Source organism: Candidatus Rokuibacteriota bacterium (genome assembly GCA_030647435.1).
In the GTDB taxonomy this organism is placed as follows: domain Bacteria; phylum Methylomirabilota; class Methylomirabilia; order Rokubacteriales; family CSP1-6; genus AR37.
The window spans coordinates 111,210-226,552 of the sequence record JAUSJX010000012.1; the positions used below are offsets into that span (position 1 = coordinate 111,210).

The following is a 115,343-nucleotide window of genomic DNA, read 5'->3' on the forward strand; positions in this document are numbered from 1 at the left end:
GCTCGTACAGCCGATTCAGCAGATAGAGGCCATATTGGGCGATCCCCTGGAGCGCGAAGCCGTAGTCATGCAGCATTGGTGAAAAGTCGAAGAAGGACCCGAGCCCGAACAGGCGCGGCGTGCCATCGGGCTCGTAACCGCCGAGCAAAAAAGCCAGGTCAGGACGCACGGCTACCTGGCCGGTCTGTACCATCGCCATGGGCAATATCGGCGGGACGGACGGAAACCATTCCTGGTATCGCGCTCGAGCCATGTCACGTAGCACGTTGAGAACGGCGGTGGCACCGTCTGTTCCCTGCGCGGTGACCTGCTGCCGCACTAGGTCGATGATCAAGGCCCCCACTTCGCCCGACCCAGCGGCCAGCACGGCAACATGGGGCGCTAGGATGTGCGCCTTCTGCTGCGCATCGTTCTGGGCTGTCACGCCGCGAGGGTCCCCGAACGTGCCACGGCTGTCTGCCGCCAGCACCAGACCGTCACTACCCTTCAGCGCTACCAGGAGTGTCATCGGGAGGCGATTGTGGGTGCGGGGGATCGGCGTGTCAAGGCCCCCCTCCAGGGCGTCCTTGTGCTGAACCATGGGCTGAACCACCCCGAGGTTGGCGCGACTACCGCCCTTTGGCAAGAAGATTGTCCACGGTTGTCCTGCGAGGGTCAGCACACGAACGGACAAGAGCGAAGCGTGGTTGCGCGCAACATCGTGGAAGATCAGCGAAACGCGCAATCCCGAGGGAGGCCATTAGGAAACTGTTGCTCTATCCACCTGAGCTACGGGGGCGTCAGTAACCCCATCGCAACAGCACTATTCTAGCACCGCTCAGAACAGGTCCCCCGCCTCGAGGCCCCGGGCGGCCATGAGGCGCCGCAGCCGGCCGAGGGCCGCCGCCTCGATCTGGCGGACCCGCTCCCGCGTGAGCCCAAGCTGGCGCCCTATGCTTTCGAGTGTCCTCGGCTCCTCGCCTTCGAGCCCGAAGCGCAGCTCCAGCACGTTGCGCTCGGTATCGGGCAGGTCCCGGAGCACGCCGGCCAGGTCTTCGCGCGCTTTCAGCGCTGCGGCGAGCCCGGCGCCGGGCAAGGGCTCCGCATCCTTGACGAGGTCCTCGAGCTTGCCGTCGCCCTCCTGCCCGATGGGCGCGTCGAGAGAGACCGGGCGCTGGCTCATCCGCTCGATGTGCTGGATCTCCTCGAGCGGCTGACCGAGAGCCTTGGCGATCTCTTCCGTGGTCGGCGCGCGGCCCAAGTCCTGAGTGAGCGCGGCCTTCTTCTTCATGTACTGGCCCAGGAGGAGCTCGATGTGGACGGGCAGCCTGATCATGCGCGCCTGATTTGCGAGGGCCCGAGCCACCGCCTGGCGTATCCACCAGACGGCATAGGTGGAAAAGCGCGTGCCGCGGCCGGGCTGGAACTTCGTGACGGCGTGCAGCAGGCCCAAGTTGCCTTCCTCGATGAGGTCCAGCAGCGACAGCCCCCGGTTCAGGTAACGGCGCGCCACCCGCACCACGAGCCGGAGGTTGGCCTCGATCAGCTGCCCCTCGGCATCGGCGTCGCCGGCCTGCACCCGTCGCGCGAGCTCCTGCTCCTGCTCGGGGGTGAGCAGCGGCACCTTGGCGATGTCGCGGAGATAGAGGCCCAGCAGTGGGAGGCCGCGGGCCGCGTCGCCCGGCTTGTCCCTGTCGCCCGCCAGGTCGGCAGGCGCGCGTGCTAGAAGCGTCTCGAGGGGCTCGTCGCTGCCGCCGAGGTCGACCGTCTCGGCACGCAGCTCACTCATCGACATCGTCGTCCGCCCCGTGCGCGCGTGCCGACTCCATCGGCAGGTCCGGCGCCTCGTCCGCCCGGACCTCGATCACCTCGCGGGCGGGCAGCAGGTGGAGCGGGTTGTAGACCATGTCCTCGTGACGGACCTCGAAGTGCAGGTGCGGCGTTGTCGCCCGGCCGGTGCGGCCCACGGTGGCGATGATCGTACCCCCGGAGACGCGGTCGCCGACCTCGACGAGGTTCTCCAGGTTGTGGGCGTAGACCGTGACGAAGCCGCTGTCGTGCTCGATGCGGATGATGCGGCCGTAGGCGCGCTCCTGGCCGCTCGAGATCACAAGGCCCGGCGCGGCCGCGAGGATCGGCGTGCCGCTCTCGGCCTTGATGTCCATGCCCGCGTGCCAGCCGCCGTGCCGCTTCCCAAAGGGTGAGATGATCCGGCCGTCTACGGGCCAGGTGAAGTCGAGGGCGTGGCCGTCGACGTCGGGGGAGGCCATGTAGAACTGGGTCGGTACGCGGCGTGGGCCCGCGCGCACGAACAGGACGTCGCCATTGTCGAGCACTGCGTCGATGAGCTGGACGGGGCCCCTGCCCGCTGCAACGCGGGCCCCCGGCACGACGATCCGCTGGCCGATGCGGAGCTGCTCGGGGCGCGCGAGCTTGTTGGCGTCGATCAGCGACTTGCGCGTGACGCTGTAGTGCGCGGCTATCCGGCTTATGGAGTTACCCGAGCGGACGACGTGGACGGTCCGGCCCCCGTTTTGACCCAAGACCCGGCGGCTCGGATCGGCATCCACCCGGCTCCGAGCCTTGCGCTCGACGGAGGCTTCAGTCTTGGATGTCGTCTTCTTGGCCGGGGATGTGGCGGTACGGCTGGCTGCATCGGCGGAGCCTGGGTGGGTCAGGAGAAGCCCTGGTAGGAGGAGCCCAAGGCCGATCGCGCGCCGCCCACGCGGACGCCTCACGGGTCGAACTCCGCGTAGCGGACATCGAACGACGTGAAGCGGCCCGTCGGCGGCCGCCAGCTGACGGACACCGTCTCGACGCGCGCCAGCGGCGGGCCCTTCTCGAGATCGCGGGCAAGCTCCTCGATGGCCTCGCGAGTGCCCTCGACGCGCACGCGAACCCTCCCGTCCTTGAGGTTCATGACATAGCCGCGCAGCGCAAGCTGGGCGGCTTTCCGCTGGGCGAACGTGCGGTACCCGATGCCCTGCACACGCCCGTCGATGATGATCTCAGCAGCGCTGCGAAGTCTGGTCGCATTCATGCGAGGGCGCAGAGGTGAAAAATGGTCGGGGCGACTGGATTTGAACCAGCGACCTCCTGCTCCCGAAGCAGGCGCGCTACCAAGCTGCGCTACGCCCCGTCCCTGTCGACCATTCTACTCTACGCTTCCCAGGCGTACTTCCCGATCAACTTCACGAACACGCACCCCGAGTCATCCGTCACCTTCGCTTCGCCGGCGATCTTGTCGACCATATGCAGCCGCTGAGAGTCTTCGGATCCGACCGGCATCACCATCCGCCCGCCCTCGGCCAGTTGGGCGAACAGCGGCGGCGGCACCGACGGTCCACCGGCCGTCACCACGATGCGATCGAACGGCGCCTCATCGGGCCAGCCGAAGGTGCCGTTGGCGGTCCGCACCCAGACATTGCTCGCGCCGATCGCTTCGAGCGTCTCCCGTGCGCGCGCGGCAAGCTTCGGGATCCGTTCCACGGTGCAGACGCGCGCCGCGAGACGGGCCAGTACGGCGGCCTGGTAACCGCAGCCGGTGCCGATCTCGAGCACTTTTTCCTTCCCCGTCAGCCGCAGCAGCTCGGTCATCCGGGCCACCATGAAGGGCTGCGAGATCGTTTGCCCCTCGCCGATCGGCAGGGGGTAATCCTCGTAGGCCTTGTCCCGCAGCGCCTCGTCCACGAACAGGTGGCGCGGGGTGCGCCGCATCGCCTCCAGCAGGCGCGGGTCGGCGATGCCCCGCTTGACCAGATGCTCCGCGACCATCCGCTCCCGCTCGCGCGCGTAGCGCTCTCCGCCTCCCGTCGCGGCCCCGGGCTCCCGCCGTCTGCCGATCACCGCGGCCGCTTCCTCAGGAGCGCGTTGAGGCTGCTCTCCCAATCCCCCATGCGTCCAAGAGCTGCGTAGTGAGTCAGGTCGAGGTGGAGCGGCGTCACGCTCGCGAGCCCCTGCTGCACGGCCGCGATGTCGGAGGCCTCGTCCTCGGCCCACTCCGGGGGACCCGCGCCGATCCAGTAGTACGGCTGGCCGCGCGGGTCGACCTCCTGCACCACCTTCTCCCGGTACACGCGGTGACCGAGCCGCGTCATCCGGATGCCGCCCGCGGTCCCACCCGGTACGTTGACGTTGAGGAGCGTCTTCGCCGGAAGCCCCTCGACCAGCAGCCGGCTCGCCACGAGCCGGGCCACCACGGCCGCGCCCTCGAACCCCGCCTTCCCGGCGTCCGCCTGCGACACGGCCATGGACGGCACGCCCAGGAGGGTGCCCTCCATCGCGGCCGACACGGTCCCCGAATACGTGACGTCGTCTCCGAGGTTCGAGCCGTGGTTGATGCCCGCCGCCACGAGCACCGGACGCCCGGGCAAGAGCCCCAACACCGCAAGGTTGACGCAGTCGGATGGTGTGCCGTTGACGGCGAAGCGCCGCTCGCCCACCTGCGTGACGCGCAGCGGACGGTGCAGCGTCAGCGCGTGGCCGACCGCGCTCTGCTCACGATCCGGCGCCACCACGTACACCTCGCCCAGCTCGTCGAGGGCGCCCGCCAGCGCGTCGAGCCCCGCGGCGTGCACCCCGTCATCGTTGGTGACCAGGATCACCGCCGCCGTCACCACTCACCGTTCCGCGAGCAAAAAAGAGGGCAGATCCAAGAATCCGCCGCCGTCGCTCTCGCTAAATTGGTCGGGGCGACAGGATTTGAACCTGCGACCCCTTGACCCCCAGTCAAGTGCGCTACCGGGCTGCGCCACGCCCCGACCCGAGGAATCATTGTACGGAGTGCCGCGGGCAAAGACAAGGACGGCGTCAGCTCTTGGGAGGCGTCAGGCGTTCGCGGAGCGTGCGCAGTTGATCGCGCATACGCCGGAGCGCCGCTTCGAGCGCCGATCCGCGAACGCCCAAGTCGAGCTGCGCAGACCCGCGGCTCTCGGCCACCAGGCGCTTCTTCGCCCCTTCGAGCGTGAGCCGTTCGTCGTACAGCAGGGCCTTGATGCGGAGGACGAGATCGAGGTCGCGTCTGCGGTAGAGACGCTGGCCAGCGGGGTTCTTCTTCGGGCGCAGCAGGCGGAACTCCGACTCCCAGTAGCGGAGGACGTAGGCCGGCACCTCCGTGATGGCGTCGACCTCGCCGATCCGGTAGTAGAGCTTGTCCGGGATGACCACCCGTCCTTGCTCCTCCCCGCCTTGGGCCGCCCCGCCGCCGCTCACGGCCGCCGCCTCACGCCTGGTGCCCTCACGCCTGATGCCCTCACGCCTGATGATTGATGCGCAGCTTGAGGCCCTTGCTCGGCTTGAACGTCAGCACCTTGCGTGCGGTGATCTCGATGCTGTCCCCCGTCTGTGGATTGCGCCCCCGCCGCGAGGCCTTGCGGCGGATGCGGAAGTGGCCGAAGCCCACGATCTTGACATCCTCGCTCTTCTCGAAGCAGCGGAAGATGATGTCGAACAGCGATTCCACCACCGAGGCGGACTGCCGTTTCGACAGCCCGTGGGCCGCCACCGCGTTGATGAGATCGTTCTTCGTCAGTGCGGTCACCCCCCCTCGATCGGGATGGACTCACGGACCCACTGCACATAGGCTGGCGCGGCCTCGGCAACGGGCACAACGAGCGGCTGTTGGTCGCGCATCAGCGCGCGGTTCCCTGTGTCAGGAAGCCCGGGTGCCCCTTGGCCTCGAGCTCGCCGCGAGCCTGCTGAGCCTTCGTCCGGTCCGGATAGCCGCCGACCCGCACGACGTGGTAGGTCGGCCCGCCTCCGGCGGCGGTTTTAGGTGCCGCCGCGCCCTTGGCGCGCCGGATCACGACCTTGAACCCCTCCTTCTTGAGGGACGAAGACAGGGACATGGCCGTCTCGAGATCGAACGGTGGATTGACCTGCACCCCGCCCTTGACCGCCTGCGCCGTGCCCTTGCCCTTGAGCGCCGAGTTGACCGCGTCCGGGGTGGAGCCTGTGATGAAGAGCTGATTCTGCCCGCCTGAGGTCTTCGCGGGAGCGGGGACAGGCGCGCCGCCACGGGTGACCGCCGAGAGCTGGACCGGGAAGTTCTCGCCGCGGAGCTGCTTGGCCAGCGCTTCGGCGTTCTTCTCCTCGAGGAACGCCCCCACCTGGACCCAGTAGCCGCCCGGTGAGCCGCCCTCGGCCGCTCCGCTTCGCTTCGGTGCGGGTGCCGACCTCGGGGCTTCCGCCTGGGCCGCGGGCGCTGGTCGGGCCGCAGGCGCTGGTTGGGCCGCGGGCGTCGGTTTAGCCGTTGGGGCCGGCTTGGCCCCAGGTCCGGGCTTGGCGGCGGGTGTGGCCGGCGCCGGAACCACCGGTAGCGGTGCGGTACCGATTGGACGTTCCGCCGGGCTCGGTGCCGCCGGCGCGGGTGGAGCCGATGCCGCAGGCGCGGGGATCAGGGTCGGGGTCGGAGAGCTCGTGGCCGGTGGGGCTCCCGCCGGACCAGGCGCGGGCGCGCTGCTCTTCGCCTGGGTTTTGGCCGGCGGAGGCGGCGTGGGCTCAAGCCAGTTCAGGAGATACGGCAACGATACGACGACGACGATGGCCAGCACCGTCAGGACGAGCAAAGCCCGGAACCACCCAGCCGAGAAGATGCTCCGCCGAGCTATTTCATCCTGCTCGTCGTCCTCGAGAAACTCGTCCTGGTCCGGGTTCGTCGCCATGGGCCCTCGCTGTGCCGTGGGATCTAACGCCGCGTCATGTTAGCACAGACCCCGGGGTCAACCAACGGTTTTGCTAGGGGTTCTACCTACTTAGGAGGGGTTGCCTCAGGAGGGGTCGGGGTTGGCTCAGGAGCGGCGATGGCCGGACCCGCGGCTCGGCTGGGAACCCGATGTCCCCTTGCGCTTTGCAGCGCTCCGTCTCACGAGCAGACGTATCGGCGAGCCGGTGAAGCTCGCCGCGTGACGAATCGAATTGATGAGGTAGCGCTCGTAGGAGAAGTGCAGCTTGCCCGCCGCGTTGACCTTGACTGCGAACGTCGGCGGGGACACCGCAACCTGCTGGACGCTGTGGACGCGGATCGGCACGCCGCCCGAGGAAGTCGGCCGTCGCTCGAGCGCCTGCCTGAAGATCGTGAGGAGCTCGCCCGGCTGGAGCCGCTTGCGCGCCTCGGCGGCGACCTGGTCCACGGTATCGAAGAGGTCGAGCAGGCCGAGCTTCGTCACCGCCGACGTGAAGCAGATGGGCGCGTAGTCGAGGAAGGGCAGCCGCTCGTGGATCTGCGCCGTGACCTCGGCCTTGCCGATGAGGCCGGAAGGCACCAGGTCCCACTTGTTGACCGCAAGCACGATGGCGCGCCCAGCGTCGTGGGCATAGCCCGCGATGTGGGCGTCCTGCGACGTCACCCCTTCCGATGCGTCCATCACGAGGACCGCGACGTCGCAGCGCTCGAGGCTCTTGAGCGCCATGACCACCGCGAGCTTTTCGAGAACCTCGGTCACGCGCCCCTTGCGCCGGATGCCCGCCGTGTCGATGAGCAGGTACCGGCGGTCGCGGAACGTCAGCGGCGTGTCCACCGCGTCGCGCGTCGTCCCCGGCGCCTCGTGCACGAGCACCCGCTGCTCCCCCAGGACCGCGTTGACCAGTGAGGACTTGCCCACATTCGGCCTGCCGATGATGGCTACGCGCGTGCCCTCGAGCAAGGTCTCTACCACGGGCTCGGGCGCCAGGCTGCGGGCGGTCTCGATGAGTTCCGCGACCCCGCGCCCGTGCTCGGCCGAGACCTGCTGGACCGCCGCAAAGCCGAGGCGGTAGAAATCTGCCGAGGCGGTCTCCTGGCCGGCGCCGTCGATCTTGTTCACGGCGAGCAGTACGGGATGCTGGCTGCGCCGCAGGATGCGGGCGATCTCGAGGTCGAGCGCGGTCATGCCCGCGCGACCGTCCACGACGAAGACGAGCAGGTCAGCCTCTTCGATGGCCATCATGACCTGGTCGCGCACGGCTGCGATCAGGTCGGACTGGGTGCTGGGGTCGAAGCCGCCCGTGTCCACCACGGTCGCCTGCCAGCGCTCGAAGACTGTGGTGCCGTAGAGCCGGTCTCGGGTCACGCCCGGCACGTCGTGGACGAGGGAGCGGCGGCGGCCGACCAGGCGGTTGAAGAGCGTGGACTTGCCCACGTTGGGCCGGCCGACGAGAGCGATGACCGGACGGATCACGACGTGGCCGGCCGCTCAGCGGCCGAGGAGGGCGGCGGCGAGCGCGCTTGGTGTGGTTTCGACGGGCCGGACGGGCACGCCAAGCGACGCGCTGAGATCGGCGGGCGAGAGGTCGTCGAGGAAGACCCCTGCCCCGTCGCGAATGGCCACCGCGGGGACGAGGACCTCGTCTCCGAGCGGCAGCCCGGCGAGCTGCGCCGCGATGTCCTGTCCGGTCAGGAGCCCGGCGACGCCGATGCCGTGACCGAACCAGTCGTTGACCACCGCCGCCAGCTCGACGCGCAGGCCCCGAACGCTGATGCGATCCAGGAGACGCCGCATGCGCGGGGCGAACATCGAGCCGGTGACCACTGTCACTGAGCGCTCTCGACCCACGCGCGCGGGCAGCCGGCGCGCCGCGCTCGCGAAGCCATCGCTGAAGCGCCGAACGAGGCCGATTCCGTCCTCGATCACCGGGAAGCCTTCGTATGCGGCGGCCACAGGCAGCGGCCGCCCGGCCTCGAGGTACACCTCGTCCGACGCCCAGACGAAGCGCGTGCCTAGGGCCTCCCGGAACTCGCGCTGCCAACCTTCGATCGTCTGCGCCAGCTCGCCCGCCTCGGCGCCCGTCAGGGTGCGGAGCTCCGGCAGTCTCTCGCGGTGCCGGGTCAACCCTACGGGGACGACGGCGGTGGTGGCGACGTGTGGGTGGAGGCGGGCCAGCTCGCGCACCGAGCGCTCGAGCTGGGCGCCGTCGTTCCAGTCGGGCACGAGGACGATCTGCGCGTGCATCACGATGCCCGCCTTGGCCAGGCGCTCCATGACGGGCAAGATCTCGCGGCGAACGCGCGGCTGGCCCAGGAGGCGGTGGCGAAGGTCCGGATCGGTCGCGTGGACGGAGACGTAGAGCGGCGAGAGGCGCTGCTCCTCGATGCGCCGAAGCTCGTCCTCGTCCAGATCGGTCAGGGTGATGTAGTTGCCGTGGAGGAACGAGAGCCTGAAGTCGTCATCCTTGACGTAGAGGCTCTTCCGCATGCCCCGCGGCAGCTGGTGGATGAAGCAGAACACACACTTGTTGCTGCACGTATCGATCTCGCCCGGGCGGGGCGCCTCGAGCTCGAGGCCGAGGTCGGGCCCCGTCCGGCGCAGGACGGCGCTTCGCGTTCGCCCCTCCCGCTCGACCGACAGGCGCAGCTCGGCCAGGCCGGCATGAAAGTGGAAGTCGATGACGTCCCTGAGCCGCTCGCCGTTGATGGCCACGATGCGGTCGCCCGAGCGGAGCCCCGCCCGCGCGGCAGGCGTCCGCTGCCGCACGGCCGCCACGACCACGCCGCCCTGGCCTGGCTCAGCGCAGCTGGTCATGCCGGCTCAGCGCAGCTGGTCATGCCGGATGCGCGGCGGCGAAGCCACCAGGGGATCGTCCGCCGGCGGGTTCAGCTGTTTGAGCCCCTGCACGAGGTACTGGAGCCCTGAGGCGACAGTGAAGAACGCAGCCACCCAGGCCGCGCCCTTCGGCAGCGACAGCAGCATCTTGAAATAGAACGCGAGCATGGCGGAGAGGACCGTCGCCATCTGGAAGAGCGTCGAGGCCTTCCCGAGCCAGCTGGGCGTCGGATGCACGGTGCCCCCGGCGACGTGGATGACGAGGACGCCGACGCTCAGCATGAGGTCACGGCTGACCACCACGGCTGCGATCCAGAATGGGATGACCTTGAGGTAGGTCAGGGTGATGAAGGCGGACGTGAGGAGGAGCTTGTCGGCGACCGGATCGAGGAAGGCGCCCAGCCGCGTCTGCCGTCCCCGCGTCCGCGCGATGTAGCCGTCGAGCAGGTCAGTCAGGCTCGCCGCGCAGAAGACGAGGACAGCCCAACCCGCCTGCCGGTAGACCAGCAGCGTCACGAAGACCGGGATGAGCAGGATGCGGAGCGTCGTCAGCCAGTTTGCGAGTCCCATGGGATCATCCGCTGCGGACGAGGCCCAAGTCTACCATTCCGGGCGGCCCTGCCGGCGCGAAACTGGTTGGGCTCAAGCCATTTACCTAGCCCGTCTGGCACCTAGCTCGTCTGGCGGTAGGGCTCGACGAAGGCCAGGAGGCGGGGCGGCAGCTCGACGTCGAGGTGGATCCCGTCTGCGTCGTCCGAGCGCGCCAGGACGCGGCCGCGCTCGTAGCAGCGGGCAAGCGCCGTGCCGTCCCGGTACGGAATGATCAGGGTGACGCGCTCCACCCCCGGGCGCAGCGCGAGCTCGATGCGGTTGAGGAGCGCCTCCACTCCCTCGCCCGTGCGGGCCGAGAGCGCGACGCCCTCGAACCGGTCCACGAGCGCGCTGAGCGCCGCGTCCCCATCCAGACGATCGACCTTGTTGAGCGCCACGATGGTCGGGCGGGGGCCGAGCTCGAGCTCGGACAGGAGCGAGTCCACCGCCAGCATCTGCTCGTCGAGGCCTGGGTGGCTGGCGTCCACCACGTGGACGAGGACGTCCGCCTCCTCCAGCTCCTCGAGGGTCGCCTTGAATGCCGCCACGAGCTGGTGGGGAAGCTTGCGAATGAAGCCGACCGTGTCTGTCAAAATGAACGGAGCGTGAGCGTTCCGGGAGCAGAGCCGCGCCGCCGGGTCGAGGGTCACGAAGAGCTGGTCCGCCGCCGCGTGCTCCGCGCCCGTGAGGCGGTTGAGGAGCGTGGTCTTGCCCGCGTTGGTGTAACCGACGAGGGCCACCACGGGCACGCCGGCGGCCTTCCGCCGGTGGCGCAGCAGCTTGCGGTGCACGCGCACGCGCCCCAGCTCCCTGCGGATCTTCTCGATCCGGTGGCGGATCATGCGGCGGTCGGACTCGAGCTGGGTCTCGCCGGGGCCCCGGGTGCCGATGCCGCCCCCGAGCCTCTCCAGGTGCTTCCACTGCCCCACGAGGCGAGGCAGGAGATAGGACAGCTGGGCGAGCTCGACCTGGAGCTTGCCCTCCATGGTCCGCGCCCGCTGGGCGAAGATATCGAGGATGAGCGCGGTGCGATCGATGACCTTGAGCCCGAGCGAGCCGACGAGGTTGCGCTCCTGCACGGGAGACAGTGCGTCGTCGGAGATCATGAGGTTGGCGCCCTCCCGCTCCGAAGAGGCCCTGAGCTCGTCCACCTTGCCCTTGCCGAAATAGAGCGTGGGCGTGGGCGCGAGCCGCTCCTGGGTGACGCGGCCGACGACTAGGGCGCCGGCCGACTCGGCGAGGCGGCCCAGCTCGTCCAGGGACTCTTCGACTTCGTACCGGCGCTGTTTCGGCAGCCGCAAGGCCGCCAGGAGCGCCCGTTCCCTCTTCCTCACGCGATCCATCCCTCCCGCAAGATGTGCTTGTGGATGCACTCGGCGGCGCCCTCGACGCCGCCCACCTCGTCCACGTCCAGCCACTGAATCTCCGGCTCCCGCGCGAACCATGTCATCTGGCGCTTCGCGTAGCGCTGGGTGTCGCGGACCATGAGCCTCTGCGCCTCGGCCGGAGACAAGCGGCCCCTCGCGACCTTGGCCCACTGGCGGTAGCCTATGCCCGCCATGCCGGGTGCGGTTTCGTCATGGCCGGCAGCCAAGAGGCGCCGCACCTCTTCCATCATCCCACCCGCCAGCATGCTTCGCGCGCGTTCCTCGAGTGCCCGGTTGAGGGCGACGCGCTCCCGGCGGAGCCCGAACATCACGACGCGCCAGGGCGGGACCGCCCGCGCCCAGCCTCCAGACGTCGCGGCCCCGCGACCGTGCTTCTCGATCGCCCGGATGAGCCGCACCCGGTCGTTGGGGTGGAGCCGGGCCGCGCGCTCGGGATCGAGCGCTCTGAGGCGCTCGTGGAGGGCCGCCGGCCCGTTCGTCCTTGCGGCCTCCTCCAGCTGAGCCCGCAGCGCCGCGTCGGCAGGCGGCGCTGCATCGAGCCCCCGCAGGAGCGCCCGCACGTAGAGGCCCGTGCCTCCCACGACGACTGGAAGGCGCCCGGCCGCGCGAATCGTCTCGATCGCCTGCGCCGCATCCAGCCGGAAGCGCGCCGCGTGGTAGCGCTCGCCGGGCTCGATCAGATCGAGGAGATGATGCGTCGCGGCCTTGCGCTCATCGGAGGTCGGCTTGCCGGTCGCGGCGTCCATGCCCCGGTAGACCTGGCGCGAGTCAGCGCTTACGACCTCCATCGGTACGCTGGCGGCGAGGCGCGCGGCGACGGCGGTCTTCCCCACCCCGGTGGGGCCGACTATTAGAAGAAGCGGAGGCGGGATCACCATGTCCGCCTGAGCTCCCGCTTGATCTCCTTGAGCGACAGCCGCGAGACGATGGGCCGCCCGTGCGGACAGAAGTACGGGGTCTCGGTGGCCGAGAGGTCCGCGAGCAGGCGCACCATTTCTTCGCGCTGCAAGGGGGCGTGCGCCTTGATCGCGGCGCGGCAGGCGACGAAGGCCAGCGCCCGTTCCACGAGGGGTGCCTGCTGCGCCCCGGCCGGCGAGCCCACTTCGTCGAGCAGCCCTTCGATGAGCCGCCGGGGCTCCTCGGCCTTGAGGAGCGCGGGCACGGCGCGCAGGAGCGCGCTCTGGCCGCCGAAGCCTTCGAGGTCGAATCCCAGGACCTCGAGGTCACCCGACCACTCCTCGAGGAGCCCGGCCTTGCCGGGTCCGAGCTCGAGGGTCTGAGGGAAGAGCAGGACCTGCGAGGCCAAGGGGCCCGAGGCGAGGTTCCGCCGCAGCTCTTCGAAGAGCACGCGCTCGTGGGCGACGTGCTGGTCGATGAAGAAGACTTCCTCGTCGCTGGCCGCGACGACGAAGGTCTCCTGCAGCTGGCCGACGACCGCGCCGAACCGCCCTGTCCCGAAAGAAGCCGCTGTTTCCTGGAACAGGGCGCCTTGATTGTTTGGGAACGGCGGCCCAGACAGCGGGAGGGGCGACTGCGGACTGGGGGAGTACGGGGGCCATTTCTGGGCCCCCGTTGCTGAACGACCAAGGCCTTGCTGGGGCTGGACGACGCGCTGCGAGCGGAGGGCGTCCTGGACGGCGCGGAACACCGCCTCCTGCACCAGCCGCGGCGAGCGGAAGCGGACCCAGGCCTTGCTCGGGTGGACGTTGACGTCGACTTCGGGCAGGGGCAGGTCGATCAGGAGCGCCGCCACCGGGAATTGGTGGCGAGGGAGCATGGGCCGGTAGGCTTCGATCAGGCCCTGGGCCAGCGCCGTATCCTTGACCGGACGGCCGTTGACGATCAGGGTGATCTCGTCGCGGTTGCCGCGCGCCCGCTGTGGCGGCGCCGCGAGCCCGGTGACGCGCACATTCCCCTGCGTGTGATCCACTTCCAGCATCGCCTCCGCCGTCTCGAAACCCAAGACGGCGCCGACGCGGTCCCGCAGGGTTGCCGCCGCCGGCGCCGTCAACACAGCCTTGCCGTGGTGGAGGGCGCGGAGCTGAAGGTCAGGCCGCGAGAGTGCGATGCCCTGGAGGAGCCGGAGGATGAAGGCCAGCTCGGCCGGCGCGCTCCGGAGAAACTTGAGCCGCGCCGGCGTGTTGAAGAAGAGATCCTGGGTCTCGACGGACGTGCCGGGCGCGGCCTCGACCTCGAGACGATCGACGACCGTGCCTCCCGCCCCGCGCACGAGAGTGCCCACGGCGCCGCCGCGGGGGCATGAGAGGATCTCGAAACGGCTGACGGCGCAGATGGCCGGCAGGGCCTCGCCGCGAAAGCCCAGGGTCGCGATGGCGGCCAGGTCACCCTCGTCGGAGATCTTCGACGTCGCGTGGCGCCGGAGCGCCATGTCCACATCGGCTCCCGTCATGCCGGCGCCGTCGTCCGTGACGCGGATGAGCTGCCTTCCTGCGTCTTTCAGCTCCACCGTGATGACACGCCCACCGGCGTCGATCGCGTTCTCAACGAGCTCCTTGACCACCGACGCCGGCCGCTCCACGACCTCACCCGCGGCGATCTTGTTGATGAGGTGATCGGGCAGCAGGCGGATGGGGTTCACGGCTGCGCCTTGAGGCGCCGCTGCCACTCGGCCAGGAGGTTGAGCGCCTCGAGCGGGGTGAGCGACGAGACGTCGAGCGCGCCCAGCTCCTTGAGCACGGGGTCAGCAGTATGCGGGAAGAGACCGAGCTGTGGAACCGGCTCGGGCTGACCCGGGACGAGCGCGCCCGGATTCTGGCTGAGGTCGGCGAGGATTTCCCGCGCGCGCGCGATGACGGCCTTCGGCAGCCCGGCCAGGCGGGCGACCTGGATGCCGTAGGACCGGTCTGTCCCGCCGGGCCCCACCTTGTGAAGGAAGATGATCTCGTCGTTCCATTCCTTGACGGCGACGTGGAAGTTGCGGACGCGCGCGAGCCGATCGGCGAGAGCGGTGAGCTCGTGGTAATGAGTGGCGAAGAGCACCTTCGCGCCGCGACCGCGGTCGTGAAGCTCCTCGGTCACGGCCCAGGCGATGGCGAGCCCGTCGAAGGTCGAGGTACCGCGCCCCACTTCATCAAGTAAAACCAGAGTTCGTTCAGTGACGTTGTGCAGGATGCTCGCGGTCTCGACCATCTCGACGAGGAAGGTGCTCTGGCCCCGCGCGAGGTTGTCCTGGGCCCCGACGCGGGTCAGGATCCGGTCCACGACCCCGATCCGGGCCGACCGCGCCGGGATGAAGCCGCCCATCTGGGCCAGGATCACCAGCAGCGCCGCTTGGCGCATGAACACGCTCTTGCCGCTCATGTTGGGGCCCGTCAGGATCATCACCTGTTCGCGGTCGGGGTCGAGGTGGAGGTCGTTGGGCGTGAAGGGGCGCTCGCCGCCTGACTCGAGCACCGGATGGCGGCCCTCCACGATGTCGAGCATTCGGCCGTCGTCGACCTGCGGCCTCACGTACCCACGCTCGTGGGCGATCTCGCCGAGCGATGCGAGCGCGTCCAGGGTCCCGACCGCCCGTGCTGTTCGGAGCAGCGCCGACGCCTCGGCCGCGACGGCGGCACGGACCTCCTGGAAGAGCTCCAGCTCGAGCTTCGCCATCCGCTCCTCGGCCCCGAGCACGCGGCCTTCGTACTCCTTGAGCTCGACGGTGACGTAGCGCTCGGCGCCCACCAGGGTCTGGCGCCTCATGTACTCGCCGGGCACCTTCGCCACGTGCGCGTTGCTCACCTCGATGCCGTAGCCGAAGACGCGGTTGAAGCGCACGCGGAGCGTGGGGATGCCCGTGCGCTCCCGCTCGCGTCCCTCCAGGGCGGCGATCCACTCTCGCGCCTCCCGAGCCCCGCGCTTGATCTCGCCGAGATCGGCGCTCCAGCTCTCCCGGATCAGGCCGCCCTCCCGGAGCGTGAGCGGCGGCTCGTCCTCGAGCGCGTCCACGAGCAGCTTGTGCAGCGCCGGCAGGGCCGCGATCTCCTCCCCCACCTCAGCGAGGAGTGGCGCTCGGAGTCCGCCGAGCGCCTCGCGGACGGCCGGGAGGGAACCGAGAAAGGCACGGAGTCCCGTCAGGTCCCGCGCGTGCGCGACGCCGAGCGCGGCTCGGCTCGAGAGCCGCTCGAGGTCGCCGATGCCGTGGATCTGCCTCCGCACGGCGGCCCGGTGCTGCGGCTCCGCGCAGAGCGCCGCGACGGCATCCTGGCGTCGCGCGATGGCGCCCGTGTCCAGGAGCGGCCGCAGCAGCCACTGGCGGAGGGTTCGTGCACCCATCGGCGTCCTAGTCCGGTCGAGGGTCGCAAGGAGAGAGCCGCGCAGGCTCCCCTCCTGGGCGTTCTCGAAGAGCTCGAGCGTCGCAACGGCGGTGGGATCGAGCACCATGGCGTCGCCCGGGAGCAGGCGCTGGAGACGGGCGAGGTGGCCGAGCGCCTCGCCCTGCGTCTCCCGCAGATACGCGAGAGCGGCGCCCGAGGCCTGAAGCCCGGCGCCCATGTCGCCTACGCCCAGGCTGTCGAGCGAGTGAACGCGGAACTGTGCCGCGAGCCTCTCGCGCGCCTGGCGCAGCGCGAACCACGAGGGCTCCCCGCGGGTCACCATGATCCCCGCGGCGGCGAGCCGGTTGGCTAAGTCCTGGTCTCCCTCCCGAGCCACGAGGCACTCGGCGGGCCGCCGCAGGAGGGCCGTGTCGAGCAGCGTCGCTCCGTCACCCGCGGCTTCACCGACCCAGAACTCGCCCGTGGAAACGTCCACCAGGGCGGCGCCCAGCGTCCGGCCGGCCCCGGCACCGGTCCGGTGGACGGCCAGGAGGTAGTTGTTGGCGGCGCCGTCGAGATACTGGGTGTCGGTGAGCGTACCGGGCGTGATGACCCGGACGACCTCTCGCCGGACGAGCTTCTTGCCTTTGGCCGGCGCTTCCATCTGCTCGCACACGGCCACCTTTCGCCCGGCCCGTATCAGCCGCGCGATGTAGCCGTCGGCGGCATGGTGCGGGATACCGGCCATCGGAATGGCGCCCTCACCCTTTTGCCGTGAGGTCAGCGTGATCTGGAGCAGGCGGGCGCCCTCGTGGGCGTCCTCGAAGAACATCTCGTAGAAATCACCGAGGCGGAAGAGCAGCACGTAATCCGGGTAGCGCCGCTTCAGCTCCCGGTACTGCAACATCATGGGTGACAACGGGGGTGACAACGGGGGTGACAGCTGGGGTGACAACTCGGGGGAAAGCTCGGCCGAGGGGTCCCTCACGAGCCGAGCGCCGCCAGCAGGCGGTCATACGTCGTATCCAGGCTCTCGGGCAGGACGCGAGTGTCGCTCACGACGGGCATGAAGTTGATGTCGCCGCTCCAGCGCGGCACGACGTGGATGTGCAGGTGCTTGGGTACGCCGGCTCCCGCCGCGCGCCCCTGGTTGAGGCCGACGTTGAAGCCCTCGGGGGCGTAGGCGCGGTTGAGAGCCCGGATCGCCGCCTGCACGAGCTCCATGACATGGCCGATCTCCTCCGAAGCTGTCTCCTCGAGAGAGCCGACGTGCCGGTTGACTGCGGCCATGACATGGCCGGACGCGTACGGGTACTTGTTGAGGATCAGGAAGGCTTTCGAGCCCCGGCGGAGAATGCGGTTCCCCTTGTCATCGCCGGACGCGAGCGCGTCGCAGAAGATGCACCCGGCGGGCGTGGCGGGCGGCGCTCCGGCTGACGTCACGTACGCCATCCGCCACGGCGCCCAGAGTCGGTCCACGCGGCTACGGGGCGACCTCTTAAGTGTTGACCAACTCGCGGAGTCTCTTCCCCACCTTGAAGAACGGCACCCGCTTTTCGGGGACGCTGACGCTGTCTCCGGTCTTGGGGTTGCGGCCCTTTCGAGAGTTGCGGTGGCGGATGCGGAAGCTGCCGAACCCGCGCAACTCGACCTTATCTCCCTTGGCGAGAGCGTCGGTGATGTTGTCGAAGACGGTGTTGACGATCAACTCCGTCTCCTTCTTCGTCAGGCTCGACAGCTTGGAGACTTCCTCGATGAGATCCGCTTTGGTCATGAGCCTGCTCCCTCCACGGGAACCCCGCCATCTTCCGGTCTCGGACGTGGCGACCGGGCTGACTCCACCTTCGGAACGTAGCACGTCGGTCGAAAGATTGTCAAGCAGAGCAAGGGTTTACGGCTACTGCATGAGGTAGAGAGGAGTACGGATGCCCGTAAGGGCCGGCAGGAGCGGACCGGCCCCCGGTAGTCCGAGACGGTTCTCCAGCAAATCCTTGAAGGAGAACTTCTTTCGCGGGTAGACGAGCTTCGGCCGTCCCGGAATATTGGCCAGCTTGCCCGCGGCCTCGACGGCATCCTCGAAGCCGCCCATCTCGTCGACCATCTTGAGCGCCAGTGCCTGCTGGCCGGAGTAGATCCGGCCTTCGGCAAACGCCAGCACTTCCTTTCGCTCGAGGCCCCGCCCTTCGGCGACGGCGTCCACGAACTGCGAGTAGACGTCGTCGAGCAGCGCTTGCAGCATCTTCCGCTCCTCGGGGCTCATGGTGCGGGCGAAGTTGCCCACGTCCTTATACGCGCCCGCCTTGACGACGACGTACTCGACGCCGACCTTCTTCAGCAGTCCCTCGATGTTGGCCATCTGCATGACCACGCCGATGGAGCCGGTCAGCGTGCCGGGATTCGCGTAGATCCTGTCGGCGGCCGCCGCGACGTAGTACCCGCCCGAGGCGGCCACCGCACCAAGGGTCGCGACCACAGGCTTGCCGGCCTTTCTCGCGCGCTGGATGGCGGCGAAAATCTCCTGCGTCGGAGCGACCACACCGCCCGGGCTGTTGACGCGGAGGACGACCGCCTTGATCGACGGATTCTCCGCGTGCTCGCGGAGCTCGCGAACGGCGGCCGTGCCGTCCACGATGATGCCCTCTATCTCCACCACGCCAACCTTCGCTCCGCCCGTGGGCAGCCCATCCTCGCTGACCGTCGCCATGAGAACCCAGATCGTGCCGAGGAACAGCACGAGGATCCCCACGCCTACTCCGATCGCGACCAGAGCGACGCGGCCGCGGGATGTCACCTGTCGCCCCCCACGAGCGGTCTACTCCTCATCCTCATCGAGGTCCTCGCCGCCACGCCGCTTCCGCCCCTTGCCGCGGCCGCGGGTATCCGCTTGCGACGGTTCCTCCAGGATGGCCGCCGCCAGGTCCTTGAGGCTGAGCCCTATGCGCCGCTCGTTGGGATCGACGCGTATCACCATCAGCGTGAGCTCGTCACCCACGTTGACGAGGTCGGAGGGCGAGGCAATGGGACGGCTCGACATCTGGGAGATGTGGAGGAGCCCATCCACGCCGGGCTCGAGCTCGACGAATGCGCCGAAGTCGGTCAGCCGCACGATCTTGCCGGTGACGCGAGAGCCCATGGGATAGCGCTGGGAGACAGATTCCCACGGATCGGGCTGGATCTGCTTGAGGCCCAGGGAGATTCGCTTGTTGTCCCTGTCCACGTTGAGGACCTGCGTATCGACGGACTGCCCCTTCTTGAGGATCTCCGACGGGTGCCCGATATTGCGGGTCCAGGACATGTCGGAGATGTGCAGCAGGCCGTCCACGCCGGGCTCGAGCTCGACGAAGGCGCCGAAGTCGGTCAGGTTGCGCACCTTGCCCTCGACCCGCTCGCCCGGCTTGTAGCGCTCCTCGATGGTCGCCCACGGGTCGGCCTCGACCTGCTTCATGCCGAGCGAGATGCGCTTGGTGGCCTTGTTCACGTCGAGCACCATGACGTCCACCATGTCGCCGACGTTAACGAGTTTCGAGGGGTGTCGCACGCGGCGCGTCCACGACATCTCGGACACGTGCACGAGCCCTTCGACTCCGGGCTCGAGCTCGACGAAGGCGCCGTAATTGGTCAGGCTCACCACCCGCCCCTGCGCCTTGGCACCCACCGGGTAGCGCTCGTCCACGACGGCCCAGGGGTCGGACGACTTCTGCTTGTAACCGAGCGAGACGCGCCCGGTCTCCCGATCGAAGTGCAGCACGACGACCTCGACCTGGTCGCCGATCTGGAAGATCTCCGACGGGTGTCCGACCCTGCCCCAGGACATGTCGGTCACGTGCAGGAGGCCGTCGATTCCGCCCAGGTCGATGAAGGCGCCGTAGTCGGTGATGTTCTTGACGGCGCCCGTGAGCACCATGCCCTCCGAGAGCACCGAGAGCGTGTGCTTCCGCTTCTCCTCGCGCTCCTCCTCCAGTACGGCGCGCCTGGACAGGACGACGTTGCCGCGCCGCCGGTTGAGCTTGATGACCTTCGCGCGGATCATCTGCCCGAGCATCGAGGCGAGGTTCTTGACCGGCCTCAGGTCCACCTGCGACCCGGGGAGGAAGGCGCGGACGCCCACGTCGACCGAGAGCCCGCCCTTGACCACCTCGATCACCTTGCCCTCGACGGGGGTGCCGCTGTCGTGAGACTTGGAGATGGCGTCCCAGACCTTGATCTTGTCCGCCTTGTCCTTGCTGAGGACGATCAGCCCTTCGCTGTCCTCCTTGGATTCGAGGTAGACCTCGATCTCGTCGCCGACCTTTGGGAGAGTGCCGGCGTGCCGGAACTCCTCCATGGCGATGGTTCCCTCGCTCTTGTAGCCGATGTCCACGAGCACCTCGCTGTCGCGGACCTCGACGACCCTGCCGCGGACGACCTCCCCTTCCTCGATGTCGCCCACGCCGCGGTTGAACCAGTCCTCCATACTCTCCTCGGGGGCCTCTGCCACCTCCTCCTGCGCCCCCTCGAGGACTTTCGCCTTCCGGTTCTCCGTCTCCATAATGCGGTGCTTCCTCCCTTGGTGGATATCGCCGGTGCGTCGCCTGAGCGGCCGCCCCTGACGTCGATGCTAGCGCTGCTGTTGGTCCCTCAACTGCGCGATCCCGCGCATCATCTCCTCGGCAGCCTCCCGGTAGCGCTCCTTGCGGCCGGCGCCGATCTGGGCCTTGAAGTGTATCGCGGGTCCGAAGCTCACGCTCACTTGGCTGCGCCGGGGCCAGGTCGCGCCCTTGGGCAGGGCCTCGAGGGTGCCCGAGACGTACGCGGGCACCACGGGCGCCCCGCTCGTGACCGCGAGCATCCCGACGCCGGGCTTTCCTTCCCCGAGGCGGCCGTCCAGGCTACGCGTCCCCTCCGGAAACACCAAGAGCGCCTTTCCTTCTTCGAGCAACAGCGCGGCTGTTCTGAGCGCGCGCGGGTCCGAGCCCTCGCGGCGCACGGGCCGTGCGTGGAGAGCCCGGAGGAGCCACCCGAAGACGGGGATCCGGAACAGCTCCGCCTTCGCGAGGAAGTAGATCCGGCGCCGCGTCGCCCCGCCGATCAACGGCGGATCGAGGATGCTCTGGTGGTTCGAGACGATGAGCGCCGGCCCGGAGGACGGGACGTGCTCCGCCCCTCTCACGCGGAGGCCGAACCACGCCCGCATCACGAACACGACCAGCGGCTTCAGGATCCCGTACAGCACCGCGCCTGCTCCACCGCCTCGAGGATCCGCTGCACCACCGCCTCCGGCGAGAGCGCCGTCGAGTCGACCGTCACCGCGCCCGCGGGCTTGCGGAGCGGCGCGAGCTCCCGCTCCATGTCCTGACGGTCGCGCAAGGCGACCTCGGCCTTCACGCTTTCGTAGTCGGCGGGCAGGCCGCGCGTGGCCAGCTCGTCGCGGCGGCGGCGGGCCCGCTCGGCAAGATCCGCGTCCAGGTAGACCTTGACCTCGGCGTCGGGGCAGACCACGCTACCCGTGTCCCGGCCCTCGAGGACGACCCCACCCGCCGCTGCTAAGCCCCGCTGGAGCGGCGTCATCTTGTCGCGCACCGCTCTGAGCACCGTCAGTCTCGACGTAGTCAAAGCGATCTCGGGCGTCCTGATCTCGGCTGTGACGTCGCGGCCGTTGACGAGCACGCGCCCGCCGGTGCTGGAGTCGGCCAGCTCGACGGTCGTCCGGGCCAGCAGCGCTCCGACGCCCTGCTCGTCCTCCGGCGCCACGCCCGCCTGCATGAGCGCCCACGCCAGCGCCCGGTACAGCGCGCCCGTGTCCACGAGCCTGAAGCCGAGCCGCCGGGCAACCTCGCGGGCGGTGGTGGACTTGCCCGCGCCGGCCGGGCCGTCGATAGTGATGACGGGATCGCGGCGGCAGGTCACGGCAGCTCTTCCACGCAGGGTGCGCCGGCGAGCGCGTTGACCGTCTCGACAAAACCGGGGTATGAGGTCCCGATGCATCCGGTGTCTTCGACGATCGTCTCTCCCTCCGCGACGAGGCCGGCCACGACCAGCGCCATCGCCATGCGATGGTCGCCGCCGCTCTGGACGGTAGCGCCGCGAAGCCGCGCGCCGCCCTCGATCTCAAGCCCGTCGGGCGCTTCGGTGATGTGCGCACCCAGCGTGCCGAGCTCCGTGGCGATCGAGCGGATGCGGTCCGATTCCTTCACGCGCAGCTCCGCTGCGTCGGTGATCCGCGTGCGTCCCTCCGCCATGCACGCCGCCACCGCGAGCACGGGCACCTCGTCGATGAGGCGCGGGATCATCGGGCCGCCCACGAGCGCGCCGCGGAGAGTCGCGCTGCGGGTCGTGAGGTCGGCGACGGGCTCGCCCGCCGCCAGGGCGGCGTGGCTCCGGCCTACCGGGGCGCCCATCGACTCGAGCGCGTCGAGGAGCCCCGCGCGCGTCGGGTTGACACCCACGCCCGTGACCGTGATCTCCGCCCCCCGCGCGATCGTGCCGGCTACCAGCAGGAAGGCCGCGGAGGAGATGTCCCCCGGGACGGCGACACCCTGTCCGCGAAGCTCCGCCCCCGGCGTGAGCGTGACGGTCGTGCCGTCAACCGACAGCCTCGCCCCGAAGCCCGTCAGCATGCGCTCGGTGTGGTCCCGCGAGCGCACAGGCTCCGTGACGGTGACGGCCCCGTCCGCCCAGAGACCGGCCAGCAGCAGCGCCGTCTTGACCTGGGCTGAGGCGACGGGTGAGTCGAAGGCAATCGCCTTGAGCGGCCTCGCCCCTCGCACTCCCAGCGGCAGGCGCGAGCCGTCCTCGCGGCCGACCACCGTGGCGCCCATGCGCGTCAGGGGTAGGCCGACCCGCCTCATGGGCCGCCGCCGCAGCGAGTCGTCGCCCGTCAGAAAGGTCCAGAAGGGCTGTCCCGCGAGGACGCCCATGAGCAGGCGGACCGCTGTGCCCGAATTGCCGAGGTCGATGACCTGCTCGGGCTCGCGCAGGCCGAAGAGCCCGGCGCCGTCAACGAGGTAGTGCCCTGGGCCCTTTCGCGTCACGAGGACGCCGAGGGCGCGGACCGCCTTGAGCGTGTTCAGGCAGTCCTCGCCCTCGAGGTAGCCCGTGATCTCCGTGCGTCCCGAGGCGATCGCGCCGAAGAGGGCCGCCCGGTGAGAGATGGACTTGTCCCCCGGCACCTGGACCGTGCCGCTGAGCCGCTTTGGAGCCCGCACGCGGATCCGCATCACCCAAGCCTCGCCCGGACCATGCGGATGCGCTCCAGCTCGGCCTCGATGCGCGGTGCGTCGCCTGAGCGCAGCACGCGCTCGAGATCGCCCAGCGCCGCCCGGAAGGCCGCGACGGCTTCGGCCAGCGCTTCGCGGTTCTCCTCGAAGATCTCCCTCCAGACAGTCGGGCTCGACGCCGCGATGCGTGTGGTGTCCTTGAAGCCCCGCGCGGCCACGTCGAAGAACTGCGAATCCATCCGGACCACGGCATCCACCAGCGCGGCGGCCACGAGGTGCGGTAGGTGGCTGATGGCGGCCACGGCCCGGTCGTGGGTGGCGGGATCCATGGTGACGACTCGCCCGCCGGCCGCTTCCCAGAATTCCGTGACGCGCTTGACGGCGTCCCGCGCGGTGCGGTCGGTGGGCGTGAGGATGATCGTGGCGCCCCGGAAGAGATCCGCGCGGGCGACCGCGAAGCCCGAGAGGTTCGATCCCGCCATGGGGTGGCTGCCCACGAAGTCGAGCGGCCTCCCAGCGCAGAGCGTCTCGGCGACGCGCACGATCGCGGCCTTCGTGCTGCCGACGTCGGTGATGAGGGCCTGCGGCTCGGCTGCCTGCCACACGGCGGGCAGCTGATGCTCGAGGGTGGCGACGGGGGTCGCCAGGACGACCATGTCGGCGCCCGTCAGGCCGTCTCGAAGATCGGTCGTGACGCGGTCGACGGCCCCCTCGCTGAGCGCCGGCGCCAGGCTCGCGGGATTGCGGCCGACCCCCACGATCTCCCGCGCCAGCGATTCGGCGCGAGCCGCCTTGGCCACGGAACCGCCGAGGAGCCCCAGCCCGACAATGGCGAGGCGGCGGATCACCCGACCTTGCCCTCCGCCAGGACCTTCTTCAGCGCCTTGATCAGGCGCCGATTTTCCTCAGGCGTGCCGATGGTCACGCGGAGCGCAGTCTCCATGCCGAAGCTCGACATGGGGCGCACGATCACGCCCTCCTTCAAAAGGCGCTGGAAGACGTCGCTGCCGCTCCGGGCCACGTCGAGAAGGATGAAGTTGGCGCGCGAGGGCACGTACTTGAGCTCCATCGAGGTGAACTCGTCGCACAGGAAGTGCCGTCCGGCTTCGTTCATCCGCAGGCACTCGAGGATGTGCGAGTCGTCCTCGAGGGCTGCCAACGCGGCCACCTGGGCGAGCGAGTTGACGTTGAAGGGCTGCCGGATCCGGTTGAGAAGGGCGACGCAGTCGGGGTCCGCGATCGCGTAACCCACACGAAGCCCCGCGAGGCTCGCGGCCTTGGAGAAGGTCCGCAGCACGGCGACCTTGCGGCCCTGCTTCATGTACTGGACCGAGTCGGGGAAGTCCGGCCCCTGGGCGAACTCGAAGTAGGCCTCGTCGAAGACCACGATGACCTTGTCCGGCACGCGCGCCATGAAGGCCGCGACCTCCTCCGCCGTCACGAGGGTCGCCGTCGGATTGTTCGGGTTGGCGATGAACACGATCTTCGTCATCGGCGTGATCGCGCGCGCCATGGCCTCGAGGTCCAGCCGGTGGTCCTTCAGGGTGACAACTACCCGGATACCACCGGCGGCTTGGACGATCATGGGGTAGACGACGAAGGACGGATGCGGGATGATCGCCTCCTCGCCCGGCCGCAGGAAGCCCCGCACGAGCAGCTCGATCAGCTCGTTGGAGCCGTTGCCCATGATGATGTGCTCCGGCGTGAGCCCGTGACGCCGCGCCAGCGCGCTACGCAGGTAGTGGGCGCTGCCGTCGGGGTAGCGGTTCAGATGAGCCAGCGCCTCCGAGATGGCCTTGAGGACGCGCTCCGAGGGCGGCAGCGGGTTCTCGTTCGAGGCGAGCTTGATGACGTCGGTCAGGCCGAACTCGCGCTCGAGCTCCTCGATCGGCTTCCCCGGCTCGTAGGGGTCGATCCCGAGGATGTGGTCGTTGGCGAGGGATTCCCAGGACACAGGCATGCGGGGCTCCTTAGGCGGCCGGGTAGGATCCGAGGATCTTCAGGAACTGGCAGCGCTCCTTGACCTCGTCGAGAACAGCCCGGACGTCATCGGTATCGCGGTGACCCTCGAAGTCGACGAAGTTCACGTACTCCCAGGGGCGCCGCTTGGTTGGTCGCGATTCGATCTTGGTCATGTTGAGCCGGCGCGCGGCGAAGGGCTGGAGGATGCTGTACAGCACGCCCGGCTCGTTCTTCATCGAGAAAAGGATGGAGGTCTTGTCCCGCCCCGTGGCGCCGACCGGGCGGCGTCCGATCACCAGGAAGCGCGTGGTGTTGTATGGGTTGTCCTCGATGCGCTTCTGCAGCACGGGCACGTCGTACGTGCGGGCGGCCAGCTCCGAGGCGACGGCCGCCACCGTGGGGTCGTCCTTCGCGCGCTCGGCCGCCGCGGTCGTCGACGGCATCTCCTCGGTGCGGGCGTCGGGCAGGTGCGCCAGCAGCCACTGCCGGCACTGCGCGAGCGCCTGGGGGTGGGAACAGACGACCTTGACCTCGCCGAGTTCGCCGGCCCTCGACAGCAGGTGCTGGCTGATCTCGAGCGTGAGCTCGCCCGCGATCAGGGCCTCCGAGTCGATGAGGCGGTCGAGCGTGACGTTGACCGGCCCTTCGGTCGAGTTCTCGACCGGCACCACGCCGTATTCCGCGCGCCCCCGCTCGACCTCCTCGAAGACGTCCGCGATGGTCTTGAGCGGGATGAGTTGGGCCGAGGTCCCGAAACGGCGCATCGCCGCGGCGTGGGTGAAGGTGCCGGCGGGACCGAGGTACCCGACGGGCAGCGGATTCTCGAGGGCGAGGGAGGCCGAGAGGATCTCCCGCCAGACGGCGCGGACCGCCTCAGCGCTCAGGGGGCCTCGATTCAGCGCGGCGAGGCGCTCCAGGACCTGGGCCTCGCGCTCCGGGACAAAGTACGGCCTGTCCTGCTGCCGCTTGAGCTCGCCGATCTGAAGGGCGGCGTGTCCGCGCTGGTTGAGAAGGTTGAGGATCTGCTCGTCGAGGTCGTTGATCCTGGATCGCCAGTCGTCCAGGTCCATGAAGGGCTCCTGATGCGGATCTATCGGTGAATCCTGGCTAGTATAGGCGAAGCGCCCTGGTCGCGCAAGCTCCGAAGCCCAACGAGCTCCGCGGCGCTTAGGGCGCGCGTGTGCCCCAACGGCAGCGCCCCTAGACGCAGCGGGCCGAATTGGACGCGGCGCAGACGCATCACGGGGTGGCCGAGGGCCTTGCAGTAGCGCTTCACCTCGCGGTAGCGCCCTTCCTTGAACGTCACGCTGAGCCACGTGCTCCCTCTCCCGTGCTTCAGGATCCGCACCGCCGAGGGCAGCGCGGGACCGTCCGGCAGGAGCACGCCGCGCCGCCACCGCTCGAGGTCGCCCGGCCCGACGTGGCGCTCCACCTCGACCTCGTAGACGCGGGGGATCTCGTAGCGCGGATGCAGGAGCCGGTTGGTCAGCTCGCCGTCGTTCGTGAGGAGCAGGAGGCCCTCGGCGTCGTAGTCGAGCCGCCCGACGGGAAAGAGCCTGGGCGTCTCTCGGGGCAGGAGATCCGTCACGACCGGGCGGCCTTCGGGGTCGTGGAGGCTCGTGACGTAGCCGCGCGGCTTGTGGAGCAGCACGTATGCGTGCGCCTCGCGCGCGCCGACGGGGCGGCCGTCGAGGGCGATGACGTCGGTCGCGGGGTCCGCTTGGGCGCCGGGCTCGAGCCGCACCGTTCCGTTGACGGTGACGCGGCCGGCCTCGAGAAGCGCCTCAGCCCCGCGGCGTGACGCCAGCCCCGCCTGGGCCAGGATCTTGCTGAGCCGCATCGGTGGCAGGAGAGCTCTCCACGGCGTCGCCGGATCCCGCCGCCCCCGCGGCGTCTGGCGGGGTCTCCGGGATCACGAGGTCGCCCTCGACCTTGGGCAGGTCGGCCAGGTCTCTCAAGCCGAAGGCGACAAGGAAGTCGCGCGTCGTCTCGTAGAGGAACGGCCTGCCGGGCGAGTCCTTCCGCCCGGCGATGCGGACCATGCGGCGGTCGAGGAGGTTGTCGAGGACCGCTTCAGAGTTGACGCCCCTGACGGCGTCGATGTCGGGACGGGATGCCGGCTGGCGGTAGGCGATGATGGCGAGGGTTTCCAGCGACGAGCGCGACAATCGGGAGCGCGTCCGGCTGCGGGCCAGCTTCACGAGCCAGGGCGCGACCTCGGGCCGCGTCACCAGGCGGTAGCCGCCGCCCACTTCGATGATCTGGAGCGCCCTGCCCTGCCCGTCGAGCCGCTCCGTGAGCACGCTCACCAGCTCGCGCGCCTGGCCCGCGGAAGGAAGGTCGAGCACCTCCTGGATGCGCTCGGCCTCGACCGGAGCCTCGGAGGCGAAGAGCAGCGCTTCGAGGACGTCTATGGGTTGAGTCATGCGTGGGGGTTCAGTCATGGTTGGGCTCAGTCATGCGCGGTCTCTCCAGGGGTTGGAGCGTCAGTGGGCGGGACGTCCGAGGCGGCATCGGTCGGGGACGCCGACTCGATGACGATCTCGCCGAACAGTTCCGCCTGGTGGGCGCGCGCCTGCCCGAGCCTCACGAGCTCGAGCAGGGCAAGGAGCGTCACGATCCACTCGGCGCGGACGCGCTCTTGCCCGGCGACGGACGAGAAGAGGATGGACCACGTGTGCCGCAGCAGCTCGATGACCTCGCCCATGCGCTCGAGGACCGAGAGCGGGTTCGGCTCGATCTGGCGCGGCGTCTGGCGCTTCTGCTCCTCGATGAGCCGCGTGATGGCCCTCTGCAGGAGATGAACCGAGAGGTCCTCCAGCGGGACGTCCTCGGGTGGCGGCAGCTCGCCGACGGTGCGGCCGTAGAGCAGCGCCTGCTCCGCCTCGCGTAGGCCGAGCCAGGCGCCGAACTCCTTGACGCGCGCGTACTCGCGCAGCCGCTCGGCCAGCTCCTGGCGCAGGAGCTCGCCCTCCTCGTCGAGGCTGTCCGGCGGCGCCTCGGGATCGACCGGCAGCAAGAGCTTGGACTTGAGGTAGATCAGGGTGGCGGCCATGACCATGAAGGCGCCTGCGGTGTCGAGGTCCTGGAACTGCACCGACTCGAGATGCGCTAGGTACTGCTCGGTGATGGTGCGGATGGGCAGGTTGGCGAGGTCGACCTCGCTGGTCCTGCAGAGGTGAAGCAAGAGGTCCAGCGGGCCGACGAAGGACTCCACCCTGACGGTCAGGCCCTGCGGCTCCGTTTCCGTATCCGCAGTCATCCGGTAACGGGGGCCCAGAAATGGCCCCCGTACTCCCCCAGTAACGGGAACCAGAAATGGCCCCCGTACTCCCCCAGTAACGGGAACCAGAAATGGCCCCCGTACTCCCCCATGTTCGCAATCATTTCGGCTCCAGGTTGATCACGGAGCGGACTTCGTCCATGGTCTTCTTCGCGAACTCACGCGCCTTCTTCGAACCCTCGTGGAGGATCTCCACGATCTCGCGCGGCTTGGCCGCGAAGCGCTCGCGCCGCTCGCGAATCCCGGCGAGCGGCGGCACCATGTGGGTGAGCAGCACCGCCTTGCAGTCGAGGCAGCCGATGCCCGCCGTCCGGCAGCCGGTCGCGCAGGCTTCGCGCGGCTCCTCGGGAGTGAAGATCTTGTGGAGGTCGAAGACCGGGCAGAGGTGCGGGTTGCCCGGGTCACTCCGCCGCTTCCGGGCGGGATCCGTGATCATCGGCTTGACCTTGGCCGTGATCTCCTCGGGGGTGTCCGACAATAGGATCGCGTTGCCGAGCGACTTCGACATCTTGCGGCCGTCAGTCCCCGGCACCTTCGGAATCTGGGTCAGCTTGACCCCGGGCTCCGGGAAGACCGGCTTCCACGTGTTGTTGAAGCGCCGCGCCACCTCGCGCGTCAGCTCGACGTGCGGCACCTGGTCGATGCCGACCGGCACCCACTGCGGCTTGTACATGAGGATGTCCGCCGCCTGGAGCAGCGGGTACCCCAGGAGCCCGTACGAGGGCGACTCGAGCCCCAGCTGCTCCACCATCTCCTTGTAGGTGGGGACGCGCTCGAGCCAGCCGACCGGCGTCACCATGGAGAAGAGGAGATGGAGCTCCGCGTGCTCGGGCACCAGCGACTGGATGAAGAGCGTGCTCCGCTCCGGGTCGAGACCCGCGCCGAGCCAGTCCGCCAACATCTCGATCGTGCTCTCCGGCGCCTGGCCGCTGTTCTCCGCGTCCGTCGTGAGCGCGTGCCAGCTCGCAACGAAGTAGAAGCAGTCGTACTCGTCCTGGAGCCGCACCCAGTTGTCGAGCGCGCCCAGGTAGTTGCCGAGATGGAGCTTGCCCGTCGGGCGCATGCCGGAGAGCACCCGCTGCTTGGAGGTCATGACGCTCCCGGATCTCCCTGTCCCGAGCCCCGGTGCGCTTCCCAGGCCTTGGCCATGCGGAGGAACACGTAATTGGCGTAGAGCACGGCGAGCACGAAGCCGCGCCAGCCGTCGAGGAAGCCTAACCTCAGGACGTACATGGAGAGGAATCGCCCGAGCGGGCGGAGCGCCAAGTCGGCGAGCCCCGCCCGTCCGCCGCGGCTGACAATCTCCTGGGCCGCAAGCGTGGAGTACCGGTTCGAACGCGTGACGAAGTCCTCGAGTCCGCGGTACGAGTGATGCAGCATCGGCTCGACGAGGGCCTCGACGTGGCCCTCGACCACGACCGATTCGTGCACCGCGCTGTCCACAAAGCGGCCGGCGTCCCGGCTGAAGAGGCGCAGCTGGTAGTCCGGAAAGAGCCCGCCGTGGCGCACCCAGGCGCCCCAAAAAACATTCTTCCGTGGGATCGAGTAGCCGTCGGCCGGGCCGTTCGCGCGCACGATGCGGCCGATCCGCTCCCGGAGCTCGGGGGTGACGCGCTCGTCGGCGTCCAGCGACAGCACCCACTCGCCGGTCGCCTGTTCGAGCGCGAAGTTCTTCTGCGCGGCGAAGCCTGCCCACGGCCGCACCCAGATCTTGTCCGTGAACTCGCGCGCGACCTGGACGGTCTTGTCGGTGGACTCGGCGTCGATCACGATGATCTCGTCCGCCCAAGCGGCGCTCTCGAGGCAGGCGCGCAGCCGCTCCTCCTCGTTCCAGGCGATGATCGTGACGCTCAGCCGGTTCACTCCGCACCCTCGAGCATGCCTCGCGCGGCCTCGAAGACTCCCGCGACCTCGAGTCCGGCCATGGTGCCGTCTGGACTCTGCAGTCCCCGACAGCGCGCCCCGTAGGGGCCGTTTCGCTCGGCGAGGGACGGCCCGTAGAGCCCGAGAGACGGCGTCCCGAGCGCCGCCGCCAGGTGAAGCGGCCCCGTGTCATTGGCGATCATCAGCCGGCACCGCTTCAAGAGGGCCGCGAGCTCACCGAGGTCCGTGGGCGGAGCGAGGATTGCGCTGAGCCCCGGCAGCGCCAAGGAGATCTCGCGCGCCATGTGCGCCTCGTCGGGGCCCCAGAGCAGCAGGAGACGCGCGCCCGCTTCAGTGGCCAGCCGCTCGGCCAAGGCGCCGAAGCGCGCCACAGACCACCGCTTCTGTGGATGGCCCGCGCCCGGGTTGATCGCGACCAGCCGGTCACCGAGCTTGACACCCTCCTTGACGAGGAGCTCCCCGATCCGACGCTCCGACGCCGCGGGCACGGGCACGTGGAACTCCGCGGGCCCCGGCGTGATACCGAGCGGGGCGAGGAGCGCCAGGTACTGCTCGACGACGTGGCGCGCCGAGTCGGGGGGCGTCACGTGACGGTTGGTGAAGAGCGCGTTCCAGCGCTCGCGGCACCGGCCCGCGCTGAAGCCTATCCGCACGGGCGCCCCTGTGTAGGCGGTCAAGAGCCCGCTCTTCAGCAGGCCCTGGAGGTCTATGGCCACGTCGAAGGAGGCGCGCCGGATCCTCTCTCGGAGCCGCCCGACCTTGCCCAGTACCTGGCGGGCTCCCGCCGGGCGCCAGATGAGCCGGCGCCACAGACGCGTGTCCACCGGCACCACCGCGTCGAGATCGGGGTGGTCGCGGAGGATCGCGTACTCGCGCGCCTCGACCACCCACGTCAGGTGCGCGGAGGGGAGCGCGCGCCTGAGCGCGTGCGCGACCGGGAGGGCGTGGACCACATCACCCAGCGAGGACAGCTTGATGATCGCGATACGCGGGCTGCGCGACGTCATCGCCCCGCCCCGGGCTTCTCTCCGGATCTCTCCCCGGATCTCTCCCCGAATCTCTCCACGATGAGCCGGATGAGGTCGCGCGTGGCGTGGCTCTTCGGATCCCCCGCGATGGCGACGCACCCTCCGGCCGAAAGGACCGCGCTCCGTTCCGGCACGGACTCCGCCGTGTAGTCGGTGCCCTTGGCGTGCACGTCGGGCCGGAGTCTCGCGACGAGGGCATCGGCGGTGTCGTCCTCGAAGATGACCACGCCGTCCACGGACGCCAGCGCGCCGACGATCTCCGCGCGCTCGGTGGCCGTCATGATGGGCCGCCCCGGCCCCTTGAGCCGGCGCACGGAGGTGTCCCCGTTGACCCCGACCAGGAGGGCATCGCCGAGCGCGCGGGCCTCGCTGAGGTAGCGCACGTGGCCGACGTGGAGGAGATCGAAGCAGCCGTTGGCCAGGACCAGCCGCTTGCCCTGGCGCCGCCAGCCCTCGGCAAGACGGGCCGCCTCGTCAACGCCGAGCAGCGGCGCCATCGTCACCAAGCGACTCGGAAAGCTCCTGCGGGGAGACGGTCGCCGTGCCTCGCTTCATCACCACCACGCCGCCGGCCACGTTGGCGAGCCACGCGGCCTCGACCGCTTCCGCCCCGGCGGCGAGGGCGACGGTAAAGGCGCTGATCACGGTGTCCCCCGCGCCGGTCACGTCGGCGATCTGATCGCTCCCGTGAATAGGCATGAACGTCACGGGCCCCTCGCGCTCGAGCAGCGCCATGCCCCGACTGCCGCGCGTAATCAGGAGATATCGCGAATCGAGCCGCTCGAGCACCACGCGCCCGGCCTTCTCGAGAGCGCTCTCGTCTCCCAGCTCGGCCCCCGCCAGCGCCTCGACCTCGGGCTCGTTCGGAGTCGCCGCGGTCGCGCCCCGGAAGCGCGGCAGGTCATAGCGGCTGTCCACTGCCACGATGGCCCCGTGCCCTCGCGCCGCCTCGATGACGGCTTCGAAGACCCGTGCCGTGACGGAGCCATAGCCGTAGTCGGAGACGAGGAAGGCGTCGGCTCCGCTCCCGGCCGCCTGCACGGCGGCGATCAGCCGCGCCTCGACATCGCCCGTCAGGCTCGGCTCGGGCTCGCGGTCCAGCCTGACGACCTGCTGGCGCGTGGACTCGTAGCCGCCTGCCATGATGCGCGTCTTCATCGGAGTCAGGCGCCCCGCTGCCCTGCTCACACCCTCGCAAGGGATCCCGGCTTCGCCGAAGAGCCGCAGGACTTCGTCTCCCGCTGGGTCTCTGCCCAGGACGCCTACGGGCAGGGCCGTCGCACCGAGGGCGCGGACATTGTGAGCGGCATTCGCGGCGCCGCCCAGGCGAACCTCGCGGTCCGTGAAGCGGAGGATGAGGACGGGCGCCTCCCGGGAGATGCGCGCGGGCTTGCCGTAGAGGTATTCGTCGGCGATGAGGTCGCCGACGACGACGATCCTCTTGCCGGTGAACCCCGTGATGAGCGCGCGGAGCCTCTTCACCGGGAACATGGCATCTCCAGTCTCCCCAGCGCCCACTCGACGGCGTCGAAGAGATCCTCGGCCACATGGTCGGGCTTCAGCGTCCACTCTTGCCGCCGATACTCCCATTCCCCACGGCCGTACCCCGTGAGCACGAGGACCGTCGCCAGTCCAGCCGCGTGTCCAGCTCCAATGTCCGACGGCTTGTCGCCTACCATCACCGACCGGGACAGGTCCAACGCCAAATCCGCCGCCGCGCGGAGCAGGAGCCCCGGCTTGGGCTTCCGGCATTCGCACTCAAGGCGGAATGGCGGCCGCCCGGCTGTCGGATGATGGGTGCAGACATAGAGAGCGTCGAGAATCGCTCCGTGCTCGGCCAGCTGGCGCTCGACCTCGGCGTTGACCGCGTCGAGTGTCTCTTTCGAAAAATAGTCTCGCGCAATGCCGGCCTGGTTGGTCGCCATCACCGCGGCGATCCCTGCCCGATTGAGGCGGGCGACAGCGGCGGGCGATCTCGGCAGCATGCGTACCCGGCTGGGGTGATTGATATACCCCGCCTCCTCGATGAGACAACCGTCGCGGTCCATGAACACGGCTGGACGGCCAGTGGACGCCGGGGGCATGAGGGCAGTGTAATGCTCCGGCCCGGATTGATCAATGAAAATCCCGGTTTGGTCGTGTCTCGGGTCGACCGTAGGGGTCGAGGTCGGCAGTGCCACCCGTGGCGTACACCTGACATGGTCCCGCGCGCGAAGCGGCCTTCTGACGTGATCCCGCTTACCAAGGCGATCCGGGACACTGCGACGGGGACAAGGGAAACGTCAAAACTAGGGGCCTCGAATAGGGGACCATTGAAAGGGGGTCTGAGGGGCGGGAAGGCTCGCACCATATAGTAGTTATCATCCAGAAAGCAGAGGCAGGTCACCTAGCCTATGGCGTACACGCGTTGCGGATACGGCTAGATTTCTCTCCGCAGTCCTCACTTCAAGAGGCGAACCCTGATCCTGCATATCGGGACCCGCGGGGGGTCCCAAGCTGAATCCGATCCGTTTCCGGTACCCACACGTTACACTACCGCGTGATGGCCGACGCCGTGCTCCCTCCGTGCCCTCCGATTATTCTCGAAAAGGTTCGCCAGTTCACCGAGCACATCGAAGTCTACAAGTCCGGAGACTACAGCGAGGCCCAGCTTCGGATAGATTTCCTCAATCCCATGGTCGAAGCCCTCGGCTGGGACGTGGAGAACAAGCTTGGCTACGCCGAGGCCTATCGCGACGTTGTCTATGAAGACCAAGTCAAGGTTGGTGGGGCGGCCAAGGCGCCCGACTACGGCTTCTATATCGGTGGCCGCGCTGCCGGTGGCGGGCGGAAATTCTTCCTAGAAGCGAAGAACCCCTCGATCAATCTTCTTGTCAATCCTGCTCCCGCATATCAATTGCGACGCTATGCATGGACCGCCAAACTTCCCCTGTCGATCCTCACCTCGTTCGAGGAGTTTATCGTCTACGACACCCGCGTCGAGCCGTTAAAGACAGACAAGGCAACAACTGCCTCTATCCTCAAGGTTGTCTACACCGACTTTCCCCAGCGTTGGCACGAGATAGCAGCGCTCTTTTCGATCGACGCCATCCGCCGAGGTTCATTCGACCGCTTCGCGCAGTCGATGAAGAAGCAACGTGGCACGGCACCGGTCGATGATGCGTTCCTCCAGGACATCGAGCAGTGGCGAGAGGACCTCGCCCAAGCCATCGCGAAACACAACCCGACGATTTCTCAGCGCGATTTGAACTTTTCAGTGCAGCGCACGATCGATCGCATCATCTTCCTCCGGATGTGCGAAGACCGAGGTATCGAATCACCGGCGAGCCTTATGGCACTTCTAAGCGGTGACCGAGTCTATACACGGCTCGGTGAGATGTTCCATCGCGCCGATGATCGATACAATTCTGGGCTGTTCCATTTTGCAACGGAAAAAGGCCGTGATGAAGTCCCCGATCAGCTGACTCTCCGGCTGGAGATCGACGACAAAGTTCTAAAGCACATCATCAAGCGGCTTTACGACAGCCCGTATGAATTTAGCGTCCTGCCGCCGGAAATCTTGGGCCAAGTCTACGAGCAATTCCTCGGTAAGGTCATTGTCCTCACGGCCGGTCATCGTGCAAGGGTCGAGGCTAAGCCGGAAGTACGTAAGGCGGGCGGTGTTTACTACACTCCTGCATACATCGTTGACGACATCGTGAAAGACACCCTAGGCAGGTTGCTCGACGATCTACCTCATCCAAGCGAGAACCCTGGCGACCAACCACGCCAATCGGTAGCGCCGCTCGCCAGTAAACGAGATTCCGGTCGCGTTCTCTCTCCTAAGGACGCTGTGAAGCTGCGCATTCTCGATCCGGCGTGCGGGTCGGGCTCATTCCTGATCGGCGCGTATCAGTACCTCCTAGACTGGCATCTCCGTTGGTATCTGAAGAACGATCCCGACCAACACTGCAAGGGCAAGAACCCTCCCCTCATGCGGATGGCGAGAGCCAGATACAGCCTTTCAAGTCCTACCACCCAGAGTGTCGACTACCGCCTCACCACCTCCAAGCGCAAGGACATCCTACTTAACTCAATCTATGGCGTCGACATTGACCCCCAGGCCGTAGAGGTCACCAAACTGTCGCTCCTTCTGAAGGTCCTCGAAGGCGAATCACAGGAATCGATCAACGCGCAACTCAAGCTCTTCCACCAGCGTGCACTGCCTGATCTAGGACGAAACGTCAAATGTGGGAACAGTCTCATTGACTCTCACTTCTATGCGACCGGGCAATTGACGCTGAACGAGGAAGATCGCATCCGCATCAATGTATTTGACTGGGACAAGGGATTTCCTGAAATCATGAAACACGGCGGATTTGACGTAGTGATTGGGAATCCACCATACATCTTCGGTGAGTATCACGATGCGAACACGAAGGCATTTCTTGAATCGATAATGAGAAGCGCCGTGGGTCAATACGACACCTATTGGCTGTTCATTGAACGGGCGCTCGATCTGACACGAGATGGGGGACGGTGCGGTCTTATTGTTCCGGATGCGCTGCTCGCACGCGACGAGTGTTCAACCATTCGCGAATTGTTGCTCAGCAAGGGCCTAGAACGCTTGTTTCATTGCGGACTAGTGTTTTCCGCAGGTGTCTCCGCCCTCGTGTTTACCATCGCAAAGGGCTCACGGCCAGCGCAAATCAGAATCGAGACACGAGAAGGTGAACGAGCGGTGGAGCGCGAAGCGTGTTCGTCGGACCGTTTCATGAAGGATCCGCGACGGAAATTCTTGATCTATGCTTCTGACGCAGAAGCAGTCTTGATCGACGGGATTCGAGCACACTCGAAGCCGCTCCTTAAATACGCCAAACTGTCGCGAGGGGAAGAGCTAGGCAAGAAGAACGTTCTCGCCAGTGGGCCAGTCCCGATCCTAGTCGGCGAAAACATCGGGCGCTATTCGCTTAGCCGCCCAACACGATTCATTCGGAGGCCCGAGAAGGATAAGGATCTGTATCGCTCTCCGAAGATTGTGATCGTCAAAACGGGAGCCCAGTGCATTGCGTCGCTCGACCGCGAATCGCTTGTAACGATGCAGTCTGTGTACAACCTCCACATAATAGATGACGCGATCCCGATCGAGTCCATGTTGGCAATTCTCAATAGCCGCCTAACTGCCTATCTGGTTAAGAAGACCTTTACGGCGTACAAGTTACTCTTTCCTCAGTTGAACCAGACAACAATAGAGGAACTCCCAGTTGTCCTACCAGACAGTGAACAGCAGCGAGAGGCGAAGACGCTGGTAGACAGAATACTCGAATTGCGGCAGCAGCTAGTGGCAACGAGGTCGCCAGTCGACCAGGAGCGCCTGTCTCGTGAGATCGAGGCCATCGGTGATCGGATCGACCAATTTGTCTACGGGCTCTATGACCTGACTCCTGAGCAGATTCGAATCGTCGAGCAGGCCACAGTCCCTTCCTCCGCGTAAGAGGCTGAATGGTGGACGCGGATAAGGAGAGTTCAGACCGTCTGATCTCGGCGGCGTCATCGTGGATGAGCGGACTCTTCGATTTAGTCATCGACCGCCGAAACCCCTAACGCCAAACTGAGACACTACCTCTGTTTTACTGACTCGAGGAACCCGTCAGGGGGCTGAGAAGGCGATAGATTCGTTCGAGCCCTTCGACCTGCGCCGCGTAGGTGAACGGCTCGGCCGACGTCCGGGCCGCCAGCGCCAGCCTTCCCGCATCGCCGTCCCGAATGATCCGCAGTCCTTGCGCGATATCGGACGGATCGAGAGAGGCTGTCACAGCGCCGTTCACGCCGTCCCGCACGACCTCAGATCCGCCCGTCATCGCACTCGTGAGCACCGGGACGCCGGACGCCAGCGCCTCGAGATGCACGTTCCCGAATGGCTCGTAGCGGGCCGGCAGAGCCACGGCGTCGGCGGCGGCATAGAGCCGTTCGACGTCGGGACGCGGCGCTGTCCAGGTCACGGATCCCTGCAGGTCGAGCCGCGCCTCCAGCCTGCGGTATATCTCGGTCCGCCCTTTGCCGGCCACGAGGAGGCGGATGTCACGGGACCGGAGGGCGGCCACGGCCTCCATCAGGGGTCCTAAGCCTTTGCGCTCGAAGCCGGAGCCGACGAACGCAACCAGCCACGCGTCCCGCGAAATCCCCAGCGCCTCCCGAGTCTCCGCTCGCCAGCGCTTGCGGTTCTCTGGATGGAAGCGGGTCAGGTCCACACCGTTATAAACGACGGTGACGCTCGAAGCCGGCGTGCGGTAGAGGCGCTCGATTTCGGCCTTGCCCCTTGCGGAAATCGCCACGATGTGGCGCGCGCCCCGAAGCGTGAAGATGCGCCGCTCCAGCCACAAGAGGAGCCGATGCTGAGGATTCACTTGAAGGCCCCCGCGCCCCATGGCCTCGAGGTACGCCCGATGGCAGCCTTCGCCGGCCCGGTAGATGTCCTGGGCCAGGCACCGCTCGTGGCTCTGGACGAGGTCGTAGGCTCCGGCGCTCACCGCCCTCTTCGCCGCCAGGGCGAAGCAGAGCTGGCGGAGCACTGAGGGCTGCCCCGGAACCGCGAGCCGGCGGAGGCCGACGCCGGGGACAGGGAATTGCCCCGCTGACGTGATGAGGTCGACGTCGTAGCCGCCGCGCTCGACGAGCGCTCTGAGCAGACCCGCGGTGGAGGTTTCGACGCCACCGTGGAAGGAGAAGGGGCGGCAGATGACGGCGAGCTTCATCTGGTCGCCATGACTCGCTCGATCAGCGGGAACAGCTCGGCCCGCGCCGCCTGGAAGCTGTAGCGCTCCACGCAGCGCTCGCGGGCCTGGGCGCCCAGAGCCTCCGCATGAGTGGAATCGTCGAGGAGCGTCCGAATGGCGGCGGCCAGCCCCGACACGTCCCCCGGCTCGACCAGGAGACCACAGCCGTCGAGGATCTCCGGGATCATGGAGACTCGCGTCGAGACCACCGGGCGCCCGAGAGCCATGGCGTCGAAGATCTTCGCCGGGACCTGACCGACGGTGTCGGGCGTTTCCCGCTGGGGCACGGCCACCACATCGGCCGCCGAGAGGAGCGTCGGGACTTGCTCAAACGGCACCCACGGCACGAGCGCGGCCCGCGGGCACCGCCCGAGGACCCGCTTGCCCGCCGCGCTGTCGGCGTGGGCTCCCACCACCACCAAGGCCACGTCGGGCCGTCCCAGCGAAGCCACGGCCGCGGCGAGGTCGTCCAGGCCCTTGTAGTCTCGCGGCGTGCCGAGGAACATGACGACGCGCTTGTCCCCCACGCCGAGGAGGCGGCGTCCAGCAGCAGGGCTCGCGCAGCCCGGCTTCCACGCGTCGGTGTCCCTGACGTGCGGGATAAGCGTGCCCCCGAAGCGCTGCTGGAGGAAGCGCGAGGCGACCGTCACGCCATCCGCGAGCGCGGTGAGTCGCTCGCAGAGCCAGGTCCACGGCAGGCCGCTCGGGTTGCCGAGGTTGACCGCGCGGCCGACGGTGCCCCAGAAGCCCGACCCAAGGTAGAAGCCCACCTCCCAGTCGTCGATGTCGAGCAGCAGCGGCCGTTTTCCCGCAACGCGCTTGAGGTAGCCGACGCCGGCGCTCGCGAGCTTCGTCTTGGACGCGTAGATGAGATCCCCGTCGGCTCGCCGCGCGAGATCGGCCATCGTGGCGACGAATCCCGGCATGCGCCGGGCCGGGACGCTCGTGTAGCGGACGGGCCCGGAAGCCACGGGCTCCCAGAGCCCTGGCCCCGAGCGCGGTCCGATCACCTCCACGGAGCCGAGTGGTACCAGCAGTCTCGCCAGGAGATCGGCGCGGCCGGCGGCATTGGCTGAGACGTCGAAGCAGAGCACGGAGATTTTCATGAGTGAGCGGCGAGCCGCCGGTAGTGATCGAGCAGGCTTGCCGCCACGCGTGCGCCCGTCAGTCGCTCATGGCAGAGGGCCGCCGCCCTCTCGCCCAGCCTTCGCCGAAGCGCGTCGTCATCCAGCAGGGTTGCTAAGGCGCGGGCAAGCTCGGGCGCGTCGCCCCCCGGCACGAGCAGCGCCGACGCATCGTCCGTCAGGACTTCGGCCGCGACGCCGACGCGGCTGGCGATGACCGCCCGGCCGGCCGCCAGGTACTCGAAGAGCACGCGTGACATCCCGTCGGACTCGAGCGGCGGGTACAGGGCGATGTCGAGAGATCCGACCACTCGGGCCGGATCGTCGACGAAGCCAAGGAAGGAGACTCGGTCGCCGAGGCCGCCGCGCACCACGCTCTCCCGGATCGCGGCTTCGAAGGGCCCCTGCCCCACGAAGAGGAGGTGAAAGGCACGTCCCGAAGCGGTCACCCTGTGAGCCGCCTCGACCACCACCGCATGGCCCTTCATGACGCGGAAGCCGGACAAGAGCCCCACGAGCGGCACCCCGGCCGGTAGCCCCAGCTCCTGTCGGAGAGCGGCGCCGTCGTGCCTGGGCCTGAATCTCTCCCCGTCGGCGCCGCCAGGGAGCGCCACCACGTGGTCGGGGAGCGCCAGACCCGCGGCAAGGCACTGGCGGCGGATGGCCTCGCTTACCGTCACGACGAGATCGGTCGCCTGGCCGTAGAGCCAGCGGTTCAAAGCGTGCGGACATATCGGCTGGACGATGTGGCGGGTGCGAACGAGGGGCCGCCTCTGCGAGGACAGGCGGTTCGCGACTGCCGCCAGCCAGTGTTCCTTGCCGCGATGGACGTGGACGATGTCGGCGGCCGGAAGCCACGCCTGAAGCGTCCTCATGTCGCGGAAATCGGCGGCGGGCCGAAGGCCCGAGCGGAAGCTCAAGGTCTCGATCCGCTGGACCCCTTCGCCGCGCGCGCGCGACATGACACGCTCCTCGGTCCCACGACGGCAGACGAGCGTCGCCTCCTGCCCGGCCTGCGTCAGCTCGCAGCATACCCGCGCGGCCCAGTAGGCATCCGAGGACCACCCGCCGCAGGAGACCATGTGGATCACCTTCACGGCGCCGCGCGAAGCCTCCCGATAGTCTCGAGGTAGAGCGCCTCCATAGCTTCCGCGTGACGCTCCCCGGTGAAGAGGAGAAGGGCGCGGCGTCTCCCGGCCTCGCCCATGGCGCGCGCCTCAGAGGGAGCCGACAGGAGACGCTCAAGGGAGGCGGACACTGCCGCCGGGCTCGGCTCGTCGAGGAGGAGCCCCGTCTCCCCGTGGACCACGGCGTCAGGGAGCGCGCCCACCCGGGCGGCGAGGACAGGCCGCCCCGCGGCCATGGCCTCGAGGGCCGCCCGGCAGGACTCGTCCGAGCCCGCTCCCATGAGGACGAACACGTCGAGGGCTCCGAGCACCGCCGGCAGGTCGGCATCCCGATAGCCGGCAAAGAACACCCGGCGCTCGAGCCCGAGGCGCTTGACGAGCCCCTCGAGCGCATCGCGCCGCTCTCCCTTTCCGACCAGCAACAGCCGCGCATCGTCGAGCGCGCGGGAGAGCAAGCGGAAGCCTTCGATCAGAGCCTCGTGACCCCGGCCGCCAGCGAGCCGCGCCACGCAGCCGACGAGGGGGACGCCGGTCGCCCCGAATTCCTCGCGGATCTTTATGGCGCCCGGCGCGTCAGTGACGAAGCGCGCGGCGTCCACTACGCCGTCCGCGCGGTAGAGCCGCGAACCGGGGACGCGGGTTTGGCGAAGGCGCTCCTCGATGCGCCGGCTCACGGCAATGACTGCGTCCGTGCGTCGGTAGAGCGCCGAATCCGGCCAAGCGCGCCGGACCGAGCGCTCGTTGTGGAAGGTCCTGATGAGGGCTGCCGTGCCGTGTCCCCACCACCCCAGCCAGTGGTCGTGGCCGTGATGGACGTGGACCACGTCCACGCCCTCACGGGTCACGAGGCTCCTGAGCCGCCGGGCATCACGCACGATGGCTACCGGGCCGGACTTGACGTCGAGCCTCAAATCTTCCAAGGGCTCTATGCCGGCCGCGCGCGCCTTGGCCTCGAAGCGGTCGCCTGCCGCCAGACCGAGAAGCACGCGGTGCCCGCGGGCCTGGAGCCCGAGGACCAGCCGGAGCACGGGCTCCGCGCTTCCCGTCCACCAGCGGTTGGCGACGACGTGGAGGACTGTGAGCCCGCCCGTTCCGCTCATGCGCGCACCGGACGTGGGGCCGCTCCCGCGATGACATCGTCGTAGAGGGCAAGCAGGCGCGAGACGGAAGTGCCATGAGAGAAACGCTCCTCGACCAGCCGCCGCGCCCCCCGGGCGCGAGCCGCGGCGCCCGATCCGTCGCTCAAGACCGACTCAATAGCGCGCGCCAGGGCGGCGGCGTCCTCGGGCGGGACGAGAATGCCCGTCTCGCCATCCTTGACCACCTCGGGAATTCCGCCGATCGCGCTCGCCACCACGGGTACCCCGGCCGCGAAAGCCTGGAGAAGGGACTGCGGCACACCCTCGGTCCGCGTCGAAGCCAGGACAAAGCAGTCCATGGCGCGCAAGAGCGCCGGCACGTCGGTCCGGAAGCCGGTGAAGACGACCGCCTCACCGAGACCGCGATCCTTCGCGAGCCCTTCGACCCAAGGCCGCCGGATTCCGTCGCCGACGAGCAGGAGCCGCGCCGTGGGATGCCGGGCGTGAACCGCGGCGAAAGCGTCGAGGAGATATGCATGGCCCTTCGAACCCCTGAACATGGCGACCGACCCGATCACGGGCCGCGCAAGGCCCAGGCTCTGGCGCATCGCGTGGGCATCGTCTGAGCCACCGGTAAATTCCGCCAGATCCACGCCCGCCGGGATGGCGGTGACCCGCCCGGGATCGACCCCGGCCTCGATCACGAGGCGGCGGATGGCCTCACCGCTCGTGATCACCCGATCCGCGAGCCAACGATAGACGGGGTTCCAGCGCCGTCGTATGCGGATCGAGACATGGCGCGTCCGCACGACGGGGACGCCAGCGGCGCGCGCAGCCAGCCCGCCCACCCAGCCGTCCACCGAGCTGTGGGTGTGGACGAGGCTGACCCGCTCCCGCCTGATCAGCCGCTGGAGCGCGCAGACGGCGCCGAGATCCCACGCGCCCCGCATGCGGACACCCACGGCCTCGAGACCCGCCGCGCGCGCTTGTCCCACGAAGCGGCCATCGGGCTGACCCGCCAGGAGGACCCGCCAGCCTCGCTCGACAGTCCAGCGAGCCTCGCTGAGCGTCCTCAGCTCCTGGCCTCCGAGGCCCGGAGAGGACTCGGTGTGGAGCACGGTCCTCATGCCGTGAGCACCTCCTCCACTATCTCGGTCACGGCGGCCGCCGCGATGTCCCGCATGCACACGTGGTCGATGGGACAGCGCGGGAGGAAGCACGGCGCGCACGGCGCGCGCCCTTCGACTCTCCGGGCCGCCTGGCTCCTGGGAGCCGTGAGACGCGGATCCGTCGGCCCGAAGAGCGTGACCGTGGGCGTGCCGACCGCCGCCGCGAGATGCGCGAGCCCTGTGTCGCTGCTGACCAGGCACGCGAGGCGGGCGAGAAGCCGGGGCAGCAGCTCGGGCCGGTCCCGAGCGACGAGTGATGGAATGGCCCAGCCGGCGGAGGCCGAGACCGCGGCGACCGTCTCCACGTCGGCAGGGCTGCCCAGGAGAATGGGGCGGAGCCCGCGCTCACTCAGGCGCGTAGCCGCCTCGCCGAATGACGCCGCCGGCCACTGCTTCGACGAGCCGAATGATGCGCCGAGGTGCAGTCCCACCGCCCGGGCCCCGCGGGAGACTCCGCACTCGTCGAGCAGCGCCGAGACCGCGGCACCGGACGCCGCATCCTCCCCGAGGCGCCAAACCGGAACCGTTGCCGGCGCCGCCACGCCTGCCGCCTCGAGGAGTCCGCGATACTCGTCGATCTGATGCAGTCGCGGCGAAGGCAGCGGTACGGCATGCGTCAGCAACGCTCGCCGCAGGTCGGTGTCATAGCCGAGCCGCATACGGGCGCCCCAGAGACGCGCCGCGAGGGCGGACTCGAAGGAATTCGTGAGCAGTACCGCACCATCCGGGCGCATTGCCCGGAGCGATGCGGCGAGCCGGCGGCGGTCCCTCCACTCGAGCGGATAGGGCACAAGGGCATCAGCCACGCCCTGTCCCGCGAGAAGAGACGCCCAGCGGCCGACGGCCACCACGCAAACCCCGGCGCGGGCCGCTCGAAGGCCGTGCAAAGCGGGCAGCGCCATCACCGTGTCGCCGAGCCAGTTCGGGAGGCGCACCATGACGGCCCCGGTCTCGAACATCACGGCATCCGCCGCCCGACGGCCGCGCGTCTCAGCGTCTCGCTGAGCACCTGGGCGAGGGCCACGCCGTCGGCGCCCATCTCGAGCCGCACTGATAGCACCCAGAACGGCACGTCTCCGAGGGGCATCTCACGGAGCCGGACCCAGTCCTTCTCCGTCGTGAGGGCGGCCTCGGCCCCAGTCTCCTGCACCCTCGCGGCCACGCGAGCGAGATCGCCTGGCGTGTACCAGTGATGGTCCGGGAACTCCGCCAACCCCGCTACCTCCGCTCCCAGGCCCTCGGCTGTCGCGACGAATCCCCCGGGTGCCGCGAGTCCCGCCAGGATGAGCACCTTCCGCCCGCAGAGCGCCTCAGGCGCTTCGGCACGAACGTGGTTGCCGCGCCGAAGCGACGTCGGGCGGTAGGCGCCGCTCAAAACTGTCGCTGCCGATGCTCGAAGCCGCAGCACGTGGGCGATATCGCTTGTGGCGGTGACAGTTGGCGGGTTCGTGACCACGACGAGACGGGCCCGCTTGAGCGCGGACAGCGGCTCGCGCAGGGAGCCCCTCGGAAAGAGCCGACCGTTACCCCACGGGTTGCTTCCGGAAACCACGACGATCTCGAGGTCCTTGTAGAGCGTCCTGTGCTGGAATCCGTCGTCGAGGACCAGCGCGTTGGCGAAACATGTCCCGACCGCGACCGCCCCCGCGTCGTACCGGCTCTCCCCCACCACGATCGGCACGCCGGGCAGCCGTTCAGCCAGGAGCACAGGTTCGTCGCCGCCGTCCCTGGCGCCGAGCCGGAGGCCGCCGCCGTCGGCCACGATTCGAACGCCGCGCGTGCGCCGCCCATATCCTCGGCTAACGATGGCGGGCCGCGCGCCCATCTCGCGGAGCGCCAGCACGACGACCTCGGCCAAGGGTGTCTTTCCGCTCCCGCCCACCGTGACATTGCCGACCGATATCACCGGCACGGGAAGGCCGCGCGTGGACAGAAGGCCGATCCGGTAGGACGCGGAGCGCGCCGTGAGGGCGGCGCGATAGGCCACCGCCGCCGCGCTGAGACCTGCGCGCACCAGGGGGCCCGCCCGCCCATGCCAGGCTTCTTGCAGCCAAAGCTCCGGAGCCCGCCCCGGTTCAGCCATGCGCCGGCTCCATCAAGAAGCGCTCCACGAGCTCGAGGGTGTGCTTCACGGCTCCCTGACGACCCACGACGGCCTGGAAGGCGGCCTCTCCCATACGCCGCCTAAGCTCGAGGTCGCCCAACAGGTGGCCGACGCAGCGCTCGAGCTCCGCGCCCTCGCGGACCAGCACCGCGCCGCCGGCGGCCAGGAGGACGTCGGCGCTCTCGCGGAAATTGCCCGTATGAGGCCCGAAGAGGACCGCCTTTCGCAGCAGCGCGGGCTCCAGCATGTTGTGGCCGCCTGTCGGGACGAGGCTGCCCCCGACGAACACCACGGTCGCGACCCTGTAGAGCTGCGCCAGCTCGCCGACCGTGTCGAGAATGATCACCGCACTCCGGTCCCGCGCACCCGGAAGATCGCTGCGGCGGACCGCGCTGAGCCCACGTTCGAGCACGAGGCGCTCCACCTCCGGCACGCGCTCCGGGTGCCGCGGGGCAAGGAGCAGAACGAGCTGCGGGAAGCGCACGCGGAGCCGCGCGAAGGCGTCCAGCACGGCGGCATCCTCGCCCCGATGCGTGCTGCCCGCGATCCACACGAGGTCATCCTCGCCGAGTCCGAGCAGCCGCTGCCACAGGGACTCGCCGCCGGCATCCGGGGGGGCGAGGTCCGTCTTGAGATTGCCCGTGACCACGACCCGCTCGGGCGGGGCGCCGAGGGCGATGATGCGGCGGGCGTCCTCCTGCGACTGCATCGCGAAGACCCCGACGTCACGCAGCATTCGGGAGGTGAGGAAACGCACGCGGCGGTAGCGCCGGAAGGAGCGGTCCGAGATGCGTCCGTTGGCGATCATGGACGGGATGCCGCGCGCCGCCAGCGCCCGAAAGAAATTCGGCCACAGCTCGGTCTCCATGCCGATGAAGAAGCGGGGCCTCACGGCATCCAGCGCGCGGCGGACAGGCCTCGGCAGGTCGACGGGGAAGTACCGGTGGCTGACCTTGCCATCGAGCCGGTCGGACACAATGCGCGCCCCCGTCGGCGTGACCGTCGTCATGACGATACCGAGCTCCGGCCACCGGCGGAGGAGCGCCTCGACCAGCGGGACCGCCGTCGCCGCCTCCCCGACGGACACGGCGTGGATCCAGCAGCGCGGCTCGGCCGGCAGGTCCGCCCCGTAGCGCCCGAGGCGCTGGCCGATCGCCTTGTCGTAGCCGGAGCGCCTGAACTTCCGAACCGCGAACACGGGCAAGTAGGCGAGCAGCCCGAGCCGGAGCGCCATGGAGTAGAGGGCGTGGATCAGCGGCGCGCCTCCTCGTCGACCTGCCAGGTGACGGCATTCAAGGCGGCTTCGATCTCCTTGCGCGCGGTTGCCTCTCCGGCCGCGTCGATGTCGCGGGGGACGAGGATCGGCTCGCCGAAGCGGACTACACACCGCGAGAAGGGCTTCGGGATCCGGAATTCGTCCCACGAGCGCGCCCGCCATTCGGAAGACGCCGCGAGAGCCGCCGGCACCACCGGCGCGCCCGTCAGCCTTGCCAGCACCACGACCCCGGCCTTGCACACCTCCCGCGGACCCCGCGGGCCATCGGGCACGACGACGACGCTGTGGCCCTCCCCGATGGCGCGGGCAAGGGCCCGGAGCCCCCCCGCGCCCCCACGGCTCGAAGATCCTCGGACGGTGACGAAGCCGAAGCGGCGCAGGAGGTCGGCTATCATCGAGCCGTCTTCGGAGCGGCTGACCAGCGCGAAGAGCCCCCGCCGGCGATAGAGGTACGGCAGCAGCAGGAGGCGCGCGTGCCAGACGACGTAGATGACGCCCGCGCCCGCGGCCTGCAGGGGCTCCACGGTTTTCTCTTCACGGCGAAGACGCAGCGTGGCGGCGAGAAGCCGGAGCGCCCACGACGCTGCGGCCGGGGCCAGCTTCCGCCCGAGCCGGGCGGCATTCATGCGACGCCCGCGACCTTCAGCACGGCCCGCGCCGCCCGCGCCCCGACGCCCGGCTGCCCCAGCCTCGAGCGCACCTCTTTGAACGCCGCGCGCTGGGCGGTCGCCGCCACGGAATCGACGAGCAGGCGTTCCGCCTCGCTCGCAAGCCGCGCTCCGGTGACGTCGTCCTGAAGGATCTCGGGCACGGCGCCGCGGCCGGCGACGATGTTCGGGAGGCTGATCCACGCCGATCGGTTCAGCAGGCGCGCGACCACCTCGCTCAGTGGCGACACGCGGTAGCAGACGACCATCGGCGCCCCGAGCAGCGCCGCCTCGAGGGTCGCCGTCCCCGAGGCGATCAGGAGCGCGTCCGAGGCCGCCATCACCTCGTGCGTGAGTCCTTCCACCACTTCCACCGGCGGGCCGCCCGCCTCGGACGCGCGCCTGAGGTGGACGGTGACGAGCCCGCGATCCACGCTCGCGGCCAACCCAAGCACGAAGCAGCGTCGGCCGTCGGCCCGGGAGAGCCGGGCTGCTGCATCCAGCATGGGCGGCAGCAGGCGGTCGACTTCCTGCCGCCGGCTGCCGGGCAGAAGGCCCACGAGGGTCTGTCTCTCTCCCACACCCAGCCGCTCGCGGGCCGTCGCCCGGTCGAGGTCGCTCGGCACCACGTCCAACAGGGGGTGGCCCACGAACTCCACCGGGACGCCTGCCTCCTCGTACAGGCTCTTCTCGAAGGGAAACGCCGCGAGGACCCGCGTCACGCGCCGAGCCATCTGCCGTATGCGTCCCCGTCGCCAGGCCCAGAGCTGCGGCGGGATGAAGTACACGACCGGAATCCCCGCGCGCCGCGCCTGCTTTGCTAACCGCAGGTTGAACTCGGGGAAGTCGATGAGCACCATCGCCATCGGCCGGGCTTCCCGGAGCCGCCTCACCAGGAGCTTGTACGCGCGGTAGAGCCCGGGAACGCGGCCGAGGGCTTCGCTCGTCCCCATCGCGGCGTGCGCCGTCGGGTCAACGAGGATCTCGACACCCGCCGCCGCCATGCGGGGCCCGCCCATGCCGATCAGCCGCAGGCCCGGGTCGAGGGCCCGGAGCGCCCTGCACATGGTGGCGCCGTGTAGGTCGCCGGAAGCCTCACCGGCTGACAGCATGATCAGACGGCCGTCAGCGGCCGTCATCCACGCTCACCACGGCGATGCCGGCGCGGTCCGCGATTCGTACCGCCTCGTCGCGCTCCACGAAAAGCACCTTGCCGCCGTCCACGCCGAGCGCCGTCGCGCCGCCCTCCGCCATGGCCGCAAGCGTCGCCGGCCCGACGGTGGGGATATCAAAGCGGAAGTCGTGCCCCGCCGCCACCGCCTTGACGACAACCGCGCCGCGGCCGGCGAGCTTGGCGCCCCGGCGGATCGTCTCGTCGGTGCCCTCGGCCGCCTCGAGGGCCAGCGTGACGCCGCGCGAGCGCACGAGGGTCTGCCCAATCCCGTGCTCCGCCAGGCTGCGCGCGAGCGCGAACCCCGCGCGTATCTCGTCCCACTCGTCCGGCGACGGCTCCCGCGACGTCACCGTACCGGGCCCTATGATCCACGGCGAGAGAAAGGGTCGCTGGTCGAGCACCTCGATCCCCATTTCCGCGAGCGTTGCCACCACCGTCCCCGCCAGCGCGGCGTCCGATAGCCCCGCACGGGCCAGGCGGCGGCCGGCTTCGTCGGTTTCTCCGACCTCGTCGAACACGCGCTGCTTCCAGAACTTGCCCACGAACACGGCCGCCTGGACACGTTCGCCGCGGAGCGTCTGGAGGACTGCCTGGACGTCGGTGATGACGGAGGGCACCACGCGCTCGGCGTGAGCGTCAAGGCCCGCCGCCTCGTCGAAGGCGAACGCGACGACGCGCCACCCCTGGCGGGCGGCTTCGGCGGCGGCCCGGCCGGGGAGGACCCCGGCGCCGGCCATCAGCGCGAGGCGGCGCTCCATGGGAGATCCTTCGGCCAGGCGACCTCACCCCGGCCCTCGCGGATCATCCGCTCGATTTCGAGCGCCACGGCCAGGGACCGAAGGTCCTCGGTCTCGGGTAGCTCCACCTGGCCGGTCGCCTTCGCGGCGCGAGCGGCCGATATCAGGTGGCGGATCTCCAGCTTGAGAGGGTTGTCCTTGTGTACGAAAAGGCGCTCGACGAAGGACGCCTGCCGGTAGCGGATCGACTCGCGGTTGAGGGTGTACTCCTGCGCGGCCCGCCGGTGGATCTGGATGTCCTGGTCGGCGTAGTTCAGGACGATATACGCGTCGGGCTGGGTGATCGAGAGGGTGCGGATCTTCTCCTCGGTCGCGCGGCTCGCCGTGATCGTCGCCATGGCCCCGGAGTCGAAGAGGATCTGCACGTTGGCGACGTCGGCCTGGAGCGACTGGATGGAGCGCCCAAGGGCGTTCATCCGGCGGGGCTCGCTGTCCACGAGACCGAGCACGATGTCGATGTCGTGGATCATGAGGTCCATCACGACGGAGTCGTTCTGCACCCGCGGCACGAAGGGGCCGAGCCTTCTCGACTCGATGAGGACGGGTCGTTCGACGATCTTGCGCAGCTCCTGCACCGCCCCGTTGAAGCGCTCGACGTGCCCCACGTGGAGCACCCGCGCGCGCTGCCGCGCCAGCCGGAAGAGCTCCTTGGCCTCTTCGAGCGTGGGCGTCATCGGCTTCTCGACGAGGACGTGGACGCCTGCCTCCAGCAGGTCACGGGCGACCTCGAAGTGGCGCTCGGTCGGCACGGCGACCGTGGCGATGTCGACGAGCTCCGCCAGCTCCCGGTGCGTGGCCACCGCCCGAGTTCCGTATTGGGCCGCGATCTGCTGAGCGCGGTCGGTGTCGGTATCGCAGATCGCCACGAGCTCGACGTCCCACAGCTCCGCCAGGGCCAGGATGTGGTACTGGCCCATGTGGCCCGCGCCTACCACCCCGGCGCGTATACGTCCGCTCTCCGGCACGCTCACCACACGCGCTCCTCGCTTTCCGCGTCTTCAACTTGCGCATTTGTCGGCGGCGGCGCCGGGACGATGCCGCGCTTCGAGTCCTCGATGAAGTCGACGAGCCGCGCCACCAGCGGGTGGCCGCCGAGCTCGGCCTTGAGCCTGGCGGCGGCGGCAGCGGGCGCGAGGCCGGAGCGGTACAGGATCCGGAAGGCGGCGCGCACCTGGCGCCGACCCTCGCCGTCCACGCCGCCGCGGCGCATGCCGATCACGTTGACGCCGCGCGCCGTCGCGGGCACGCCGTCGGCGATCACGAACGGCGGCACGTCCTGCGTGACCTTCGCCCAGCCGCCTACGTAGGCGTACGTGCCGATCCGCGTGAAGGGATGGATCCCCGCGAGCCCGCCGATCGTTGCGCGATCCTCGACGGTCACGTGACCAGCCAGGCCGGCATAGTTGATGATGATGACCTCGTCGCCGACCACGCAGTCGTGGGCGACGTGGCTCGAGACCATGAGGAAGCAGCGGCTTCCGATCCGCGTGTCCCGCCCCTCGTGGGTGGCCCTGTGCACGGTGACGTACTCCCGGATGACGGTGTCATCGCCCACGCTCACGCCCACGGGCAGCCCCTCGCGGAACTTGAGATCCTGGGGCACTCCGCCGATGAGGGCGCCGTGCCCGACACGGCATCGCGCCCCCAGCCTGACGCGACCCTCGAGAACCACGTGGGCGCCGATCTCCGAGCCGGGGCCGATCGCGACGGACGACCCTATGAGGCTGTAGGGACCGACCACGACCCCGGCCGCGAGCTCCGCACCGGGCTCCACGATGGCCGTCGGATGGATGCGCGCCGGCTCAGGCATGCCGCCCACCTTCCAGCTCACGCACCCGCTTCTCGAGCGCCCGAACCTTGCGGAAGAGCTCCGGCAGCAGGGTCTCGGCCGCCCAGATCCGCCGCGTCTCGCCGGCGGGACGGCTCGGTATGCCGGCCCAGACTTCCCCGGCCGGCACGTCATTCGGCACCCCCGACTTGGCCACGAGGACGGCGCCTGCCCCGATCGTGACGTGGTCGGCAACACCCACCTGTCCGGCCAGCACCGCCCGGTTGCCGATCGTGCAGGAGCCCGACACGCCGACCTGCGACACCAGGATGACGTCCTCTCCTACATCGCAGTTGTGGCCTACCTGGACCAGGTTGTCGATCTTGCTGCCCCTCCGGATCCGGGTCTCGCCGAGCGTGGCGCGGTCGATTGTGCTGTTGGCGCCGATCTCGACGTCGTCCTCGATGCGCAGTCCGCCCACCTGGGGAATCTTCCGATGCGCCGTGCCGTCGAAGGCGTAACCGAAACCGTCGGCCCCGAGCACCGCGCCCGCATGGACGACGACCCGGTCGCCGATGGCGACGCCTTCCTTGACCACGACGCGCGGGTGGAGCACCACATCGTCGCCGAGCATCGCCCCTGCCCCGACGAAGCACAGCGCCCCGACCCTGCTCCTCGCCCCGACCCGCGCGTTCGGCTCGATGACGGCGCACGCGCCCACGAAGGCCGTCGGCTGCACGCGCGCACTGCCGGCGACGACAGCCGTCGCGTGGATGCCGGCGGCGACAGGAGGTTCGGGGTGGAACAACCGCAGGAGCACGATGAGGGCCGTCTGTGGCGAGTCGACACGCAGGAGCGCCTGAGGCAGGCCTTCGACGTCCCGGCCGACAACCAACGCGCCAGCCGCGCTCGTAGCAGCGGCGCGCGCGTAGCGAGGGTGGACCAGGAACGACACGTGCTCAGGCCCCGCGTCCTCGAGCGGTGCGACGCCGCGGATGACCCGCGCCGGATCCCCTTCGAGCGTGGCGCCGAGCGCCTCGGCGAGCCTGCCGAGCGTGAACTGGGCGCCCACGGCAGCCTACTTCTTGGCCTTGCGCGTCTCGTCGTCGAAGGCCTTGATCACTTCCTCCGTGACGTCCACCTCCGGCGCGCCGTAGACGACGCCAGCCTGCCGGCGCTCGAGGATGAGCGCGTAGCCCTTCTCCTTGCCGACCCTGCTAAAGATCCCTTCCAGCTCTCTCAGAATTTTCGCCCCCATGGTCTGTTCCTTCTTCTGCAGCTCCTTTTCGAGGTCGCCGGCGAGACGTTGGGCGTCGCGCAGCTTGCGCTCGAGCTGGTCCTGCTTGTCACGGCGGGCGTCGGCTGAAAGCAGCTGCCCCTTCTTCTCGAGCTCGTCCCGCAGCTTGTCAAGCTCGACCTTGTGACCGTCCAGCTGCTTCTGCATGCCGACCTTGTCCTTCTCCAGCAGCTCGCGGGCATGCACCCCGGCCTGCGAGCGCGCGAGGATACGCTGGAGATCCACGTACCCAATGCGGGTCGCCTGCGGCGCCTGCGCGAGGGCGGGTGTCAGCATCCACCACAGAGCTGAGAGACTCACCAGCACCGTTACCACCACCGCCGCCTCCCTGAAGCGCCTACTCATACCTCTCTCCTCCTGGCTAGAACGCCGAGCCCATCGAGAACTGGATATTGCCGAACTTCTCCCCGCTCTTCGGGTTCGGGTTGACGCCGTAGTCCACCCGGATGGGCCCAAAGGGCGAATTCCAGCGGAGCCCGGGACCGACCGCGTACTTGAGGTCGGTCAGGTCAATCGGCGTGTGCACGCTTTGGTCCGGGCCGTAGACGTTGCCGACGTCGAAGAAGACCGCCGCCCTGATTCCGTAGGGCAGCGGCACCGAGTACTCGAGGTTGCCCAGCACCTGAAAATTCCCGCCGATGAGCGTGCCCGACGAGTCCTCGGGTGAGATTTGGCGCGACTTGAAGCTCCGAATGGTGTTCGGGCCGCCGAGGTAGTAGCGCTCGAAGAACGGCACCGCGTCTTTGTACCAGCCGAGCTGGTAAGCCGCCATGAGGCGTCCGCTGAGCACATGGTCGAACCATAGCGGCTGGTGCTGGGTCGTCGTGGCCGTGATCCGGAAGAAGCGGTTGTCGCCCGTCCCGATGCCCGCGAAGTCGGCGCCCAACAGGGCGTAGTTCCCGCGCGTCGGGTCCGTCAAGCTGTCCCGCGTGTCCCGGCTGAGCGAGCCCCCGAGCAGCGACGTGACCGAGGTCCCCTCCGCCTGCAGCAACTCGCTGCTTGCGTTGGGATCGACGCCGCTGACCTGCTCCTGGCTGAGGCGGTACAAGGCGTTCCAGCGGCCGTAGTCTCCGATCGGAGCGCCGAAGCGCACGTCGCCGCCGAGCGAGTTGACCGTGTAGTCCTGGTACACGCGCCGGTTGTTGAAGATGTCGAACCCCGCCGCCAGCGGCCGGTCCAGGAACCACGGATCCGTGAACCCGATCGTCCCCTGCTGCGTCTCCGTGCCGCCGCGCAGGCGGAGGAAGAGCTGGTAGCCCTTCCCGAGGAAGTTGTTCTGGGACAGGTCGAGCGTACCCAGCGCCCCGTCCTGCGAGCTGTAGCCGCCGCCGATCGAGAAGAGGCCCGTGGGCTTCTCCGTCACCTCGATGTTGACGACGATCTTGTCCTTGGACGAGCCCGGTAGCGTCTTCGTCTCAACCTTCTCGAAGTAGTTGAGGTTGATCAGCTTCTGTTTCGCTCGCCCGAGCTTCCCCGTGGTGAAGAGGTCGCCCTCCGCCATCGGGAGCTCACGGCGAAGGATCTTCTCCTGGCTCCGCGTGTTCCCGGAAATGTTGATCCGCTCGATAAAGACCTCGGGGCCCTCGCTGACCTCGAGCGTGATGTTGACCTTCCGGTTCGGCACGTCGAGCGCGATTTGAGGAACGATGTCTGCCGCGGTCCGCCCGATGGTCCCGTAGACATCCGAGATGCCCCTGACGGTCTCCTGCAGCTTGGTCCGCGAATAGATGTCATCGGGCTTGAGCAGGACGCGCCGGCGCAGCTCCTCGAGGGGCAGCACCTTGTTGCCGGTGATGTCGATGCCGCCGACCTTGAACTGCGGCCCTTCGGCCACCACGATCCTGATCGTGACCCGCGCGGTCGCGCGGTCCACCTGCGTGTCGACCGTCTCCACGCGAGCCTGGATGTAGCCGTTGTCGTTGTAGAACGTGACGACGCGCTCGGTGTCCTGGTCGAGCTTCTGCCGCTGGACCGTGCCCCGCAGGATGTAGAATTCCCGCTCTTGCGTCAGCATGATGTCCTTGATCTTGTCCGGCTTCAGGCCCTGCGCGCCCTCAATGACGATCTTATCGATCGTCATCTTTCGGCCCTCGGCGACGCGGAACGTCACGCTGACGTCTCCGTCGGGCAGCCTGACGACCTCCGGCGTCACGCCGACCTCGAAGTAGCCCTCCTCCTCGTAGGCTTCCTTCAGCTTTTCGGCGGCCCGTGTCACCTCGACGGGGTTGTACACGGCGCCGAGCTTGAAGTCGATCTTCTCCTGGAGGGTTGCGGCATCGAGGCGCTTGTTGCCGCCGAAGCTGATGTCGCGGACGAAGGGACGCTCGGTCACCACGAAGGTCAGCTTGATGCCGCCCTCGAAGTCTTCGACTTTGGCCTGCACATCATCGAAGAAGCCGAGCGAGAAGACCGAGCGAATATCGTCCGCGAGCCGCGCCGGGACGAAAGGTCCGCCGACCTTGGCGGAGACGCGGCCCAGAATGACCGCTTCCTGAACGCGGCGGTTACCCTGGACTGCGAGGTCCTTGACGATGATCTGCGCGCCCGGAGGGGGCGCGGAGCGGGTTTGCCCGAGCGCCGGGCAAACAACCGCCCCGCCGACCCAAGACAGGGTCAGGGCAAAAAAAATTGCGAGAGCAGGCCTCCCCCGCGCAGTCATGTCTCGTCGGCCGTCCAGTCTCGGACGTGTCGCTCTAGCGTTCCGCCAGCGCGAGCCTCGGCTCGGCGATCTGAATCTCGCGGAAGGTGAAATTACCCGCCTCGACATCCACCTCGATCCGCGCGCCGTCCCCGAACTGCCCGCGCACGATCGCCTCGGCGAGCGGATCCTCGACGTACTTTTGGATCGTCCGCCTCAGCTGGCGCGCCCCGTAGGTCGGGTCGTATCCCCTCTGGACGAGGAGGTCCAGCGCAGCCCCGGTGGGCTCGAGTTGGATGCCCTTGTCCGACAGCTGCTTGTTGATGCGGTCGACCATGAGCTGCACGATCGCGGTGATATGCTCCCGGGAAAGGGCATGGAACACGATGATGTCGTCGATCCGGTTGATGAACTCCGGCCGGAACGCACGCTTCAACTCGTCCAGCACCTTTTCCTTCATCCGCTCGTAGGTCGTCTCATCCCCTTCCGCCAGGAACCCAGGAGCCGTCCGCTTGCCGATGAAGCTGGTCCCCAGGTTCGACGTCATGATCAGGATGGTGTTCTTGAAATCCACCACGTGACCCACCGAATCGGTCAGGCGCCCGTCGTCCAGCACCTGAAGCAGCATGTTGAAGATATCCGGGTGGGCTTTTTCGATTTCGTCGAAGAGCACGACCGAATACGGGCGGCGCCGCACCTTCTCCGTCAGGTAACCGCCCTCTTCGTAGCCAACGTAGCCGGGAGGCGCCCCCAGCAGGCGCGACACGGAAAACTTCTCCATGTACTCGGACATGTCCACTCGGATGAGAGCGTTTTCGTCGCCGAAGAGGTACTCGGCCAGCGCCCGGGCCAGCTCCGTCTTGCCCACGCCCGTCGGGCCGAGGAACACGAACGAGCCCACGGGCCGCCGGCTGTCCTTGAGACCTGCCCGCGACCTGCGGATCGCGCGGGACACGGCGACAACCGCGTCCTCCTGGCCGATGATGCGCCCGTGGAGCGCGTCCTCCATCCGGGCGAGCTTCGCCGACTCCTTCTCCTCGAGCTTGGACAGCGGGATCCCCGTCCAACGTGAGACGATGTACTCGATATCCTCCTCGCTGACCGTCTGGGGCCCCTTGCCCTTGCGCTTGTCCCACTCGCGCTTCATCTCCTCGTCCCGCCCGCGGAGCAGCTTCTCTTTCTCCCGGAGAGACGCGGCCTTCTCGAACTCCTGGGCCTCCAGGTACATGTCCTTCTCGCGGACGACGCGCTCGACCTCCTTGCCGATCTCCTTGATCTCGGGCGGCGGCGTCAGCGCCATCAGCCTGGTACGTGAGGAGGCCTCGTCGATGACGTCGATGGCCTTGTCAGGCAGCTGCCGGTCCGTGATGTAGCGGTCGGCGAGCTTGACGGCGGCGTCGATCGCCTCGTCCGTGATCTTGACCCGGTGGTGCGCCTCGTACTTGTGGCGCAGTCCCTTGATGATCTCCACGGACTCCGGCACCGAAGGGGCGCGGACGATAACGGGCTGGAAGCGGCGCTCGAGGGCGCCGTCCTTCTCGATGTACTTGCGGTACTCATCCAGCGTCGTCGCGCCGATGGTCTGGATCTCGCCCCGCGACAGCGCCGGCTTGAGCATGTTCGACGCGTCGATCGCGCCTTCCGCGGCGCCCGCCCCGATCAGCGTGTGCAGCTCGTCGAGGAAGAGCACCACGTTCTCCGACTGGCGGATCTCCTTCATGACGGCCTTCAGCCGCTCCTCGAACTGCCCGCGGTACTTCGTGCCGGCGACGAGGGCGCCCAGGTCGAGCTGCAGGAGCCGCTTCTGCGCCAGCACGTCTGGCACCTCGTGGCCCACGATGCGCTGGGCGAGCCCCTCGACGATGGCCGTCTTGCCGACGCCGGGCTCGCCGATGAGGACCGGGTTGTTCTTGGTCCGCCGGGCGAGGATCTGGATGACGCGCTCGATCTCCGTCTCCCGCCCGATGACCGGGTCGAGCTTGTTCTCGCGGGCCAGCTGCGTCAGATCGCGGGCGAACTCGTCGAGCACCGGCGTCTGCGAGCGCTTCTTGGGACGCGGGTAGTACTGGTCTCCCAGGAGCGCAAGCGTCTCCTGGCGGACCTCGTCGAGGCGCGCGCCGAGGGATTCGAGGATCTTCGCCGCGATGGACTGCCCCTCCTTCATGAGACCCAGGAGGAGGTGCTCGGTGCCGATGTAGTTGTGCCCGAGCTGGCGCGCTTCCTCGATGCTGAGCTCGAGGACCCGCTTGGCCTGAGGCGTGAAAGGCACCTCGCCGAATGTCAGGGTCTTCGGGAACCCGGCCAGCGCCCGCTCCACCTCGGCCTTGACCGTCTCGAGCCTGAGGCCGAGGCGCTGGAGGACGGCCGTCGCGATCCCTTCGCCGTCCCTGATGAGTCCCAGGAGGATGTGTTCGGTCCCGACGAAATCATGACGGAAGCGGCCCGCCTCTTCCCTCGCCAGGATGATGACCCGCCGCGCTCTCTCCGTAAATCTCTCGAACACTTGGAGCCCTCGCAACTTCGGGTTAGCACTGCCCCCTAAGGGTTAGCACTGCCACCTAGGGGTTAGAACCGCCCCTAAGCCCGACCCTGACCTGGGCAAAGTATACCTCCCAAGTCCTCGGTCGCCCTAGCGTTTTCTTCCTTCCGGCCCCTCTGGAGAGATCTAAGTGCGCGAATTCGATGAGAGGCCGGAAAGGGTCTCCGCGACCTTCAGCTCCAGGCAACCGCCCGCCCCTCCAACAGCCGGTATCCGCGGTCGGCCTTGCGGGCCAGATCGTGGTTGTGGGTGGCTACGACGAAGGCCAGGCCCCGTTCCGCCTGCAGTCTCAGGAAGAGGTCCCAGATCACCTCGCTGGCCTTGGGGTCGAGGTTCCCCGTGGGCTCGTCGGCCAGGACCAGTCGGGGCTGGGCGACGAGCGCGCGGGCAATGGCGACCCGCTGCTGCTCCCCGCCCGACAGCTCGCCCGGGCGGTGGCCGAGCCTGTCGCCCAACCCGACCTCGTGGAGAGCTGCCGCTCCGCGCTCCCGGGCCTGGGCGGCCGGCAGGCGCTGGAGCAAGGCCGGCATCATCGCGTTCTCGAGCGCGGTCATCTCGCCCAAGAGATTGTAGAACTGGAAGATGAACGCGATCTCGGTGCGCCGGAGCCGGGCCAGGGCGCTCTCCGAGCGGGCGTACATGTCCTCGCCCGCGAAGAGCACCTGCCCGGCCGTAGGCCGATCGAGCCCGCCCAGGAGATGGAGCAGCGTGGATTTCCCGACCCCCGAGGCGCCGATCAGGGCGACGCTCTCCCCGGCGTTGACCGACAGGCTCACGCCCCGCAGCACCCGCACGGTCTCGGGGCCGACCCGGTACTCCCGCTCAAGCTCGCGCGCCGCGACCAGCGCCTCACTCATACCGGAGCACCTCGACCGGGTCCAGCCGAGCGGCCCGGCGCGCCGGGGACAGCGTCGCCAGGAACGAGATCAGCAGCGTCGCGCTCGTGACAAGCGCGAAGTCGAGCCCGGTCAGCTTCATGGGAAGGTGGTCGATCTGGTACACGTCACCCGCCAGCCGGATGATCTTGTAGGTGTTCTGGACCCAGATCAACGCCAGGCCGAAGAGACTGCCGGCCGCTGTGCCGACGAGGCCGATCGCCATCCCGACCGCCAGGAAGACGCTCCCGATGCTCCCCGCGCTGGCGCCCATGGCCTTGAGGATGCCGATCTCCTTGCGCTTCTCCGCCACGAGCAGGATCAGGTGGCCGATGATGGCGAAACCCGCGACCAGCACGATGATCGTGACGATGACGAAGAGAGCCAGCTTCTCGAGCTGGAGCGCCGCGAAGAGGTTGCGGTTCATCCCCATCCAATCGCGGATCCAGAGCCCGGGCCCGACGACCGCGGCGATGCGCCGCCCGACCTCCTTGGCGTCGAAGGGGTCGTCGAGCTTCACCTCGACCCCGGAGACCCGATCGCCGAGCCCCGCGAACTCCTGGGCGGCCGCGATCCCGGTGTAAGCCAGTGAGACGTCGTACTCGTACAGCCCCACCTCGACATAACCCGCCACTTCGAATCGCCGCATCTTGGGAACGAGCCCGACCCCCGTCATGGCGCTCTCGGGCGAGATGAGCGTTACGTGATCGCCGGGAACCACGCCGAGCGTTCTCGCCAGCTCTCGTCCCAGGAGGAGGGCGGGCTCTCCCGATGCGCGCAGCAGCGGGTCGAGGCTTCCCGTCTTGACCTCGCCCGCGAGCTGCGCCCGGACGGTGGGCGACGCGAGATCGACGCCACGCAGGAGCCCGCCCGTCGCGCCGCGGCCTTGGCCGGTGAACAGCGCCTGCTGTACCACGAAGGGCGTGGCCGAGAGCACCCCGCGTATGGATCGCACCCGCGAGGCGACCTCAGAGGCCCCGGCGACCCCGCGGCCGCCCCGCTCGACGAGCAGGATGTGAGGGTTCGCTGCGATGATCCTGTCCTTGATGCCGTCCTGGAACCCGGTCATCACGGCCAGCACGACGATGAGGGCGCTGACGCCCAGGAAGACGCCTCCCACGCCGATCCAGACGAAGAGCGAGAGGTTGGCGCGTTGCCCTCGCGCGCGGAGATAGCGAAGCGCCAGGAACAGCTCGAAGGGGAGACCTCGGCCGGGCATCAGCCCTCGCCCTCTTCATCGTCGGGCGCAGGCTGGCCAGCCTGGCCGCGCTCGGGGCGCAGGTGCGGGAACAGAATCACGTCGCGGATCGACGGCGAGTCGGTGAAGAGCATGGCCAGCCGGTCGATGCCGATCCCCTCGCCTGCCGTCGGCGGCATGCCGTACTCGAGGGCGCGGACGAAGTCCTCGTCCATCCAGTGCGCTTCCTCATCGCCGCGCTCGCGCTCGCGCGCCTGCTCCTCGAAGCGGCGGCGCTGGTCTACCGGGTCGTTGAGCTCCGAGTAGGCGTTGGCGATCTCCCGCCGGCAGATGAACAGCTCGAAGCGGTCCACCAACCGCGGGTCGCCGGCCTTGCGCTTGGACAGCGGCGAGAGCTCGATGGGGAAGTCGGTGATGAAGGTTGGCTGGACCAGGGTCGGCTCGACGAGCGTGTCGAAGACGTCCTTCCACAGGCCGACGGCGCCCGCCCCCGCCTTGGGCTCCGGCACGCCCGCCGCCACCGCCGCCTTCCGCAAGGCGGCTGGAGGGGTCTCCGGGCCGACGGCGGCACCGACGGCCCCGGAGATCGCATCGAAGAACTGCAGGCGTCGCCACGGGCCCGCGAGGCTCACCTCTTCGCCCTGGTACCGTAGCGTGGTCGCTCCGAGGATCTCGCGCCCGAGATGCGCGAGCATCTCCTCCGTCAGGGTCATGAGATCCTCGTAGTCCGCGTAGGCCTGGTAGAACTCCAGCATCGTGAACTCGGGGTTGTGCTGCGTCGAGATCCCCTCGTTCCGGAAGCTCCGGTTGATCTCGTAGACGCGGTCGAGCCCGCCGACAACCAGGCGCTTGAGATACAGCTCGGGGGCGATGCGCAGGTAGAGCGTCATGTCCAACGCGTTGTGGTGCGTCACGAAGGGCTTGGCCGCCGCTCCACCGGGAATGGGCTGCATCATCGGGGTCTCGACCTCGAGGAAGCCGCGCGCATCCAGAAAGGCGCGCATCTCTCGAATCAGCCGGCTCTTGATCACGAAGACCTCGCGGACCTGGGGGTTCATCACGAGGTCGACGTAGCGGCGCCGGTACCGCGTCTCGACGTCCTTGAGCCCGTGCCATTTCTCCGGCAGCGGTCGGAGCGACTTGGCGAGGAACTCGAAGCTCCGAACGACGACGGTCAGCTCGCCAGTGCGAGTCCGGAAAAGCTCGCCCGTCACGCCGATGAAGTCGCCGACGTCGAGGCTGGTGAAGAGCGCGTAGCACTCGCCGAGCCCGTCCGCCCGGGCGTAGAGCTGTATCTGCCCTGACTGGTCGCGCAGGTGCGCGAAGCAGGTCTTCCCGTGGTGTCTGAGCGCGACCACCCGCCCGGCGACGACCACGGGGCCGGCCTGCTTGAGCAGGTCGTCACCCGCGGCGTGAAAGCGGCGCCCGATTTCGCCTGCCCAGTGCGTGACCGCGAAACGCTGCCCGAACGGGTCGATCCCGCCGGCGCGCAGCGCCTCCAGCTTCTCGAGGCGCCGTCGAATGAGATCATTTGTCTCCGGCTGGGGCCTCTCGGGCAGGGGTCCCTCCGGCTGCGCGGCGGCCACGCTAGGCCGACTTTCCCGAGGCGAGATACGCCTCGATGAAGGGGTCGATTTCGCCGTCCATGACGGCGTCGACCTTGCCGATCTCGACCCCCGTCCTATGGTCCTTGATGATCTGGTACGGATGGAAGGTGTAGGTCCGAATCTGGCTGCCGAAGGCGCTGTCCTTCTTCTCGCCCGTCAGCTCCGCCAGCTCCTCGCGCTGCTTCTTCTCGTAGACCTGGTACAGCCTCGCCTTGAGGACGCGCATCGCCGTGTCGCGGTTGCGGAGCTGGGAGCGCTCGTTCTGGCAGGCAACCACGATGCCCGTCGGCAGGTGCGTGATCCGGACGGCCGAGTCGGCGGTGTTGACTCCCTGCCCGCCCGGGCCCGAGGAGCGGTAGACGTCCACGCGGATCTCCTCGTCCTTCACGACGACCTCGACGTCTTCGACCTCGGGGATGACCGACACCGAGGCGAAGGACGTATGGCGACGCTTCGAGGCGTCGAAGGGCGAAATCCGGATGAGCCGATGCACGCCGATCTCGCTTTTCAGGTATCCGTACGCGTATTCGCCCGTGATCTCGATGGTCGCGGACTTGATGCCCGCCTCTTCGCCCGGCAGCAGATCCACGACTTCGGCCTTGAACCCCGTGCGCTCGGCCCATCTCAAGTACATGCGCATGAGCATCTGCGCCCAGTCCTGGGATTCGGTGCCGCCCGCGCCCGGATGTATCGAGAGGATGACGTTCTTCCGATCCTGGGGCCCAGAGAGCACGATCTTGACGGAGAAGGCTTCGAGGGCCTTCCTGAGGGCGGCCAACGCCTGCTCGAGACCGGCGGTCTCGCCTTCGTCCCCCGCCTCGGTCGCCATCTCCCAGAGCACGCGGAGGTCCTCGGCCTGCCCCCCGAGATCCTTGAAGCGTCCAACCGTCCTGGCCAGATCCGCGCGCTCCTGCACGAGCGCCTGAGCCTTGCGGCTGTCTTCCCAGAAGGCCGGGGCGGACATCTCCTGGTCGATCACTGCGATGCGCGTCTCCTTGGTCTCCAGGTCAAAGGTGCCCCCGAAGGTCCAGCACGCGCTTCTCGACCTCGGCGAGGTCGCGCTTCAGGTCGCCTAGCATGTCGCCGGAGGCTTCCGGACGGAAGCGGCGATCCACGCCGCGGCGGACAACCCAAGGCACAGGTGTACGAGCCAGTCGCCGAACCGCGTGTACAGGGTCGTTCGCGACCGGAGCGGGATCCGGGCGGAGAGGAAGCCGCGCTCGAACAGCGGCAGCGTCCGCCCTACGCGTCCGTCCGGGCCCACGAAGCCCGAGATGCCCGTGTTTGCCGCCCGGACAACGGCCACTCGGTTCTCGACAGCGCGGAGCGGAAGCATGCCCAGGTGCTGCCAAGGGCCGCTTGTCCGTCCGAACCACGCGTCGTTGGTGATGTTGGCCATGAAGCTCGCGCCTCCAACCACGAAGCCCCTGAACAGATCGGGGAAGATCACCTCGTAACAGATCACGATGCCGAACGGCGCCCCGGGCAGCGGGAACACCGTCTGGCGGCTGCCGGCCGCGAAATCAGAGATGAACTCCGCCCACTGTCTGACGAAGCCGAAGACCCCGGCAAGGGGTACATACTCGCCGAACGGTACGAGGTGAATCTTATCATACTTGGCCGTAATCCCCTGATCTCCCAGTAGAAAAGCGCTGTTCAGAAACTGATCTCGGGGGCCCGGCAGCTGGTCGACGGAGCCGACCAGCACCGGCACTTCGATCTCCCGGGACAGCGCCACGAGCCTTCTGAGCAGGGCGGGATCGCCGCGAAGGAAGATAGGCGCGGCGGTCTCCGGCCAGAGGATGACGGCCGGTTTCGTCCTGGCTGCCTGGCGCGTCAGGCTCTCGTAAAGGTCCAGGGTCCGTGCCTGGTACGCGGGGTCCCACTTCTGGCTCTGCTCGACGGAGGGTTGGATCACGGCGATCTCGACGAAGCGCAGCGCCCGGTCGGCAGCGGGGCCGAACTCGTGCGACAGAGTCCACCAGCCGAAGGCGAGCGAACCCATCAGCAGAAGGGCGACCGACGCGAGGCCCGGAGCCGCCCGTCGCCTGCCGAGGACACAGAGCCCCGCGATGGCCGCGTTCACGGCCACGAGAAGCATCGACACGATGTAGACACCGCCGATCTCGGCGATCTGAATCACCGGGAGCGCCAGGTGCTGAGAGTAGCCCAGCAGGCCCCACGGAAATCCGCCCATGAGCCAGTCGCGGATCCACTCCCCCGCCACCCAGAGCGCGGGCGCCACTGCGAGCGCCCAGCCGTCGCCGAGGCGGCCGCGCAGGCGCCCGATGGCGGCGCACACGAGCCCTGTATACAGACCGCAGTAGGCCGCCAGCGCGAGGATCGGAAGCCACGTCACCGGCCACGGGATGGCGCTGTAGCTCTGGAAGGTGTGGTCGAGCCAGCGAAGGAGCACGACAAAGAACGCCGTGCCGGCGAGCCATCCGTCGGCGAGGGCCTCTCTGGGCGAACGCTCTAGAGCGCAGAGGAAGGCGGGCACCAGCCAGACCCAGGCCAGCATCGACCAGTCCGTCGTCGGGAACGCCAAGGCCCCGGCGACCCCCGACAGCGTGAGGACAGCCCTGCGTGTCGCCGTGCGGCCGGGGAGAGGCAGCGGGCTACACCCCGTACGCGAGGCGGTCGGCGAGCGCGCGCGGGAGCCCGGCCCGGAGGATTTTGGCCGCCGCCGCCTTGTGATCGTACGTCACGCGGCGAAGCGTGACGCTTCGCTCGTCCTCGTCCCACAGGACGTACGCGGCCCGAGGATCGCGGTCGCGGGGCTGCCCGACACTGCCGACGTTGATGATATACCGCCGCCCGTCGTGGAAGGGAATGCGGCGATCATGGAAAGCCGGGCCGGCCAGGTCCTCGTACGCCGGCCCGCTCGAGCCCAGCGACCAGACGCCCGGTCGATGCGAGTGCCCGACGAAGCACAGACGTGTCGTGAAGTCACCGAACGCCTGGAACCCGTCCTCCGCCGAGAGGAGATAGTCCCACTCCTCCGGGCGCCGCGGGCTCGCGTGGACGCAGGTCGCCTCGCCGATGGTCGACGCGAGGGGGAGCGCGGAGAGAAAATTCTGGTGGTCCGCGCCCAGGCGGTCGCGAGTCCAGAGGGCCGCCGCGCGTGCTGCTGCGTTGAACCAGCGGACGTCCAGCAAGCCCAACGCACCGTGCTCGTGGTTGCCCGCGACCATCCGCGTGGACCGCTCGCCCAAGAGCTCGATGCAGGGAGCGGGATCAGCGCCGTACCCGACCGTGTCACCCAGGCACAGAATTCCGAGGGCTCCCTCGGAAGCCGCGTCGGCCAGCACGGTCGAGAGAGCTTCCAGGTTGCCGTGCACGTCGGAGAGCACCGCGTATCGCACGCAGGCCTCAGCCGGAGGGCCGCAGCTCTTTGTGGACGCGGTCGAGGATCCCGTTGATGAAGCGGCTCGACTCCTGCGTGCTGAACTTCTTGGCCACCTCGAGTGCCTCGTTGATTGCGACTTTCGGAGGCACGTCGCCGGCCCACAGGATCTCGAAGATGCCCTCGCGGAGGATGTTCCGGTCCACCACCGCCATCCGCTCGAGCTCCCAGTGTTCCGCGTACTGGGAGATCAGTTCGTCGATCTTCGCCTCGTGGAGCTTGGTCCCGCGCACCAGGACTTCGGCAAACTCGCGCACCTCGACGTCCACGGGGTGGCGCGTCCAGAACTCGTCGAGGTGGGGCCCTGGCGAGCCCTCGCCCTGGACATCGAGTTGGTAGAGCAGTTGCAACGCCAGCTCGCGGGCCTTGCGGCGCTTGCCCATCAGCGCCGGCGCGGGCGAGCGCGGCCGGCCTTGAGCCCCCGCATGAAGCCCGCCATCTCGAGCGCCGCCCGTGCCGCCTCCTCGCCGCGGTGGCCGACGGCGCCTCCGGCGCGCTCCCACGCCTGCGCTTCCGTCAGCGCGGTGATCACGCCGAAGCTCACCGGCACCCCGGTCTCGAGCGCCACCCTCGACAGCCCGTGGGCGGCCTCGCCCGCGATGTAATCGAAGTGCGGGGTCTTGCCCCGGATCACCACGCCAACGCAGACGATGCCGGCATACCGGCCCGTCCGCGCGAGCGCCATGGCCGCCTGCGGAAGCTCGAACGAGCCGGGCACCCAGTGGACCTCGACGCATTCGCCGGCCACGCCGCCGGCCTCGAGCGCGCAGGCGGCTCCGTCGGCGAGCTTCTTCGAGATCGACTCGTTGAATCGCGCCGCCACGACGGCGAAGCGGCCCGCGGGCGCTCGGCGGACGCCGTGTCCGGATTTTCTGTCCGGGTTCCTCTCGGGGGCGGGTCCGGTCATCTCAATCAGGCAGCGAAGAGAAGAGGTGGCCCATCTTCTGGCGCTTGGTCATCAGGTAGCGCTTGTTGCTCTCGGTGGGCGGAATCTCGATCGGCACGCGCTCGACCACCTGCAGCCCGTACCCCTCGATGCCGACGATCTTCTTCGGGTTGTTCGTGAGGATGCGCAGGCGTTTCGCGCCGAGATCGACGAGGATCTGCGCGCCGATGCCGTAGTGGCGCAGGTCGGCCTGGAAGCCCAGGACGTGGTTGGCCTCGACGGTGTCCTTGCCCTGGTCCTGGAGCTCGTACGCGCGCAGCTTGTTCAAGAGCCCGATCCCCCGCCCCTCCTGCCGCATGTACAGGAGGATGCCCCGCCCTTCGCGCTCGATGATGTCCAAGGCCTTGTGCAGCTGCGAACCGCAGTCGCAGCGGCGCGATCCGAACACGTCGGCCGTCAGGCACTCCGAGTGGACACGCACCAGCACGGGGTCGTCGGTGCGCACATCTCCCATGACGAGGGCCAGCGGGAGGCGGTCGTCCACCGTGGTCTCGTAGGCGATGCAGGTGAACTCGCCGTACTCGGTCGGCAGCTGCGTGGTGGCCGCCCGCCGCACGAGCTTCTCCTTCTGGATGCGGTACTCGATGAGGTCCTTGATCGTGATGCACTTGAGCCCGTGGCGCTTCGCCAGGGAGAGCAGGTCCTGCACCCGCGCCATGCCGCCCTCGTCGTTGAGCACCTCGCAGATGACGCCGGCCGGCGCGCAGCCGGCAAGCCGCGCCAGGTCGATGGCCGCCTCGGTGTGCCCCGCCCGCCGCAGGACCCCGCCCGGCATCGCCCGGAGCGGGAAGATGTGCCCGGGGCGCGTCAGATCGCCGGGGCGCGACAGGGGATTGACGAGCGTCCGGATGGTGACCGCGCGATCGTAAGCCGAGATCCCGGTGGTGACGCCGCGCCGCGCGTCCACGCTCACCGTAAAGGCGGTCGCCAGCGGCGCGGTGTTGTCGTTGACCATCATGGGGATCTGCAGCTCCTCGAGCCGCTCGCCCAGCATGGGCATGCACATGAGACCCCGCCCGTGCACGATCATGAAGTTGACGGCCTCGGGCGTGGCCTTGTCGGCCGCCATGAGGAAGTCGCCTTCGTTCTCCCGGTCTTCGTCGTCGACCACCACGATGATCCGCCCGGCGCGGATGTCTCCGACCGCCTCCTCGATGCTCGCGAACTCCCGCCTGCTCTCGGTAGTCACCGTCGCTCCTCTCTCAAGCTCAGGGCGCGCAGCACGTACTTCCCGATCACGTCCATCTCCAGGTTGACCCGCCGGCCAGCCTTCAGGCCGCCCAGCGTCGTCCGCTCCAGTGTATGCGGGATCACCATGATCTCGAAAGCCCGCGCGTCGAGCCCCGCGACAGTCAGGCTGACCCCGTCCACCGCGACCGAGCCCTTCGGGATCAGGAGCGGGCCCAGCCCCTCGTCCTGCCATTCTATTCTGAGCCGCGCCGTCTCTCCCTCCCTCTCCACGGCCTCGACGACCCCGACGCCGTCCACGTGTCCAAGGACCAGGTGCCCCCCTACGAAGCCGTCGAGCCGCATGGGGCGCTCGAGGTTGACCTCGTCTCCGGGCGAGAGATCCCCGAGGGCGCTCCGGGCGAGGGTCTCGGGCCCGACGTCAAAGCCAACGGAGTCGGCACCCAGCTCCACGGCCGTCAGGCAGACGCCGTTGACCGCGAGGCTCGAGCCCACCTGCGTGGCGTCGAGCGTCGCGCCCGCGCTGACCACCAGCCGGGCGCCGGTGCGGCGCAGCACCCGGCCCGTCTCCTCGACGATGCCCGTGAACATATCAGACCTTGACGCCCTCGTGCACGACGTCAGCCTCCATCATCCAGTCCCTCCCGATAGGGCGGACACAGATTCCCTCGAGCCGAATCGCCTCCGGCAGGAGCAGGCCGGTGCCCTCGAGAGCCCTGGGCGCAGACGCGCCCCCGAGGAGCTTGGGCGCGGTGAAAGCGACGACGCGGTCCACGAGCCCCGCCTCGAGGAAGGCCCAGGCAAGCGTGCCGCCCCCCTCCACGAGGATCCCGCCTACGTCGAGGGCGCCGAGCCGGGACACAAGGTCGCTCACGTCCACATGCCCCTCGTGCGACTTGCACCTGAGCACCATGACCCCTCGCGTCTCGAGGTTCCTCAGGCGCTCCGGGTCGGCGGCGTCGGTGATTGCGACGAGGGCGCGCGCGGGCTTGCCCGCTCCGATGAGACGTGCCGAGACCGGGAGACGCGCTCGGCTGTCGACGACGACCCGAAAGGGCTCGCGTGGCCAGGGATGACCCAGCCGCACGTCGAGACCGGGGTTGTCGGCCAGGGCAGTCCCTATCCCGACGACGACGGCATCCGCTCGGCTCCTCATGCGGTGCGCCTCGAGCCGCGCCTCGGGTCCGGTGATCCAGCGGGACGCTCGTCGAGCGTCGGCGGTCGCGCCGTCCAGCGTCGCGGCCCACTTGAGGGTAGCGTGAGGCCGGCCGCGCCGAGCCGCGATGATAAAAACTCGGTTAAGGGCGATCGCCTCACTCTCGCGGCAGCCGACCGTCACCTCGACGCCGGCCCGGGAGAGCGCGGCGACTCCACCACCCGATACCCGGGGATTCGGGTCGGAAATCGCCACGACCACCCGCTTCACACCGGCGGTCGTGATTGCGTCGACACACGGCGCAGTCCGGCCCGTGTGATTACAGGGCTCCAGCGTGACGTAGAGCGTCGTGCCGCGGGCCGCTGCGCCCGCCTGTCCGAGCGCCTCCGCCTCGGCGTGGGCCGCGCCCGCTCGGGCGTGGAAGCCCTCCCCGACGGCGCGGCCCGCCGCCACGAGCACGGCGCCCACGACGGGATTGGGAGAGGTCATGCCCGCGCCGCGCCCGGCGAGCTCAAGAGCGCGCCCCATCCAACGGAAGTCTTCGGGTCTGAGCGCGGCATCCATCTTCATGGGGAGATCAAGCTGTCCACGAACACCTTCGGATCGAAGGGCTGGAGGTCCTCGACCTGCTCCCCTACTCCTATGAGTTTTATCGGCACGCCCAGCTCGCGGTAGATACGCACCACGATGCCGCCCTTGGCCGTGCCGTCGAGCTTCGTCAGCACGAGCCCCGTCAGCCCTACCGCCTCGTGAAAGAGCCTGGCCTGCGCCAAGGCGTTCTGCCCGGTCGAAGCCTCCAGCACCATCAGGCACTCGTGCGGCGCCCCCGGCAGCTGCCGGGCTACGACCTTTTTGAGTTTGGCGAGCTCGTCCATCAGGTTCCACTTCGTATGGAGGCGGCCGGCGGTGTCCACGAGGAGCACGTCCACGCCACGGGCCGCCGCGGCCTTCACGGCGTCGAAGACTACGGCCGCCGGGTCGGCGCCCGCGCCTTGACGGATGACCTCCGCGCCCGCCCGGCGCCCCCACTCCTCGAGCTGCTCCACCGCCGCCGCCCTGAAGGTGTCGGCTGCGGCAAGCAGGACGCTCTTGCCCGACGCGCGGAGCGCCGCCGCAAGCTTGCCCGTGCTTGTGGTCTTGCCCGCGCCGTTGACCCCCAGCATCAGGATGACGCTCGGCGCTCCGTCCACGTTGAGCGGCGCTGCCGCGCCCGCCAGGGCCTCCTCGAGAAACCTTCGCAGGAGCGCGCGCACGTCCTGTCCCGACAGTGCCCCCGTGCGCTTGGCCTCGGCCCGCACGCGCGACACGAACTCGGCCGCGTCACGGACCCCGAGGTCGGAGGCGACCAGCACCTCCTCGAGCTCCTCCAGCATTCCCTCGTCGACCACCCTGCCCGGTGAGAGCAGGCCGTCGAGCCCCTCGTTGAGCGCCTGGCGCGAGCGCTCGAGCCCCTGCTTCAGGCGATCGGCCAAGGCGCCGAGAAAGCCCATTACGATCCCGCCCCCTGGGCTTCCGCCGGCAGCACCAGTCTCTGGATGACCGCGCCCCTGGCTCCCAGCGCCGGAATCCGCCGCCCATTGAGGTCGACCTCGAGGCCGCCCGCATTGCCCACGGAGAGGACGAACCGGCGCGCGGCTGTCCATTCGCGGACCGCGCCCGCCTGCATGAGCTCCTCCGCCACCTGCCCCTCGTCCACCTGCACGCGTATCCACGTGGGCTCCACGGCGCGAATCAGGAGGCGTTGGCCTGCGGGCCTTGGCTCCCCCGCCGGAACTGGAGCCGGCTGTACGGGCACGGCGGTCGAGGATGTGACGGGGGTGGGCGTCGACGAGGGTCCGCTCTCGGGGTTGCCCCGCGCAGACCCCGACACGCCCGGCGCCGGGCGCGGAGAGCTCTTGAGCCCGCCTCGTAGCGCGAACAGGCTCGCGCCGAGCGCGATGAAGAGGACGAGGCTGACCATGAGCGGCCCGACGCGGCGGGACGGCGGCGCATGCGTAACGCTCTGGAGTCGCTCCGGCCTCACGGTCTCCCCGGCGGCCTCGCGGTAGAGTCCCAGCGCCTCGTCGGGTGAGGCTTCGAGGAACTCGCAGTATGCCCGGATGAAGCCTTTGACGAAAACCGGCGAAGGCAGCTCACCCAGGCTGTCGGACTCGAGGGCTTCGAGGTACCCTCGCCCGACCCGAGTGGAGCGCGCGATGTCGTCGAGCGACGCACCCTTGACCTCGCGAAGCTCGCGCAGACGAATTCCCAGAGAGCTCATGACACCTCCCGGGCAGTCTACGCCCTCGGCGGCCAAAGAGTCAAAGCGGGGGCGGAGTTAGGCTTCGGTCAGCTTGACGGAAACGAGGCGGGAGAGCCCTGGCTCCTGCATGGTGACGCCGTAGAGCACGTCGGCGGCTTCCATGGTCTTGCGATTGTGCGTGATGACGATGAACTGGGTCTGGGAGCAGAGCTCCCGCAGCACCCTGATGAACCGGTGGATGTTGGCGTCGTCGAGCGGCGCGTCGACCTCGTCGAGCACGCAGAAGGGGCTCGGCCGGTAGTAGAAGATCGCGAACAGGAGGGCAAGGCCGGTGAGCGCCCGCTCCCCGCCCGACATAAGCGTTACCGCCTGGAGCCGCTTGCCGCGCGGCTGGGCCATGAGCTCGACACCCAGCTCCAACGGGTCATCCTCGCCTTCCTCCGGCGGCACCATGCGCAACTCGGCCCGTCCGCCTTCGAATAGTCGCTGGAAGATCTCACCGAAATGCCGGTTGATCTCCTCGAAGGCCTCCTGAAAGCGCTCCTGCGCCGTCCGCGTCATGCCGCGGAGCGCCCGATCGAGATCCTTCATGGACTGCACCAGGTCGTCGTGCTGGCTTCGAAGGAACTCGAGCCGCTCCTGGAGCTCCCGGTACTCGTCGTCCGCCACGAGGTTGACGGGCCCCATCCCTTCGAGCCTGGCGCCGAGCTCCTCGTAGCGGATCTTACCGGCCTCGAGGTCCCGAGTCGGATCGTGAGCGGCGAGCAGCGTCTCCGCCCCGTCGACGGCGTGGCGGCGCCCGGCCTCCTGGAGGAGCTCCTCCCGGCGGACGCGCCCTTCCGTCTCCTTCAGGTCCACCTCGTGAATCCGCGAGACCAAGCCGTCGAGCCGCCTCTGCGACTCCCGGAGCTCGTTCTCGGCCGTTTGCCTCAGGTCTAACCGCTGGCTATGCTCCTCAGCGAGCACGGCGACATCCCGCTCCTTGCGGTCGCGCTCCGCCCCGACTTCGCGCGCCCGCTCGTCGGTCCGGCCCTGCTCCCGCGTCAGGTCCTGGCGCCGGTCGAGGATCTGGGCGCGCCGGCTCCCGGCTTCCTCGAGACGCGCCCCAAACTCGACCTCAAGCTCGCTCAGGCTGTCGATCTCGCGTCCGAGCGCCTCGACGCGCTCGAGAACGGTGGCGAGGTTGACACGACAGGACGTCGCTGCGACCACGATGGACGCCTCGCCGGCCTGGTCGGCCTCGAGGCTCTGCCGCAGCGCCGTCATCTCCCGCTCGATGGCCGTCTCGCGGGCCGCCACCTCAGCCAGCCGCTCGTCCAGCGCCTCGATCTCGCGCGCCGCCATCGACGCCTCGCCCGAGAGCTGGCGTCCCTCGGCCTGGAGCGTTTCGAGATGGCGTAGCACGCGTAGGGCTTCGCGGCGCGCGGCCTCGATATCCTTCTCGCCGCTCAGCCGGGCCGTCTCCTGAGCGTGGACGGAGACCTGCAAGACCTCCTGGCGGCCCCGCAGCGATTCGACCTCACGGTCCAGCGCATGGAACCGTCGCTGGGCCTCCTCCGCCTGGAGGGCGAGCTCGCCCAGCTCCTCCGACAGCTGGCGCAGCGCTCGCTTCCTTCCGAGAAGGGAATGGTCATTGGCCTGCCGTTCGTTGTGTCGACGGCCGCCCGTCAGCGCCCCGGTCGGAGCCAGCACCTCACCGGCCCGCGTGACATATGTTGCCACGGCCCCGTCGCGCCGCCATAGGGCCTCGGCCAGGTCGAGGTGCCCGACGACTCCGACGCCCCCAAGCAGGTGACGGACCAGCTCGGGCCGCGGGCCGCCGACCAGACGATCCGCCCAGGTGACGTCCTTGTCGTCGCTGCCCCCTTCGCCGGCGCTGCGTGCGGGAGCGAGCGTCTCGAGGGCGAGGAGCGTCGCCGCGCCCGCGCCTTCGCGCTCGAGATAGGTCAGCGCCGCCCGAGCATGCTCGAAGCGCTCGACAATCACCCACTGGAGGCGGTCGCCGAGCACCGCCTCAACCGCCGGCTCGAGTCCCGGCGGGACCTCGAGCAGGTCCGCGACGGTGCCCACCACGCCGGCAACGGACGAAGCCGCCTGCGGCGAGAACAGCGAGCGCACCCCGGCGCCGTAGCCTTCGCGCTCGCGCTCGAGCCGTCCCAGCGCCTCCCTGGCAGACTCTTTTGCAACAATGGCCACCCGGAGCGCCGCCAGGGACTCCTGCGCCTGAACGCGCATGGCTCCCTGCCGGACGAGCTCCTGCTCGACCTGCTCCCTCTCCCCCGTCAGCAGGGAGAGCTGGACTCCTGTCCGCTCGATGCTGGTCTCCAGGTGACGCTGCGCCGCCGCCAGCGCGTCGGCCTCGCCCCGGGCCGACGTCGTTTCCGCTTCGAGCCGCTCGCGCCGCCGCTCGAGCTGGGCGCCGCGCTCCCGCAACTCGCCCGCGGAGCGCGTCAGCTCGGCGCGGTCTCCAGCCACCCGGATCTGCTCGAGGCGCAGCGCCTCGACGGCCTCCCGGCGCCTGCCAAGCTCGGACCGCCGCATCTCCAGATCGACGTCGAACTCCCTGACCTGCCGGTCCAGCCCTACGAAGCGCTCCCGCGCGTCTCCCAAGGCTCGGATCGCGTCTTGGAGCTTGGCGCCAACGTCGGTGCGGCGCTCGGTGAGAGAGCGAATCTCCTCGCCGAGCCGCAGCTCCTCCTCCCCCATCTCGCGGATCTGCGCGCCCATCTGCTCGCGCCGCTCCAGCAGGCGCTCGACCTCGCCCTGGAACTTCTGCGCCGACTGCCTGAGATCCGCCAGCCGGTACTCGCTCTCCTGTATCGCCGCGCGCAGCGTCGCCTCACGGGCCTCGATCTGGGCGATGGCCACCCGCCGCTCGTCTTCCTCCCGGCGGAGCCTGGCACCCTCCTGGACCAGCGCCTCATGCGCAGCCGTCAGACCGGCGTAGTCGGCCGCCAGCATGGCCAAGTCGAGGGCCTGCCTCTCCTGGTGGAGTGCCTTGTACTGCTGCGCCTTCTTCGCCTGGCGCTCGAGCGAGCTGACCTGTCGCTTGACCTCGTCCATGACGTCGCGGACGCGCTGCAGGTTCTGGCGGGTGGCGTCGAGCTTGCCCTGGGTCTCGGCCCGCTGCTGCTTGTAGCGTGCGACCCCGGCCGCTTCCTCGATAAAGATGCGCCGCTCCCAGGGCTTGGCCGTCAGGACGTGGTTGAGCCGGTCCTGGTCCATGAGCGCGTAGGCCTTGGGGTTGACGCCGGTTCCGGCGAAGAGGTCCTGGATGTCGCGGAGGCGGCAGACGCTCTTGTTGAGCAGGTACTCGCTCTCGCCGGTTCGGTAGAGGCGGCGGGCCACGCCGACTTCGCTCCACGGCACGTTGAGCCCCCCGTCGTTGTTGAAGACGAGGCCGACTTCGGCCAGCCCCACGGCCTTGCGCGTGGACGAGCCGTGGAAGATCACATCCTCCATCTTGTGGCCGCGCAGGATCTTCGGGCTCTGCTCGCCGAGCGCCCACCTCACGGCGTCTGCGACGTTGGACTTACCGCAGCCGTTTGGGCCGACGATGCACGTCACACCGGGAAAGACCTGGACCTCCGTCTTCTCGACGAAGGACTTGAAGCCCTGTATGACGATCTGTTCGAGGCGCATACGATCACCGGGTTCCGGCACACACAGATAACACAGCCAGGGCGGGACGCACAAGAAAAAACCCCATAGGAGGGGGGTTCAGGACCACCGGAGCACTAGATGCGGGGCCGCGTGCTCAGGCTACACGTCGCTCAGCTCACACGCCTTTGAGAAGGCAGCACTTTTTGTACTTCTTGCCCGACCCGCACGGACACGGGTCGTTGCGCCCGACCTTTACCCCGGCCAGCATGCGGGGCTCGCTGGGGGCGGCTTCTCCATTGGTCCCGTGGATCTCGCGCCACCTGGGCTCCCGGACTGCGGCCGGCGCCGGGCCGGGCATGGGGGCAAGATCCGCGTTGCCGATCCGGACTTTAAAGAGCTGCTCGAGCACGACCTCCTTCAGGTGGTCCATCATCTCCTGGAACATGTCGAAGGCTTCCTTCTTGTACTCGGTCAGCGGGTCACGCTGGCCGTAGCCGCGCAGCCCGATGCCCTCCTTCAAGTGGTCCATGTTCAGCAGATGGTCCTTCCACAGCTGGTCGATCCCGCGGAACTCGCCGTCCTCCCAGCGCAGTCCCAGCAGGATCCAGCGCTCGAGCCGGTGCAGGAGCTCAGGCCCCACCTGCTGCTCGCGCTCCCGGTACAGCGCCTCCACGGCCTCCAGGACTGCCGCGTTGAGGGCCTCGGTCGACCCGGCTTCCACCGCGCCCTCGGTCCTCTCGCCGGCCAGGCGCAGGTCGAACTGGCGGTAGAGCGCTTCGTTGAGACCCGCTAGGTCCCAGTCGTCAACATGGGCGTCGCGGGGCGCGAACCGCTCGGTGATGCCTTCCGCAACCTCCCCCGTCCACTCGAGGATCCGGTCCTCCTGGCTCTCGCCCTCGAGGATGTCGCGGCGGAGGCCGTAGACGATCTCTCGCTGCTTGTTCATCACGTCGTCGTACTCGAGGAGATGCTTGCGGATCTCGAAGTTGCGCGTCTCGACGCGCTTCTGGGCGGTGCCGATGGCCCGCGTGACGAGCTTGTGCTCGATGGGCTCGCCTTCCTCCATCCCCAGCCGCTCCATGATGCGCTGGATACGCTCGGAGCCGAAGATCCGGAGCAGGTCGTCCTCGAGGGACAGGTAGAAGCGCGAGGAGCCCGGGTCGCCCTGCCGCCCCGATCGGCCCCGCAGCTGGTTGTCGATTCGCCGGGACTCGTGACGCTCCGTGCCGATGATGTGGAGCCCCCCGAGCTTCACGACGCGCTCGTGCTCGGTCTGCGTGACCTTGTTGGCCTCTTCCCAAGCGGTCTGGCGGGCCTCGGGCGGCGCCAGCGCCGGGTCGAGCCCCTTCTTCCTCAGGAGCTCCTTGGCCAGGAAGTCCGGGTTGCCACCCAGCAGGATGTCGGTGCCCCGTCCCGCCATGTTCGTGGCGATCGTGACGGCCTTCTCGCGGCCGGCCTGCGCGATGATCTCGGCTTCCCGCTCGTGGTACTTGGCGTTGAGGACCTGGTGCGGGATGCCGCGCTTCTTCAAGAGCCCCGAGAGGCGCTCGGACTTCTCGATGGAGACCGTGCCGACGAGCGCGGGCTGGCCCTTCTCGTGGCACGCGACGATCTCGGCGCTGACCGCCTCGAACTTCTCCCGCTCCGTCTTGTAGACGACGTCCGGGTAGTTGACGCGGGACATCGGCCGGTTGGTCGGAACGACCGTGACGTCGAGCTCGTAGATCTTGGCGAACTCGTCCGCCTCCGTCGCCGCCGTCCCCGTCATCCCCGCGAGCTTGTCGTACATCCTGAAGTAATTCTGGAGCGTAATGGTGGCAAGCGTCTGATTTTCAGACTCGATCTTGACACCTTCCTTGGCCTCGACCGCCTGGTGGAGGCCATCCGACCAGCGGCGTCCCGGCATCATCCTCCCGGTGAACTCGTCCACGATGATGACCTGCCCGTCCTTGATCACGTAGTCCACGTCCTTCTTGAAGAGGGCGTGGGCCTTGAGCGCCTGGCTGATGTGGTGGAGCACCTCCATCTGCGACGGGTCGTAGAGGTTGTCGACGTTCAGGAGGCGCTCGCAGTGCGAGATGCCCTCCTCGGTCAGCGACACCGCCCGCGACTTCTCGTCCACGATGTAATCGCCCGGCGCCTGCGCCTCGATCTCGGAGAGCTTGCCCTCCACGATCGTCGCCGCGCGAGTGAGTTTCGGGATGATTCGGTCGATCTTGTAGTAGCGGTCGGTCGAGCCCTCGGCCGGGCCCGAGATGATGAGCGGGGTGCGGGCCTCGTCGATCAGGATGGAGTCGACCTCGTCGACGATGGCGTAGTGGTGCTCGCGCTGGACCATGTCTTCGAGGCCGAAGCGCATGTTGTCGCGGAGGTAGTCGAAGCCGAACTCGTTGTTGGTGCCGTAGGTGATGTCGGCGTGGTATGCCTCGCGGCGCGTGCAGGGCCTGAGTCCCGCCAGCCGGATGTCGGGCGACACGTGCGCCGGGTCGAAGAGGTACGACACCTCGTGCTGGATCACACCCAGGCTCAACCCGAGCGCGTGGTAGATGGGGCCCATCCACTGCGCATCGCGGCGCGCGAGGTAGTCGTTGACGGTAACGATGTGCGTGCCCAGCCCCGGCAGCGCGTTCAGATAGGCCGGCAGCGTCGCGACGAGCGTCTTGCCTTCACCGGTCGCCATCTCGGCGATCGTGCCCTGGTGCAGCACCATCCCGCCCATGATTTGGACGTCGAAGTGCCGCATCCGGACCGTCCGCCGCGCGGCTTCGCGGCACACGGCGAAGGCCTCTACCAGGAGATCGTCCACCTGCGCGCCGTCGGCATACCGCTTGCGGAATTCGTCGGTCTTGGCCCGGAGGCCCGCGTCCGGGACACGCTCCAAGTCGGCGCCGAGCGCGTTGATGGCCTCGACCGTCGGACGCATGCGCTTGGCATCGCGCTCGTGCTTGGTGCCGAAGACCGCGCGAACGAGGACGTTCAGCATACGATGTATCTTACACTACCCGGCTGGTCGAGCGGCCCGGAGGAGTTCACGCGCGTGCCGCCGCGAGGCCTCGGTCACGTGCTCACCGCCCAGCATCCGCGCGACTTCTTCCACACGGCCGCCCGCGTCCAGCGCCGTCACCGTCGTCCGCGTGGCAGCCTTGGCCACGCGCTTCTCCACGAGCAGGTGGTGCTCGGCGTAGGCGGCGATCGGGGCGAGGTGCGTCACGCACAGCACCTGGCGCCCCGCGGCGGTCTGACGGAGCTTCTGTCCCACCGCGTCGGCGACGCGCCCGCCTATGCCGGCGTCCACCTCGTCGAAGACCATGCTCGGCACATCCTCGGCCGCCGCCAGGATGGTCTTGATCGCGAGCATGGTCCGCGACAGCTCACCGCCCGAGACGACCTTCGCCAGCGGCTTCAGCTCCTCTCCAGGGTTGGCCGACAGAAGGAATTCGACCGTCTCCGCCCCCCGGACGCCGAGGCGCCAGCCGCCCGGCCCGCTCGAGAGGTCCCCCTCCCCGGCCGCCTCCCGCCGGAGCGGCGAGCGGAAACGCGCGTGCTCCATGCCGAGGGAACGCAGCTCGCGCTGGATCAGCCGCTCGAGTCGCTGCGCCGCCTCCGCCCTGGACTCCGACAGGACCGCCGCCGCCCGCGCCGCGCTCTTGGCCGCCTCCGCCACCTCGCGCTCCGTCTCCTCGGCGATGGCGTCGTGATGCTCGATCCTGTCGAGCGCCCGGGCGATCTCCTCCCGGTAGGCGGCGACGGCAGCCGCGGTCTCGCCGTACTTGCGCTTGACGTTGCCTATGGCGTCGAGGCGCTCGTCGATCTGCCTCAGCCGGTCCGGATCCATGACCGCCCGGTCGCGGAGCCCGCGCGCCCGCGCGACGGCGTCCTCGACATAGGCCTGCGCGCCCTCGAGCGCCTCGATGGGCGTGGCGACGTCGGGGTCGAAGCGCGACAGCTCCCGAAGCAGCGCGGCGGCGCGGCCGATTCCCGAGCCGGCCGCCTGCGGGTCCTCGTGCAGGAGCCCCATGACTTCCTGAAGGCCGGCGAAGATCCGCTCGGCGTTCTGGAGCCGCCGGCGCTCCGCGCGGAGCTCGTCCTCCTCGCCTTCGCGGAGCTCCGCCGCGTCGATTTCGGAGATCTCCCAGCGGAAGAGCTCCTGCTTGCGGGCCCCCTCGCGAGCGTCGTCGCGGATGCGGACGAGCTCAGCCCGCGCCGTCTCCCATCGGCGGCAGAGCGCGGCCAGCTTCGTCCGCGTCTCCTCGCACCCGGCGAAGCGGTCCAGCACGTCGAGCTGGCGCAGGGGCTCCATGAGCCGCTGGTGCTCGTGCTGGCCGTGGATCTCCACCAAGAGGTCGCCGAGGCGCTCGAGGAGCGCAACCGTCGCGGCCGAGTCGTTGACGAACACGCGGTGCCGCCCGGATCGCGAGAGCTCCCGCTTGACGACGAGCTGGCCGTCGGGGGCGGCGTGCCCGGCCTCGTCGAGCGCCGCCGCCACCGGGCCCGTGGCGGAGATGTCGAACACGGCCTCCACCGAGGCGGACTCGGCGCCCGTGCGGATGAGATCGGGCTGGGCGCGGGCGCCGCGGACCAGGAGGAGGGCGTCGATGACGATGGACTTGCCGGCCCCGGTCTCGCCGGTGAGGACGTTCAGCCCCGGCGCAAAGACGACGCGCGCTTCTTCCAGGACGGCCAGGTTCCGGATGGCGAGCTCGCGGAGCATCGCGGACGCCATCCTACGACGCGCGGGACGTCGGGCTCAAGACGTATCCCCCCGGGGGCTCAAGACGTATCCCCAGGGTCACAGGCCCGCGTCACCGGCTTCCCACCTTAGCGCTCTCCCCACTTGAGCTTGGTCCGCAGCACGGAGAAAAAGTGCTTCTGCGGGAAGCGGAGAAGCCGGATGCGCGCCGCCGCCTGGTGGACCGCCACGACGTCGGCCTCCTTGAGGGCGAAGCCGACCTGCCCGTCGAGGGTGAGCATCACGTCCTGGTCGGACTGGAGCGTCACCTCGATGCGCTGGTCAGCGGGCAGCACGATCGGACGGTTCGTGAGCGTGTGCGAGCAGATCGGCGTCAGCACAACCGCGGGCATGGTCGGGAAGACGATAGGGCCGCCCGCCGAGAGGCAGTAGGCTGTGGAGCCCGTCGGTGTCGAGATGATGAGCCCGTCGGCGCGGTAGGCCGTGGCGAACTGCCCGTCCACCGACACCGCCAGGTTGATGATGCGGCTCATCGCCGACTTGGTGATCACCACGTCGTTGAGCGCCACGTACTCCGACAGCCGCTCTCCGTGGCGCCACACCTGTGCGGCGAGCATCACGCGCTCCTCGATCACGAGCCCGCCCGCGAGGAAAGCCTCCAGCGCCGGGAAGAGCTCCTCCTTGGTCAGGGCCGTCAGAAAGCCCAAGCCGCCCAGGTTCACGCCGAGTATGGGCACGCTCAGGTCGCCAACGAGCCGAGCCATGGAGAGCAGCGTGCCGTCCCCGCCCAGCACGAGCAGCAGGTCCACCTGGCCCGGTAGATCGGGCTTTCGCGCAGTCGCCGCCTTGGTGTCCGGGCAGAGCCCCGCCGTCTCCTTCTCGAGGACCGGCTGGAGCCCTCGCTCCGCGCACCAGGCGAGCAGTCGCTCTACGACCTCACGGGCATCCGCCCGGTCGGTCTTGGCGACGACGCCGATCCGCTTCATGCGGGTTCGGCGGATTCCGCCGCGTGGGCAATGAGCGCGTCGAGATCGGGGGCGGTGCGGCCCGCGCGCGTCAGATGGAGGAAGAACTCGCGGTTGCCCTTGGGCCCCTTGAGCGGCGATGCCGTAACGCCCCGCACGTGCCAGCCGTGCAGGACGCAAAAGCGGGCGACGCGGGAGACGACCGTCCGGTGATGGGCGGCATCCCGGACCACTCCGCCCTTGCCCACCAGGCCCTTGCCGATCTCGAACTGCGGCTTGACGAGCGCCACCGCCTCCCCGTCGAGCGTCAGCACCGCGAACACGGACGGCAGGACCTTCTCGAGGGAGATGAAGGAGACGTCGAGGGTGGCGAGGCCCGGCGCGTCCGGGAACGCGTCCGGGGGCAGCTGGCGGGCATTCGTCTTTTCCATCACCACGACACGTCCGTCGGCCCGGAGGGACGCGTCGAGCTGTCCCTGCCCCACGTCCACCGCGTACACGCGAGAGGCGCCGGCCTCGAGCAGGCAGTGCGTGAAGCCGCCCGTGGACGCGCCGACGTCGATACAGACCCTCCCCTTGGGCGAGACGGCGAAGGCGTCCAGGGCATGCACGAGCTTGTCGCCGCCCCGGCTCACGAACTTCGGCCGCGCGGTCACGCGCAGGTCGGCGCTGGGGGCGACCAGGACGCCGGGCTTGTCCACGCGCTTTCCGTCCACCGTGACGGCGCCGGCCAGGAGCAGGCGAGCCGCCTTTTCGCGGCTGTCGCACAAACCCCGGGCCACCAGCGCCACGTCGATACGCTCCTTGACCTTCGCCTGCCCGGCACCCCCGGCCCGACTCCTCGGCTCCTGCACGGCTCCGGGGTTCGGCTTCTTCATGGTCGCCTTCTTCACGCAGGCTCCTTTCTCCAACCAGTGATGCGGTCGCGGAACTCTTCCGCCAGCCGCTGGGCACGATCCCGATTGGCCGACTCGGCCACCACATGGAACGTCGCTCGGTCCGCGTCCGGAATCGCCGCCACCCAGTCATCACCCATGCTGACCCGCACACCCTCGATCAACTCGACGCTGCCGCCCTTGGTCGCCTGGATCAGCCGCCGCATCACCGCGCCCTTGCGCTCGTCCGGGCACGGCACTTCGAGCCGCGCGACGTGACTCTCGGGGACGGCCCGCGTGAGCTGATGCAGCCGCACGTCGAGCCGCGCCATCATCTCGAGGATCCGCACGACCGCCGACATGCCGTCGAACGCCGGGTGGAAGCTCGGGAAGATCAGCCCGCCCAGCTCCTCGCCCACCAGCGCGACGTCGGGCGCCAGAGCGGCCTCGGTCAGCGCCCGCGCGGTCCCGCGGGAGCGCGTGACCTGGAACCCGTGCTCTTCGGCCATCCGCTCGACCGCCCGCGATGCGGTGACCGGCACCACGATGCGGCCGGACGGCCGCGTGCGCATCACCAGGAGCGCGACTAAGGCCAGCGTCAGGTCGCCCCCGAGGATCTCGCCCTTCTCATCGACCAGGAAAACTTTCTCGCCCCCCGTATCGAGGAGCACCCCGAGATCCGCCCCGAGCGTGCGGACGATGTTGGACAGCTGGTGCAGCGAACGCTCGAACTCCTCCGCGGTCTTGGAGATCTTCGTCTCGTCCAGGTAGGCGTTGAGCGAGATGACCTCGACCCCGAGCGCGCCGAGCACGGAGGGAAAGATGGACGACGCGGAGCCGAAGGCGTAGTCGAGGACCATCCGCAGGCAGGCCCGGCGGACCACCTCGCGGTCCACTGAGCCGAGCAGCCCGTCCCGGTACCTGTCCGTGCCCGCGTGCGGAAAGGACAGGGTCCCAATGCCGTCCATAGGCGCCCGCTCGAAGTCCTCCATGAAGAACAGGCGCTCCATCGCCTTTTCCTTGTCCGGAGCCAGCTCGAGTCCCCGCGAATCGAAGAACTTGATGTCGAGCAGCTGGGGATCGTAGGGGGACTTCCGCACGTGGCTACCGCCCGCCAGGCCCAGCGCGGCGACCTGGTAGCGCACGACCGGGATCGGCGCCACGCCCAGGTCCTGCACGTCGACTCCCACGGACAAGAGGCCCGACATGAGCGCCCGGTTGATCATTCGCGAAGCCTTGTGGTGGTCTCGGCTCGTGATCATGACCCTGCGCCTGCCGACGATGGCCCCGCATGCGGCGCCGAGCTTGGCCGCGAACTCGGGCGATACCTCGATGTTGGCGAGCCCCGAGACTCCGTAGCGGCCGAAGAGCGACCGGCTCCAGCGCTCGCCCCACACGAGGCTCATGGCCAGCGTCGCGCCGTCCTCGACTTCCTTGTACGGCCAGACCTTCACGTTGGCCTTGACGACGCTTCCCTCGCCGATTCGGCAGAAATCCGCGATCACGACGCCCTCGGCCAGGAACGCGTTCGCCCCCACGACGCTCTTGCGCCCGATCACGGCCTCCTTGACCACGGCGCCCGGGCCGATCTCCACCGCGTCCCAGACGACGCTGCTCTCGACATCGGCCCCTGCCTGGATGACGGTCTCCGGCCCGATGACCGAGTTGGCGACGCGTGCCCCGGCCGCCACCTGCGCCCCGCGGCCGAGAATGACGGAGCCCGAGAGCCGCGCCGAGTGGTCCACGTGGGCGCCCTCGTCGAGCCACACCGTGTGCCCCTCCGTGACGTGCCGTTCCCCCGGGATGTCCACCCCGATCTTGCCCTGGAGGAGATCGAGGTGCGCCGTCCGGTACTCTGCCAGGTCGCCCACATCGCGCCAGTAGCCCTCCGCGACGTATCCCCAGAGCGGGCGGCCGCCGGCGAGGAGCGCCGGGAACAGCTCCTTCCCGAAATCGTAAGAGCGGCCCGCGGGGATGGCCGGGAACACCGAGGGCTCGAGGAGGTAGATGCCGGTGTTGATCGTGTCGCTGAACACCTCTCCCCACGCCGGCTTCTCGAGGAAGCGGAGCACCCGCCCCTCCTCGTCGGTGATCACGATCCCGTAGGCCAGGGGCAGCTCCACCCGGGTCAGTACCATGGTCGCCTCGGCGCCCCGGCCTTTGTGGAAGGCCGCGGCCCCGGCGAGGTCGATGTCCGTCAGGACGTCGGCCGATACGACCAGGACCGGCTCGTCCGAGTCACCGACCGCGAACTTCACCGCGCCGGCGGTCCCGAGATCGGCCGGCGGGGTGACATAGGTCATCTTGACGCCCCAGCGGCTGCCGTCGCCGAAGTAGGAGGTGATCGTGTCCGGCAGGAAGTAGAGCAGCACGCACAGGTCGGTGAAACCGTGCCGCTTCAGGAGCCGCACCATGTGCTCCATGACAGGGACGTTCCCGACGGGCACGAGCGGCTTGGGAAGGTGGGCGGTCAGCGGCCGGAGGCGCGTCCCGAACCCTCCGGCCATCACGACGGCCTTCACGAGGGGATCACCAAAGGGCCGGATCGAGGCGGAAACAGGTCACCGAGCATACCGAATTATAGCGGGAAATGCCCGGAAGGCGGAACTTACCAGGAACGGCCCGGACCGCCGTCCCCGGGGTTGCGCGGGCGTAGGACGAAGAGCAGAACCATCCCGGCGAGAAACCCTCCCAGGTGGGCGAACCAGGCTGTCTCCCCTCCCATGGCCTCGCCGCGACCGGTCGCAGCCCCCCACGTCGCCAGGCCGCTGACGAACTGGACGACGAACCACAAGCCGAGGACCAGGATGGCCGGGACGCGCACGATCCGGACGAAGAAGCCGAGAACAATGAGCGTCAGCACGTTCGCACGGGGAAAGAGCAGCAGGTAGGCGCCGAGCACGCCCGAAACCGCCCCGCTGGCCCCGATCATGGGCACGGAGGACGCGGCGCTGAGGGCGGTCTGGGCCGCCGCCGCGACCGCGCCTGAGACCAGGTAGAACAGCGTGAAGCGGGCGTGGCCCAAGGTGTCCTCGACGTTGTTGCCGAAGATCCAAAGGTAGAGCATGTTGCCGCCGACGTGCAGGAACCCTCCGTGGAGGAACATTGAAGTCAAGACTGTCAGCGTCGGCGGGAGCAGCCATGAGCCGGGCGAGCAGGCTCCCGTCAGGCGGCACGGCACGAGCCCGAACTCCAGGATGAAGTCGCGGGAGGCCCGGAGCCCGTCGGGTGAGCCCTCTCCCTGGAGGGAGAGTTGGTAAAGGAAGACCAGGATATTGAGCGCGATGAGCGCGACCGTGATGATCGGTGTGGTCCGGGTCGGGATGTCATCCTTAAGAGGGAACACTTGGCCGGCTAGACGAGCCGCGCGCGCAGCCGGGACGAGGCGAAATCCACGAGCATGACCATCGCCACGAGCACCAGCAACATGGTCGATGCCGCGGGGTAGTTCATCAGTCTCAGGTAGGTCTGAATATAGAACCCGATGCCTCCCGCTCCGACGAAGCCCAGCACGGTCGCCGCGCGGATGGTGGTCTCGAAGCGGTAGAGCGTGAAGGACAGGAACTGCGGCAAGAGCTGCGGGACCACGCCCCATCTCAGCACCTGGAGCCGCGTGGCGCCCACGGCCTCCACCGCCTCCACCGGGCCGGGATCCATGGCTTCGATGGCTTCGGAATAGAGCTTCGCGAGCACGGTCCCGGTATACACCACCACGGCCAATACGCCCGGAAAGGGTCCCAGCCCAACCGCAGCCACGAAGAAGAGCGCGTAGACGAGAGTGTCAATCGCCCGGAAGGCGTTGAGCGCGCTGCGTGTCCAGTAGAAGGTCCAACGGGGCGAGGTGTTTCTGGCCGCGGCGAAGGCGACGGGCAGCGCCAACACGGCGCCCACGGCCGTCCCTGCCACGGCGATCTGCAGCGTCTGCAGCGCGCCCCGGAGCGCCTGACCGAGCACCCTCAGGTCGGGCGGCAGCATGCGGCCGACGAAATCAAACATGAAGGGGACACCTTCGACGAGCCGCCCCAGCGACACCTCGGTGGACCACGCCGACCAGATGAAAGCGGCGGCGATCGCCAGCCCGCCCGCCCAACGTCGCCCGGTGCTCACAGCCGCTCTCCGCCGAAGATGGCCTCGGCCGCCGCCTGGGTCAATCCCTCGGGGGGCCCGTCATGGACGACACGTCCGGCCCGGAGCCCGACGATGCGCCGGCCGTAGGTCACCGCCAGGTCCAGCACGTGCAGCGAGGCAATGACGGTCAAGCCGTCCTGCCGGTTGATGTCCTGCAGGAGCTCCATCACCGAGCGGGATGACGCGGGGTCGAGGCTCGACATGGGCTCATCGGCCAGGAGCACGCGGGGCTCCTGGACGAGCGCGCGGGCGATGGCAACCCGCTGCTGCTGGCCGCCCGATAGCGTATCCGCTCTCCTGTCGTCGAGTCCCGCCAGGCCGACGCGCCCCAAGGTGCGCCGAGCCCGCTCGAGCTCCCCGCCGGGGAAGCGCCCGAGCAGGGAGCGCCACATGTCCACCCGGGACAGGGTGCCCACGAGGACATTCTCGAGGACGCTGAGCCGTTTGAGGAGGTTGAACTGTTGGAAGACGAAGCCGACGGTCGCCCGGACACCGCGAAGGCCGTTCCGGGAGGCACCCGTCACCGGCCGGCCGTCTACGCTCACCAGGCCGGCCGTCGGAGTCACGAGACCGTTGAGGCAGCGGAGGAACGTCGACTTGCCCGCGCCGCTCGAGCCGATCAGGGCAACGAACTCGCCCGCCCCGACGTCCAGCGTGACACCGTCGAGCGCCACGGTGCCGCTGGGGTAGCGCTTGGAGAGATCCCGGACCCGGATCACCCCCGCCGCCCTGCCGTCAGATGCCCTGCCGTCAGATGCCCTGCCGTCAGATGCCCTGCCGTCAGATGGAAGTGGAGGTGGTACACGACCTGCCCGCCCTCAGGCCCCGTATTGCACGAGAGGCGGTAGCCCCGCTCACCGTAGCCCGCGCGCTCCGCCAGGAGCCTCGCCACCCGCACGCAGTGGCCGGCCACCGTTTCGTCTCCAGGCTCGAGGCGCGCGAGCGACTCGATGTGCCGCTTCGGGACGATCAGGAGGTGGACCGGCGCCTTCGGGTAGAGGTCCTTGAAGGCGAGGACCCCTTCGTCCTCGTATTCGATCTCGGCCGGGCTTTCCCGCGCGATGATTCGGCAGAAGAGGCAGCCACCGCTCACCATCCACCCCGCCTCGTGTATACTCGTTTCCCTAGGCGCACGAGGCCCAGAGCATTCATCGCCACATCATTCGTCGAGGGAGACCGGGATGGGCACCTGCCCCAAGTGCAAGCTGACGATTCACAAGAACGGCAACCACACCAAGCTCGGGTCGGTCTGGTATCACAAGACCTGTCCCGCCAAGGCGGGCCGCGCCGCCAAGTAGCGCGCCCCCCGCCTCCACGCAGGACGGGGCGCCGGATCGCTCCGGCGCCCCGACGGTGTGTCCGAATGGTGGAGGGTAAGGGATTCGAACCCTCGACCTCGGCGTTGCGAACGCCGCGCTCTCCCAACTGAGCTAACCCCCCGAAGCAACCCGCTCATTCCGAAGCAACCCGCTCATTCTACCCGCGCCGCCCCGCGCCTACAAGCCGCACGGCGCCCCGACGGGATCTGTCCTCAGGGCTTGGGCGCCTGGCTCTCCCCGAGGGCGCGCAGGATCGGCGCGAACAGGTCGATGGGCAGCGGGAAGAACGTCGTGGTGTTCCGCTCCGACGCGATCTCCCGCATGGTCTGCAGATACCGGAGCTGGACCGCGATCGGGAAGCGGGTCAGGACGGCGGCCGCCTCGGCCAGCTTTGCCGCGGCCTGGAACTCGCCCTCCGCGTTGATGACCTTCGCCCGCCGCTCGCGCTCGGCTTCGGCCTGCTTCGACATTGCCCGCTGCATGTCCTGGGGCAGGTCCACGTTCTTGACCTCGACCGCGGCCACCTTCACGCCCCACGGGGTCGTGTGCTGGTCGATGATGCGGGTCAGCTCCTCGTTGATCTTTTCCCGCGAGGCCAACAGGTCATCCAGCTCCTGCTGGCCCAGCACGCTCCGGAGCGTCGTCTGCGCCATCTGGGACGTCGCGTAGAGGTAGTCCTCGACACTGATCACAGCCTTGTTGGCGTCGAGCACGCGGAAGAAGATGACCGCGTTGACCTTGACCGAGACGTTGTCGCGCGTGATCACGTCCTGCGGCGGCACGTCCATGACGACCGTCCGCAGGCTCACCTTGACCATCTTGTCGACGAAGGGAATCAGCAGGATGAGCCCGGGGCCGGTGCCGTCGCCGCCCGGGTTGATGATGGCCGGCGACTGCCGGCCGAAGCGGAAGATGACCGCCCGCTCGTACTCGCGCAGGATCCGCACCGAGTTGAGCAGGACGAAGAAGGCGATGATGACGACAGGGATCAGGCCGAGCGTCCAGTCGAGACCACGCATGGTCGGAGCCTCCTAAGGGGTTAGGGCCTGTCGCCCGCGCGGCTGACCCTGAGCGTCAGCCCATCCACCGCAGTCACGCGCACCTTCTCGCCTGCGGGGATCGCGCCCCCGTTGGCAACCGCGCGCCATATCTCGCCATCCACCTGCACCTGCCCGTCAGGTCCCCCGTCAGGTCCCAAGGCTGAGCGGGCTACCGCAAGGCGGCCCACCATGCTCTCCGGCCCCGTTACCGACGGCCTCATCATCGCGCGCACCCCCGCCGACACGGCCCAGCCAACGAGGCCCGCCATCGCGCCCACCGTCGGGAGGATCACCGTCCACGAGACACGGAACCCCAACTCCGGCGCCTCGTATAGCATGAAGGAGCCCAGGACCATGGCGACGACGCCTCCGATGGTGAGCACCCCGTGGCTCACGATCTTGATCTCCGCGATGAGCAGCGCCAGCCCGAACAGGATGAGCAGGACACCCGCCCAATTGATAGGCAGGCTCTGGAAGGCGAAGAAAGCGAGAATGAGGGAGATGCCGCCGATGACGCCCGGCAGGACCACGCCGGGGTTCTGCAGCTCGAAAAAGATCCCCAGCATGCCGACCATCATCAGGATGTACGCGATGTTGGGATCCGTGATGAGCGCGAGAAATCTGTCGCGGAACCCGACCTCGATCCGCTTCAGCTCCGCATTCCGCGTCTCGAGCGTCACGGTGCCACGCACGGTTTTGACGCTCCGGCCATCCACCTTGGCGAGCAGGTCCTGGAGGTTGTCTGCGATGAGATCCACGACCTTGAGCTTCACCGCCTCGCGCTCCGTCACCGAGACCGACGCGCGAACGGCCTTCTCCGCCCATTCGACATTGCGACCGCGTTCCGCGGCAAGGCTGCGGGCGAAGGCCGCCGCATCGTTCGCGACCTTCTTGGACATCTCCTTACCCATCTCGCCACCACTCGCCGCCACGGGGTGGGCCGCGCCGATGTTGGTGGCGGGGGCCATCGCCGCCACGTGCGCGGCCATGGTGATGAAGACGCCGGCCGAAGCCGCTCGAGCGCCCGTCGGAGCGACGTAGACGATGACGGGGATCTCGGCGTTGAGGATCGTCTGCGCCATGGTGCGCATGGAGCGCTCGAGTCCGCCCGGCGTGTTGAGCTGGACCACGAGCGCCTGGGCGCGCTCGGCCTGCGCGCGCTCGACCGCGGCGGTCAGGAGGCGCGCGGTGACCGGCGTGATCGCGCCATCGATGTCGATCACCGCCACGGGCTGCGCCGCGCGCGCCGGTCCCGCGCCGGCCAGGGCCAGGCTCGCGAGCACCGCACCGGTGACCATCATCTTTCGCATAGGACTCCCCGCTTGGCGCATAGGACTCCCCCCTTGGCGCATACGACCCTCCCTTCGGCCGGGAAGCTCCAGAGGCCGGATCAGAGCGCGCCGCGAAGGCCTTCGACCGCCTCGGCCAGGCGCACGATCTCGGCGGACGTATTGTAGACCGAAAAGCTCGCGCGGAGCGTCCCGACGATCCCGAGCCGCTTCATGAGCGGCTGGGCGCAGTGGTGCCCCGCGCGGACGGCGATGCCCCGCTCGTCGAGGAGCGCCGCCCCGTCGTGCGGATGGATGCCTTCCACGTTGAATGCCACCACGGCCCCCTTGAGCTCGGGGTTCCGTGGGCCGTACAGGGTGACCCCAGGGATCGTCTCGAGAGCCTCGAGCGTCAGCCTGCAGAGCTCCCGCTCGTGGGCTTCGACCCGCCCCATCCCGAGCTTGTCGAGATACTCCACCGCGGCGTGGAGGCCGACGGCCTCGGCGATGGGCGGCGTCCCCGGCTCGAAGCGCCACGGAAGATCGTTCCACTGCGCATGATCGATCCATACTTCCTTGATCATCTCGCTGCCGCCCATCCCCGGTTCGAGCCCCTCGAGCGTCTCGCGGCGGCCGTACAGGACCCCGATGCCCGTGGGCCCCAGCATCTTGTGACCCGAGAAGACGTAAAAGTCGCAGCCGAGCGCCGCCACGTCCAGCGCCAGATGCGGCGCCGCCTGGGCGCCGTCGAGGAGCACCAGCGCCCCCGCCTCGCGGCTTTTGCGAACGAGGTCGGCCACCGGGTTGATGGTCCCGAGCACGTTCGAAACGTGCGCCACCGTCACGAGCCTCGTGCGCGGCGAAAGCAGGCGGGCAAAGGCGTCCATGTCGAGGAAGCCGGCGTCGGTGACCGGGACGGCCTTCAGGACCGCTCCCCGCTCCCGGCACACCATCTGCCACGGGATCAGGTTCGAGTGGTGCTCCATCTCCGTGACGACAATCTCGTCGCCTTGCCTCAGCGTGCCCGCCACCGCGCGGGCGATCACGTTGATGCCCTCAGTGGTCCCGCGCGTGAAGATGACCTCCTCGCGGAACCGCGCGCCGATGAACCCGCGCGCGGCGTCCCTCGCGGCCTCGTAGAGCTCCGTCGCCTCCTCGCCCAGCGTGTGGATCGAGCGGTGGACGTTGGCGTGACTGCGCTCGTAGTAGCGCTGCATGGCTTCCAAGACCTGCCGGGGCTTCTGGCTCGAGGCCGCGGAGTCGAGGTAGACGAGAGGCTGGCCGTGGATCTGGCGAGCCAGGATGGGAAAGTCGGGCCGCGTCCTCTCGCCGAGCGTCACAGCGCCACCTCCCGCCCCTCGAGCGCGCCCTGGAGCACCGAGAGCGGCAGCGTCACACACTTGAACCGCGTCGGCCGGATGTCGGCCTCGAGCCGCTCGAGGAGCGCCGCGGGCTCGACGGCGGCCGCCTCCTCCACCGTGCGTCCGATCACCATCTCGAGCAGCAGGTCGGCCGACGCGGCGCAGATCGCGCAGCTGTCGCCTCGATGGCGCGCATCCGAGAGGCGTCCGTCGGCGATCCGGCACTCGATACGGATCCGGTCGCCGCAGAGCGGGTTGACGCCCTCGAAGGCGAGGTCCGGCAGCAGCAGCTCACCCCGGAATCGAGGCCGCCTGAACCGCTCGCGGATGACGCTGCTGTAGATCATTCAGCTACTCTGGCCGCTACTCGGGCAGCTCGCCGCGCGCAGCGCTCTGCCGGTACGGCGGGAAGCGCCACGCGCTGTCGCGCGACAGCAGCCCCCCGTGACCGATCGCCGCCAGGTCGGCATGGTCCACCGTCTCGCCGGCGAGGATCCGGGGCAGGACGAGATCGAAGGAAGTTGCCTGGGAGAACATCCCGCAGGCCGGCATGCCGAGGACGGGGCAGTCGCGCCACCGCGCCAGCCACAGGAGGCTGCCCGGATGGGCCGGCGTTCCATGGCGCACCATCCGGCCGCCGGCCAGCTTGAGCCCTTCGAAGATCGCGTCGAGCGGGTCGAGCGAGGCGGCGCCCGCGGCGATGACGAGCTCAGCGCCTTCGGCGGCTAGCGCCTCGAGCCCGTCGGCAACGGCGCGCGCTTCGTCGGCGCAGTAGTGGACCGGCAAGAGACGGGAGCCGAGCCAGTCCACCTTCTCGCCGAGCGCGGCCTCGAACCGGATCCGCTGCTGGGCCGGCAGGCTCGCGCGGGTCAGCGCACCGATACGGCGGGGCGTGAAGGGCTTGACGGTGACGAGCCCGGTCGCGGCCCAGGCGCACTCCTCGGCCCGCTTCACGTGGGCCTCGCCGATCGCGAGCGGAACGATCTTGGCCCGCGCCACAGCCTCGCCCGCCTCGACGGGCTGGAGATCGTAGAGCGTGTAGACGGCCATCCCCTCCTGGGCATTGACCTCGGCCAGCGCCTCTCCGCGCACGCGCAGCAGCCCGCGGCGGGTCGCAGCCAGGGTCCACTGCCCGCCGCTGTAGCCTCGGACCTCCACTCCCTCTCCGGCAGCGGCTTGCGAGAGGCGCGCGCCGGCCGGCTCCTCGTGGATGTCGCCCGGCTCGAGCTCGAGCACGTGGATCTCGCGCCAGGACAGCGTCAGCAGTCGCGCGGCCGCGCCCGCGTCAAGGACCTGCCCTTTCTCCACCGCGACCTTCCCCTGCGCATCGCGCACGTCATGGCAGATGACCCGGCCTTCGAGCGCGGGGGCCGCCGCGCCGTCGCGGAGAATTCGGATCGCCTTCACGTCTTCAGCCCCCGGCCGTCATTTAAGTCCCCGGCGAACCTTCTCGCTGATCGGCAGGCAGGTGGCGCCGCGCTGGACGGCCAGCACCTCGGCCAGCACAGCCAGCGCGATCTCCGGCGCCGTCTGCGCCCCGAGATCGAGGCCGATCGGCACCCGCACCCTGCCGAGTGCGTCCTCACTGAGGCCATCTTCTCGCAAGAGGTCGAGTATTGCCTTGCCCCGCCGGCTCGATCCCAGGAGCCCGATATAGCCCACGGGCGTCCCGAGCGCGTGACGGAGCACCGGCAGATCGTACTTGTAGTCGTGCGCGACGAGGACCAGCGCCGTCGACGGCACCAGCGGGACGGCCCGGATCAGCTCGGACGGGATGCCGACCTTGAGCTCATCCACGTCGGGGAAGCGCTCGCGCGTGGCGAAGCGCGGCCGCCCGTCCACGACGATGGTCTTGAAGCCGAGAATGCGCGCGAGCGAGCAGAGCGGCATGGACACGTGACCGGCTCCCACGATCAGCATGATGGACGGCGGCGCGAAGACCTCCGCGAAGATGCGCGTCCCATCGACCGTCAGCGTCGAAGATTTGCCCGATCGGATCGGCCCCTGGGCTTCCGCAGCTGCGCGGTCGTTGAGGTCCGCGGAGCCGACGCTGCCCTCGCGCTCCCCGGTGTCGAGAAGGAGGAGCTTCGCGCCGTTGTCGGGGCCGTCGAGCCTGGTCAGCAAGGCGGACCGGCCGCCGGCTTCGCCGTGCTTCCGGAGCCGCTCGTAGAGCCTGAGCGTCTCGCCGCCCGGCTGTTGGAGGTCCACCGGCTCCACGAAAACCTCGATGGTCCCACCGCAGGTGAGCCCGATCTCCCACGCTTCCTCGTCGCCCAGATTGAGCTCGAGGAGCCTCGGCGCGTGCGCCGCGATCACCGAGGCGGATTCCTCGATGACTTGTGCGTCAACGCAGCCGCCGATGGTGACCGAGCCGAGCACGCGGCCGCCTTCGCCCACGAGCATCTTGGCGCCTTCCTTGCGCGGTGTCGTCCCCCGCGTGTTGACCAGGGTCGCCAGCGCCACCTTGCCTTCGGCGCTCTTCAGCCTGTCGAGATGGTCAAACAGTTCGCTCATCGCACCCTCAGATGAGAGGCGAGCTCTCTGAGGCTCGCGAGATTGTGCGCGGCGGCGAAATGGTCCACGAGCGGGAGCGCGGCGGCCATGCCGCGCGTCAGCGGCTCGTAGGATGGATTGCCGAGCAGCGGGTTGAGCCAGATGACCCGGGCGGCGCGACGCTTGAGCGTCAACATCTCCTGCACCAGGACGTCGGGCTCGCCGGTGTCCCAGCCGTCGGAGAGCAGCAGCACGATAGTCCGCCGGTCCACGAGGCGGCCCCACGTCTGGTTGAACTCTCGGATGGATTCACCGATGCGCGTGCCCCCGGAAAAGTCTCGCACTTCCGTCAGGCGCCGGAGCGCTCCCTTGTAGGACGGGCCGCGCAGGAGGTCGGAGACGCGGGTCAGACGCGTCGCGAAGGTGAAGGTCTCCACTCGCCCGAAGACGTTCTGCAGCGCGTAGAGGAACTGGAGCAGGAAGCGGCTGTAGAGATCCATGGAGCCCGACACGTCGCAGAGCAGCACGAGGCGCACCTTGCGGCGTCGCCGGGCGCGGCGCCGCAGCTCGATGATCTCGCCCTTCATGAGGTTGGCCCTCATGCTGCGCCGCAGGTCGATCACGCCCCCCCGCCGCGTGGGCTTGCGCCGCCGGCTCACCCGGCGCGCGAGCCGCCTCGCGATCTGCACGGTCAGCCGGGCGACCTCGTCGAGCTGCTCGGCGGGGAAGGTCGAGAAGTCCTGATCCATGAGCGCCTCGCGGTCGGAAAGGCCGGGCACCTCGACCGGCTCGTCGTCAGCGGCCTCGCCCTGGTCCCAGTCGTCGAGGGCCACCTGCGCCTGCTTCTCCCGCGCAGTCTCGATAGCGCCGGAATCCAGCTCCTCCTCTTGCCGGAAAGGTTGGACGGCGGCGATCAAGCCGTCGAGTCCCTGCCCATCTTCCGCGTGAAACCTCCAGAAGGCCTCGAAGCAGCGGTCGAAGGCGGGCTGTTCCTCCACGCGGCTCATGAGGACCGTTCGAAGCGCCAGGTAAACCTCGGCGCGGTCCATCAGGTCCACGGCCGCGAGAGCGCGGACGGCGTCCATGACCGCTGACGTGGTCACCGGCAGCCCGGAAGCGCGCAGCATGGCGCCGAAGGCCAGCGTGGCGCGCGTGAGGTCCCGGGGCGCCCCCATTGATTCAGCTCTGGGCGGCGACGAAGCGCCCGATACCGCCTGTGGCGAGCTCCCGCTTGAGACGCTTGATGTCGTCCGCATCCTTGACGACGCAGCCGAGCGTTTCCGTCACGAGCTCCTCGTCGAGGTGGTCGGCGTGCAACGACGAGAGCGCCTGGGCCCAGTCGAGCGTCTCGGCGACGCCCGGCGCCTTGGCCAGCCGGATGGTCCGGACCGTCTCCATGAAGCGCGAGATCTCCCTCGCCAGGCGCTCGTTGACGCCGGGGACTTTGCGCGTGACGATTCTCACTTCCTTGTCGAAGCCGGGGAAGTCGATCCAGAGGTAGAGGCAGCGGCGGCGCAGCGCGTCCGACAGCTCGCGGACGCGGTTCGAAGTGAGGATAACGTAGGGCGGTTGGGTCGCCTTGATCGTGCCGATTTCCGGGATCGTCACCTGGAAATCGGAGAGCACCTCAAGGAGAAAGGCCTCGAATTCCTCGTCGGCCCGGTCGATCTCGTCTATCAGTAGTACCGGAGGTGCTCCCGTCGCGCTGATGGCCTGCAGCAGCGGCCGCCTGATCAGAAAGGGCGGCGAGAAGATGGCCGCCTCCTTCTCCGACATCGTGTGCGCCGTGCTCTCCTCGAGCTTGATGTGCAGGAGCTGCTTGGGATAGTTCCATTCGTACAGCGCCTGGGCGGCGTCGAGCCCCTCGTAGCACTGGAGGCGGATCAGGCTGGTCCCGAGCATCCTCGCCATGACCTTGGCGACCTCGGTCTTGCCCACCCCGGCGTGCCCCTCGATGAGGAGCGGCTTCTTGAGGGTCATCGCCAGGTGGACGGACGTGGCGATGGCCGGGTCCGTGACGTAGTCGGCGGACTCCATCATCTCGTGGATCTTCTTGATCTCGGCTCTCATAGGCCTCTCAGTTTACCGCGGCCCTTCAGTTTACCGTGGCCACTCAGTCTACCGCGGATCGTCGGGGGGGCTCAGGCTCTCGTAGTCCTCCGGCGTGTCGATGTCCCTGGGCATAGGGGAGCCGATGTCGACCTGGGCCAGCCGTGACGGGTCCCGTAGGACGACGGCGCGCGCTCCACGGTCCCCCGCGAGTTCCAGCAGCTCGGGGAAGACCGAGGCGGCGAACAGGACGGGGTTGCCCAGGCCGTCGGCATACCGGGGCGCGGCAATGCACTTGCCGGGCCTCTTCAACGCTTCGAGCAGAGCCGGTATGACCTCTGCGGGGACGCCCGGCTGGTCGCCCAGGGCGATGAGAACGGCAGTGGTCCCCGCAGCCAGCGCGCGCACGCCGGCGCTCACGGAGGAGCCCTGCCCCGCCTCGGGGGTCGGATTGACCACGAAGCGCACCTCCAACCCGTCGAGCGCCCGCGCCAGCGCCTCGTGTTCCGGCGGGGCGACGACAAGCACGTGGCGGATGCCCGCCGAGATCACGCGCTCGACGGCATGCCGGATGATGGGCCTGCCCTCGACCTCCAGCAACAGCTTGGGGCGCCCCATCCGGCGGGACAGCCCGGCCGCAAGAATGATCGCAGCCGTCACCGCCGCCCCAAAAACACTCGCCCCGCGGACGTGAATCCGCGGGGCGCGATGGACTCGACCCGGATCACTTCTTGGCGGCCGCCGCCTCCATGGCACGCTTGGCGAAGACCCTGAGCAAGTGCTGCTTATACTCGACGGAGCCTTGGAGATCGGCCTGGACGTCCACGCCCTCCGCCGCGCTCGAAGCCGCCGCCTGGATCGAGGCCGCATCGGCGGGCTTGCCGGCTATGGCGGCTTCGACGCCCTTGGCACGTGTCGCCTTGGTGCCGGCACCCGTGATGCCGATGCTGGCCTTACTGATCTTGCCTCCGTCCAGGGTCAGGACCGCCGCGACGCCAACGACGGCGAAGCGTGAGGCCGGATGCGGGAACTTGGCGTAGGCGCACTTGACGTTCGCCCCACATGCCGGGACACGGATTTCCGTTAGAATCTCATTCTCTGCGAGCGCAGTAGTCAGAAGCGCCTTGAAGAAGTCATCGACCTTGATGGTCCGCTTGCCCTTGGGCCCCTCGGCCACGAGCTCGGCCCCGAGAGCGATGACAGCAGCCGGCCAGTCAGCGGCCGGGTCCGCGTGGGCGAGACTCCCTCCGAGAGTGCCCATGTTGCGCACCATGGGGTCGCCGATGTGACCCGCGACCTCCGGCAGGAGCGGGCACTTGCTCTTGAGGACGGCCGAGGACTCGATCGCGTAGTGGGTGGTCATGGCGCCGATGACGAGGGTGCCGCCCTCCTCCTTGACTCCGGCGAGCCCCGACACCTTGCCGATGTCGATAAGGTGCTTCGGCTGGGCCAGGCGCAGCTTCATCGCCGGGAGAAGGCTATGGCCGCCGGCGAGAAGCTTGGCCTCGTCCTTGTACTTGGCCAGGAGATCGACAGCCTCCTTGACCGTGCCGGCCGTGTGGTACTCGAACTGGGCTGGATACATGGGCGTCTCCCTTACTTCTTCGATTTGGCGGCCTGGATGGTCTTCCAGACCCGCTCAGGCGTGAGCGGCATGACTTCGATGTGGTCAACGCCGAAGCCCGACAGCGCGTCCACGACCGCGTTGACGACAGCCGGGGTGGAGGCGATGGTCCCCGTCTCTCCCGCCCCCTTGATGCCGAGCGGGTTGACCGGCGTTGGCGTCTCGGTGCGCGCGGTCTCGTACATCGGCAGCATGTCGGCCTTCGGCACCGCGTAGTCCATGAGGCTGCCGGTAACGAGCTGGCCGGACTCCTCGTCGTAGACCGCCCCCTCCCAGAGGGCTTGCGCCACGCCCTGGGCGATGCCGCCGTGGACCATCCCGTCGACGATCATCGGATTGATCACGTTCCCGACGTCGTCCACGGCCACGTACCGCACGATCTTCACGTGGCCGGTATCGCCATCGACCTCGACGACGCAGGCGTGGGCCCCGAACGGGAAGCAGAAGTTCGAGGGATCGTAGAAGCTCGTCTCCTCGAGCCCGGGCTCGAGGCCCTCGGGGTACTTGTGCGGCACGTAGGCGGTGAGGGCCACCGCGCCCCAGGGCACTGCCTTGCCGGGGGCACCGCGCACCTGGAACTGCCCACCGACGTACTCGATGTCGCTGGCCGAGGCCTCGAGGAGGTGCGCCGCGATCTTCTTGCCCTTCTCCAGGATCTTGTTGACCGACATGTGGAGCGCCGTGCCCCCCACCGAGGCGGAGCGGCTGCCGTAGGTGCCCATGCCGAACGGGATCGCCCCGGTGTCGCCGTGGACGACCTCGACCTGGTCGATCGGGATCTGGAGCCCGTCGGCCACGAGTTGGGCGAAGGTGGTCTCGTGCCCCTGGCCGTGCGAGTGTGAGCCCGTGTAGACCGTCACCCCTCCCGTCGGGTGCACGCGCACCTTGCCGGACTCGTACAGCCCGGCCCCGGCGCCGAGGGCGCCCACGAGCTTCGAGGGCGCGATGGAGCAGGCCTCGATGTAGGTCGAGAAGCCGACGCCGAGGTAGCGGCCCTTCTTCCGTGCCTCCGCCTGCTCGGCCCGGAACTTCTTGTAGTCGAACATCTGGAGGAGGCGGTCGAACGCCTTCGGGTAGTCGCCGCTATCGTAGGACACCGCCACCAGGGTCTGATACGCCCCCGAGAACTTCGGAATGAAGTTCTTCCGCCGGACGTCGGCGGGGTCCATCTTGAGGGCGGCCGCTGCGGCGTCGACCATCCGCTCGAGCACGTAACAGGCCTCGGGCCGGCCCGCACCCCGGTACGCGTCCACCGCGGTGGTATTGGTGAACACGCCGGTGACCTCGCAGCGGATGGCGCCGATGGTGTAGACGCCGTTCAGGAGCGTGCCGTAGAGGAAGGTCGGAACGGCGGGCCCGAAGGTGGAGAGGTACGCTCCCAGGTTCGCAGTCGTCTTGACGTGGAGGCCCAGGATCTTGCCGTCCTTGGACATCGCCATCGCGGCATCGGTGACGTGGTCTCGCCCGTGGGCGTCCGTCACGTACGCCTCTCGGCGCGTCGAGGTCCACCTGACGGGCCGCTTGAGCTGGCGCGACGCCCACGAGCAGACGACCTCTTCGTTGTAGAGGAAGATCTTGGAGCCGAAGCCGCCCCCCACGTCGGGAGAGATGACCCGCACCTTGTGCTCGGGAATGCCGAGGACAAAGGCGCACATCAGGAGGCGGTGCACGTGCGGGTTCTGCGACGTCACCCAGAGCGTCAGGTCGCCGGTCGACTCCTCAAAGCGCGCGACGCAGGCCCGCGGCTCCATCGCGTTGGCGACGAGCCGCTGGTTGACGATGCGCTTCTTGACGACGACGTCGGCGCTCTTGAACGCGGCATCGAGGTCGCCGCCTCCGAGCTCCCACTTGAAGGCGACGTTCCCCGGCGCGCCAGCGTGAATCTGCGCGGCTCCAGCCTGTGCGGCCCCGGCGGTTGCCGTCACCGAGGGCTTCGCCTCCCAGTCGACCGCCACGAGCTCGGCGGCGTCGAGAGCCGCGTCCTGGCTGTCGGCGATGACCACCGCAACGGGGTCCCCCACGTGGCGGGCCACGTCGGAGGTCAAGGGCATGTGGGGAACCATGGCCAGGTCCTGCACGACGCCGGGGACGTTCTTGTCCTTGCGAAGATCCCACCCGCACGGCAGCGAGTTGACGCCGGTCATATCCGTGCCCGTGAACACCGCCACCACGCCGGGGTACGCGAGGGCCTTCGCCGTGTCGATCTTCCGGATCTTCGCGTGCGCGTGAGGGCTCCGGACGAAGGCCGCATAGGTCATCCCGGGCAGCTTGAGATCGTCCGTGTAGTTGCCCTTTCCGGTGATGAAGCGCGGGTCCTCGCGCCGCTTGATGCTCGCGCCCAGCAGTCTTGCCGTCGCCATGGTCGAGCCTCCCTACTTCCCCGCCATCTGCTCGGCGGCGTACTGGATGGCCTTGACGATATTGTGGTAGCCCGTGCAGCGGCAGAGGTTGCCATCGAGCTGGTGGCGGATCTGCTCCTCCGTCGGCTTGGGGTAGCGCTGGAGGAGCTGCGCCGCCGACATGATCATGCCGGGCGTACAGAAGCCGCACTGCAGGCCGTGCTTCTCCCAGAAGGCATCCTGGATCGGATGCAGCTTGCCGTCCTTGGCCATGCCCTCGATGGTCGCGATCTGGGCGCCGTCCGCCTGGACGGCCAGCATGGTGCAGGACTTGACCGCCTGGCCGTTCAAATGGATGGTGCACGCTCCGCACTGGCTGGTGTCGCACCCCACGTGGGTGCCCGTCAGACCGGCCAGTTCGCGGATGAAGTGGACGAGGAGCAGCCGCGGCTCGACCTCGTGGGTGTGCTTGACGCCGTTGATGGTGATGCTCACGGACTTTTTCACCGCGCGTACCTCCTCAGAGGACTGGATGCTGATCGATGAACGCCGCCTCTCATTCGAGGGATCGAGGCCGGCGAAAGCGAGCAACACCGTAGTCCCGCCGGGCCGCCATGTCAAGGACGGTCTGCAACTTAGATCCTTCTCAGCCGTTCCAAGTTTTCGAGGGCGATCTGGACGGGCCGCCAGGCGAGGAAGGTCTCCCGCAGGGCGGCCTCGGGCGCCCGCTCGGCGATCGCATGGATCGTGTCGGCAGCCAGCGCGGCCACTGCCGTGGCATCGTCCCCCTTGCCCCTCGCCACGCGATCGCCGGCGGCCCGGGCCGCCAGGGCTAGGGCCAAGCTGTGGGCCGACTGCCAGATGAGGTTCGGGTACTCGATGCGCCGCGCGATCCCTAGCGCCTCGCGGAGGTCGACCTCGGCCCGTGTCCAGTCGTGTGCCACAGAAGCGATCCGGCCCCGCAGCAAATGGGCCTTGCCCACGTACTTGAGCGAGCTCGTCGCGCGCGCCTGGACCAGCGCCTTCTCCACCTGCAGCAGCGCCTTCTCGGGCTCACCGAGGGCCAGCAAGGTCTCGGCCAAGTACGTCGCCAGGTGCATGGCCCAGCGCCACCGGTGGGCGCCGAAGCCGGACTTCTCCACGCGGACGAGGCTGTCCTCGGGCACCGCCAGCGCCTTGCCGGTTTCGTCAAGGTGGAGGTGGTCGTATCCGGTGTTGATGAGGGCGCTCACCTCCACGTTCTGGTTCTTGATCCGGTGCCCCATCTCCTGGCTTTCGCGGTTGAGCTCGGTCGCGCGACGGAAGTCGCCCAGTTCCTGGTAGAGCCATCCCAACGAGTTCGTCAGGCGCCCCGTCACCCAGGCTGTCTCGCGGTCCCGCGCCAGGCTCAGCCCCTGGTTGATAACGGCCAGCCCCTGGGCGTGCTCGCCCAGCCCGACCAGGGCGAGACAGCGGAAGGCCAGCGCGATCAGCTCGGAGAGGCCGTCGTGGTTCTCGCGGGCCGTCTCCTCCCCCCGGCGGCAGAGCGGGATCGCCTTGTGGAACTCGGCGCGCCAGTGGGCGTGGGCTCCGAGCCAGGTGAGGTTCTGCGCGATGGCATCTTTGAAGCCGCGGGCCTCGCTGATGCGGAGCGACTCCTCGAGCTTCTCATCCCCCTTCACGAGATCGCCTTCCATCTGATAGAGGAGCCCGAGGTAGCACAGGCTCTTGGCCACCGCCTCCTCGTCGCCGATCTCGCGACCGATGCGGAACGCTTCTTCGGCGAAGGCCTTGGTCTGCGGCACGTGCTCGGCAGAGAAGGTCAGATAGTGAGCGAGGGAAAGGTCCACGAGGGCCTGGGCTTCAGCAAAGCGGTCGCCCGCCTCCCGGGCCATCGCGAGCATCCTGTTGAACTCCGCGATGGCCTCCGCGGGTCGGCTCATCAACCGCCAGATCTGTCCACGCCGCTGGTAGATTTCCATGATCCGCTTCGGCGCCAGCGGCGGCGAGACGCGTCCGGAGATATCGAGGGCTTTCGCATAAGCGTCGAGAGCCGACTGGTTGGCGAAGGCATCCTTCGCCCGATCGCCCGATCGGACCAGGAACTCGAAGGCCTTCGGCCAGTCCTCGCCGCTGACGAAGTGGTGGGCCAGCTCCTGATAGTGGTCGGCCAGCCGGTCGGGGTACAGCTCCTCGATGGCGCCGCCGACAGCCCGGTGCAGCTCCCTCCGGCGCTCTTTCAGGAGGCTGCTGTAGGCCACGTCCTGGATCACGGCGTGCTTGAAGATGTAGGCAGGCTCGGGCAGCAGCCCCTGCTCGTAGATGATCTCGAGCGCCTTCAGCTCCTGGAGGAGCCCCTCGAGCTTTCCGGTCAGCCCGGCGATGCGCTCCAGTAGCCGCTTGAGGAACTGGCGACCGATCACCGACGCGAGCTGGACGGTGCGCTTGCCGTCGTCCCCAAGCCGGTCGAGGCGAGCCATAATGATGTCGTGGATGGTCTCGGGCACGCTCACCTCGCCCACCCCCTTGACCATCCGGAGGCCGCCGTTCTCGCGCCTCAGGACGCCGAGATCGAGGAGCGTCTTCGCCACCTCCTCGACGAAGAGCGGCACGCCCTCGGCCTTGTCCAGGAGGGCGGCCTTGAGCTCCACCGGGAACTGGTCCGTGCCCAGCACGAGGCCAGCCATGTCCAGGGCCTCGGCCTCCGAGAGCGTGTGCAGGGCGAGGGTCGTGTAGAAGCTGCGGCTCCCGAAGGGCGGGTTGTACCCGACCCGGTAGGTCATGAGGACCATGATCGGCGCGCCGGCCACCGAGCCCATGAGCGAGTTGAGATACTCCTCCGTGCTGGCGTCGATCCAGTGGAGGTCCTCGAACACGAATACGATAGGCCGAATGGACGCTCCCCGCAGCGCCAACGCGCGCATGGCCTCCAGCACCCCCTTCCGCCTGGCGGGCGCGTCCATCGCGGCGACAGCCGGATCGCCCGGGTCCACGGACAGCAGGTACCGCACGTACGGGATATACGCCTCGAGCTGCCCCATGCGCCGCATGCCGTGCTCGACCTTGGCGATGATCTCGGGCTCGCCGTCGAACTCCTCGATGCTGAAATTCTCCCGAAGCTGGTCGAGGAGCGGCAGAAACGGGATGGACTGGCCGAAGGAGATGCACTGGCCCTCCAGCCACGTGACGGCCTCGCCCGCCTCGGCCATCCGCCGGCGGAACTCGAGCAGCAGCCGTGACTTGCCGATACCGGCGTCGCCCGAGATAAAGACCACCTGCCCCCGCCCGGCCTTGACCTCGGTGAAGCGCTCGAGCAAGGTGGCGACCTCGTGAACCCGACCCACCAGCGGCGTGAGTCCGCGCTCCACGGATGCCTCGAAGCGCGACCGCCGCAGCCTGGGCCGCAGCACTTCCCAGGCCCGGACCGGAGCGTGGCCCTTGACGCTCACCTCGCTGAGGTCGAGGGTCTCGAAGAACGACGAGATCACCCGGTGGGTCGCCTCGGTGACGACCACGCTCCCTGGCCGCGCGACTTGCTGCATCCGCGCCGCCAGGTTCGTCGTGTCGCCGACCGCGGTGTAGTCCATGCGCAGGTCGTCGCCGATCCGGCCCACCACCACGAGCCCGGTGTTGATTCCGATCCGCATCTGGAGTTCCGGGCCGCCCTGGGCCTTCAGCTCCTCCCCGTAGTCTCTGAGCGCCCGCTGGATCCCAAGCGCGGCGTGGACAGCCCGCCGCGGCCCATCCTCGTGGGCGATCGGGGCGCCGAACAACGCCATCACCCCGTCGCCCGTGTACTGGTTGATGGTGCCCTCGAAGCGGTGGACCTCTGCCGTGATCACCTCGAAACACCGATCCATGATGCGATGCACGTCCTCGGGGTCGAGCTTCTCGGCCAGCGGCGTGAAGCCGGCGACGTCGGTAAAGAGCACGGTCACCTGCCGCCGCTCGCCCTCGAGGGCCGAGCGGCTCGTCAGGATCTTCTCGGCCAGGTGCTTGGGCGTGTACGAAGCAAGACGGGCCTGGAAATCCGCTCCCGGAGGTGGCACGGTCGGTGAGGACGCCGGCGCGGCCTCGGCCGCACCGAGCTGATGGCCGCACTCGAGGCAAAACTTCGCCGCCGGCGGCAGCTCGGTCCCGCACTGCGGACATGCAGCCGCCAAACGCTGGCCGCACTCGAGGCAGAACTTGGCGCGCTCGGGGTTGTCGTGGCGGCAGGCTGGGCAGATCATGGCTGGAGCAGCCGCCGACCGTCGGCCCGCGCCTGGTCAAGGACCTCGCGGACCGGCAGTCCCTTCTCCTTCGCGATGCGGCGGACCTCGGCGAACTCGGGCGTCGCGGTCACCACCCGCCCGGCGAGCCGCGACACCTTGAAGGGCACGGGGCCGTAGGCGGTCGCGAGGGTAACGGTCTCGCGGTCGAGCCGCTCTCGCTGGTAGGCCGTCCAGCGCACGCCGATGGTCGGCGACTCCTCGAAGAGAACGCGCGAGAGCTCGGTCACGCGGTCGGGGGCGCAGAGGGCCGTCAAGACTATGCCGGGCCGGCTCTTTTTCATCGTGACCGGCGTCAGGTAGACATCGAGGGCGCCCGACTCGAAGAGCCGTTCCATTACGGCCTCCCAGAGCTGCGGCTGCATGTCATCCACTGTCGTCTCGACCTGCACGATGGTTTCGCGCCCGGCGGGCCCTGTCGCCTGGCCCAGGAATACGCGGACGAGGTTCGGGGTCTCCAGGTCCATGGTCCCGGCGCCGTAGCCCACCGCCTCCACCGTCATGGCCGGCATCGCCCCGGCCGACACCGACAGCGTCGTAAGGATGGCCGCGCCCGTCGGCGTCACGAGCTCGCGCCTCACTCCCGTGTCCACCACGGGGAAACCCTTGAGGAGCTCGGCCGTGCCGGGACCCGGGATGGCCATGCGCCCATGCGCCCCCGTGACGAAGCCTCCGCCCACCGGCAGCGCCGAGCAGTGAACGGCGTCCACGCCGAGGAGATGGAGGCCGACGCACGCGCCCACCACGTCTACGATGGCGTCCACCGCCCCCACGTCGTGGAAGTGGACTTGGTCCACGGTCGTCCCGTGAACGCGAGCCTCGGCGTGCGCGAGCCTCGTGAAGATCCGCCCCGCCCGGTCTTTCACTGGCGCGTCGAGCCCGCTCGCCGCGATGAGCTCGAGGATCGCGCCGAGGTTTCTATCCGGGTGGTGGTGCTCGTCGTGCGGATGCGCGTGCGAGTGCCCGGCATCCGGGCGCGTGTGAGAGTGATCGTGAACGTGGACGTCCACCTTCGTGGCGCGGAAGGCGCCCTTCATTACCTCGCGCCGCTCGAGCGTGAAACCCGGCAGCCGGAGCTTGGCGAGCTCGCCCTGGAGCGCCTCGAAGGGTACCCCCGCATCGACGAGGGCGCCCATGATCATGTCTCCCGCGGCGCCGCTCGGACAGTCGAAGTAGGCGATGCGCACCGTATAACCTCAGCGGACCTTGGAGGCGAGCTTGTTGATCTGGTTGGCTTGGGCGGCAGCGCCGTAGCCGTTGTCTATGTTGACCACCGACACCCCCGGCGCGCACGAGTTGAGCATGGCCAGCAGCGCCGCCACCCCGCCGAAGGAGGCGCCGTAGCCCACGCTCGTCGGCACCGCGATCACCGGCCGGTCCACGAGGCCGCCGATCACGCTCGGCAGAGCGCCCTCCATGCCCGCCACGGCGATGATCACGTTGGCCTCGTTGAGCCGGTCGAGGTGCGGGACGAGGCGGTGGAGTCCGGCCACGCCGCAGTCATAGAGCCGCTCGACGCGGTTGCCCATCGCCTCCGCCGTTACCGCGGCCTCCTCGGCCACGGGCAGATCCGAAGTGCCGGCACTCACAACCATGATGAGTCCGACGCCCGCGTGGCCCAGTGGCTTGACAACGACCAGCCGTGCGTCCGTGTGAACCGCGCACTCGAGCCCGGAGACCGTCAGGGCGTCGATCACCGCCGGCTCCGCACGCGTCGCCAGAATGTTGTCGTGACTCTCAGCGAGGCGCCTGACGATGGCCACCACCTGCTCGGGAGTCTTGCCCTGGCAGAACACGGCCTCCGGCACGCCGTGCCGCAGCGAGCGATGCAAATCCACGCGGGCGAAGCGGAGGTCGTCGACGGGCAGATCGCGGAGCCGCGCCAGCGCCTGGTCTGGCTGGAGCGTTCCTCTCGCGACCGACTCGAGGAGCTGCCTTACTTTTTCTTTATCCATGCCAGTGCCTCGTTCGCGCTGCCGCTCCGGAACCCCTGGAGGTCCAGCGTGACGTAGAGATAGCCCAGCTCGCGAAAGCGCTTCACGATCGCCTCGTGCCGCCCGTCCTCGAAGAGCCGCCCCATCTCTTCCGGCGGCAGCTCGAGGCGCGCCAGCCTGTCGTGGTGCCGCACCCGAAACTGACGGAAGCCGAGGCTCCGGATGAAGGCTTCGGCCGCGTCAATGAGCCTGAGCTTCTCGGGGGTGATGGCTTCACCGTACTGGAAGCGGGAGGACAGACACGCGAAGGAGGGCTTATCCCAGGTCGGCAGCCCAAGCTCGCGGGAGAGCGCCCGGATCTCTTCCTTCCACATCCCGGCTTCGATCAGGGGGGCCCTCACGCCGGCCGCCTTGGCCGCGTCCATGCCCGGCCGATGGTCGCCCAGGTCGTCCATGTTGGCGCCGTAGACCATGATCGCGTCGCCGTGCTGTCGCGCGATCGGGCCGAGCTTCGCGAAAAGCTCCTCCTTGCAGAAGAAGCAGCGATTGGGAGAATTCAGCGCGTACTGCGGATTGTCCAGCTCGCGAGTCTTGACCACCAGATGCCGCATGCCGAGCAGATCCGCGAGCCGCCGTGTCTCGTCGAGCTCCGAGGCGGGATACGTCTCGGAATCCGCCGTGACCAGCACGACGCGGTCACCGAGGGCCTCCCGCGCCGCGCGCGCGAGGAAGGTCGAGTCCACACCGCCTGAGAACGCCACGAGGACCTGGCCCATCCCCCGGATGATCCCGAGGAGGCTTTCGTGCTTCGCGGCAAGCGCGGCGTCCACGCTACCCCTCCAGGCGGACCATCTCTGCGAAGGCCAGGAGCCGTTCCTCGATCTCGCGCCGCTCCAGTCGCTTGAGCCTCTCCAGCGAGAAATCTTCCACCGTGAAGGAGGCCATGGCGGCTCCCCTCACCATGGCCCGCCGGAGGGAGGCCGGGTCCGTGGCGTCCTGCTGCGCGAGGTAACCCATGAAGCCGCCGGCGAAGGTGTCCCCCGCACCGGTCGGGTCGAAGACGGCCTCGAGCGGGAAAGCCGGAGCGAAGAAGTACTGGCCGCTCGACACCAGGAGGGCGCCGTATTCGCCGCGCTTGATCACCACGGTCCGGGGGCCCATCTCGCCGATCGTCCGCGCCGCCTTGATCAGGTTGGGCTCGCCCGCCAGCATGCGCGCCTCGGCGTCGTTGATGAGCAGGACGTCCGCCCGCGCCAGCACGCGGAGGAGGTCCACCCGCTTACCCTCGATCCAGAAGTTCATGGTGTCGAGCGCGGTGAGCGCGGGCCGCTCCATCTGCTCGAGGACCCCCAGCTGGAGGACCGGATCGATGTTCGCGAGGAACAGGAAGCGCGCCTTCCGGTGCACCGGCCCGAGATTCGGCTTGAAAGCCGCGAAGGCATTCAGCTGCACGTCGAGCGTCCGCGCCTCGTTGAGGTCGAAGCCGTACTCCCCCGTCCACCGGAACGTCTTCTGGCCTGCCAACACCTCGAGCGCCGTGACGTCCACGCCTCGTCCCCTCAGCAACTCGAGGTGCTCCTTCGGGAAGTCCGTGCCCACGGCACCCACCACGCGCACCTGGGTGAAGAAGCTCGCCGCGTAGGAGAAATACGTCGCCGAGCCGCCCAGCGCCTCGGTCACCTTGCCGAACGGCGTCTTGACGCTGTCGAGCGCCACCGAGCCCACGACCACGAGATCAGCCACGCCGGGGTCCTTTCCGTGCGGCCGGGAAGTACTTGTCGAGCAGGAAGCCGAGGCGCTTCCGGACTTTCGGCGGGAAAGCCTTGGGATCCGTGATGACAGCGCTCCGGAGCGCGTCCGGACAGCCCTGGCCGCACGAGGCGGGAATGCGGGAGATCACGCGGCGGAGGACCTCCTTGGCCGTCGCGACGTTCTTCATCAGGTTGGCGACCACCGCCTCCACGGTCACGGCGTCGTGCTCCTCGTGCCACACGTCGTAGTCCGTCACGAGGGCCAGCGTCGCGTAGCACAGCTCGGCCTCGCGCGCGAGCTTGGCCTCCGGCATGTTGGTCATGCCGATGATCGACACGCCCCAGCGGCGGTAGATCTCCGACTCGCCCTTGGTCGAGAAGTGCGGACCCTCGATGCAGATGTACGTGCCGCCCCGGTGGACCCGGGCGCCCACGTCGCGCCCAGCCTGCGCCAGCGCCGCCGCAACCCCGGCGCACACGGGGTGGGCCATGCCGACATGGGCCACGATCCCCTCCCCGAAGAAGGACCCGACCCGGCGCCTGGTGTGGTCGTAGAACTGGTCGGGCACAACGAGCTCCAGAGGATGGATATCCTCCTTCATGCTGCCCACCGCGCTGATGGAGACGAGTGCCTGGGCGCCGAGCTTCTTCATGCCGTAGATGTTGGCCCGGTAGTTGAGCTCCGATGGAGTCAGCCGATGGCCGCGGCCGTGACGCGGCAGGAAGATCACGCGCCGGCCGCCGAACCGGCCGGTGCAGTAGGCGTCCGAAGGATCACCGAACGGGGTCCGGACCTTGACCCAGCGGATGTCCTCCAGCCCCTCCATCTCGTACAGCCCGCTGCCGCCGATGACCCCGACGGTCAGCTCGCTCGCGGCTCGGGGCGGGCTCACGCCGCTTCCAGGACGCCGCGCGCGCCACGGCGGTCGGTTTCCGTCAGCCGCACGGTCGCGAAGCGCCGCCCCAACCCCTCGGGCCCGGCGAAGCTCACCTCGACGTAGTTGGATGTCAGCCCGGTCAGCCCGCCGTCCGCCTGGCGCTCCTCGAGCACCAGCACCTCGACGGCGCGCCCCAGCAGTGCTCGCCTGAAGGCCACGCCCTTGTCGACACCGAGCGCGCGGAGCCTGCTGCTGCGCTCGCGGATCGCTGAGGCCGCCACGCGGTGCCCCATCTTCGCCCCTTCCGTGCCCTTGCGGTCCGAGTACGCGAAGACGTGAAGGTAGGAGAGCGGCAGCTCCCCGACGAGGGCCATCGTCGCCTCGAAGTCGGCCTCCTCCTCGCCCGGGTGTCCGACGATGACGTCCGCGCCGAGCCCAAGGTCGGGGATGGCCGCCGCGAGCCGCTCGGCGAGCGTCCGGTACATGGTCGTATTGTACGGCCGGCGCATGAGCCGAAGGACCCGGTCGCTGCCGCTTTGAAGCGGCAGGTGCAGGTGCGGCGCGACGACCGGGAGCATCGTGACAGCCTGGATGAGCTCCGGTGTGAAGTAGGACGGCAGCACCGAGGAGAGCCTGAGCCAACGCAGGCCTGGGACCTCCGCGAGCCGCGTCACCAGGAGCGCCAGGCTCGTCCGGGGCAAGAGGTCCCAACCGTAGTGGCCGATGTCCACCCCTGTGAGCGTGATCTCGCCGTAGCCCGCCCCGACCAGCGCCTCGAGCTGCTCCACGAGGACCTTCGGCTCCTGGCTCCGGCTCCCGCCGCGGGCCGCCGGCACGATACAGAAGGCGCATCGATGCTGGCAGCCGTCCTGAATCTTGACGAAGGCGCGCGATCGCCCGCTCATGCGGTGGACTGGCGCCGCGGGCACCTCGCGGGCATCGGCGATCGGCCCGACCCGCACCTCCGGCCGGTCCCGCTTGACGAGAGAGTCGAGCAGCTCGGGCAGCCGGTATTTCTCCTGGTTGCCGAGGACGAGGTCGACGCCGGGCATGCGGGCGAGCGCCTCCGGGTCGGTCTGGGCCAGGCAGCCGGTGACGACGACGAGCGCGTCAGGGTTGGCGCGCGTGATGCGCCGGATCGCCTGCCGGTCGGAGAAGTCGGCACGGCTGGTGACCGTGCACGTGTTGACGACATAGACGTGGGCCGGAGCGCCTTCCTCCACCGCCCGGTACCCGGCCTGCTCGACGAGCGCCCGCATCTCCTGGGACTCGACCTGGTTGAGCCGGCAGCCGAGCGTGGCGAAACCGACCGTCCTTGAATTAGCCAGTTGGCCGCCGCTCATACTTCGACTGCCTCCTTGAGCTGCCCGCAGGCCGCCCCGATATCCTCGCCCTTGCTCCACCTAACGGTCGCCCGGATGCCGTGCTCGAGCAGGAGCTCCTGAAAGCCCATGATCCGGTGGAGCGCCGGGCGCTGGAAGCCCGAGTCCTCCCAGTCGTTGAAGGGGATCAGGTTGATCTTCGCCCGGATGCCCTTGAGCAGCCGCACCAGCCGGCGCGCGTCCTCTGGAGCGTCGTTGACGCCCTCGAGCAGGACGTACTCGAAGGTGATGCGCTGGCGGAAGGCAACGGGGAAGCGGCGGCAGGCCTCGAGCAGTTCCTCAATAGCGAAGCCCTTGTTCACCGGCATGATCCTGTCGCGGATCTCGTTGCTGGTCGCGTGGAGCGAGATAGCCAGGTTGACCTTGAGGTTCTCCTTGGCGAGGCGCTCGATCCCGCCGACGAGCCCGACGGTCGAGACGGTGATCCGGCGGGGCGAGAAGCCGAAGGCCTTGGGATCGGTCAGGATCCGGAGAGACTGGACGGTCGCGGCGTAGTTGGCCAGCGGCTCGCCCATGCCCATATAGACGATGTGGGTGATGCGCTCCCCGGACCCGAGCGTCGCGCGCGCCGCCAGGACCTGCCCCACGATCTCCCCTGCCGTGAGGTTGCGCTCGAGCCCCATGGTGCCGGTCAGGCAGAAGGCGCACGCGAAACCGCAGCCGATCTGGGTCGAGACGCACAGGGTCAGGCGGTCGCGGTCGGGCATGAGGACCGACTGGATGCGGGCGCCGTCCTCCAGGGTCAGCACGAGCTTCTGGCTGCCGTCCTGGGAAGGCGTTCGCCTCTCGATCTGAGGCACCGCCACCGTCGCCCTCCCACCCAAGGCCGCCCGGAAGTCCCGAGGCAGGTCGGACATGGCCTCAATGTCCGTGGCGCCCTTTCCGTAGAGCCACGAGGCAATCTGGCGGCCCCGATACCGGGGCGCGCAGAGCGACTCAGCGAGATCTTCGAGCTCCGAGGGCAGGAGGTCGAGCAGGTTCAGGCGGGACATACGCGCCGTAGGATAGCACAGGACTTGTCCACGGAAGTTGTGGGAGGCCCGTGGATAAGCCTGTGGGTGGCTCGCCGCGGATCAGGACATTTCAGGCACTAAGAGCGAATCGCTCAATGGCTCGGCACCGCACTGCGCGCAGACGGCGCGACGGCCCTACTTGTCGCCCTGGACTTCCTTCAGAAGCTCCGACACACGATCGGTGAGGTCGAACAGCTCACGGACCCGTGGGGCCGGAGCCGGCGCGACACCCTCACCGGAGCGCCGCCTCGTGCAGTGGCATCCACTGATCCGACCGCGGGGTCCAGCTCACGCGGTCGCGGCTCGCGTAGATGTCCACCTGCTGGAGCAGGAAGACCCAGGTCGCGTCTTCGACCATGGCGCGAGCCAGGTCGCGGTAGACCTGGCGTCGCTTGGCCGCGTCCATGGTGCCGCGCCCAAGGTCGAAGAGGGCATCGACGCGCTCGTTCTTGTAGTAGAGGCCGCGGCCCTTGGACGAAACTAGATTATAGAGCTCGTCGCCGTCCTGCATCGGCCCACCGAGACCCAGGAGGTAGGCGTCCTGGAACTGCTTGCCGAGATAACGCTTGAAGTAGGCGCCCCACTCGGCCACCTGCACCTTGGGCTTGAACCCGGCCTTCTGCCACTGTCCCCCAAGGGCCTCGGCTATTTCCTTGTCGCCCTGGTAGCGCCCCGCGGGCGACTCGAGCGTGATTTCCAGGCCGTCTGGATAGCCTGCCTCGGCGAGAAGCTTCCGCGCCCGCGCCGGGTCATGCACATAACCCTTGACGCTCGCGTCGTATCCGAACATCTGCGGCGTGAGCGGCCCCTCGAGCCTTCGGCCGCTGCCCTCGAGCACGTTCTTGACGATGGCGTCGACGTCCGTCGCGTAGTTGAGCGCCTGGCGGACCCGCACGTCGGACAGCGGCTTCTTGAAAGCATTGAGCCCCAGGTAGATGATCCAGCTGCTGGGCACGCGCTGAACGCGGAGGCCACCGACACGCTCCAGCTCGCGCGCGAGGCTCGGCGGGACCGTCGTGATGAGGTCGACCTCGTTGTTTCGGAGCGCCGCCGCCCGCGTGAAGGGCTCGGGGATGGGCTTGTAGATGACCCTCCTGATCTTGGGTGCTCCCCGCCAGTGGCGGTCGAAGGCCTCGACGACCAGACGGTCGTCCTTGACAAGCTCGACGAAGCGGTAGGGCCCCGTGCCGACGGGCTTGAGCGCCATGCCCTGGTTGCCCTTCTCGGCGGTGTACTTCGGCGGCACCATGGGAAAGTCCAGCAGCCGGTTGATGAGCGGCGCGTACGGCTGGCGGGTGACGAGGTTCACCGTGTAGTCGTCGATGACGTCCACCCGCGCGATCTCGGCCATGTTGGCGCGGTTGGGCGACTTCTGCTCCGGATCGAGCACCCGCTGGAAGGTGAACCGCACCGCCTCGGCGTTGAAGGACTCGCCGTCGTGGAACACGACGCCGCGCCTGAGCTTGAGCTGCCACGTCGTGTCATCGACGAGCCGCCACGACTCGGCCAGCTGGGGCACGATGCGGTTGTCCGCGTCGCGCCCGACCAGCGAATCGAAGATGCTGACGCCGACCATCGCCCGGATGGACGAGAGGTTCATGGTCGGGTCGAGGTTCTCGGGCGTCCACGGGATGGCGACGCGGAGCTCGCCCTGGGGCTGGGCTCCCCCGCCGCCCGGGAGCAGGATGAGCATCGCCGCCGCGGCGCATGCCGCCAGGCGGAGCCTCACGCCCCGGCTCCTTTGACCGCCCGCACCGCCGCGTCGAGGTATTCATCGGGAGCGGCGAGCGGCAGCACGCAGCCCGGCGCGATGATGACCCCTATGCCCCCGGTCTGCCCAATGGCGTCGGCGACTTCGGCCGCCACGGCCGAGGCCGGGCCCTCGAGCAGCGTCTCCTTCTCGTTGAGCCCGCCGGCCACCGCCCCACTGAAGCGCCTGAGCGCATCGCCGAGCGACGGCGCGGTCAGCCTGTCGTGCCAGTTCACGGCCGCCACCGGCAAGGTCGCCTTCCGGTCGAAGTAGATGTGCTCGCCGTGGAGGTGGAGCATCGTGAAGAGGGTGCTGCCGTTCAGGCTCTCGAGCATCCGCCAGGAGTACGGCATGCTGAACCTCGCGTGCTCGCCCTCGTCCAGCACGTCGCGGCTGGCGTCCTGCGAGGCGTAGAAGATGCCGTCGGCCCCGACCTGCGCCACGGCGGCGACGTAGCGGATGACCGTCTCCGTGATGGTATCGAGCGCGGCCATGACGGCGTCCGGATGATCTCTGAGGTCGCCGAGCAGCCGGTCGCCCGCCAGCTTGCGCGCGATGGTGAGGGGGGCGAACACGGTGTGCAGCACCGGGACGTCGTCGCTCCTGTCTGCGAGGATGAGCCGGAGCGCCTCGAGCTCACGCCCGAGCGCCCCCTGCCCCGGGTCGAGAGCCTTGAGCTTCGCCCAGTCCGAGACCTCCCGGATAGCGTGCTGCGTGCACGTCTTTGCGCCGTTGGGGGATCCCCGGTACGCGACCCTGCACCCCCAGTCCTCGACGCAGTAGACGCCGCTCGACATGATCTTGATGAAGTCTAGGTCCCACTTGCGCTGGAAGGCGAGCATGGCCTCGGCGAGGCCCGCCGAGGTATGGTCGACCTCGGGGACATGCCGCCAGAACGCCACCGGCGGCCGGTCCACCGGCCGCCGGGCAAGCGCTGCCCGGACTCGCTCTCCCTTGGTCATCGCCGGGCAAGTCTATCATTTCTGTCACAGGGAACTTTCCGCCCGCGCTATGGTCTTAACGTGCGGGAAGGAGATGCCGCCGATGCCCCGGAATTCCTCGACAGGCTGCGGGCGGCCGACGCGCGGGCCTTCGAAGAGCTCGTCGCCTCCCACCAGCATCGCGTGTTCGGCGTGGCCCTGCGCATGCTCAGCGGCGCGGCCGAAGCCGAAGAGGTGGCGCAGGAAGCCTTCCTGCGCGCGCACCGGAGCCTTGGCGAATTCCGCGGGGATGCCAAGCTCTCCACGTGGCTCTACACCATCGTCTCCCGACTCTGCCTCAACCGGCTGGCGTCGGGAGATCGCAGGGCGGTCCGTCACGGCGAAGAGATCCTGCTTCGGGTGGCCGATGAAGGCGGCGGACCCGAGGTCCAGGCGGAGCGCGGCGAGCTCGAGGAAGCGCTCCACCGCGCCATCGCGGAGCTGCCCGAGGAGCGCCGGGTCGTGATCGTCCTGAGAGACCTCGAAGGTCTCTCCTACGAGGAGATCGCCCTGGCGCTCGGTCTCGAGCTGGGCACGGTACGGTCGCGGCTTCACCGGGCGCGCATGGACCTCAAGGAGAAGTTGGAGCGGTTCCTGCCATGAACTGCCACGAGACGCGAGAGCGGCTGTCCGACTTGCTCGACCTGGCCCTGGCCGTGCCCGAGCGCGCCGAGGTTGGAGCCCACCTCGACGGCTGCCCGGACTGCCGCCGGGAGCTCGACCGGCTGCGGGCGACGGTCTCGCTCCTCTCGCGCGTCGAGCGTCCACGGGCGCCGGTGGGCTTCGTCGACCGCGTGATGGCCGCGGACCATCCCGTCCCCTGGTATCGCAGGCTCGGGCGCCGGCTCTTCCTGCCGCTGAACATCAAGCTGCCTGTCCAGGCCGCGGCCATGCTCGTCATCGCCGTCCTCGGCGTCTATCTTCTTCAGCGCACTCCCGAGTGGAGGGACGCTGCGCGGCCCGAGCTCCAATCGCCCGCATCTCGGTCGGAACCTTCCGGCACAACGCCGGCCGCGCCGACTTCGCCGCCCGCCCCGAGCCAGAAGGATTTGAAGGCGGGCAAGGTCGATTCGGGGAATTTGTCCGAGCCCGCGCCCCAGGCCGCCCGCGAGACCGAAAATGCCGTGCGCGACGGGAGGCGGCTCGACTCTCCGCAGTCCTCCCCTCCCTCAACGCAGGAGTTCAAGCAGGACCCCAAGAAGGAAGCCGACGCCGACCGTCTCCAGAAGGCGGGCGCCCCCACCTCCCAGGCCGCGCCCGCTCCCCAGGTCGCGGCATCCAGCGCTCCCGCTCCCGCCGCGCCTCCCGCTGAATCGTGGGCGAAGAGTCGGGACGCGGCCGAGGGACAGTCCGGGGCGCTCGCCCCGGCGCCGCCGGCGATGTCGGCCAAGCGCCAGTCGGCCATGTCCGGCGTGCTTGGCCGTCTCAACGTCAAGAGCCGCCCGGCGGCCGTGCGGGGCCTGGCTGATCTCCTCGTTCGCCTCGGGGGCAGCGAGACCGGGCGCCGCCAGGAGCTGGGGGCGACGGTGGTCGAAGTCCTGGTCCCGGAAGCCCGCTACGCCGACTTCGTCCGCGGCCTCACGACACTCGGAGCCTGGACCCCTGAGGGCCAGCCGGCGGCCCTGCCCACCGACCCTCCGCAGATCCGCCTCAGCATCCGCATCTCCGAGTAGCCCGGGAACTTCTCCCCGCCCGTCCGGTCTAACCCTCCAGAAGCGCCCAATACCGGGCACATATAATACATGCAGAGGATGGACCCATGACCAAGCGGCTGATTGCTCTGACTCTTGTGGTGGCGCTCTGGAGCGCCCAGCTTGTGGCGGCGGCGCCGCAGGCCATCACGCGCGACGACCAGAAGGACCTGATGGTCACCATCTACAACGGCAACCTCGGCCTCGTGAAGGACACCCGCGAGGTCCGTTTCGACGCCGGCATGCTCGAGGTCCAGTTCGCCGACGTCGCCGCGCAGATCGACCCGACATCGGTCCACCTCAAGTCGCTGACCGATCCGTCCGGGCTGAAGATCCTCGGGCAAAACTACGAGTACGACCTCCTGACCTCCGGCAAGCTCATGGAGAAGTACGTGGGCAAGAAGGTCCGCCTCTACCAGTCGAACGGCTCGTACCAGGAAGCGACGCTGCTGAGCACCAACGGGCCCGTCTACGAGATCAACGGGCAGATCCACATGAGCCACTACGGACAGGTCGTTCTGCCGGCGCTGCCCGAGAACCTGGTCTCGAAGCCGACGCTCGTCTGGCTCCTGCGCAACACCAAGGCGGCGGCCCAGCGCGTCGAGGCCTCCTATCTCACCGGGGGCATCAACTGGAAGGCCGACTACGTCATGGTCATCAACGCCGCCGACAACAAGAGCGACCTGACCGGCTGGGTCACGATCGACAACAAGAGCGGCGCGACCTATTCGAACGCCGCGCTCAAGCTGGTCGCGGGCGACATCAACCGCGCGAAGGACCGGCGCCAGGAAGGGCGCATGATGGACATGGCGGCCAAGGCGGCATCGTCGGTGGCGGCCGAGCGCGACTTCAAGTCCGAAGGTTTCTTCGAGTACCACCTGTACACCCTCGACGGCCGGACGACCATCAAGGACAACCAGACCAAGCAGCTCTCGCTGATGTCCGCTTCCGACGTGCCGGTGGACAAGCACTTCATCTACTACGGCGCCGCCGAGTACTACCGGACGCAATACGGCGTCCCCATGTCCAACCAGAAGGTCGGCGTCTACCTCGAGCTCAAGAACAGCAAGGAGAACCGGCTCGGCATGCCGATCCCCAAGGGTCGCGTGCGGGTCTACAAGGCCGATACCTCCGGCAGCCAGCAGCTGATCGGCGAGGACTGGGTCGACCACACGCCCAAGGACGAGAGGATCAAGATCAAGATGGGCGACGCCTTCGACGTGATCGGCGAGCGCACCCAGAAGGACTGGAAGCGGATCGCCTCGAACCTCTACGAGGTCGAGTGGGAGATCTCGCTGCGGAACCACAAGAAAGAGGCCGTGACCGTCGAGGTCGTCGAGCCCATGCCCGGAGACTGGGAGGTGATCCGCGCGAGCCACCCGCACGAGAAGATCCAGGCCTTCACGGCGCGGTGGAAGATCCCCGTGCCGAAGGAAGGCGAGACCAAGCTCAGCTACCGCATCCGCGTGCGCTTCTGATGGGCGCCGGCCGTGGGGGGCTCGGGAGGATCGCGGCCCTCGCACTCCTGACGCTTGCCCACGCGGCGCCGGCTGCGGCGCTCAGCTGCGTTCACTTCCCCTTTCAACAGCCAGGCAAGCGCTTCGGCACCACGGAGCTCGTGGCCCACGTCGAGGTGCTCGACGTGCACGCCGACCGGATCATGGACGTCCGCGTCCTTCGCGTGCTCCACGGGCGCGAGGATCGGCCGGTCGTCAGCGTGGAGGTGGCCGGGGCCCTCGGCTGGAACATGCCGCAGCAGTGGGGCTTCGAGCCCTTCAGGCGGAGCACCCAGTGGGTCATCGTGATGCTCCCGGCTCAGAAGGGGAGCGCAGCCTGGCAGCCCCAGCTCTGCCGGGCCTTCCTCAAGGTCGAAGGCGGCAGCGCCGTGGGCTACGTCAGCGATCTCACCAGCCGTGACCGTGTGACGCTCGACGACCTCGCCGCGCGAGTCGCCTCAGCAGCCCTGTGGCAGCCTTAGGGACGTGTCGTGTAGTTGGTAGCTTAGCCCGTGGCTCGGCGCCGCACAGGAGCGCTTCTCCGACAGGCTCTTAGGGCGGGAACGGGCCCCTGCCGCCTGGAGCACACGGTCGCCCTCGGCTCCGAGACGACGGGTACCTGCGCCTCACGACTCTCACCTGCATGGTCTCGACACTCTGAACGTGCGGTCGTACCCCAATCCGCGTGAACAACTTGCTTGACTTCAGAAAGCCCCCTGTCACAGATGCTGACACAGGGGAAACTTGGGTATTGTTTTCCCCAGCAAATGCTTCATAATCTCTCCACTGCCCATCAAAACCGTCAAGGAAGACGACAGGAGGGGGCCTGCCTGGGGGCAGCTTCAGTAGGCAGACCGAAGCTTGGACAGGATTTCGGTCAGTTGTGCCAGGCCGGTCGGTTTTTCGAGAACTGCAACGGCGCCAAGTTCCTTGGCCTTCGCGGCGGCCCCAGAGGCCGCGTGGCCGCTAATGACGACGACCGGGAGGAGCGGATGACGGCTGCGGATCTGAGCCAGCACGGTGAGGCCACTGAGACCCGGCATGACGAGGTCCATGAAGACGCCGTCCACCGGTGTGGCCGCGAGGACATCCAGAGCCTCGGAGCCGTCGAGGGCCACCAGGGCCTCGTACCCCGCCGCTCTGATGGCGTCGGCCAGGACCTCGGCCACCACAGGCTCGTCTTCCACCACCAGGATTCTCATGACCGCCACGGTATGACTATCCTGACCGGCCCTCGCCGGTCAAGGAAGAAAGTCTCGCGGGC

Annotated in this window: 103 protein-coding genes and 3 tRNA genes (1 of these 106 only partly in view); 5 read left to right on the forward strand and 101 right to left on the reverse strand. The window is 68.7% G+C overall.

The annotated features are described in order from the left end of the window. From Q7W02_02505 to Q7W02_02685, 37 genes are all read right to left on the reverse strand, one after another. On the reverse strand, positions 1-580 hold the 5' portion of the coding sequence (locus Q7W02_02505; GenBank protein ID MDO8475062.1) for a hypothetical protein. 227 nt of this gene lie to the left of the window's left edge; the window shows 580 of its 807 coding nt (coding positions 1-580); its start codon is at positions 578-580; its stop codon lies off the left edge, out of view. A gap of 237 nt (positions 581-817) precedes the next feature. After that, entirely contained in the window at positions 818-1,768 is a 951-nt protein-coding gene (locus Q7W02_02510) for a sigma-70 family RNA polymerase sigma factor (GenBank protein ID MDO8475063.1), read from the reverse strand. Next, a complete protein-coding gene (locus Q7W02_02515) occupies positions 1,761-2,717 on the reverse strand; it encodes a M23 family metallopeptidase (protein MDO8475064.1) in 957 nt (318 codons plus the stop codon). Before Q7W02_02515 ends, Q7W02_02510 begins: the two co-directional genes overlap by 8 nt. Next, entirely contained in the window at positions 2,714-3,019 is a 306-nt protein-coding gene (locus Q7W02_02520) for an acylphosphatase (GenBank protein MDO8475065.1), read from the reverse strand. The genes Q7W02_02515 and Q7W02_02520 overlap by 4 nt, the downstream gene beginning before the upstream one ends. A 22-nt stretch (positions 3,020-3,041) precedes the next feature. After that, positions 3,042-3,118, reverse strand: a tRNA-Pro gene (locus Q7W02_02525). 20 nt (positions 3,119-3,138) lie between these two features. Next, positions 3,139-3,822, reverse strand: a complete 684-nt coding sequence (locus Q7W02_02530) for a protein-L-isoaspartate(D-aspartate) O-methyltransferase (protein ID MDO8475066.1) — start codon at positions 3,820-3,822, stop codon at positions 3,139-3,141. Continuing rightward, complete coding sequence (surE, locus tag Q7W02_02535) at positions 3,822-4,595, reverse strand: 5'/3'-nucleotidase SurE (GenBank protein MDO8475067.1); 774 nt, start codon at positions 4,593-4,595, stop codon at positions 3,822-3,824. The genes Q7W02_02530 and surE overlap by 1 nt, the downstream gene beginning before the upstream one ends. A gap of 67 nt (positions 4,596-4,662) precedes the next feature. Next, positions 4,663-4,739 (reverse strand) — tRNA-Pro (locus Q7W02_02540). A gap of 49 nt (positions 4,740-4,788) precedes the next feature. After that, positions 4,789-5,190: a MerR family transcriptional regulator gene (locus Q7W02_02545; protein ID MDO8475068.1), complete on the reverse strand. Its 402-nt coding sequence runs from the start codon at positions 5,188-5,190 to the stop codon at positions 4,789-4,791. Positions 5,191-5,230: 40 nt separating this feature from the next. After that, positions 5,231-5,509, reverse strand: coding sequence for an integration host factor subunit alpha (locus Q7W02_02550; GenBank protein MDO8475069.1), 279 nt, complete (start codon positions 5,507-5,509; stop codon positions 5,231-5,233). A gap of 100 nt (positions 5,510-5,609) precedes the next feature. After that, positions 5,610-6,641: an SPOR domain-containing protein gene (locus tag Q7W02_02555; GenBank protein MDO8475070.1), complete on the reverse strand. Its 1,032-nt coding sequence runs from the start codon at positions 6,639-6,641 to the stop codon at positions 5,610-5,612. A 126-nt stretch (positions 6,642-6,767) separates the two neighbouring features. Further along, on the reverse strand, positions 6,768-8,135 hold the full coding sequence (der, locus tag Q7W02_02560; GenBank protein MDO8475071.1) for a ribosome biogenesis GTPase Der: 1,368 nt from the start codon (positions 8,133-8,135) through the stop codon (positions 6,768-6,770). 15 nt (positions 8,136-8,150) lie between these two features. Continuing rightward, positions 8,151-9,476, reverse strand: coding sequence for a DUF512 domain-containing protein (locus Q7W02_02565; protein ID MDO8475072.1), 1,326 nt, complete (start codon positions 9,474-9,476; stop codon positions 8,151-8,153). Between the two features lie 6 nt (positions 9,477-9,482). Beyond that, positions 9,483-10,067: a CDP-diacylglycerol--glycerol-3-phosphate 3-phosphatidyltransferase gene (gene pgsA / locus Q7W02_02570; GenBank protein ID MDO8475073.1), complete on the reverse strand. Its 585-nt coding sequence runs from the start codon at positions 10,065-10,067 to the stop codon at positions 9,483-9,485. Between the two features lie 101 nt (positions 10,068-10,168). Next, positions 10,169-11,422, reverse strand: a complete 1,254-nt coding sequence (hflX, locus tag Q7W02_02575; GenBank protein ID MDO8475074.1) for a GTPase HflX — start codon at positions 11,420-11,422, stop codon at positions 10,169-10,171. Beyond that, positions 11,419-12,354 carry a tRNA (adenosine(37)-N6)-dimethylallyltransferase MiaA gene (miaA, locus tag Q7W02_02580; GenBank protein MDO8475075.1) on the reverse strand — a complete coding sequence of 312 codons (936 nt, stop codon included), beginning with the start codon at positions 12,352-12,354 and terminating at the stop codon, positions 11,419-11,421. Before miaA ends, hflX begins: the two co-directional genes overlap by 4 nt. Then, complete coding sequence (gene mutL / locus Q7W02_02585; protein ID MDO8475076.1) at positions 12,348-14,075, reverse strand: DNA mismatch repair endonuclease MutL; 1,728 nt, start codon at positions 14,073-14,075, stop codon at positions 12,348-12,350. Before mutL ends, miaA begins: the two co-directional genes overlap by 7 nt. After that, positions 14,072-16,645: a DNA mismatch repair protein MutS gene (gene mutS, locus Q7W02_02590; protein ID MDO8475077.1), complete on the reverse strand. Its 2,574-nt coding sequence runs from the start codon at positions 16,643-16,645 to the stop codon at positions 14,072-14,074. The genes mutL and mutS overlap by 4 nt, the downstream gene beginning before the upstream one ends. Before the next feature lie 74 nt (positions 16,646-16,719). Further along, complete coding sequence (locus Q7W02_02595; protein MDO8475078.1) at positions 16,720-17,187, reverse strand: HIT domain-containing protein; 468 nt, start codon at positions 17,185-17,187, stop codon at positions 16,720-16,722. A 46-nt stretch (positions 17,188-17,233) separates the two neighbouring features. Further along, positions 17,234-17,509 carry an integration host factor subunit beta gene (locus tag Q7W02_02600; GenBank protein MDO8475079.1) on the reverse strand — a complete coding sequence of 92 codons (276 nt, stop codon included), beginning with the start codon at positions 17,507-17,509 and terminating at the stop codon, positions 17,234-17,236. Between the two features lie 123 nt (positions 17,510-17,632). Next, positions 17,633-18,526: a signal peptide peptidase SppA gene (sppA, locus tag Q7W02_02605; protein ID MDO8475080.1), complete on the reverse strand. Its 894-nt coding sequence runs from the start codon at positions 18,524-18,526 to the stop codon at positions 17,633-17,635. Positions 18,527-18,547: 21 nt separating this feature from the next. Continuing rightward, complete coding sequence (locus tag Q7W02_02610; protein ID MDO8475081.1) at positions 18,548-20,263, reverse strand: 30S ribosomal protein S1; 1,716 nt, start codon at positions 20,261-20,263, stop codon at positions 18,548-18,550. 69 nt (positions 20,264-20,332) lie between these two features. Then, positions 20,333-20,947, reverse strand: a complete 615-nt coding sequence (locus Q7W02_02615; protein MDO8475082.1) for a lysophospholipid acyltransferase family protein — start codon at positions 20,945-20,947, stop codon at positions 20,333-20,335. After that, a complete protein-coding gene (gene cmk, locus Q7W02_02620) occupies positions 20,929-21,621 on the reverse strand; it encodes a (d)CMP kinase (protein MDO8475083.1) in 693 nt (230 codons plus the stop codon). The genes Q7W02_02615 and cmk overlap by 19 nt, the downstream gene beginning before the upstream one ends. Continuing rightward, positions 21,618-22,931 (reverse strand): 3-phosphoshikimate 1-carboxyvinyltransferase, encoded by a 1,314-nt coding sequence (gene aroA, locus Q7W02_02625; protein MDO8475084.1) that lies wholly within the window; start codon positions 22,929-22,931, stop codon positions 21,618-21,620. Before aroA ends, cmk begins: the two co-directional genes overlap by 4 nt. Next, positions 22,931-23,779 carry a prephenate dehydrogenase/arogenate dehydrogenase family protein gene (locus Q7W02_02630; GenBank protein MDO8475085.1) on the reverse strand — a complete coding sequence of 283 codons (849 nt, stop codon included), beginning with the start codon at positions 23,777-23,779 and terminating at the stop codon, positions 22,931-22,933. Before Q7W02_02630 ends, aroA begins: the two co-directional genes overlap by 1 nt. Next, a complete protein-coding gene (gene hisC / locus Q7W02_02635) occupies positions 23,776-24,891 on the reverse strand; it encodes a histidinol-phosphate transaminase (GenBank protein ID MDO8475086.1) in 1,116 nt (371 codons plus the stop codon). The genes Q7W02_02630 and hisC overlap by 4 nt, the downstream gene beginning before the upstream one ends. A gap of 10 nt (positions 24,892-24,901) precedes the next feature. Then, positions 24,902-25,963, reverse strand: a complete 1,062-nt coding sequence (gene pheA, locus Q7W02_02640; protein ID MDO8475087.1) for a prephenate dehydratase — start codon at positions 25,961-25,963, stop codon at positions 24,902-24,904. 20 nt (positions 25,964-25,983) lie between these two features. Further along, positions 25,984-26,733 carry a pseudouridine synthase gene (locus Q7W02_02645; protein MDO8475088.1) on the reverse strand — a complete coding sequence of 250 codons (750 nt, stop codon included), beginning with the start codon at positions 26,731-26,733 and terminating at the stop codon, positions 25,984-25,986. Then, positions 26,678-27,319, reverse strand: a complete 642-nt coding sequence (gene scpB / locus Q7W02_02650; protein MDO8475089.1) for an SMC-Scp complex subunit ScpB — start codon at positions 27,317-27,319, stop codon at positions 26,678-26,680. Before scpB ends, Q7W02_02645 begins: the two co-directional genes overlap by 56 nt. Before the next feature lie 26 nt (positions 27,320-27,345). Continuing rightward, the gene (locus Q7W02_02655; GenBank protein MDO8475090.1) at positions 27,346-28,155 is read right to left on the reverse strand and encodes a segregation/condensation protein A; all 810 of its coding nucleotides are present in this window, start codon (positions 28,153-28,155) and stop codon (positions 27,346-27,348) included. A 121-nt stretch (positions 28,156-28,276) separates the two neighbouring features. Further along, the gene (gene trpS / locus Q7W02_02660; protein MDO8475091.1) at positions 28,277-29,269 is read right to left on the reverse strand and encodes a tryptophan--tRNA ligase; all 993 of its coding nucleotides are present in this window, start codon (positions 29,267-29,269) and stop codon (positions 28,277-28,279) included. Continuing rightward, positions 29,266-30,039 carry a glycosyltransferase family 2 protein gene (locus Q7W02_02665; GenBank protein MDO8475092.1) on the reverse strand — a complete coding sequence of 258 codons (774 nt, stop codon included), beginning with the start codon at positions 30,037-30,039 and terminating at the stop codon, positions 29,266-29,268. Before Q7W02_02665 ends, trpS begins: the two co-directional genes overlap by 4 nt. Next, positions 30,036-31,067: a glycosyltransferase family 9 protein gene (locus Q7W02_02670; GenBank protein ID MDO8475093.1), complete on the reverse strand. Its 1,032-nt coding sequence runs from the start codon at positions 31,065-31,067 to the stop codon at positions 30,036-30,038. The genes Q7W02_02665 and Q7W02_02670 overlap by 4 nt, the downstream gene beginning before the upstream one ends. Beyond that, the gene (locus tag Q7W02_02675) at positions 31,064-31,585 is read right to left on the reverse strand and encodes an adenylyltransferase/cytidyltransferase family protein (GenBank protein ID MDO8475094.1); all 522 of its coding nucleotides are present in this window, start codon (positions 31,583-31,585) and stop codon (positions 31,064-31,066) included. Before Q7W02_02675 ends, Q7W02_02670 begins: the two co-directional genes overlap by 4 nt. After that, a complete protein-coding gene (locus tag Q7W02_02680; protein MDO8475095.1) occupies positions 31,563-32,579 on the reverse strand; it encodes a PfkB family carbohydrate kinase in 1,017 nt (338 codons plus the stop codon). Before Q7W02_02680 ends, Q7W02_02675 begins: the two co-directional genes overlap by 23 nt. Further along, complete coding sequence (locus Q7W02_02685; GenBank protein ID MDO8475096.1) at positions 32,567-33,172, reverse strand: HAD-IIIA family hydrolase; 606 nt, start codon at positions 33,170-33,172, stop codon at positions 32,567-32,569. The genes Q7W02_02680 and Q7W02_02685 overlap by 13 nt, the downstream gene beginning before the upstream one ends. 458 nt (positions 33,173-33,630) lie before the next feature. On the opposite strand from Q7W02_02685, the gene Q7W02_02690 reads away from it, so the two are divergent. Next, a complete protein-coding gene (locus tag Q7W02_02690; GenBank protein ID MDO8475097.1) occupies positions 33,631-36,561 on the forward strand; it encodes a TaqI-like C-terminal specificity domain-containing protein in 2,931 nt (976 codons plus the stop codon). A 136-nt stretch (positions 36,562-36,697) separates the two neighbouring features. On the opposite strand, the gene Q7W02_02695 is transcribed toward Q7W02_02690, so the two are convergent. The 63 genes from Q7W02_02695 to Q7W02_03005 form a co-directional block, all read right to left on the reverse strand. Next, positions 36,698-37,822 carry a glycosyltransferase family 4 protein gene (locus tag Q7W02_02695; GenBank protein ID MDO8475098.1) on the reverse strand — a complete coding sequence of 375 codons (1,125 nt, stop codon included), beginning with the start codon at positions 37,820-37,822 and terminating at the stop codon, positions 36,698-36,700. Continuing rightward, complete coding sequence (locus Q7W02_02700) at positions 37,819-38,949, reverse strand: glycosyltransferase (protein ID MDO8475099.1); 1,131 nt, start codon at positions 38,947-38,949, stop codon at positions 37,819-37,821. Before Q7W02_02700 ends, Q7W02_02695 begins: the two co-directional genes overlap by 4 nt. Continuing rightward, a complete protein-coding gene (locus tag Q7W02_02705; GenBank protein MDO8475100.1) occupies positions 38,946-40,064 on the reverse strand; it encodes a glycosyltransferase family 4 protein in 1,119 nt (372 codons plus the stop codon). Before Q7W02_02705 ends, Q7W02_02700 begins: the two co-directional genes overlap by 4 nt. Beyond that, positions 40,061-41,194, reverse strand: coding sequence for a glycosyltransferase family 4 protein (locus Q7W02_02710; GenBank protein ID MDO8475101.1), 1,134 nt, complete (start codon positions 41,192-41,194; stop codon positions 40,061-40,063). Before Q7W02_02710 ends, Q7W02_02705 begins: the two co-directional genes overlap by 4 nt. Continuing rightward, positions 41,191-42,300 (reverse strand): glycosyltransferase, encoded by a 1,110-nt coding sequence (locus tag Q7W02_02715; GenBank protein MDO8475102.1) that lies wholly within the window; start codon positions 42,298-42,300, stop codon positions 41,191-41,193. Before Q7W02_02715 ends, Q7W02_02710 begins: the two co-directional genes overlap by 4 nt. Continuing rightward, positions 42,297-43,301, reverse strand: a complete 1,005-nt coding sequence (gene waaF / locus Q7W02_02720) for a lipopolysaccharide heptosyltransferase II (protein MDO8475103.1) — start codon at positions 43,299-43,301, stop codon at positions 42,297-42,299. The genes Q7W02_02715 and waaF overlap by 4 nt, the downstream gene beginning before the upstream one ends. Continuing rightward, positions 43,301-44,356 carry a tetraacyldisaccharide 4'-kinase gene (lpxK, locus tag Q7W02_02725; protein MDO8475104.1) on the reverse strand — a complete coding sequence of 352 codons (1,056 nt, stop codon included), beginning with the start codon at positions 44,354-44,356 and terminating at the stop codon, positions 43,301-43,303. Before lpxK ends, waaF begins: the two co-directional genes overlap by 1 nt. A 61-nt stretch (positions 44,357-44,417) precedes the next feature. Beyond that, the gene (locus Q7W02_02730) at positions 44,418-45,680 is read right to left on the reverse strand and encodes a 3-deoxy-D-manno-octulosonic acid transferase (protein ID MDO8475105.1); all 1,263 of its coding nucleotides are present in this window, start codon (positions 45,678-45,680) and stop codon (positions 44,418-44,420) included. Positions 45,681-45,697: 17 nt separating this feature from the next. After that, positions 45,698-46,348, reverse strand: a complete 651-nt coding sequence (locus tag Q7W02_02735; protein ID MDO8475106.1) for a DUF374 domain-containing protein — start codon at positions 46,346-46,348, stop codon at positions 45,698-45,700. Beyond that, on the reverse strand, positions 46,345-47,508 hold the full coding sequence (gene lpxB / locus Q7W02_02740) for a lipid-A-disaccharide synthase (protein MDO8475107.1): 1,164 nt from the start codon (positions 47,506-47,508) through the stop codon (positions 46,345-46,347). Before lpxB ends, Q7W02_02735 begins: the two co-directional genes overlap by 4 nt. Beyond that, the gene (locus Q7W02_02745; protein MDO8475108.1) at positions 47,495-48,301 is read right to left on the reverse strand and encodes an LpxI family protein; all 807 of its coding nucleotides are present in this window, start codon (positions 48,299-48,301) and stop codon (positions 47,495-47,497) included. Before Q7W02_02745 ends, lpxB begins: the two co-directional genes overlap by 14 nt. Beyond that, entirely contained in the window at positions 48,280-49,311 is a 1,032-nt protein-coding gene (locus Q7W02_02750) for a Gfo/Idh/MocA family oxidoreductase (protein ID MDO8475109.1), read from the reverse strand. The genes Q7W02_02745 and Q7W02_02750 overlap by 22 nt, the downstream gene beginning before the upstream one ends. Beyond that, a complete protein-coding gene (gene lpxA, locus Q7W02_02755; protein ID MDO8475110.1) occupies positions 49,308-50,171 on the reverse strand; it encodes an acyl-ACP--UDP-N-acetylglucosamine O-acyltransferase in 864 nt (287 codons plus the stop codon). The genes Q7W02_02750 and lpxA overlap by 4 nt, the downstream gene beginning before the upstream one ends. Further along, positions 50,143-51,180 (reverse strand): UDP-3-O-(3-hydroxymyristoyl)glucosamine N-acyltransferase, encoded by a 1,038-nt coding sequence (gene lpxD / locus Q7W02_02760; protein ID MDO8475111.1) that lies wholly within the window; start codon positions 51,178-51,180, stop codon positions 50,143-50,145. Before lpxD ends, lpxA begins: the two co-directional genes overlap by 29 nt. Positions 51,181-51,186: 6 nt before the next feature. After that, positions 51,187-51,750 carry an OmpH family outer membrane protein gene (locus Q7W02_02765; GenBank protein MDO8475112.1) on the reverse strand — a complete coding sequence of 188 codons (564 nt, stop codon included), beginning with the start codon at positions 51,748-51,750 and terminating at the stop codon, positions 51,187-51,189. 16 nt (positions 51,751-51,766) lie between these two features. Next, positions 51,767-54,064, reverse strand: coding sequence for an outer membrane protein assembly factor BamA (gene bamA, locus Q7W02_02770; GenBank protein MDO8475113.1), 2,298 nt, complete (start codon positions 54,062-54,064; stop codon positions 51,767-51,769). A gap of 34 nt (positions 54,065-54,098) precedes the next feature. Further along, the gene (locus Q7W02_02775; GenBank protein MDO8475114.1) at positions 54,099-56,546 is read right to left on the reverse strand and encodes an ATP-dependent Clp protease ATP-binding subunit; all 2,448 of its coding nucleotides are present in this window, start codon (positions 56,544-56,546) and stop codon (positions 54,099-54,101) included. 209 nt (positions 56,547-56,755) lie between these two features. Next, entirely contained in the window at positions 56,756-57,439 is a 684-nt protein-coding gene (locus Q7W02_02780) for an ABC transporter ATP-binding protein (GenBank protein ID MDO8475115.1), read from the reverse strand. Further along, the gene (locus Q7W02_02785) at positions 57,432-58,676 is read right to left on the reverse strand and encodes an FtsX-like permease family protein (protein MDO8475116.1); all 1,245 of its coding nucleotides are present in this window, start codon (positions 58,674-58,676) and stop codon (positions 57,432-57,434) included. Before Q7W02_02785 ends, Q7W02_02780 begins: the two co-directional genes overlap by 8 nt. After that, complete coding sequence (gene lysS, locus Q7W02_02790) at positions 58,676-60,241, reverse strand: lysine--tRNA ligase (GenBank protein MDO8475117.1); 1,566 nt, start codon at positions 60,239-60,241, stop codon at positions 58,676-58,678. Before lysS ends, Q7W02_02785 begins: the two co-directional genes overlap by 1 nt. Before the next feature lies 1 nt (position 60,242). Next, positions 60,243-61,341, reverse strand: a protein-coding gene (prfB, locus tag Q7W02_02795; protein ID MDO8475118.1) for a peptide chain release factor 2 whose coding sequence is annotated in 2 segments (ribosomal slippage) — positions 60,243-61,271 and positions 61,273-61,341 — 1,098 coding nt in all. Because the reading frame shifts where the segments join, the coding sequence is not laid out codon by codon here. After that, on the reverse strand, positions 61,335-62,831 hold the full coding sequence (lnt, locus tag Q7W02_02800) for an apolipoprotein N-acyltransferase (protein ID MDO8475119.1): 1,497 nt from the start codon (positions 62,829-62,831) through the stop codon (positions 61,335-61,337). Before lnt ends, prfB begins: the two co-directional genes overlap by 7 nt. A 49-nt stretch (positions 62,832-62,880) precedes the next feature. Beyond that, entirely contained in the window at positions 62,881-63,627 is a 747-nt protein-coding gene (locus Q7W02_02805) for a metallophosphoesterase family protein (protein ID MDO8475120.1), read from the reverse strand. Between the two features lie 7 nt (positions 63,628-63,634). Beyond that, entirely contained in the window at positions 63,635-64,051 is a 417-nt protein-coding gene (gene nusB / locus Q7W02_02810) for a transcription antitermination factor NusB (protein MDO8475121.1), read from the reverse strand. Next, positions 64,051-64,575 (reverse strand): 6,7-dimethyl-8-ribityllumazine synthase, encoded by a 525-nt coding sequence (gene ribH, locus Q7W02_02815; protein MDO8475122.1) that lies wholly within the window; start codon positions 64,573-64,575, stop codon positions 64,051-64,053. Before ribH ends, nusB begins: the two co-directional genes overlap by 1 nt. A 1-nt stretch (position 64,576) precedes the next feature. Next, entirely contained in the window at positions 64,577-65,803 is a 1,227-nt protein-coding gene (locus Q7W02_02820; protein MDO8475123.1) for a bifunctional 3,4-dihydroxy-2-butanone-4-phosphate synthase/GTP cyclohydrolase II, read from the reverse strand. Next, the gene (locus tag Q7W02_02825) at positions 65,800-66,393 is read right to left on the reverse strand and encodes a riboflavin synthase (GenBank protein MDO8475124.1); all 594 of its coding nucleotides are present in this window, start codon (positions 66,391-66,393) and stop codon (positions 65,800-65,802) included. Before Q7W02_02825 ends, Q7W02_02820 begins: the two co-directional genes overlap by 4 nt. A 1-nt stretch (position 66,394) precedes the next feature. Next, positions 66,395-67,528: a bifunctional diaminohydroxyphosphoribosylaminopyrimidine deaminase/5-amino-6-(5-phosphoribosylamino)uracil reductase RibD gene (gene ribD / locus Q7W02_02830; GenBank protein ID MDO8475125.1), complete on the reverse strand. Its 1,134-nt coding sequence runs from the start codon at positions 67,526-67,528 to the stop codon at positions 66,395-66,397. After that, positions 67,525-68,448, reverse strand: a complete 924-nt coding sequence (gene ftsY / locus Q7W02_02835; protein ID MDO8475126.1) for a signal recognition particle-docking protein FtsY — start codon at positions 68,446-68,448, stop codon at positions 67,525-67,527. Before ftsY ends, ribD begins: the two co-directional genes overlap by 4 nt. Then, positions 68,448-69,218, reverse strand: a complete 771-nt coding sequence (locus Q7W02_02840; GenBank protein ID MDO8475127.1) for a DUF4115 domain-containing protein — start codon at positions 69,216-69,218, stop codon at positions 68,448-68,450. The genes ftsY and Q7W02_02840 overlap by 1 nt, the downstream gene beginning before the upstream one ends. Before the next feature lie 57 nt (positions 69,219-69,275). Continuing rightward, a complete protein-coding gene (smc, locus tag Q7W02_02845; protein ID MDO8475128.1) occupies positions 69,276-72,842 on the reverse strand; it encodes a chromosome segregation protein SMC in 3,567 nt (1,188 codons plus the stop codon). Positions 72,843-72,978: 136 nt separating this feature from the next. Continuing rightward, on the reverse strand, positions 72,979-75,786 hold the full coding sequence (gene secA, locus Q7W02_02850) for a preprotein translocase subunit SecA (protein MDO8475129.1): 2,808 nt from the start codon (positions 75,784-75,786) through the stop codon (positions 72,979-72,981). Between the two features lie 15 nt (positions 75,787-75,801). Continuing rightward, positions 75,802-77,514 (reverse strand): DNA repair protein RecN, encoded by a 1,713-nt coding sequence (gene recN / locus Q7W02_02855; protein ID MDO8475130.1) that lies wholly within the window; start codon positions 77,512-77,514, stop codon positions 75,802-75,804. A 107-nt stretch (positions 77,515-77,621) separates the two neighbouring features. Next, positions 77,622-78,479, reverse strand: coding sequence for an NAD(+)/NADH kinase (locus tag Q7W02_02860; protein MDO8475131.1), 858 nt, complete (start codon positions 78,477-78,479; stop codon positions 77,622-77,624). After that, positions 78,476-79,351 carry a TlyA family RNA methyltransferase gene (locus Q7W02_02865; protein ID MDO8475132.1) on the reverse strand — a complete coding sequence of 292 codons (876 nt, stop codon included), beginning with the start codon at positions 79,349-79,351 and terminating at the stop codon, positions 78,476-78,478. Before Q7W02_02865 ends, Q7W02_02860 begins: the two co-directional genes overlap by 4 nt. Next, positions 79,348-81,855 carry a mannose-1-phosphate guanyltransferase gene (locus tag Q7W02_02870; protein MDO8475133.1) on the reverse strand — a complete coding sequence of 836 codons (2,508 nt, stop codon included), beginning with the start codon at positions 81,853-81,855 and terminating at the stop codon, positions 79,348-79,350. The genes Q7W02_02865 and Q7W02_02870 overlap by 4 nt, the downstream gene beginning before the upstream one ends. Before the next feature lie 86 nt (positions 81,856-81,941). Then, entirely contained in the window at positions 81,942-82,679 is a 738-nt protein-coding gene (locus Q7W02_02875) for a rhomboid family intramembrane serine protease (protein ID MDO8475134.1), read from the reverse strand. 8 nt (positions 82,680-82,687) lie between these two features. Then, complete coding sequence (gene phnE / locus Q7W02_02880; protein MDO8475135.1) at positions 82,688-83,440, reverse strand: phosphonate ABC transporter, permease protein PhnE; 753 nt, start codon at positions 83,438-83,440, stop codon at positions 82,688-82,690. Beyond that, on the reverse strand, positions 83,437-84,180 hold the full coding sequence (gene phnC, locus Q7W02_02885; GenBank protein MDO8475136.1) for a phosphonate ABC transporter ATP-binding protein: 744 nt from the start codon (positions 84,178-84,180) through the stop codon (positions 83,437-83,439). Before phnC ends, phnE begins: the two co-directional genes overlap by 4 nt. Then, positions 84,177-84,557 (reverse strand): histidine triad nucleotide-binding protein, encoded by a 381-nt coding sequence (locus Q7W02_02890; GenBank protein ID MDO8475137.1) that lies wholly within the window; start codon positions 84,555-84,557, stop codon positions 84,177-84,179. The genes phnC and Q7W02_02890 overlap by 4 nt, the downstream gene beginning before the upstream one ends. A gap of 268 nt (positions 84,558-84,825) precedes the next feature. Continuing rightward, a tRNA-Ala gene (locus Q7W02_02895) sits at positions 84,826-84,901 on the reverse strand. A 91-nt stretch (positions 84,902-84,992) separates the two neighbouring features. Continuing rightward, positions 84,993-85,799 (reverse strand): slipin family protein, encoded by an 807-nt coding sequence (locus Q7W02_02900; protein ID MDO8475138.1) that lies wholly within the window; start codon positions 85,797-85,799, stop codon positions 84,993-84,995. 20 nt (positions 85,800-85,819) lie between these two features. Beyond that, the gene (locus Q7W02_02905) at positions 85,820-87,130 is read right to left on the reverse strand and encodes a nodulation protein NfeD (protein MDO8475139.1); all 1,311 of its coding nucleotides are present in this window, start codon (positions 87,128-87,130) and stop codon (positions 85,820-85,822) included. 80 nt (positions 87,131-87,210) lie between these two features. Next, positions 87,211-88,428 carry a cysteine desulfurase gene (locus Q7W02_02910; GenBank protein ID MDO8475140.1) on the reverse strand — a complete coding sequence of 406 codons (1,218 nt, stop codon included), beginning with the start codon at positions 88,426-88,428 and terminating at the stop codon, positions 87,211-87,213. After that, positions 88,425-88,796, reverse strand: coding sequence for an iron-sulfur cluster assembly scaffold protein (locus Q7W02_02915; protein ID MDO8475141.1), 372 nt, complete (start codon positions 88,794-88,796; stop codon positions 88,425-88,427). Before Q7W02_02915 ends, Q7W02_02910 begins: the two co-directional genes overlap by 4 nt. Positions 88,797-88,812: 16 nt before the next feature. Then, positions 88,813-89,856: a molybdopterin-binding protein gene (locus Q7W02_02920; GenBank protein MDO8475142.1), complete on the reverse strand. Its 1,044-nt coding sequence runs from the start codon at positions 89,854-89,856 to the stop codon at positions 88,813-88,815. An 18-nt stretch (positions 89,857-89,874) separates the two neighbouring features. Next, a complete protein-coding gene (locus Q7W02_02925) occupies positions 89,875-90,963 on the reverse strand; it encodes an XdhC family protein (GenBank protein ID MDO8475143.1) in 1,089 nt (362 codons plus the stop codon). Continuing rightward, positions 90,960-92,117, reverse strand: coding sequence for a VWA domain-containing protein (locus Q7W02_02930; GenBank protein MDO8475144.1), 1,158 nt, complete (start codon positions 92,115-92,117; stop codon positions 90,960-90,962). Before Q7W02_02930 ends, Q7W02_02925 begins: the two co-directional genes overlap by 4 nt. A gap of 4 nt (positions 92,118-92,121) precedes the next feature. Beyond that, a complete protein-coding gene (locus Q7W02_02935; GenBank protein ID MDO8475145.1) occupies positions 92,122-93,012 on the reverse strand; it encodes a MoxR family ATPase in 891 nt (296 codons plus the stop codon). Between the two features lie 48 nt (positions 93,013-93,060). Next, positions 93,061-93,651 carry a nucleotidyltransferase family protein gene (locus Q7W02_02940; protein ID MDO8475146.1) on the reverse strand — a complete coding sequence of 197 codons (591 nt, stop codon included), beginning with the start codon at positions 93,649-93,651 and terminating at the stop codon, positions 93,061-93,063. A gap of 64 nt (positions 93,652-93,715) precedes the next feature. After that, complete coding sequence (locus tag Q7W02_02945) at positions 93,716-94,576, reverse strand: xanthine dehydrogenase family protein subunit M (GenBank protein ID MDO8475147.1); 861 nt, start codon at positions 94,574-94,576, stop codon at positions 93,716-93,718. A gap of 11 nt (positions 94,577-94,587) precedes the next feature. Next, entirely contained in the window at positions 94,588-96,975 is a 2,388-nt protein-coding gene (locus tag Q7W02_02950; GenBank protein MDO8475148.1) for a xanthine dehydrogenase family protein molybdopterin-binding subunit, read from the reverse strand. Between the two features lie 12 nt (positions 96,976-96,987). After that, the gene (locus tag Q7W02_02955; protein MDO8475149.1) at positions 96,988-97,461 is read right to left on the reverse strand and encodes a (2Fe-2S)-binding protein; all 474 of its coding nucleotides are present in this window, start codon (positions 97,459-97,461) and stop codon (positions 96,988-96,990) included. Positions 97,462-97,589: 128 nt separating this feature from the next. Beyond that, positions 97,590-101,165 (reverse strand): adenylate/guanylate cyclase domain-containing protein, encoded by a 3,576-nt coding sequence (locus Q7W02_02960; GenBank protein MDO8475150.1) that lies wholly within the window; start codon positions 101,163-101,165, stop codon positions 97,590-97,592. Further along, on the reverse strand, positions 101,162-102,391 hold the full coding sequence (larC, locus tag Q7W02_02965) for a nickel pincer cofactor biosynthesis protein LarC (GenBank protein MDO8475151.1): 1,230 nt from the start codon (positions 102,389-102,391) through the stop codon (positions 101,162-101,164). Before larC ends, Q7W02_02960 begins: the two co-directional genes overlap by 4 nt. A 9-nt stretch (positions 102,392-102,400) precedes the next feature. After that, positions 102,401-103,159: a nickel pincer cofactor biosynthesis protein LarB gene (larB, locus tag Q7W02_02970; protein MDO8475152.1), complete on the reverse strand. Its 759-nt coding sequence runs from the start codon at positions 103,157-103,159 to the stop codon at positions 102,401-102,403. Further along, complete coding sequence (larE, locus tag Q7W02_02975; GenBank protein ID MDO8475153.1) at positions 103,141-103,968, reverse strand: ATP-dependent sacrificial sulfur transferase LarE; 828 nt, start codon at positions 103,966-103,968, stop codon at positions 103,141-103,143. Before larE ends, larB begins: the two co-directional genes overlap by 19 nt. 1 nt (position 103,969) lies before the next feature. Beyond that, complete coding sequence (locus Q7W02_02980) at positions 103,970-104,881, reverse strand: PfkB family carbohydrate kinase (GenBank protein ID MDO8475154.1); 912 nt, start codon at positions 104,879-104,881, stop codon at positions 103,970-103,972. After that, complete coding sequence (gene mtnP, locus Q7W02_02985) at positions 104,874-105,782, reverse strand: S-methyl-5'-thioadenosine phosphorylase (protein ID MDO8475155.1); 909 nt, start codon at positions 105,780-105,782, stop codon at positions 104,874-104,876. The genes Q7W02_02980 and mtnP overlap by 8 nt, the downstream gene beginning before the upstream one ends. Next, on the reverse strand, positions 105,779-107,110 hold the full coding sequence (mtaB, locus tag Q7W02_02990; GenBank protein ID MDO8475156.1) for a tRNA (N(6)-L-threonylcarbamoyladenosine(37)-C(2))-methylthiotransferase MtaB: 1,332 nt from the start codon (positions 107,108-107,110) through the stop codon (positions 105,779-105,781). Before mtaB ends, mtnP begins: the two co-directional genes overlap by 4 nt. Then, positions 107,107-108,141 carry a 23S rRNA (adenine(2503)-C(2))-methyltransferase RlmN gene (rlmN, locus tag Q7W02_02995; GenBank protein ID MDO8475157.1) on the reverse strand — a complete coding sequence of 345 codons (1,035 nt, stop codon included), beginning with the start codon at positions 108,139-108,141 and terminating at the stop codon, positions 107,107-107,109. Before rlmN ends, mtaB begins: the two co-directional genes overlap by 4 nt. Before the next feature lie 253 nt (positions 108,142-108,394). Further along, positions 108,395-109,891 (reverse strand): ABC transporter substrate-binding protein, encoded by a 1,497-nt coding sequence (locus Q7W02_03000; protein MDO8475158.1) that lies wholly within the window; start codon positions 109,889-109,891, stop codon positions 108,395-108,397. Then, on the reverse strand, positions 109,888-110,874 hold the full coding sequence (locus tag Q7W02_03005) for a uroporphyrinogen decarboxylase family protein (GenBank protein ID MDO8475159.1): 987 nt from the start codon (positions 110,872-110,874) through the stop codon (positions 109,888-109,890). Before Q7W02_03005 ends, Q7W02_03000 begins: the two co-directional genes overlap by 4 nt. Positions 110,875-110,934: 60 nt before the next feature. Here Q7W02_03005 and Q7W02_03010 point away from each other — a divergent pair, with 60 nt between their 5' ends. The 4 genes from Q7W02_03010 (at position 110,935) to Q7W02_03025 (ending at position 114,561) form a co-directional block, all read left to right on the forward strand. Continuing rightward, the gene (locus Q7W02_03010) at positions 110,935-111,495 is read left to right on the forward strand and encodes a sigma-70 family RNA polymerase sigma factor (GenBank protein ID MDO8475160.1); all 561 of its coding nucleotides are present in this window, start codon (positions 110,935-110,937) and stop codon (positions 111,493-111,495) included. Next, entirely contained in the window at positions 111,492-112,565 is a 1,074-nt protein-coding gene (locus Q7W02_03015; GenBank protein MDO8475161.1) for a zf-HC2 domain-containing protein, read from the forward strand. The genes Q7W02_03010 and Q7W02_03015 overlap by 4 nt, the downstream gene beginning before the upstream one ends. An 86-nt stretch (positions 112,566-112,651) precedes the next feature. After that, on the forward strand, positions 112,652-114,061 hold the full coding sequence (locus Q7W02_03020; protein MDO8475162.1) for a DUF4139 domain-containing protein: 1,410 nt from the start codon (positions 112,652-112,654) through the stop codon (positions 114,059-114,061). Next, positions 114,061-114,561, forward strand: a complete 501-nt coding sequence (locus Q7W02_03025) for a hypothetical protein (GenBank protein ID MDO8475163.1) — start codon at positions 114,061-114,063, stop codon at positions 114,559-114,561. Before Q7W02_03020 ends, Q7W02_03025 begins: the two co-directional genes overlap by 1 nt. Positions 114,562-114,921: 360 nt before the next feature. On the opposite strand, the gene Q7W02_03030 is transcribed toward Q7W02_03025, so the two are convergent. Beyond that, positions 114,922-115,281: a response regulator gene (locus tag Q7W02_03030; GenBank protein MDO8475164.1), complete on the reverse strand. Its 360-nt coding sequence runs from the start codon at positions 115,279-115,281 to the stop codon at positions 114,922-114,924. Positions 115,282-115,343 lie beyond the last annotated feature (62 nt).

Bases quoted from the DNA above. Each gene is read 5' to 3' on its own strand.
- Q7W02_02510 (MDO8475063.1), bottom strand. From the start codon at position 1,768: ATGAGTGAGCTGCGTGCCGAGACGGTCGACCTCGGCGGCAGCGACGAG.
- Q7W02_02520 (MDO8475065.1), bottom strand. From the start codon at position 3,019: ATGAATGCGACCAGACTTCGCAGCGCTGCTGAGATCATCATCGACGGG.
- Q7W02_02555 (MDO8475070.1), bottom strand. From the start codon at position 6,641: ATGGCGACGAACCCGGACCAGGACGAGTTTCTCGAGGACGACGAGCAG.
- Q7W02_02565 (MDO8475072.1), bottom strand. From the start codon at position 9,476: ATGACCAGCTGCGCTGAGCCAGGCCAGGGCGGCGTGGTCGTGGCGGCC.
- pgsA (MDO8475073.1), bottom strand. From the start codon at position 10,067: ATGGGACTCGCAAACTGGCTGACGACGCTCCGCATCCTGCTCATCCCG.
- miaA (MDO8475075.1), bottom strand. From the start codon at position 12,354: ATGGTGATCCCGCCTCCGCTTCTTCTAATAGTCGGCCCCACCGGGGTG.
- mutS (MDO8475077.1), bottom strand. From the start codon at position 16,645: ATGATGTTGCAGTACCGGGAGCTGAAGCGGCGCTACCCGGATTACGTG.
- Q7W02_02595 (MDO8475078.1), bottom strand. From the start codon at position 17,187: ATGGCGTACGTGACGTCAGCCGGAGCGCCGCCCGCCACGCCCGCCGGG.
- Q7W02_02600 (MDO8475079.1), bottom strand. From the start codon at position 17,509: ATGACCAAAGCGGATCTCATCGAGGAAGTCTCCAAGCTGTCGAGCCTG.
- Q7W02_02610 (MDO8475081.1), bottom strand. From the start codon at position 20,263: ATGGAGACGGAGAACCGGAAGGCGAAAGTCCTCGAGGGGGCGCAGGAG.
- aroA (MDO8475084.1), bottom strand. From the start codon at position 22,931: ATGCGGATCCGCGTGCGGGCTCCAAAGCGGCTCAGCGGCACGGTCCAG.
- hisC (MDO8475086.1), bottom strand. From the start codon at position 24,891: ATGCCTGTGTCCTGGGAATCCCTCGCCAACGACCACATCCTCGGGATC.
- pheA (MDO8475087.1), bottom strand. From the start codon at position 25,963: ATGGACCTGGACGACTGGCGATCCAGGATCAACGACCTCGACGAGCAG.
- Q7W02_02645 (MDO8475088.1), bottom strand. From the start codon at position 26,733: ATGCGGCTCAGCAAGATCCTGGCCCAGGCGGGGCTGGCGTCACGCCGC.
- scpB (MDO8475089.1), bottom strand. From the start codon at position 27,319: ATGACTCAACCCATAGACGTCCTCGAAGCGCTGCTCTTCGCCTCCGAG.
- Q7W02_02655 (MDO8475090.1), bottom strand. From the start codon at position 28,155: ATGACTGCGGATACGGAAACGGAGCCGCAGGGCCTGACCGTCAGGGTG.
- trpS (MDO8475091.1), bottom strand. From the start codon at position 29,269: ATGACCTCCAAGCAGCGGGTGCTCTCCGGCATGCGCCCGACGGGCAAG.
- Q7W02_02670 (MDO8475093.1), bottom strand. From the start codon at position 31,067: ATGACGTCGCGCAGCCCGCGTATCGCGATCATCAAGCTGTCCTCGCTG.
- Q7W02_02675 (MDO8475094.1), bottom strand. From the start codon at position 31,585: ATGGCGCCGCTGCTCGGCGTTGACGAGGCGGCCCGTCTTGCCGAGGGC.
- Q7W02_02680 (MDO8475095.1), bottom strand. From the start codon at position 32,579: ATGTTCCCGGTGAAGAGGCTCCGCGCGCTCATCACGGGGTTCACCGGC.
- Q7W02_02685 (MDO8475096.1), bottom strand. From the start codon at position 33,172: ATGCCCCCGGCGTCCACTGGCCGTCCAGCCGTGTTCATGGACCGCGAC.
- Q7W02_02690 (MDO8475097.1), top strand. From the start codon at position 33,631: ATGGCCGACGCCGTGCTCCCTCCGTGCCCTCCGATTATTCTCGAAAAG.
- Q7W02_02695 (MDO8475098.1), bottom strand. From the start codon at position 37,822: ATGAAGCTCGCCGTCATCTGCCGCCCCTTCTCCTTCCACGGTGGCGTC.
- Q7W02_02700 (MDO8475099.1), bottom strand. From the start codon at position 38,949: ATGAAAATCTCCGTGCTCTGCTTCGACGTCTCAGCCAATGCCGCCGGC.
- Q7W02_02710 (MDO8475101.1), bottom strand. From the start codon at position 41,194: ATGAGCGGAACGGGCGGGCTCACAGTCCTCCACGTCGTCGCCAACCGC.
- Q7W02_02715 (MDO8475102.1), bottom strand. From the start codon at position 42,300: ATGAGGACCGTGCTCCACACCGAGTCCTCTCCGGGCCTCGGAGGCCAG.
- waaF (MDO8475103.1), bottom strand. From the start codon at position 43,301: ATGTTCGAGACCGGGGCCGTCATGGTGCGCCTCCCGAACTGGCTCGGC.
- Q7W02_02730 (MDO8475105.1), bottom strand. From the start codon at position 45,680: ATGGCGCTCCGGCTCGGGCTGCTCGCCTACTTGCCCGTGTTCGCGGTT.
- Q7W02_02735 (MDO8475106.1), bottom strand. From the start codon at position 46,348: ATGAATGCCGCCCGGCTCGGGCGGAAGCTGGCCCCGGCCGCAGCGTCG.
- lpxB (MDO8475107.1), bottom strand. From the start codon at position 47,508: ATGACGGCCGCTGACGGCCGTCTGATCATGCTGTCAGCCGGTGAGGCT.
- Q7W02_02745 (MDO8475108.1), bottom strand. From the start codon at position 48,301: ATGGAGCGCCGCCTCGCGCTGATGGCCGGCGCCGGGGTCCTCCCCGGC.
- Q7W02_02765 (MDO8475112.1), bottom strand. From the start codon at position 51,750: ATGAGTAGGCGCTTCAGGGAGGCGGCGGTGGTGGTAACGGTGCTGGTG.
- bamA (MDO8475113.1), bottom strand. From the start codon at position 54,064: ATGACTGCGCGGGGGAGGCCTGCTCTCGCAATTTTTTTTGCCCTGACC.
- Q7W02_02780 (MDO8475115.1), bottom strand. From the start codon at position 57,439: ATGAGTGAGGCGCTGGTCGCGGCGCGCGAGCTTGAGCGGGAGTACCGG.
- Q7W02_02785 (MDO8475116.1), bottom strand. From the start codon at position 58,676: ATGCCCGGCCGAGGTCTCCCCTTCGAGCTGTTCCTGGCGCTTCGCTAT.
- nusB (MDO8475121.1), bottom strand. From the start codon at position 64,051: ATGGGCAAGCGCCGCAAGGCCCGCGAGCTGGCGTTGCAACTGCTCTAC.
- ribH (MDO8475122.1), bottom strand. From the start codon at position 64,575: ATGACCGGACCCGCCCCCGAGAGGAACCCGGACAGAAAATCCGGACAC.
- Q7W02_02825 (MDO8475124.1), bottom strand. From the start codon at position 66,393: ATGTTCACGGGCATCGTCGAGGAGACGGGCCGGGTGCTGCGCCGCACC.
- ribD (MDO8475125.1), bottom strand. From the start codon at position 67,528: ATGAAGATGGATGCCGCGCTCAGACCCGAAGACTTCCGTTGGATGGGG.
- ftsY (MDO8475126.1), bottom strand. From the start codon at position 68,448: ATGGGCTTTCTCGGCGCCTTGGCCGATCGCCTGAAGCAGGGGCTCGAG.
- Q7W02_02840 (MDO8475127.1), bottom strand. From the start codon at position 69,218: ATGAGCTCTCTGGGAATTCGTCTGCGCGAGCTTCGCGAGGTCAAGGGT.
- smc (MDO8475128.1), bottom strand. From the start codon at position 72,842: ATGCGCCTCGAACAGATCGTCATACAGGGCTTCAAGTCCTTCGTCGAG.
- secA (MDO8475129.1), bottom strand. From the start codon at position 75,786: ATGCTGAACGTCCTCGTTCGCGCGGTCTTCGGCACCAAGCACGAGCGC.
- recN (MDO8475130.1), bottom strand. From the start codon at position 77,514: ATGCTCCGCGAGCTCGCCATCCGGAACCTGGCCGTCCTGGAAGAAGCG.
- Q7W02_02860 (MDO8475131.1), bottom strand. From the start codon at position 78,479: ATGAAGCGGATCGGCGTCGTCGCCAAGACCGACCGGGCGGATGCCCGT.
- Q7W02_02890 (MDO8475137.1), bottom strand. From the start codon at position 84,557: ATGGTGAGCGGTGGCTGCCTCTTCTGCCGAATCATCGCGCGGGAAAGC.
- Q7W02_02900 (MDO8475138.1), bottom strand. From the start codon at position 85,799: ATGCGTGGTCTCGACTGGACGCTCGGCCTGATCCCTGTCGTCATCATC.
- Q7W02_02905 (MDO8475139.1), bottom strand. From the start codon at position 87,130: ATGCGAAAGATGATGGTCACCGGTGCGGTGCTCGCGAGCCTGGCCCTG.
- Q7W02_02915 (MDO8475141.1), bottom strand. From the start codon at position 88,796: ATGATCTACAGCAGCGTCATCCGCGAGCGGTTCAGGCGGCCTCGATTC.
- Q7W02_02925 (MDO8475143.1), bottom strand. From the start codon at position 90,963: ATGAGCGAACTGTTTGACCATCTCGACAGGCTGAAGAGCGCCGAAGGC.
- Q7W02_02930 (MDO8475144.1), bottom strand. From the start codon at position 92,117: ATGGGGGCGCCCCGGGACCTCACGCGCGCCACGCTGGCCTTCGGCGCC.
- Q7W02_02935 (MDO8475145.1), bottom strand. From the start codon at position 93,012: ATGAGAGCCGAGATCAAGAAGATCCACGAGATGATGGAGTCCGCCGAC.
- Q7W02_02945 (MDO8475147.1), bottom strand. From the start codon at position 94,576: ATGTATCCAGCCCAGTTCGAGTACCACACGGCCGGCACGGTCAAGGAG.
- Q7W02_02950 (MDO8475148.1), bottom strand. From the start codon at position 96,975: ATGGCGACGGCAAGACTGCTGGGCGCGAGCATCAAGCGGCGCGAGGAC.
- Q7W02_02960 (MDO8475150.1), bottom strand. From the start codon at position 101,165: ATGATCTGCCCAGCCTGCCGCCACGACAACCCCGAGCGCGCCAAGTTC.
- larB (MDO8475152.1), bottom strand. From the start codon at position 103,159: ATGGATAAAGAAAAAGTAAGGCAGCTCCTCGAGTCGGTCGCGAGAGGA.
- mtaB (MDO8475156.1), bottom strand. From the start codon at position 107,110: ATGAGCGGCGGCCAACTGGCTAATTCAAGGACGGTCGGTTTCGCCACG.
- rlmN (MDO8475157.1), bottom strand. From the start codon at position 108,141: ATGTCCCGCCTGAACCTGCTCGACCTCCTGCCCTCGGAGCTCGAAGAT.
- Q7W02_03005 (MDO8475159.1), bottom strand. From the start codon at position 110,874: ATGACCAAGGGAGAGCGAGTCCGGGCAGCGCTTGCCCGGCGGCCGGTG.
- Q7W02_03015 (MDO8475161.1), top strand. From the start codon at position 111,492: ATGAACTGCCACGAGACGCGAGAGCGGCTGTCCGACTTGCTCGACCTG.
- Q7W02_03020 (MDO8475162.1), top strand. From the start codon at position 112,652: ATGACCAAGCGGCTGATTGCTCTGACTCTTGTGGTGGCGCTCTGGAGC.
- Q7W02_03025 (MDO8475163.1), top strand. From the start codon at position 114,061: ATGGGCGCCGGCCGTGGGGGGCTCGGGAGGATCGCGGCCCTCGCACTC.
- Q7W02_03030 (MDO8475164.1), bottom strand. From the start codon at position 115,281: ATGAGAATCCTGGTGGTGGAAGACGAGCCTGTGGTGGCCGAGGTCCTG.